96 protein-coding genes, 1 pseudogene and 1 other annotated feature (2 of these 98 cut by a window edge) are annotated in these 114,149 nt (G+C 66.7%); of the genes and pseudogenes, 37 read left to right on the top strand and 60 right to left on the bottom strand.

Annotated elements, in window-relative coordinates; all coding sequences use genetic code 11:
* On the bottom strand, positions 1-844 hold the beginning of the coding sequence (locus tag C1O66_RS14170; RefSeq protein ID WP_102768474.1) for a DUF3857 domain-containing protein. It extends 2,003 nt beyond the left edge of the window; the window shows 844 of its 2,847 coding nt (coding positions 1-844); the start codon lies at positions 842-844; its stop codon lies beyond the left edge, outside the window.
* Between the two features lie 267 nt (positions 845-1,111).
* Between C1O66_RS14170 and pepF the strand changes: the two genes are divergently transcribed.
* Complete coding sequence (gene pepF, locus C1O66_RS14165; RefSeq protein WP_165794609.1) at positions 1,112-3,010, top strand: oligoendopeptidase F; 1,899 nt, start codon at positions 1,112-1,114, stop codon at positions 3,008-3,010.
* Between the two features lie 355 nt (positions 3,011-3,365).
* On the opposite strand, the gene C1O66_RS14160 is transcribed toward pepF, so the two are convergent.
* From C1O66_RS14160 to purB, 6 genes are all read right to left on the bottom strand, one after another.
* On the bottom strand, positions 3,366-4,028 hold the full coding sequence (locus C1O66_RS14160) for a flavin reductase family protein (RefSeq protein ID WP_102768472.1): 663 nt from the start codon (positions 4,026-4,028) through the stop codon (positions 3,366-3,368).
* A gap of 70 nt (positions 4,029-4,098) precedes the next feature.
* The gene (locus tag C1O66_RS14155; protein WP_102768471.1) at positions 4,099-4,647 is read right to left on the bottom strand and encodes a GNAT family N-acetyltransferase; all 549 of its coding nucleotides are present in this window, start codon (positions 4,645-4,647) and stop codon (positions 4,099-4,101) included.
* Positions 4,644-5,159, bottom strand: a complete 516-nt coding sequence (locus tag C1O66_RS14150) for a GNAT family N-acetyltransferase (RefSeq protein WP_102768470.1) — start codon at positions 5,157-5,159, stop codon at positions 4,644-4,646. The genes C1O66_RS14155 and C1O66_RS14150 overlap by 4 nt, the downstream gene beginning before the upstream one ends.
* A gap of 4 nt (positions 5,160-5,163) precedes the next feature.
* A complete protein-coding gene (locus tag C1O66_RS14145) occupies positions 5,164-5,529 on the bottom strand; it encodes a DUF1801 domain-containing protein (protein ID WP_102768469.1) in 366 nt (121 codons plus the stop codon).
* Between the two features lie 709 nt (positions 5,530-6,238).
* On the bottom strand, positions 6,239-6,949 hold the full coding sequence (locus tag C1O66_RS14140; RefSeq protein WP_102768468.1) for a VPLPA-CTERM sorting domain-containing protein: 711 nt from the start codon (positions 6,947-6,949) through the stop codon (positions 6,239-6,241).
* A gap of 166 nt (positions 6,950-7,115) precedes the next feature.
* Positions 7,116-8,501, bottom strand: coding sequence for an adenylosuccinate lyase (purB, locus tag C1O66_RS14135; protein ID WP_102768467.1), 1,386 nt, complete (start codon positions 8,499-8,501; stop codon positions 7,116-7,118).
* 454 nt (positions 8,502-8,955) lie between these two features.
* On the opposite strand from purB, the gene C1O66_RS14130 reads away from it, so the two are divergent.
* A complete protein-coding gene (locus C1O66_RS14130) occupies positions 8,956-12,621 on the top strand; it encodes an alpha-1,6-glucosidase domain-containing protein (RefSeq protein ID WP_243392800.1) in 3,666 nt (1,221 codons plus the stop codon).
* 27 nt (positions 12,622-12,648) lie between these two features.
* Here the strand turns inward: C1O66_RS14130 and C1O66_RS14125 are convergent, their stop codons facing one another.
* The 6 genes from C1O66_RS14125 to C1O66_RS14100 all read right to left on the bottom strand — a co-directional run bounded on the left by C1O66_RS14125 (position 12,649) and on the right by C1O66_RS14100 (position 18,211).
* Positions 12,649-13,785, bottom strand: a complete 1,137-nt coding sequence (locus tag C1O66_RS14125) for a M48 family metallopeptidase (protein WP_102768466.1) — start codon at positions 13,783-13,785, stop codon at positions 12,649-12,651.
* Complete coding sequence (locus C1O66_RS14120; protein WP_102768465.1) at positions 13,779-14,954, bottom strand: YjgN family protein; 1,176 nt, start codon at positions 14,952-14,954, stop codon at positions 13,779-13,781. Before C1O66_RS14120 ends, C1O66_RS14125 begins: the two co-directional genes overlap by 7 nt.
* A gap of 161 nt (positions 14,955-15,115) precedes the next feature.
* Positions 15,116-15,676, bottom strand: a complete 561-nt coding sequence (locus tag C1O66_RS14115; protein WP_165794608.1) for a GNAT family N-acetyltransferase — start codon at positions 15,674-15,676, stop codon at positions 15,116-15,118.
* A 31-nt stretch (positions 15,677-15,707) separates the two neighbouring features.
* Entirely contained in the window at positions 15,708-16,598 is an 891-nt protein-coding gene (locus tag C1O66_RS14110) for a serine hydrolase (protein WP_102768463.1), read from the bottom strand.
* 81 nt (positions 16,599-16,679) lie between these two features.
* Complete coding sequence (locus C1O66_RS14105; protein WP_102768462.1) at positions 16,680-17,258, bottom strand: cytochrome b; 579 nt, start codon at positions 17,256-17,258, stop codon at positions 16,680-16,682.
* 62 nt (positions 17,259-17,320) lie between these two features.
* Entirely contained in the window at positions 17,321-18,211 is an 891-nt protein-coding gene (locus tag C1O66_RS14100; RefSeq protein WP_102768461.1) for a class I SAM-dependent methyltransferase, read from the bottom strand.
* 196 nt (positions 18,212-18,407) lie between these two features.
* On the opposite strand from C1O66_RS14100, the gene C1O66_RS14095 reads away from it, so the two are divergent.
* Positions 18,408-19,037, top strand: a complete 630-nt coding sequence (locus tag C1O66_RS14095; RefSeq protein WP_102768460.1) for a glutathione S-transferase family protein — start codon at positions 18,408-18,410, stop codon at positions 19,035-19,037.
* 200 nt (positions 19,038-19,237) lie between these two features.
* Here C1O66_RS14095 and C1O66_RS14090 read toward each other — a convergent pair whose 3' ends face one another.
* On the bottom strand, positions 19,238-22,228 hold the full coding sequence (locus tag C1O66_RS14090) for a M12 family metallo-peptidase (protein ID WP_102768459.1): 2,991 nt from the start codon (positions 22,226-22,228) through the stop codon (positions 19,238-19,240).
* A 174-nt stretch (positions 22,229-22,402) separates the two neighbouring features.
* Between C1O66_RS14090 and C1O66_RS14085 the strand changes: the two genes are divergently transcribed.
* The 3 genes from C1O66_RS14085 (at position 22,403) to C1O66_RS14075 (ending at position 25,315) form a co-directional block, all read left to right on the top strand.
* The gene (locus C1O66_RS14085) at positions 22,403-22,912 is read left to right on the top strand and encodes a hypothetical protein (protein WP_133155222.1); all 510 of its coding nucleotides are present in this window, start codon (positions 22,403-22,405) and stop codon (positions 22,910-22,912) included.
* 222 nt (positions 22,913-23,134) lie between these two features.
* Entirely contained in the window at positions 23,135-23,701 is a 567-nt protein-coding gene (locus tag C1O66_RS14080; protein WP_243392799.1) for a cohesin domain-containing protein, read from the top strand.
* A 138-nt stretch (positions 23,702-23,839) separates the two neighbouring features.
* The gene (locus C1O66_RS14075; RefSeq protein ID WP_102768456.1) at positions 23,840-25,315 is read left to right on the top strand and encodes a M20 family metallopeptidase; all 1,476 of its coding nucleotides are present in this window, start codon (positions 23,840-23,842) and stop codon (positions 25,313-25,315) included.
* 63 nt (positions 25,316-25,378) lie between these two features.
* Here the strand turns inward: C1O66_RS14075 and C1O66_RS14070 are convergent, their stop codons facing one another.
* A complete protein-coding gene (locus C1O66_RS14070) occupies positions 25,379-26,434 on the bottom strand; it encodes an aminoglycoside phosphotransferase family protein (protein WP_165794607.1) in 1,056 nt (351 codons plus the stop codon).
* A 266-nt stretch (positions 26,435-26,700) separates the two neighbouring features.
* On the opposite strand from C1O66_RS14070, the gene C1O66_RS14065 reads away from it, so the two are divergent.
* The 4 genes from C1O66_RS14065 to C1O66_RS23720 all read left to right on the top strand — a co-directional run bounded on the left by C1O66_RS14065 (position 26,701) and on the right by C1O66_RS23720 (position 31,605).
* Positions 26,701-29,151, top strand: coding sequence for an LPS-assembly protein LptD (locus tag C1O66_RS14065; protein ID WP_243392798.1), 2,451 nt, complete (start codon positions 26,701-26,703; stop codon positions 29,149-29,151).
* Complete coding sequence (locus C1O66_RS14060) at positions 29,144-30,463, top strand: peptidylprolyl isomerase (RefSeq protein WP_102768454.1); 1,320 nt, start codon at positions 29,144-29,146, stop codon at positions 30,461-30,463. Before C1O66_RS14065 ends, C1O66_RS14060 begins: the two co-directional genes overlap by 8 nt.
* A 67-nt stretch (positions 30,464-30,530) precedes the next feature.
* Positions 30,531-31,301 (top strand): 16S rRNA (adenine(1518)-N(6)/adenine(1519)-N(6))-dimethyltransferase RsmA, encoded by a 771-nt coding sequence (rsmA, locus tag C1O66_RS14055; protein WP_102768453.1) that lies wholly within the window; start codon positions 30,531-30,533, stop codon positions 31,299-31,301.
* Between the two features lie 73 nt (positions 31,302-31,374).
* A complete protein-coding gene (locus C1O66_RS23720) occupies positions 31,375-31,605 on the top strand; it encodes a hypothetical protein (RefSeq protein WP_133155221.1) in 231 nt (76 codons plus the stop codon).
* On the opposite strand, the gene C1O66_RS14050 is transcribed toward C1O66_RS23720, so the two are convergent.
* The 3 genes from C1O66_RS14050 to C1O66_RS14040 form a co-directional block, all read right to left on the bottom strand.
* Positions 31,580-31,975: a barstar family protein gene (locus C1O66_RS14050; protein WP_102768452.1), complete on the bottom strand. Its 396-nt coding sequence runs from the start codon at positions 31,973-31,975 to the stop codon at positions 31,580-31,582. The two genes, C1O66_RS23720 and C1O66_RS14050, sit on opposite strands and share 26 nt — an antisense overlap.
* Positions 31,976-32,035: 60 nt before the next feature.
* Positions 32,036-32,365, bottom strand: coding sequence for a guanyl-specific ribonuclease (locus tag C1O66_RS14045; protein WP_394341028.1), 330 nt, complete (start codon positions 32,363-32,365; stop codon positions 32,036-32,038).
* A 490-nt stretch (positions 32,366-32,855) separates the two neighbouring features.
* Positions 32,856-35,195, bottom strand: coding sequence for an NADP-dependent malic enzyme (locus tag C1O66_RS14040; RefSeq protein WP_102768451.1), 2,340 nt, complete (start codon positions 35,193-35,195; stop codon positions 32,856-32,858).
* Positions 35,196-35,502: 307 nt separating this feature from the next.
* On the opposite strand from C1O66_RS14040, the gene C1O66_RS14035 reads away from it, so the two are divergent.
* Together C1O66_RS14035 and C1O66_RS14030 are read left to right on the top strand one after the other, a co-directional pair.
* Complete coding sequence (locus tag C1O66_RS14035) at positions 35,503-37,587, top strand: sensor histidine kinase (RefSeq protein ID WP_409994016.1); 2,085 nt, start codon at positions 35,503-35,505, stop codon at positions 37,585-37,587.
* Positions 37,588-37,589: 2 nt separating this feature from the next.
* Entirely contained in the window at positions 37,590-38,276 is a 687-nt protein-coding gene (locus tag C1O66_RS14030; RefSeq protein WP_102768449.1) for a response regulator transcription factor, read from the top strand.
* A 15-nt stretch (positions 38,277-38,291) separates the two neighbouring features.
* Here the strand turns inward: C1O66_RS14030 and C1O66_RS14025 are convergent, their stop codons facing one another.
* From C1O66_RS14025 to C1O66_RS14005, 5 genes are all read right to left on the bottom strand, one after another.
* A complete protein-coding gene (locus C1O66_RS14025) occupies positions 38,292-39,350 on the bottom strand; it encodes a Kelch repeat-containing protein (protein ID WP_133155220.1) in 1,059 nt (352 codons plus the stop codon).
* A gap of 110 nt (positions 39,351-39,460) precedes the next feature.
* Positions 39,461-40,786 (bottom strand): M16 family metallopeptidase, encoded by a 1,326-nt coding sequence (locus tag C1O66_RS14020; RefSeq protein WP_102768447.1) that lies wholly within the window; start codon positions 40,784-40,786, stop codon positions 39,461-39,463.
* A 101-nt stretch (positions 40,787-40,887) separates the two neighbouring features.
* Entirely contained in the window at positions 40,888-42,054 is a 1,167-nt protein-coding gene (locus tag C1O66_RS14015; RefSeq protein ID WP_102768446.1) for a methyltransferase, read from the bottom strand.
* Positions 42,051-42,728 carry a TetR/AcrR family transcriptional regulator gene (locus tag C1O66_RS14010; protein WP_102769648.1) on the bottom strand — a complete coding sequence of 226 codons (678 nt, stop codon included), beginning with the start codon at positions 42,726-42,728 and terminating at the stop codon, positions 42,051-42,053. Before C1O66_RS14010 ends, C1O66_RS14015 begins: the two co-directional genes overlap by 4 nt.
* An 87-nt stretch (positions 42,729-42,815) precedes the next feature.
* On the bottom strand, positions 42,816-43,304 hold the full coding sequence (locus C1O66_RS14005; protein WP_102768445.1) for a VOC family protein: 489 nt from the start codon (positions 43,302-43,304) through the stop codon (positions 42,816-42,818).
* A gap of 218 nt (positions 43,305-43,522) precedes the next feature.
* On the opposite strand from C1O66_RS14005, the gene C1O66_RS14000 reads away from it, so the two are divergent.
* From C1O66_RS14000 to C1O66_RS13960, 9 genes are all read left to right on the top strand, one after another.
* Complete coding sequence (locus tag C1O66_RS14000; RefSeq protein ID WP_165794606.1) at positions 43,523-46,774, top strand: ligand-binding sensor domain-containing diguanylate cyclase; 3,252 nt, start codon at positions 43,523-43,525, stop codon at positions 46,772-46,774.
* A 167-nt stretch (positions 46,775-46,941) separates the two neighbouring features.
* A complete protein-coding gene (locus C1O66_RS13995) occupies positions 46,942-47,571 on the top strand; it encodes a hypothetical protein (RefSeq protein ID WP_102768443.1) in 630 nt (209 codons plus the stop codon).
* A 3-nt stretch (positions 47,572-47,574) separates the two neighbouring features.
* Positions 47,575-47,808 carry a helix-turn-helix transcriptional regulator gene (locus tag C1O66_RS13990; RefSeq protein ID WP_102768442.1) on the top strand — a complete coding sequence of 78 codons (234 nt, stop codon included), beginning with the start codon at positions 47,575-47,577 and terminating at the stop codon, positions 47,806-47,808.
* 107 nt (positions 47,809-47,915) lie between these two features.
* Positions 47,916-48,860: an acyl-CoA thioester hydrolase/BAAT C-terminal domain-containing protein gene (locus C1O66_RS13985; protein ID WP_102768441.1), complete on the top strand. Its 945-nt coding sequence runs from the start codon at positions 47,916-47,918 to the stop codon at positions 48,858-48,860.
* A gap of 34 nt (positions 48,861-48,894) precedes the next feature.
* Positions 48,895-49,878 carry a thiamine-phosphate kinase gene (thiL, locus tag C1O66_RS13980; RefSeq protein ID WP_102768440.1) on the top strand — a complete coding sequence of 328 codons (984 nt, stop codon included), beginning with the start codon at positions 48,895-48,897 and terminating at the stop codon, positions 49,876-49,878.
* Entirely contained in the window at positions 49,875-50,429 is a 555-nt protein-coding gene (locus C1O66_RS13975) for a phosphatidylglycerophosphatase A family protein (protein WP_102768439.1), read from the top strand. The genes thiL and C1O66_RS13975 overlap by 4 nt, the downstream gene beginning before the upstream one ends.
* A 51-nt stretch (positions 50,430-50,480) precedes the next feature.
* A complete protein-coding gene (locus C1O66_RS13970) occupies positions 50,481-50,981 on the top strand; it encodes a CinA family protein (RefSeq protein ID WP_102768438.1) in 501 nt (166 codons plus the stop codon).
* The gene (locus C1O66_RS13965) at positions 50,978-51,919 is read left to right on the top strand and encodes a 2-hydroxyacid dehydrogenase (RefSeq protein WP_102768437.1); all 942 of its coding nucleotides are present in this window, start codon (positions 50,978-50,980) and stop codon (positions 51,917-51,919) included. The genes C1O66_RS13970 and C1O66_RS13965 overlap by 4 nt, the downstream gene beginning before the upstream one ends.
* Positions 51,920-51,963: 44 nt before the next feature.
* Positions 51,964-54,765 carry an ATP-binding protein gene (locus tag C1O66_RS13960; protein ID WP_102768436.1) on the top strand — a complete coding sequence of 934 codons (2,802 nt, stop codon included), beginning with the start codon at positions 51,964-51,966 and terminating at the stop codon, positions 54,763-54,765.
* Positions 54,766-54,780: 15 nt separating this feature from the next.
* Here C1O66_RS13960 and C1O66_RS13955 read toward each other — a convergent pair whose 3' ends face one another.
* The 9 genes from C1O66_RS13955 to C1O66_RS13915 all read right to left on the bottom strand — a co-directional run bounded on the left by C1O66_RS13955 (position 54,781) and on the right by C1O66_RS13915 (position 64,893).
* Positions 54,781-57,219 (bottom strand): putative bifunctional diguanylate cyclase/phosphodiesterase, encoded by a 2,439-nt coding sequence (locus C1O66_RS13955; RefSeq protein ID WP_102768435.1) that lies wholly within the window; start codon positions 57,217-57,219, stop codon positions 54,781-54,783.
* Between the two features lie 6 nt (positions 57,220-57,225).
* Complete coding sequence (locus C1O66_RS13950) at positions 57,226-57,783, bottom strand: methylamine utilization protein (protein ID WP_133155219.1); 558 nt, start codon at positions 57,781-57,783, stop codon at positions 57,226-57,228.
* A gap of 264 nt (positions 57,784-58,047) precedes the next feature.
* Complete coding sequence (gene holA, locus C1O66_RS13945) at positions 58,048-59,118, bottom strand: DNA polymerase III subunit delta (protein WP_102768433.1); 1,071 nt, start codon at positions 59,116-59,118, stop codon at positions 58,048-58,050.
* Between the two features lie 24 nt (positions 59,119-59,142).
* Positions 59,143-59,646, bottom strand: a complete 504-nt coding sequence (locus tag C1O66_RS13940; RefSeq protein WP_102768432.1) for an LPS-assembly lipoprotein LptE — start codon at positions 59,644-59,646, stop codon at positions 59,143-59,145.
* 2 nt (positions 59,647-59,648) lie between these two features.
* Entirely contained in the window at positions 59,649-62,294 is a 2,646-nt protein-coding gene (leuS, locus tag C1O66_RS13935) for a leucine--tRNA ligase (RefSeq protein WP_102768431.1), read from the bottom strand.
* A gap of 54 nt (positions 62,295-62,348) precedes the next feature.
* Positions 62,349-62,792, bottom strand: coding sequence for an ExbD/TolR family protein (locus C1O66_RS13930; protein WP_102768430.1), 444 nt, complete (start codon positions 62,790-62,792; stop codon positions 62,349-62,351).
* Between the two features lie 36 nt (positions 62,793-62,828).
* On the bottom strand, positions 62,829-63,485 hold the full coding sequence (locus tag C1O66_RS13925; protein WP_102768429.1) for a MotA/TolQ/ExbB proton channel family protein: 657 nt from the start codon (positions 63,483-63,485) through the stop codon (positions 62,829-62,831).
* Positions 63,485-64,309, bottom strand: a complete 825-nt coding sequence (gene dapB / locus C1O66_RS13920) for a 4-hydroxy-tetrahydrodipicolinate reductase (RefSeq protein WP_102768428.1) — start codon at positions 64,307-64,309, stop codon at positions 63,485-63,487. The genes C1O66_RS13925 and dapB overlap by 1 nt, the downstream gene beginning before the upstream one ends.
* 2 nt (positions 64,310-64,311) lie before the next feature.
* Positions 64,312-64,893, bottom strand: a complete 582-nt coding sequence (locus C1O66_RS13915) for an outer membrane protein assembly factor BamE (RefSeq protein WP_102768427.1) — start codon at positions 64,891-64,893, stop codon at positions 64,312-64,314.
* Positions 64,894-64,998: 105 nt separating this feature from the next.
* Between C1O66_RS13915 and fur the strand changes: the two genes are divergently transcribed.
* Positions 64,999-65,427: a ferric iron uptake transcriptional regulator gene (gene fur, locus C1O66_RS13910; RefSeq protein ID WP_102769647.1), complete on the top strand. Its 429-nt coding sequence runs from the start codon at positions 64,999-65,001 to the stop codon at positions 65,425-65,427.
* Positions 65,428-65,460: 33 nt separating this feature from the next.
* Here fur and hprK read toward each other — a convergent pair whose 3' ends face one another.
* From hprK to hpf, 3 genes are all read right to left on the bottom strand, one after another.
* Positions 65,461-66,423, bottom strand: coding sequence for an HPr(Ser) kinase/phosphatase (gene hprK, locus C1O66_RS13905; protein ID WP_102768426.1), 963 nt, complete (start codon positions 66,421-66,423; stop codon positions 65,461-65,463).
* A gap of 52 nt (positions 66,424-66,475) precedes the next feature.
* Entirely contained in the window at positions 66,476-66,946 is a 471-nt protein-coding gene (gene ptsN / locus C1O66_RS13900) for a PTS IIA-like nitrogen regulatory protein PtsN (protein ID WP_102768425.1), read from the bottom strand.
* 319 nt (positions 66,947-67,265) lie between these two features.
* The gene (gene hpf, locus C1O66_RS13890; protein ID WP_102768423.1) at positions 67,266-67,610 is read right to left on the bottom strand and encodes a ribosome hibernation-promoting factor, HPF/YfiA family; all 345 of its coding nucleotides are present in this window, start codon (positions 67,608-67,610) and stop codon (positions 67,266-67,268) included.
* 467 nt (positions 67,611-68,077) lie between these two features.
* Between hpf and corA the strand changes: the two genes are divergently transcribed.
* The gene (gene corA / locus C1O66_RS13885; RefSeq protein WP_102768422.1) at positions 68,078-69,052 is read left to right on the top strand and encodes a magnesium/cobalt transporter CorA; all 975 of its coding nucleotides are present in this window, start codon (positions 68,078-68,080) and stop codon (positions 69,050-69,052) included.
* A gap of 19 nt (positions 69,053-69,071) precedes the next feature.
* Here the strand turns inward: corA and C1O66_RS13880 are convergent, their stop codons facing one another.
* The 9 genes from C1O66_RS13880 to C1O66_RS13840 form a co-directional block, all read right to left on the bottom strand.
* Positions 69,072-69,512 (bottom strand): nuclear transport factor 2 family protein, encoded by a 441-nt coding sequence (locus tag C1O66_RS13880; protein ID WP_102768421.1) that lies wholly within the window; start codon positions 69,510-69,512, stop codon positions 69,072-69,074.
* Entirely contained in the window at positions 69,509-70,294 is a 786-nt protein-coding gene (locus C1O66_RS13875; RefSeq protein ID WP_102768420.1) for an SDR family NAD(P)-dependent oxidoreductase, read from the bottom strand. Before C1O66_RS13875 ends, C1O66_RS13880 begins: the two co-directional genes overlap by 4 nt.
* A gap of 13 nt (positions 70,295-70,307) precedes the next feature.
* Positions 70,308-70,871: a DUF3833 domain-containing protein gene (locus C1O66_RS13870; RefSeq protein ID WP_102768419.1), complete on the bottom strand. Its 564-nt coding sequence runs from the start codon at positions 70,869-70,871 to the stop codon at positions 70,308-70,310.
* The gene (locus tag C1O66_RS13865; protein ID WP_341476781.1) at positions 70,868-72,169 is read right to left on the bottom strand and encodes an MFS transporter; all 1,302 of its coding nucleotides are present in this window, start codon (positions 72,167-72,169) and stop codon (positions 70,868-70,870) included. The genes C1O66_RS13870 and C1O66_RS13865 overlap by 4 nt, the downstream gene beginning before the upstream one ends.
* Complete coding sequence (locus C1O66_RS13860; RefSeq protein ID WP_243392796.1) at positions 72,135-72,713, bottom strand: chalcone isomerase family protein; 579 nt, start codon at positions 72,711-72,713, stop codon at positions 72,135-72,137. Before C1O66_RS13860 ends, C1O66_RS13865 begins: the two co-directional genes overlap by 35 nt.
* A gap of 4 nt (positions 72,714-72,717) precedes the next feature.
* Positions 72,718-73,944: an SAM-dependent methyltransferase gene (locus tag C1O66_RS13855; RefSeq protein ID WP_102768417.1), complete on the bottom strand. Its 1,227-nt coding sequence runs from the start codon at positions 73,942-73,944 to the stop codon at positions 72,718-72,720.
* Positions 73,945-73,960: 16 nt separating this feature from the next.
* Entirely contained in the window at positions 73,961-74,752 is a 792-nt protein-coding gene (locus C1O66_RS13850; protein ID WP_102768416.1) for a DUF1365 domain-containing protein, read from the bottom strand.
* Positions 74,749-76,041 (bottom strand): NAD(P)/FAD-dependent oxidoreductase, encoded by a 1,293-nt coding sequence (locus C1O66_RS13845; RefSeq protein ID WP_243392882.1) that lies wholly within the window; start codon positions 76,039-76,041, stop codon positions 74,749-74,751. The genes C1O66_RS13850 and C1O66_RS13845 overlap by 4 nt, the downstream gene beginning before the upstream one ends.
* A gap of 456 nt (positions 76,042-76,497) precedes the next feature.
* Positions 76,498-77,154: a glutathione peroxidase gene (locus tag C1O66_RS13840; RefSeq protein ID WP_102768414.1), complete on the bottom strand. Its 657-nt coding sequence runs from the start codon at positions 77,152-77,154 to the stop codon at positions 76,498-76,500.
* 114 nt (positions 77,155-77,268) lie between these two features.
* Here C1O66_RS13840 and C1O66_RS13835 point away from each other — a divergent pair, with 114 nt between their 5' ends.
* Together C1O66_RS13835 and C1O66_RS13830 are read left to right on the top strand one after the other, a co-directional pair.
* Positions 77,269-78,267, top strand: a complete 999-nt coding sequence (locus C1O66_RS13835) for a MerR family transcriptional regulator (RefSeq protein ID WP_102768413.1) — start codon at positions 77,269-77,271, stop codon at positions 78,265-78,267.
* Between the two features lie 172 nt (positions 78,268-78,439).
* Positions 78,440-79,321, top strand: coding sequence for an acyl-ACP desaturase (locus tag C1O66_RS13830; protein ID WP_102768412.1), 882 nt, complete (start codon positions 78,440-78,442; stop codon positions 79,319-79,321).
* Positions 79,322-79,406: 85 nt separating this feature from the next.
* Here the strand turns inward: C1O66_RS13830 and C1O66_RS13825 are convergent, their stop codons facing one another.
* The 3 genes from C1O66_RS13825 to C1O66_RS13815 are packed head-to-tail and all read right to left on the bottom strand — an operon-like array spanning position 79,407 to position 81,633.
* Positions 79,407-80,312 carry a hypothetical protein gene (locus tag C1O66_RS13825; protein WP_102768411.1) on the bottom strand — a complete coding sequence of 302 codons (906 nt, stop codon included), beginning with the start codon at positions 80,310-80,312 and terminating at the stop codon, positions 79,407-79,409.
* 38 nt (positions 80,313-80,350) lie between these two features.
* Complete coding sequence (locus C1O66_RS13820; protein WP_102768410.1) at positions 80,351-81,286, bottom strand: ABC transporter ATP-binding protein; 936 nt, start codon at positions 81,284-81,286, stop codon at positions 80,351-80,353.
* Complete coding sequence (locus C1O66_RS13815; RefSeq protein ID WP_171827125.1) at positions 81,283-81,633, bottom strand: GntR family transcriptional regulator; 351 nt, start codon at positions 81,631-81,633, stop codon at positions 81,283-81,285. The genes C1O66_RS13820 and C1O66_RS13815 overlap by 4 nt, the downstream gene beginning before the upstream one ends.
* Before the next feature lie 647 nt (positions 81,634-82,280).
* On the opposite strand from C1O66_RS13815, the gene C1O66_RS13805 reads away from it, so the two are divergent.
* Positions 82,281-83,813, top strand: a complete 1,533-nt coding sequence (locus C1O66_RS13805; protein ID WP_102768407.1) for a hypothetical protein — start codon at positions 82,281-82,283, stop codon at positions 83,811-83,813.
* 10 nt (positions 83,814-83,823) lie between these two features.
* A complete protein-coding gene (locus C1O66_RS13800; RefSeq protein ID WP_102768406.1) occupies positions 83,824-86,139 on the top strand; it encodes a DNA cytosine methyltransferase in 2,316 nt (771 codons plus the stop codon).
* Between the two features lie 243 nt (positions 86,140-86,382).
* On the opposite strand, the gene C1O66_RS13795 is transcribed toward C1O66_RS13800, so the two are convergent.
* The 7 genes and pseudogenes from C1O66_RS13795 to C1O66_RS13765 form a co-directional block, all read right to left on the bottom strand.
* On the bottom strand, positions 86,383-87,357 hold the full coding sequence (locus tag C1O66_RS13795) for a hypothetical protein (protein WP_133155218.1): 975 nt from the start codon (positions 87,355-87,357) through the stop codon (positions 86,383-86,385).
* A gap of 159 nt (positions 87,358-87,516) precedes the next feature.
* A protein-coding gene (locus tag C1O66_RS13790; RefSeq protein ID WP_102766725.1) for an IS3 family transposase occupies positions 87,517-88,736 on the bottom strand; the annotation gives its coding sequence in 2 pieces (ribosomal slippage) (positions 87,517-88,448 and positions 88,448-88,736; 1,221 coding nt in all).
* Positions 88,342-88,458: a sequence feature (AL1L pseudoknot), on the bottom strand. It overlaps the preceding gene by 117 nt.
* Positions 88,737-88,764: 28 nt before the next feature.
* A complete protein-coding gene (locus C1O66_RS13785) occupies positions 88,765-89,202 on the bottom strand; it encodes a Mic1 family protein (RefSeq protein ID WP_243392893.1) in 438 nt (145 codons plus the stop codon).
* A 153-nt stretch (positions 89,203-89,355) separates the two neighbouring features.
* A pseudogene (locus C1O66_RS13780) lies at positions 89,356-90,822 on the bottom strand (TM0106 family RecB-like putative nuclease); the annotation flags it as partial.
* Positions 90,823-90,993: 171 nt separating this feature from the next.
* A complete protein-coding gene (locus C1O66_RS13775; protein ID WP_102768402.1) occupies positions 90,994-91,275 on the bottom strand; it encodes a DUF2622 domain-containing protein in 282 nt (93 codons plus the stop codon).
* Positions 91,276-91,313: 38 nt separating this feature from the next.
* A complete protein-coding gene (locus C1O66_RS13770) occupies positions 91,314-91,676 on the bottom strand; it encodes a metal-dependent hydrolase (RefSeq protein WP_133155217.1) in 363 nt (120 codons plus the stop codon).
* A gap of 24 nt (positions 91,677-91,700) precedes the next feature.
* A complete protein-coding gene (locus C1O66_RS13765; RefSeq protein WP_102768400.1) occupies positions 91,701-91,967 on the bottom strand; it encodes a DUF1883 domain-containing protein in 267 nt (88 codons plus the stop codon).
* Between the two features lie 129 nt (positions 91,968-92,096).
* Between C1O66_RS13765 and C1O66_RS13760 the strand changes: the two genes are divergently transcribed.
* From C1O66_RS13760 to C1O66_RS13745, 3 genes are all read left to right on the top strand, one after another.
* Positions 92,097-93,020, top strand: coding sequence for a WYL domain-containing protein (locus C1O66_RS13760; protein ID WP_102768399.1), 924 nt, complete (start codon positions 92,097-92,099; stop codon positions 93,018-93,020).
* A 574-nt stretch (positions 93,021-93,594) separates the two neighbouring features.
* On the top strand, positions 93,595-93,891 hold the full coding sequence (locus tag C1O66_RS13750; protein WP_133155216.1) for a hypothetical protein: 297 nt from the start codon (positions 93,595-93,597) through the stop codon (positions 93,889-93,891).
* A 160-nt stretch (positions 93,892-94,051) separates the two neighbouring features.
* Positions 94,052-94,855: a hypothetical protein gene (locus tag C1O66_RS13745; protein ID WP_102768397.1), complete on the top strand. Its 804-nt coding sequence runs from the start codon at positions 94,052-94,054 to the stop codon at positions 94,853-94,855.
* 415 nt (positions 94,856-95,270) lie between these two features.
* Here C1O66_RS13745 and C1O66_RS13740 read toward each other — a convergent pair whose 3' ends face one another.
* The 5 genes from C1O66_RS13740 to C1O66_RS13720 are packed head-to-tail and all read right to left on the bottom strand — an operon-like array spanning position 95,271 to position 105,710.
* Complete coding sequence (locus tag C1O66_RS13740; RefSeq protein ID WP_102768396.1) at positions 95,271-97,361, bottom strand: hypothetical protein; 2,091 nt, start codon at positions 97,359-97,361, stop codon at positions 95,271-95,273.
* Entirely contained in the window at positions 97,358-98,479 is a 1,122-nt protein-coding gene (locus C1O66_RS13735; protein ID WP_102768395.1) for a VWA domain-containing protein, read from the bottom strand. The genes C1O66_RS13740 and C1O66_RS13735 overlap by 4 nt, the downstream gene beginning before the upstream one ends.
* A complete protein-coding gene (locus C1O66_RS13730) occupies positions 98,476-100,941 on the bottom strand; it encodes a DUF5682 family protein (protein WP_102768394.1) in 2,466 nt (821 codons plus the stop codon). The genes C1O66_RS13735 and C1O66_RS13730 overlap by 4 nt, the downstream gene beginning before the upstream one ends.
* Positions 100,916-102,019, bottom strand: a complete 1,104-nt coding sequence (locus tag C1O66_RS13725) for an ATP-binding protein (protein WP_102768393.1) — start codon at positions 102,017-102,019, stop codon at positions 100,916-100,918. The genes C1O66_RS13730 and C1O66_RS13725 overlap by 26 nt, the downstream gene beginning before the upstream one ends.
* On the bottom strand, positions 102,009-105,710 hold the full coding sequence (locus tag C1O66_RS13720) for a DUF4132 domain-containing protein (RefSeq protein WP_102768392.1): 3,702 nt from the start codon (positions 105,708-105,710) through the stop codon (positions 102,009-102,011). The genes C1O66_RS13725 and C1O66_RS13720 overlap by 11 nt, the downstream gene beginning before the upstream one ends.
* A 901-nt stretch (positions 105,711-106,611) precedes the next feature.
* Between C1O66_RS13720 and C1O66_RS13715 the strand changes: the two genes are divergently transcribed.
* Together C1O66_RS13715 and C1O66_RS13710 are read left to right on the top strand one after the other, a co-directional pair.
* Entirely contained in the window at positions 106,612-107,805 is a 1,194-nt protein-coding gene (locus tag C1O66_RS13715) for an esterase-like activity of phytase family protein (protein ID WP_102768391.1), read from the top strand.
* A 315-nt stretch (positions 107,806-108,120) separates the two neighbouring features.
* The gene (locus C1O66_RS13710) at positions 108,121-108,477 is read left to right on the top strand and encodes a hypothetical protein (RefSeq protein ID WP_102768390.1); all 357 of its coding nucleotides are present in this window, start codon (positions 108,121-108,123) and stop codon (positions 108,475-108,477) included.
* 381 nt (positions 108,478-108,858) lie between these two features.
* On the opposite strand, the gene C1O66_RS13705 is transcribed toward C1O66_RS13710, so the two are convergent.
* Positions 108,859-109,281 carry a VOC family protein gene (locus C1O66_RS13705; protein WP_102768389.1) on the bottom strand — a complete coding sequence of 141 codons (423 nt, stop codon included), beginning with the start codon at positions 109,279-109,281 and terminating at the stop codon, positions 108,859-108,861.
* Positions 109,282-109,778: 497 nt separating this feature from the next.
* On the opposite strand from C1O66_RS13705, the gene C1O66_RS13700 reads away from it, so the two are divergent.
* The 5 genes from C1O66_RS13700 to C1O66_RS13680 all read left to right on the top strand — a co-directional run.
* Positions 109,779-111,014, top strand: a complete 1,236-nt coding sequence (locus tag C1O66_RS13700; protein WP_243392795.1) for a beta propeller repeat protein — start codon at positions 109,779-109,781, stop codon at positions 111,012-111,014.
* Complete coding sequence (locus C1O66_RS13695) at positions 111,011-111,295, top strand: MoaD/ThiS family protein (protein WP_102768388.1); 285 nt, start codon at positions 111,011-111,013, stop codon at positions 111,293-111,295. Before C1O66_RS13700 ends, C1O66_RS13695 begins: the two co-directional genes overlap by 4 nt.
* Positions 111,296-111,413: 118 nt before the next feature.
* Positions 111,414-112,250 carry a GDSL-type esterase/lipase family protein gene (locus tag C1O66_RS13690; protein WP_102768387.1) on the top strand — a complete coding sequence of 279 codons (837 nt, stop codon included), beginning with the start codon at positions 111,414-111,416 and terminating at the stop codon, positions 112,248-112,250.
* Between the two features lie 84 nt (positions 112,251-112,334).
* Positions 112,335-113,927 (top strand): AbgT family transporter, encoded by a 1,593-nt coding sequence (locus C1O66_RS13685; RefSeq protein WP_102769644.1) that lies wholly within the window; start codon positions 112,335-112,337, stop codon positions 113,925-113,927.
* A gap of 103 nt (positions 113,928-114,030) precedes the next feature.
* Positions 114,031-114,149 carry the beginning of an FAD-binding domain-containing protein gene (locus C1O66_RS13680; protein ID WP_102768386.1) on the top strand. It continues 1,402 nt past the right edge of the window, so the window shows 119 of its 1,521 coding nt (coding positions 1-119); the start codon lies at positions 114,031-114,033; the stop codon falls past the right edge of the window.

The raw sequence follows: 114,149 nt of genomic DNA, 5'->3' as shown, positions 1-114,149 counted from the left end.
CGGCCCAGTTGGCGAACTCGCTGAGCTGCACCTGATCCTTGACCATGACGCCGACCGGCACGGTCTCCTCGTAGTGGAACTGCGGCACCAGGCGGCGCTTGAACAAGGTCTCCCGCCAGGCGCCGTCGACGCGGCTGCTGACCTCGACGCTGGGCTCGGCGATGCGGTGCTGGATGTGGCGCTCGGCCGGGCTCAGCAGGCGCAGCTGTACCAGGCCCACCGGTCCGCCGCTGGAGCTGGTCCATTCCTGATCGACGAACTTGCCGCCGAACACGGGGTTGTCGCCGATCAGGGAGACGGCCCACTCCACCCGGTCGCCCACGCGCAGGTCTTCCAGCACGATGGAGGCGGTCATGCGGCCGTCGATGATCTGGCGCTCCAGCTGGGGCTCGCGGTGCAGCAGCTTGATGCGCTTGCGCTCCAGCCGGTCCAGGCGCTTGCCATCGCGCCAGACCTCGAGGCGGTGGAACTGCAGCTTCTGGAAGCTGGGGTCAAAGTCCAGCTCGATCTGCGCGCCTTTCTGCAGGCCCGAGGCCTCGTTGATCTGGCGCAGCACATGCTGGTAGCGCACCGTGCCGCTGGGCTCGATGCGGGTTTGCTTGTCGATCAGCAGCAGCTGCAGCGGCGCGCTGGGCAGGCCGGTGCTGGCCTCGGGCTGCAGCGGCAGCACCCAGGCGGGGGCGGGCGCGATGCTGAAGCCTTCGGCCTCCTTGGTGGCGGCGGCCGTGGCCGCGGGCTTCTTGGCCTTGGCCGCGGACGCCTGGGCCCAGGCGATGGAGCTGGCGCTCAGCAGGGCCAGGGCGCTCAGGCCCAGCTGGAGGCCGCGGCGGCGCGCGAACGACATGAGGGTGAAACGGGGTGTGTTGCTGTGACGCATGAATGATCGAGCCTCTCCCTGGCCTGTGCTTGGCGCCGGCGCTTGGTTGAATCTGTGCCGGCTCGCTGTACTGGATGGCGATTATGTCGGCCCCCCGCCCGCTGGCGCCGCCCGAGCTGGCGCGCGGGCTTAGGGGTTCTCCCGCTGTGACCTGCGGCTGGCCCGGCCGCGCCGCGGACAATGCGGGCCTTCGCCAGCTCCCTTGCTCCCGCCGCGCCGGGACCGCCCTTCGCCATGCAACGTACCGCTCTTGCCCTCGCCGCTGCCTTGCTGCTGCTGCAATCCACCGCGCCGACTCAGGCCGCCGCCAAGCCTGTGGCCCAGCAAGCACAGGCCGCCAACAGCGCCGCCGGCACCCAGGTCTGGGACCTGAACCAGCTCTACCCCAGCGATGCCGCCTGGGAGGCTGAGCGCCTGGCCTTGCTGGCCGAGCTGCCCAAGGTCAAGACCTTGCAGGGCACGCTGGGCCAGAGCGCGCAAAGCCTGCGTGCCGGCCTGGACCAGATCTCGGCCCTGCGCCTGCGCCTGAACCGCCTGCAGGCCTATGCCTTCCAGAAGGCCGACGAGAACACCCAGCACAGCGACAACCAGGCGCGCCGCCAGCTGGCCGATGCCGTGGGCAACCAGCTGGGCGAGGCCGCATCCTTTGTCAGCGCCGAGGTCGGCGCCATCGGCCGCGCCAAGGTCGAGGCTTTCCTGGCCGCCGAGCCCGGCCTGGCCAAGCATGGCCAGGGCCTTCGCACCATGCTGCGCCTGGCCGAGCACACGCTCAGCCCCAAGGAAGAAGCCCTGCTGGCCGCCGCCGCCGAGCCGCTGCAGCAACCCGGCGCCATCTACGGCTTGCTGAGCAATGCCGACCTGCCCTGGCCCAAGATCACGATCCGCGGCAAGACCGTGGTGCTCGACCAGGAGCAGTACACCGCCTACCGCTCGGATGCCGACCCCAAGGTGCGCGCGCAGGTGTTCAAGGCCTTCTGGCCCGTCTACAAGGCCTACGAGCGCACGCTGGGCGCCGTCTACGCCGCCAATCTGCGCGGCACGGTCTTCATGGCCCGGGCGCGCAACTACCCCAGCAGCGTGGCCATGGCCCAGGGCAGCGACAACATCCCCGAGGCCGTCTACCGCAGCCTGGTGCAGGAGGCCAACGCCGGCCTGCCCACCCTGCACCGCTATCTGAAGCTGCGCAGCCGCGTGCTGGGCCTGAAAGCTCCGGGCTACCAGGACATGTATGTGCCCCTGGCCAAGCCCTCGGGCCAGTACCCGCAGGCCGAGGCTGAAGCCCTGACCCTGGCCGCCCTGCAGCCCATGGGTGCTGAGTACACCGGCAAGCTGGCTGCCGCCTTCAAGCAGAACTGGATGCACTCGGTGCCGCAGCGCGGCAAGGTCTCGGGTGCGTACATGAACGGCGCGGCCTACGATGTGCACCCCTATCTGCTGATGAGTTACAACGGCGATTACCTGGCCATGTCCACCCTGGCCCACGAGTGGGGCCACGCCATGCACTCGGTCTATTCGAACGCCAACCAGCCTTTCGAGACGGCCGACTACTCGACCTTCATCGCCGAGATCCCCTCCACCGCCAACGAGCTGCTGCTGGCCGACTACATGGTCGCCAATGCCAAGACACGCGATGAAAAGATCTTCGCCCTGAGCCAGCAGCTGGAGAACATCCGCAGCACCTTCTTCCGCCAGGCCATGTTTGCGGAGTTCGAGCTGGCCTCGCACGAAGCGGTGGAAAGGGGCGAGGCCGTCACCGGCGAGCGCCTGAGCCAGATCTATCTGGACCTGCTCAAGCGCTACCACGGCGACGCGCAGAACGTGGTCAAGATCGACCCGCTCTACGGCATCGAGTGGGCCTACATCCCGCACTTCTACCGCGACTTCTACGTGTACCAGTACGCCACCTGCATCAGCGCCGCGGCCTACTTCGCCGAGGGCATCGGCCAGGGTGACAGCGCCCTGCGTGAGCGCTTTTTCACGCTGCTGAAATCAGGCAGCTCAGCCGATGCCTACGCCCTGACCCGCGCCGCCGGCGTGGACCTGGCCACGCCCGCGCCCTACCGCGCCTTGCTGCGCCGCATGGATCGCGCCATCGATCAGCTGGAGCAGCTGCTGGCGCAGAAGAAAAACTAAGCCCGCCAGGCGGGGCGGGCGCGTTTCAGCGCGCGGGCAGCAAAGCCCTTTGCATGAAGAAGCGCGCACCGCCCTGCGGGTAGTCCGCCAGCTCGCCGAAGCAGCGGTAGCCCTGCTTCTCGTAGAAACCGCGGGCCTGCGCGGCAGATGGAGATGGCGTGCCATCCGGTCGGGGAGCATCGCGCGGCGCAAGACCTGACCCTCGAGCCCCTGCATCAGCTGGCGCGCCGCGTGCGTGTCATCTTTGGTGCAGGTCTGGGCCTGCACCCAGTCGAATTGCTCCTCGGCATGGCGAGGCCGCGAAGGTCAGAGAGAGGGCTCCGGCGATTCTTTCATGGCCGCTCGCCGCTCCTGCTCAAGAGGCAGGCCGCTGCTTCCACGGGGCGTAGCGCTCCTCCGGCCCTTGGGCCAGGCGCGAGGGCAGGGCTTCGCGTTCACCGCTGTACAGGCCACGGAACTTCATCAGCAGCGGCAGCCACTTCGCGGGGGCTATGCGCTCCGACTGCGGGCCGGGCTGCAGAATCGTCTCGTCCACATGGGCGCGCAGCAGGCGCAGCTCGACCATGCAGCTGGCGATGGGCAGGCGCGGGTCCTGCGTGCCGAAGGGGCGGATGTCCACGACCTGGGCCTCCAGCTGCACCTGGCATTCGCGCACGCGTGGCGGCGCCACCTGCTCCGAGGGCTGGGCGCTCAGGCCGGCCTCGCCGAACTTGTCCGCCACATGGCGGTAGCCCAGCCATTGCTTGTGCGGGGGCAGCTGGGGCGTGCCGGTGCACAAGGCCAGGCGGTTGACGGCCTCGGCATTGGCGGCGCTGGCCAGGTTCAGCACGCATTCGCGCTGGCGCTGCAGGTTCAGCAAGGTCTGCGAGCTGGCATCCAGGCCCAGCATGCAGCTCCAGCCCAGCCACCACGCCGAGGACATGGGTGCCAAGTTGGCGCTGCCGTCTTCGTTGAGGCTGCTGATCAGGACCACCGGGGTGCCCCAGTAGTGGATGGCGGGTTCGATCGTGCGGTGCATGGCTATGGGCTCCTGGTGCGTGGGTCGGGCGGGTGTGGAGCCACCAGTCTTGCCTCGGACGGCCGAGCCGTCAGCCCGCTTCTTGCGATCCGCTCAAATCCAGCGTCATGAAGCACCAGCCCGGGTGCATGTGCTCGGGCACTTCCGCGCCCGGGTAGGGCCCGGAGTCGCGGAAGCCGTGGCGGCGGTAGAGCTGGTGGGCCGAGCTCATGAAGGGGGCGGAATCCAGACAGAGCCGCTGCAAGCCCAGGCTGCGGGCATCGCCGATCAACTGCCTGACCAGGGCGTCGCCCAGGCCCTGACCGCGGTGGGTCGGGCGCAGGTAGATGCGCTTGAGGTCGCCCAGCTCCGGCGTCAAGGCGCGCAAGCCGCCCATGCCTACCAGTTCGCCGCCCAGGTAGACCAGGTAGAAGCGACCGCCCCGTGGCTGACAGATTTCATCGAGATGCAGATCGATGTAGTCGTCCAGGGGCATGCCCAGGGCTTGCTCGGTGGACAAGGCCAGATGCTGCTGCAGCTGGCCCATCACCCAGCTCATGTACTCGCTGTTCAGCTGCCGCAGGGCCGAGCGGTCGCGGGCGAGCTCGGAGGGGCGCAGCGTGATGCGGGCCGGGCTCATGGCGAAGGGCCCTCCTGCCAGGCGTAGAGCAGCAGCTCGCGGCTGCCATCGGCGCTGCGGATCCGGCGCTCGAACTGCAGGCCCAGCTTGCTCAGCAGCTTCTGCGAAGCGTGGTTGTCCTCGCGCGTGGTGGCCAGGATGCGGCGCAGGCCCAGGGCGCCGCGCGCACGCGCCATCGCCGCGCTCGCGGCCTCGAAGGCCAGGCCGCGGCCGGCGTGTTCGGGCAGAAAGGCAAAGCCGATGTCGGGCGCGTCCAGATACTCGCGCTGGGCCAGGCCGCACATGCCCACGGTCTCGCCGGTTTCGTGCAAGACCACGGCCTCGAAGCCAAAACCATGCTGGGCATAGCTGGCCAGCGCGCCTTGCTCCAGATAGCGTTCGGCCTCGGCCAGGGTGTGCACGCCCCGGTCGCCGATGTAGCGCAACCAGCTGGGCTCGTTGAGCAGGCGCAGCATGAAGCCGGCGTCTGCCAGGGTGAAGGGGCGCAGGGTCAGGCGTGCAGTTCTCAGCATCTCGTCATGATGCCTGAGCCGCTTGATGATGGGCGAGCTTCAGGTAGTGCGCCAGCTGCTTGGCCTCGATGTCGGCGAGGCGCTGCAGCTTGAGGTGGCGGCGCAGCTTGCCGCTGCCCTCGAGCAGGCCGTGCTCATCCGGCATGGCCGCGCCCTGCCCGAACTCGACCGAGACATGCGCCTTGTAGACGAACAGGCCGCAGAAATGCTGCGATCCAGACGCAAACAAGATGCCGCCGTACTTGATCTCCTCCGCCAAAGGCTTGAACTCACGCTTCATCAGGGCGCGCACGGCCAGCGCGATGCTGTGGCCGTCTTCGTTCAGCAGGCGGATGTCATTGAGCCAATGTTCGATTGATCGAGCGGCCATGGCGGAGCTCCGGTGGTCTGTGGAGTTTGAATGCTAGTCAATGGCTCTTGCCAACGGGGTGGCAGCAGCCTGATGCCGCGGCGGCATGGTCGTTCAGATCGTCCCGAAATGTGGGGTGGCCGTCGAACTGCGGGCCGCCAAAACCTTGGATCGGTCATGCCGACAGATCATGCTGCGCTTTCTCGCTGCGGCGGCTCGGCCCGCCGCCGGGCTCATGGTTCGCGGGTCGGCTCTGTGAGCCGACTCCCCTCGGTGCTCACTGCGCGGCTCAGCGGCGCCAAACTCCCTCCGTTCGCTGCGCTCACTGTGGTCAAACAGTGGCGCCGAGCCAGAGCTTGAAGCGCGTGAGTACACGCGCCTGAGCCGCTCCGCTGCGCCCTCGGCCGCGCACAAATCGCCCGTCGGCGGGCCGAGCCACCTCCGGAGGTGGCGTGTTCCACCGTTGATGGGGCACATCGATCGCGATGCAAGCGCCCTGCAGCCCGTGCCGCTGCCGGGCGATTTGTGCAGGGCCGAGCAGCACAGCGCCTCGGGGCGCGCACGTACTCGTGCGCTTCAAGTTCTGACTTGGCGCTTCTGTCTGAACGGAGCGAACGCAGGGAGCGAAGTGAGTTATGCGCCAGCCCCGAGGCGCGAGCAGCGCAGGGAAGTCGGCCCGCCAGGGCCGACCCCGGAACCATGAGCCCGGTGGCGGCACGGGCTGCAGGGCCTAGTCCATGGCATGCTGTGCGGCATGTTGGCGTCGCTGGATGCCCATGAGACCGGCCAATCCACCCAGCAGCAGCCACACCGAAGCGGGTTCAGGCACCACGGCCACCGTCGAGAAGGCGATGCCGTCCAGGGTCACAGGTACTTGCGGACTCAGGGCCATGTTCTGGAAGCGCAGCTCGGCGATCTGTCCGGCATAGGCCGAGAGGTCGGCGGCCCAGGCATTGGCTGAAGCACCAGCCACACCCGTGAGCGCTTGCCCGTTCACGAACAGCTGCAGCGGGCCTGTGCCCAGCCATTGCAGCGAGCGTGTGTCCAGCGGAATCAGGGCGGTCTGGCTCAGGTAGGCCGGCACCCAGGCGGAGCCCGGGTCCAGGCTTGAGGCATGGCCGCTGGCAAAGGACAGGCTGTAGCGCCCCTGCAGCACGTTCGAGCCCGCCTCGCGATCGAGCAAGGCGTACCAGGGGCTGATCCCGACATGGGGCAGGTCCTGGTAGACGTAGTCGGTGTCACCGTTGCCGCCGCTTCCCCCGATTCCGCCGTGGCTCCAGCCCGGTGCAGCGGCAGCCCAGCTCAGCAGGCCGGGGGCCGGACCCGGGCCTGCGGCCGGGTTCGCGGCCTCAAAGTCGAGGTTGCTGAAGCTCTGGGCCCACAGCCCGGTGCTGCACAACAGCAGGGCAGTCAGGCTCAGACATTGACGCAGCTGACGCATGGCGATACCTCCCGGGGTGGCGCTGTGAAGCAAGCAGACGCGGCATCATGGCACCGGGCGCGGCGACGACACTACGGAAAGACACCCAGAAAAAAGCGCCCCGGAGGGCGCTGGTGATCGGTGAAAGCCCGGGTGGCGGGCTTTGCACGGCGCGAGCGGTTCAGGCTCAGATGCGGCGCGCCAGCTCTTCGGCCTTGCCGGTGTAGCTGCCTGGGGTCATGGCCAGCAAGCGGGTCTTTTCGGCTTCGGGCAGTTCCAGGCCGGTGATGAACTCGCGGATCGATTCGGCCGTGATGGCCTTGCCGCGGGTCAGCTCCTTCAGGCGCTCGTAGGGGTTGGGCAGGGCATAGCGGCGCATCACGGTCTGGATGGGCTCGGCCAGCACTTCCCAGGCGCTGTCCAGGTCTTGCGCCAGGGCGGCTTCGTTCAGCTCCAGCTTGTCCAGGCCCTTGAGCAGGGATTCATAGCCCAGCACGGCGTAACCGATGGCCACGCCCATATTGCGCAGCACGGTGGAGTCGGTCAGGTCACGCTGCCAGCGGCTGATGGGCAGCTTCTGGCTCAGGTGGGTCAGCAAGGCATTGGCCAGGCCGAAGTTGCCCTCGGCGTTTTCGAAGTCGATCGGGTTGACCTTGTGCGGCATGGTCGAGGAACCGATCTCGCCGGCCTTGGTGCGCTGCTTGAAGTAACCCAGCGAGACATAACCCCAGACATCGCGTGACCAGTCGATCAGGATGGTGTTCAGGCGCGTGGTCGCGTCGAACAGCTCGGCCATGTAGTCGTGCGGCTCGATCTGGATGGTGTAGGGGTTGAAGGTGAGGCCCAGCTGGCCTTCGATCACGCGCTGGCTGAACGCCTCCCAGTCGAACTCGGGCCAGGCGCTCAGGTGGGCGTTGTAGTTACCGACGGCGCCGTTCATCTTGGCCAGCAGTTTCACCTCGGCGATGCGGGTGCGCGCCGTGCGCAGGCGGGCCACGACGTTGGCGATCTCCTTGCCCACGGTGGTGGGGCTGGCGGTCTGTCCGTGCGTGCGGCTGAGCATGGGCGTGGCGGCAGTGGCATGGGCCATCTCGCCCAGCTTGGCGATGATGCGGTCCACCGTGGGCAGCAGCACGTCCTGGCGCGCTGCCTTGAGCATCAGGCCGTGGCTGGTGTTGTTGATGTCTTCGCTGGTGCAGGCGAAGTGCACGAACTCGCCGGCCGCCTTCAGCTCGGCGCTGGCGTCGAAGCGGGCCTTGAGCCAGTACTCGACCGCCTTGACGTCGTGGTTGGTGGTCTTCTCGATGTCCTTGATCGCTTGCGCGTCAGCTTCCGAGAAGCGGGCCACCAGGCCGCGCAGCAGGCCGCGAGCGGCTTCGCTCAAGGGCTTGAATTCGGCAAAGCCGGCGTCGGACAGGGCGATGAACCACTCGACTTCGACCTGCACGCGGCGGTGCATCAGGCCGTACTCGGACAGCAGCGGGCGCAGCGGCGCCACGCGTGCGGCGTAGCGGCCATCCAGGGGCGAGAGGGCGCTGATCGAGGAGAGCGAGGCGTTGGACTGGGTGGTCATGGCAGTGGGCGGCTGCGGGCCGCCAGGGCTGATGAGGGGGAGGTGCAGAGGGCGCTGAGCTTCCGGCCGGCCAGACTGCTGCAGCGAAACGCGCTCACCCGTCGTCAAACAAAGAAGGGCGCGCGCCGCCACCGGCTCAGGAAAAACCCGCAGATTTTAACCGGCGATGACAGGGCGATGAAAACCGCGTGCCTGCCGCCCGCGTGGCGTCGAGTCGCTGCCGCGGCTTGCGCTTTTGATCTCGTACTTTGACTACAAATATTGTTTTCATCGTGAATAAATACCGGGAAACCACCAGCTATCGAATGTAGTTTTACTTCACTAGCATCGCGCTGCCTGAACCAGCCACGCTCGTGGCCCGGTGCTGGGCGCACGGTGCGAGGGCGAGTGAGCGGCCAGATGGCGCGCCCGATGCTCTGCGCGCGGCTCTCCTCGAACGCAAGGAAGAACAGACATGGGTATGCACCTGGAATGGGCCCGCGCGGCCCGGTGGTTGGCTCATCAGGCCCGCGGCGTTTGCGTGGGCCTGGCCTGCGTGGTCTTGAGCGCCTGTGGCGGCGGTCAGGCCGAGGAGGCGGGGCCCTCGACGATGAGCCAGGCCGCGGCCGCTGCAACGGCCGCGGCCCCCGAGGGGCTGGCCGGCGCCGGCCCGCGGGTGATCGATGCCAACACCACGGTGTTGATCCCGGTGCCCTCGGTGCCCGCCACGCCCGCCGTGCAGCCCAGCAGCCGTGTCAAGGCTGCTGCCGCCCGCGTGGCCACCGAAGCCGGCACCTCGCTGCGCGTGCACTACCGCCGTGCCGATGGCGACACCAGCGGCTGGCAGCTGCACAGCTGGGGTGCGGCGCAAAGCCCGGCCTGGAACGGCGGCTGGAACGCCAGCGGCAGCGATGACTTCGGCGCCATCTACGACGTGCCCCTGGCCGCCGACAGTGGCACGGTCGGCTACCTGCTGCACAAGGGCGATTGGAAGGACTGGGGCGGTGCCGACCAGAGCTATGTGCTCAAGCCCGGCGCCAACGAGATCTGGCGCGTCGAGGGTGACAACGTCACCTACACCAGCAACCCGCTGGGCCTGCCTGTGCCGAATCTGCACACCGTGCGCGTGCACTACCAGCGCTTCGACGGTGGCTACAGCAGCTGGGGCTTGCATCTGTGGAACGGCAGCGGCCTCAATGTCGCCGCGCTGCCGGCCGGCCTGCCCATCGACCAATGGGGTGCGCCCGTGGCCTTCAACGCCATGCCGGGCTATGCGGCCGGCGCGGGCGAGATCGTCTTTGACATCCCCGTGCTCAACCCGCGCGACGATGCCAGCCGCAAGGCCCTGGAGTTCATCATCCACGGCATGGCGCCGAACCAGAACGACAAGGACGGCCGCGACAACAACATCCGCGTCGACTACGCCGGCCTGAAGATCCAGAACCAGGTCGGCGAGATCTGGCTGGTGCAGCAGGACGCCACCGTCTACACCGCACCGCCTGATCTGCGCTCGGTCTCCAGCAGCGACGCCCGCGCCGTCTGGCTCAACCGCCGCCTGCTGCAATGGCCGCGTGTGTTCGCGGCCTCCGCGCCGGCCGGCACGGTGGTCAAGCTCTACCACTCGGCCACCGGCCAGATCGTGGTGGCCAAGGATGCACCGGTCAGCGGTGCCGATGGCGCCATCACCCTCGATGCCTTCAGCGGCAATGTGCCGGCGGCCGAGGCCCTGCGTTTCAAGTACGTGGCGGCGGGCGGTGTGTTCCAGGTGCGGGAGGCCGATCTGCCGCGCCTGCCGCAGCTGCACACCCAGCAGCTGGTGCTGGTGCAGGAAAACGCAGCCGGCCAGGTGCAGAACGCCAGCACCGCGCAGATCGCCGGCGCGCTTGACGACCTCTACAGCGCTGCCGCCGAGGTGAACGATTACGGCGCGACGGTGAAGAACGGCCGCACCCAGTTCAAGCTCTGGGCGCCCACGGCCCAGGCCGTGCAAGTGGTCGTCACCGCACCGAGCAGCAACCCCTTCCTCAGCCGCAGCCAGACGGTGGACCTGCAGCGCGACCCGGCCACCGGCGCCTGGAGCGCCAGCCTGGCCGGTGAGCTGAACGGCCGCAGCTACCGCTATGCCGTGACGGTGTTTGTGCGCGGCGTCGGCCTGGTGCGCAGCCTGGTCACCGACCCCTATTCCCTGGCCCTGACCCTGGGCAGCCAGCAAAGCGTGGTGGCCGATCTGCAAAGCGCCAGCTTCAAGCCCGCCGGCTGGGACGCCAGTCAGCCGCCCGCCACCGTGCAGGCCACGCCGGACATGAGCATCTACGAGCTGCATGTGCGTGACTTCTCGGTCAACGACCCGACCGTGCCGGCCGACAAGCGCGGCAAGTACCTGGCCTTTGCCGAGAGCAACTCGAACGGCATGAAGCATCTGCGCGCCCTGGCCCAGAGCGGGCTCACGGATGTGCATCTGCTGCCCGTCTTCGACATCGCCAGCGTGCCCGAGAAAGGCTGCGTGACGCCCAATCCCAGCGGCAGCGCCGACGGCGAGGCCCAGCAGGCCCTGGTCAGCGCCACGGCCGGCAGCGACTGTTTCAACTGGGGTTATGACCCCTACCACTTCACCACGCCGGAAGGCAGCTATGCCAGCAGTGTGGCCGACCCGGCCGCGCGCGTCGTCGAGTTCCGCCGCATGGTGCAGGCGCTCAACGCCGCCGGCCTGCGCGTGGGCATGGACATGGTCTACAACCACACCAGCGCCTCCGGCCTGAACAGCGCCTCGGTGCTGGACAAGGTGGTGCCCGGCTACTACCACCGCCTGAATGCCAGCGGCGGCATCGAGCGCTCCACCTGCTGCGAGAACACCGCGGCCGAGAACCGCATGATGGCCAAGCTGATGATCGACTCGGCCATCGTCTGGGTGCGCGACTATCACATCAGCTCGCTGCGCTTCGACATCATGGGCCACCATCCGCGCTCGGTGATGGTGGATCTCAAGGCCGCCGTCGAACGCGCCAGCGGCCGCCCGGTGCAGATCCTCGGTGAGGGCTGGAATTTTGGCGAGGTGGCCAATGGCGCGCGCTTTGTGCAGGCCGATATGCTGGGCCTGAACGGCACCGGCATCGGCAGCTTCAACCCCTTCATCCGCGACGCCGTGCGTGGCGGCAGCTCCTTCGACAGCGGCAACAACCAGTTCGCCAACCAGGGCTTCATCAACGGCCTGTTCTATGACGCCAATGCCTTCGGCGGCGGCAAGACCCGGGGCGACCTGATGTGGCATGGCGACCAGATCAAGGCCTCGCTGGCCGGCTCCATCCGCAGCTACGAGCTGCAGACCAGCTGGGATGCAAACCTGCGCCTGGAGCAGATCAATGTCGGCGGCCTGCCGGCCGGCTATGTGCTGGAGCCCGGTGAGGTGGTCAATTATGTGGAGAACCACGACAACACCAGCCTGTTCGACAACAACGTCTTCAAGCTGCCCGCCGGAACCAGCCGAGAAGACCGTGCCCGCGTGCAGGCGCTGGGCATGGCCATCAATGCCTTCAGCCAGGGTGTGGCCTACTTCCATGCCGGCGTGGACACCTTGCGCAGCAAGTCCATGGACCGCAACAGCTATGACTCGGGCGACTGGTTCAACCGCCTGGACTGGAGCTATGCCGACAACAACTTCGGCGTCGGCCTGCCGCCGCAGCGCGACAACGGCGACAACTGGCCGCTGCTGCGCCCGCTGCTGGCCGACCCGCTGATCAAGCCTGCCGCGGCGGACATCGCCTGGACCCGCGATGTCTTCCGCGACCTGCTGGCCATCCGCAAGAGCAGCAGCCTCTTGCGCCTGCGCAGCGCTGCGGACATCAAGGCCCGGCTCAAGTTCCACAACACCGGCTCCGCCCAGGAAGCCACGGTGCTGATCGGTCAGATCGACGGCCAGGGCTATGCCGGCGCCGGTTTCCAGGAACTGGTCTATGCCATCAATGTGGACAAGCAGGCCAAGCAGCTGACGGTGCCAGGCTTGCTCGGCCATGCCCTGCAGCTGCACCCGGTGCATCTGGCAGTGGGTGCAGCCGATGCGCGCGCGCGCCAGGCCAGTTTTGATGCGGCCAGCGGTGTGCTGAGCCTGCCGGCGCGCACGGCGGTGGTGTTCGTGCGGCCTTGAGTGCGCTTTCAGCGCGGCGCTGTTTCGTCAAGGCGCCGCGTTGAAGAAGGCGATGCGTTCGGCGTTCGCCGGATGGCTGGCGAAGGCCATGGGCAAGGGCGACTTGTCCCGGCCCTGCTGCTCTTGATAGGCATCGAGGCGCTCGAAAAAGCGCACCATCACCCGCGGCGAGATGCCGGCCGCCTGCAGCATCTGGCGGGCGTGCAGATCGGCCTCGCGTTCGAACTCGCGCGAGTAATCGGCCTGGGCCAGCCAGGCCGGCAAGCCGGCCAGCAGGGCCGAAAAATCACCGACCAGCAGCCCGCTCACGCCGGCCACCATGCCGGCCTGCAGCACCAGGCGCATGCCGTGGCGGTGGCGCACATGGCCCAGCTCATGGGCCAGCACGCCAGTGATGATGTCGGGCTCGCCCTCGGCCAGCTCGACCAAGGCATCGGTCAGCACGATGTCGCCGCCGGGCAGGGCAAAGGCATTGGGCCCCAGGGCCTTGGGGCCGGCACGGAAATGCAGGCGGTAGGCCGGCAAGGCGGTGGCCTGCGGCTCCAGCCCGGCACGCAGGATCTCGTCGCGGCGCACGGCCGCGGCCAGGCGCCGTGTGATCTCTTCTCGCCGCGCCTCGCTCAGCGTGCTGGGCTTGAGCCACATGCGGTCGACATGGTCCAGCGCCTCGCTGGCGATCTGCTGCTCCACGGCGTTGGGGATCAGTGCCGCACCGGCTTGCGCCACCCAGGGGATGCCCCAGACCCAGGCCGATGCGAGCAGGCCCGCACTCAGCAGCACGCTCACGCCGACCAGGCGCCAGCTGCGCATGCTGCGCACGGTCAGGCTGTCGCGCAGGCCGGAGGCCTGTGCCCAGGCATCCCAGCGTTGGCGGCCCTCGTCGGCCGGGTCCTCGCAAAGCATGCTGCCGTCGGGCAGCAGGGCCTGGCGCTCGCCATGGCGCAGGCGTTCGGGCCAGACCACCTCGCGTGCGGCATGGCAGGCCAGCACGGCCGCTGGGGGCGCATGCGAAGGGTCTGCCGCCGCTTGCAGACACAGCCAGCGTCCGTCCTCGCCAAGCCAGGCCCAGACAGGCTGGGCCTGGGCGCTGCGGCCATCAAACCATTGCGCGCGCAGACGCGGCTCCCCGCGCCAGGACGGGGGTGATACGGGCGGACTCACCATCCCATGTCAAAGCCGAAGAAGTCACCGGCGGCCTCGCCGCTGGCATCGTTGTGGGCTTCTTGCGCCTGCGCGCGCCACGCTTCGATATCCCCATGCACTTCCAGGGACACGGCCTCTAGGCGCAGCCGTGCGGTGCGGATGGCGGCGAAGGGGCGGTACAGGCTCAGCGTCAGGGCGGTGAGCAGCCAGTTGACCAGGGTCAGCCAGAGCAGGCTGCGAAAGCTCAGTCGGCTGTGGAACTCCAGACGCTCGCTGCGTGTACCCGACCAGACGAGGTTCTGCATGCGGGCAGAGAAGTAGGGTCCGATCATCATGAAATAAAGCAGATAGGCCAACAGCGCGATGCCCAGGCCGATGGCTGGATTCACCGCTCCGCTGGGCTTCAGCAGCATCACCAGGCCGACGGCTATCCCGATGGCCATGGCCAGGGGCAGCAGGGACAGCAGCAGGCCCTTGAGCACCAGGCCGTAGAACTTTCCCGCGCCCACTTGGAACTGCCCGCGCTGATCGGCGTAGCCGTAGCCCTCATGCTGGTAGCGCTTGATGCGGGCCATGAAGTAGGGGCTGAGCAGGACCATGCCGAGTAAACCCACCATACCGACCATGGCACCTGGCCCTGTTTGGTCCATGGGGTCATTCCAGGCCTGCCAGGCGCTGCCGGTCATCAACATCATGGCGGGGATGTAGAGCGGCGCCACCGCCTTGTAGGCACCGGCCAGATCGCCCTGAAAGCTCAGGCGCAGGCCACGCCAGCGCGTGTTACCCAGTCGGAACTGCAGGCCCGCGCGCCAGAGTGCCGGCCAGAGCGCACACAGCAGCAGATAAGCCAGCACGCCGGCGACCGGCGAAAAATGACCGGCCAGACCGTAGGCGCTGCCCAGCAGGAGCAGCAGCACAAAGCCGCGGAACATGGGCCAGGGCCGGCCATGAAAGCTCAGGGCCTGGCCGCCGACACGGGTGTTGGCGTAGAAGTAGCGCAGGCGCCGCACCTTGGCGAAGGGCAGGTAGAGCCCCAGGGTTACCAGGGTCAGCAGCAGGTTGACGATCCAGATGCGGAAGTACTCGCTGCCACTGCCGGTGAACTGGATCTTCAGGGTCTGCGGGCGGGCCGCCGCGCCGGCGACGGGCGTGGGTGCGTGGACGCAGGCGGCGTCGGGCAGTTCAAGCATGGCGGGTCCTCTCCCTCGGTGCGGCCTTTCGAGCGAAGGCGCTTGTTCCTGGTTTGCAGCCTCGCGCGCGCGAAGCGCCGGCAGTGTGCCCGGCCGCTGGCGGGGCGGCAAGCCGCTCCCTCTTCAGAGGGACAGGGTCTGCCCGAGGGCGCGCGCCAGCTTCAGCTGCGGCGCGCCAGCCATTCCGGCCGCAGCAGGCCGAAGACCTCGCTGTCGAGGTAGAGGCCGTTGATGAAGATCACGCCGCGTAGCCGGCCCTCGAACTGCAAGCCCGCTTTCTCGGCCACCCGGCGCGAAGCCAGATTGCCCGGCGCCAGCGCGGCGCAGACACGGTGGACCTCGAAGTTATGAAACACATGGTCGATCAGGGCGCGCGCGGCGGCCGTGCCCCAGCCCTGGCCACGGCGGGCGGGGTCGTCGATCTTCCAGCCCAGCTCGCGGGCGCTGGAGTAGCGGTGGGCCAGGAAATGCGAGGCAGAGCCGATCGGCTCGCCGCTCTCGGCCTCGCAGATGACCAGGCGCTCGGCCTCGTTGCTGGAGAAGCCGTCTTCGGCAAAGCGCTTCTTGAAGAACTGCGGGCTGCGCAGCATGGAGCCTTCGAACTCCGTGCGATCCCGCAGATCACCCGCCTGGGCCGCCAACCGTGGCAGGTCATCTTCGGTGACCGGGCGCAGCAGCACCCGGCGGGCGGGTAGTTGGCTGGAAGACGTGCTGGGGTTCATGCAGGGCTTTCGCTTTCGTCGGGGGGGGGGCTCAACCGTTCTTGGGGCTTCGTTCCAAGGACTTGCGGATCTTGGCCGCGTCGGCCAGGCGCTCGGCCGAGCCATCGGCGTCCAGCAAGACCAGGGTCACATCGCGGCCCGCCTTATCCTTCATGCGCAAGGCCAGGCAGCGACCGGCTTCTTCGGTGTAGCCGGTCTTGGACAGGCGGATGTCCCAGCCCTTGCGGCCGACCAGGCGGTTGGTGTTGCGGAACTCGACCGGCCGGCCGTTGATCAGCACCTTTTCCTTCAGGTCGCTGCTGAGCTTGCTGATCTGCGGGTAACGCGCGGCGGCGGCGGTGATCTTGGCCATCTCGCTCGCCGTGGAGCGGTTGCGGGCGGACAGGCCGGTGGGCTCGGCGATTTCGGTGCGCGTCAGTCCCAGCGCGCGGATCTTGGCCCGCACTGCCTGCTCAAAAGCCGGCAGTCCGCCCGGCAGGGTGCGGGCCAGGGCGGCGGCAGCGCGGTTGTCCGAAGACATCAGGGCCAGGTGCAGCGCTGCGCCGCGTGTCATCTGTGCCCCCACCGGCACGCGTGATGGGCTGTACTTGAGGGTGTCCACGTCCTCGCGCTGGATGCGGATGCGCGCCTTCAGGTCGGCCTTGGTGTCCAGCACCACCATGGCCGTCATCAGCTTGGTCAGAGAGGCGATGGGCACCTGGGTGTCGGCATCCTTGGCCATCAAGACCTTGCCGCTGCCGTTCTCCAGCACCAGGGCATGGCGGGCGTTGACGGGTAGCTGAAAGGCCGGCGCGCTATCAGCAGCGGCCGCTGGGCGGGCCGGCTTGGCCGCAGCGGGTGTGAGGAACAGGCCTGGGGCCGCCAGGGCAGAGAACCCCCATAGCGTGAAGAGGCGGCGGCGGGCGAGGGACGAAGAGGACATGCGACAACAAATCAGAGAGGGGCGCAGAAAAGCAGCGCGTCAGCCCGCCATTCTGCGCGCGATCGCCCGCGCCGCTGGGGTTCAGCGCTCGCTGCGGCCCAGCATGCGCAGCAAGGTGGCATCGCGGTCCAGCAGATGGTGCTTGAGCGCGCCCGCGACATGGAGCAAGAGCAGGGCGATCAGCAGATAGCCCAGGGCGCTGTGCACGCTTTGCGCCAGTTGGCTCAGGCCCTCGTGCAAGGGCAAGACCTCACCCGGGCGTTGCGGGTCTGCGTTGTGATGCATCAGGGTCAGGCCGAAGATGCCGAAGCCGTGGCCACTTCCGCCCGAGAAGGTCATGCCGCTGATGGGCATGGCCAGGGTGCAGAGCAGCAGCAGGCCATGGACCGCTTTCGCGAGGGTTTGCTGCAGGGCGGTGGCCGGGCTGGCAGCGGGCGGCCAGCCTTCCTTCAGCCGCCAGGCCGCGCGCGCCAGCGCCAGGGGCAGCACCAGCAGGCCGATGGATTTGTGGATGGGATACAGCGCCCAGGCCTCGAACTCGGCCATGTAGAGGCCCACGGCGGTGAGGCCGATCATGGCCAGCGCCAGAATCCAGTGCAGGGCGCGGGTGGGGGCGCTCAGAGGCGCCGAGTTGTGTTCGTGGATCGCTTGTGGGTTCATGGCACTTGGGTCACAGGGAGGGAAGGGGGAACGTCAGGAGCGCGGTGATCTTGGGGCCGGCTTCAACCATGTGGCCGACCGATCATGGCCAGGCAGCGGTAGCTCATGGTCAGGCGGCCTTGCTGCGCAAAGCGCGCGAACAGCTCGCCCAAGCGCTGGGTCAAGACCTGACCCTCCGCGCTGTCTCGGGCTGGAATGTAGGAGCGAGAGAACGCCAGGCTCAGCAAGCCCGCTGAATCCAGCTGGTGCTCGTGGTCCCAGTGTCGGCTGGCGGGCACGGGGCCTGCAAAGAAGGCGGCCAGCCCGGCGCGCTCATGGAGATCGCCCTGGCGGTTCATATGCTGCTTTTGCGCCTGTCGGCGCGCGCCACCAAATTCGTCAAACAAGGCATCGAGCGCTTCTTGCGTGGGGTCTTCGCTGCGGCGGTCGTTCCAGATCAAGGCCACTTCGGCCTTGGGCTTGAGCAGGCGCAGGCATTCCCGCCGGGCGGCTTCGATCTCGAACCAGTGGAATGCCTGGGCGGCCGTGATCAGGTCGGCACATCCGCTGGGCAGGCCGGTGGCTTCGGCCGTGCCTGCGCTCGCCGCGAATCCGGCCTGTTGGCCCAGGCGCTGTACGGCCAGAGCCCGCATGTCCGCGCTGGGCTCCACCGCTGTCACGCGCAAGCCCTGTTGCAACAAGTCGGCCGTCAACTGCCCGCTGCCCGCGCCCAGATCCACCACATGGGCCTGTTGTGGACCCAGGCCCGCGCTCGCTGCCGGCAGCCGGTCGTGCAGGTGCAGCAGCAGCTCGGCAGGGTAGTTGGGGCGGGCGGCCAGATAGTCGCCCGCCTTGCTCGAGAACACCGCAGCCACGCCGCCGGCCTGGCTGCCGAAGCTCTCTTGCAAGGCTTGCTGGCGCTCGTGCGCGGCGGTTTCGCCGGGCATGGGGTGGGGTGCGGCTGCTGCGCTCATGTCGCGCTCCCTCTCTGGTGTTGCGGCTTTTCTGGTGGCGGCATTTTTACCGTTATTTCCGAGGCTCGGTTCGCAGGCCGCGCGGCGATGCTGTGGGCCTCATGGCCTGCCTTGCCTGCCCGAGTCCAGCCGGTTTGTACAGGCTTTGCTGCAACAGTCCCATGGCTAGAATGAATCCGAGAGGCTTGTACACGCTATGAAATTGATCGGTTCACTCACCAGTCCCTACGTTCGCAAAGTGCGCATCGTGATGGCCGAGAAAAAGCTCGACTATCAGTTCCTGCTCGAAGACGTTTGGGCCAGTGACGCCATTCTGAAGATGAATCCCCTGGGCAAGGTGCCCTGCCTGGTCATGGAAGGCCAGGACTCGATCACCGGCGCGGTGTTCGACTCGCGTGTGATCGTCGAGTACGTGGACACCCTGTCTCCCGTGGGCAAGCTGATTCCCGAGCGCGGCCGCGAGCGCACCGAGGTGCGCACCTGGGAGGCCCTGGCCGATGGCGTGCTTGATGCCTGCGTGGCCGCCCGCCTGGAAGAACACTGGGCCGGCCGCACGCCCGAGCAGCGCAGCGCCGCCTGGGTCGAGCGCCAGATGGGCAAGGTCCACGCCGCCCTGGTGGCCATGAACCAGGGCCTGGGCGAGCGCGCCTGGTGCTCGGGCACGCATTTCTCGCTGGCCGACATCGCCGTGGGCTGCGCCCTGGGCTATCTGGATTTCCGCTTTCCCGCCCTCGACTGGCGCAGCGAGCATGCCCACCTGGCTCGCCACTTCGACAAGCTCAGCACCCGCCCGAGCTTTGTCGACACAGCGCCACCGGCCGCCTGACCGGCGCACTCGATTCAGGAACAACAAGGGCCTTGCAGATGCAAGGCCCTTTTTTCTTGCCCTGAGTGGGCACGGCTGTTGGCGGAGGTGAGGGCGGCATGAAGCGCGCATGAAAAAAGCCCCGCCTGAAGACAGTGCGGGGCTGGCTGGCTTGAGGCGCCGCATGCCCGAGGGCTGCGGCGCTGAGCGAGGCAGGAGACTTACTTGTTGCAGGTCTCCGACTGGGGCACGTTCTTGGACACGGCCACCATATCGCGGATGTCGACCACGCCGTCGCCGGTGATGTCGGCGCGCGGGTCGAAGCCGGGCTGACCGACGCGCTTGCCCAGGGAGGCGCGCACGATGGACAGGTCGGCGCAGCTGATGCTGCCGTCACCGTTGGCATCGCCGTACAGCTTGATGCTGAAGTCGGCGTTGGAGACGTCAAAGAAGACGTTGTCCACGGCTTCCACCTTGATGCGGGCCTTCTCTGCGGCCAGCACCGGCAGGGTGACCGAGCGGCTGCCGTTGTTGGGCACGGCAGCGGCCAGCACATGCGGGTAGGTGTAGCCGCCGTCGGTGGACAGGCTGATCTTCACCTGGCTGGCGTTGACCGGTGCCACATCGGTGTTGGCCACGCTCCAGGTCACGGTGTAGGCCGTGCCGCTGTTCAGCTGTTGCGCCGTGTTGGGCCAGGTCACCAGGAAGGGGCCAGCATTGGGTGCCAGCACCAGCTGGGTGTTGGCGCTGCTGACACCACCGCGACCGTCACGTGCTGTCAGGCGGAAGTTCAGCGAGGCCGGGCTGGCGTTGGTGCCTGCGAAGCCGACGTACGCTGCGGTCGGCAAGTACTCCGAGTAGCAGTCGATCTGTGCGCCCGTGGCGGTGCCGGAGACCGTCGGGCAGGCGCCGGTTTCGGCATTGGTGTTGTTGGCCAGGATCTGCGCCAGATCCGGGAACACCCGGGTCGGGTTGCTCGACACCAGGTTCTCGCCAGGCGAGTTGTACTTGACCGTGTCGGCTTCGGTGACCTCGGCGCGCAGGCCGAACTGGCGGAACAGCGGGCCATTGGTCTTGCCATTGGTCAGCAGTCCGGTGCCGGTGGCGGCGCCGCGGTCGTTTTGTTCCCACAGATAGGTCAGGGTGTCGCCTTCGGCATCGCTGGCGCTGCCGGTCAGGGCAAAGGGCGTGCGCACCGGGATGGTGTAGGCCGCCGGGGCGTTGACGACCGGCGCACTGTTGCCAGTTGCGCTTTGGTTGCCGCGGCGGTTGGTTTGACCGCCCGCTGCGATTTCGCCTACGTAACCCGTCACACCGGCGGAGGCATTGACCAGCTCCACAGTGGGCAGGTTGGTGCCGGCCAGGGTGCCGCCGAAACTCAGTGTGAAGGCGTTGTCGGTCAGCGAGCTGACGGTGACGGTGCCGCCGCTGGGCCAGCCCGGCATGGATTCCAGCGCCGATTTGATGCCGGAGGTGGTGAAGTTGGTACCGCGGACGATGGCGGCCGAGGTGTTGCCGGCATAGCGCAGCTGGAATTGCAGGCCGTTGGCATTGAAGCCACGCAGCACGGCCATCTGGCTTTCGCTGATCACGGTTTCGGCGCTGGTCGTGTAGGCCATGATTTCATCGAAGCTGCGCTGCGACCAGTAGGCGTCGCTGTGCGGCTGCAGATTGTCGGTGCTGCAGATGCCAGCGTAGGCCATGATGGAGGAGCCTGAACCCGGCTCCACCGAGGTGCCTGGGTTGCGGTTGCCGCCGGTGCAGCTGCCGCTCACGCCGTTGAAGGTGTGGTTGCCGGCGAACTGGTGGCCCATTTCGTGAGCCACATAGTCCACGGCGAACACGTCACCCACGGGTGTTGGCAGGCCGGTGCAGCCCTGTGCCTTGGCGCTGCCGCCAACCACGCCGAGGCTGGCGATGCCGCCACCGCCGGCGCCGACGCCGATGTGGCCGATGTCGAAGTTGCTGGCGCCCACAAGCAGACCGATGACCTGGCGCGTGCGCGTCAGGGTGGCCGAGGTGCAGCTGACGCTGGTCGAGGGGAAGCAGGCCGTGCCGCCGCAAGGACCGTTGGGGTCGGAGAACTGCGCGGCAGTGTTCAGGTTCAGTGCATCGTTGTTGGCGACCAGCACCAGACGGATCGCTGTCTCGTCTTCGTAGACCTGCGTGACGCGGTTGATCAGCGTGACCTTGGCGGCCGTCACATTGGCGGCGCCGTGGAAGTTGGCATAGCCGGGGTCAGACAACAGGGCCAGGCGATAGGTGCGCAGCTGAGTGCCCGAAGCGGCCGTGGGGCTCTTCGACTCATCCACCACATGGTAGGCGGCGGTGGCGGTGGTGTGGCCGTCACTGGCGCTGACTTCGTAGGCGCCGAGGTTGCGCGAAGGATCGGCTTGCACCGAGGTGCTCACCGTGCCTTCTTGATCGGCCACGACGGTCAAAGTCTGGCGGGCGCTGCTGTCGGTCTCGGGGTTGCGCACGGTGATGGTCACGGTGGCGCCAGGTACGAAGCCGAAGCCGCGCACTTCCACGGCATCGCCCGCATGGTAGAAGCCGCGGGTCAGGTCAATGTGCGCTTCATTCAGCAGGGGCTCGCGCAGGCTGTTGCTGGGCTTGGGCAGATCGCGGCTGTGATAGCTGGCGTAGACGCTGTCGTCCTGGTGGAAGTAGGGATCGATGTACCAGTTGCCCTTGGGCGTGCGCACTGAGGCGTGCAGGCCATGAGGTGTCATGTCCATGCGCACGGTGGCCTTGGGGTCATCGATGCCGCGGCCGGCGTAGGTCTTGATCTCGGGATGCTTGTCGGCCAGGGCCTGCTCCATCACCGGCGACTCGACCAGGGTGAAGCGTTGGAAGCCGCCGTTGGGGTGCGGCAGGGAGATGGTCAGCGGGCTCAGCTGGCCGGCGGTGGTGCGCTCCAGCGGCGCGCCGGCCGCGAAGGCGGCCATGCCGTTGCGGTCCAGCGTGGTGGCGCGGAACTTGGTGGGCTGGACATAGGGCACAGCGCCCTTGGCCGAGACCTTGGCCTTGCTGACCTTGGCTTCTTGCCAGAAGGCGCCGGTGGGTTGGTTGGCGCTGGCGGTCAGGCCGCTGCTGCGAGCTGCCGGGGCGGCCAAAGCGGCGGGGGCGGCAATGGTGCCGGCCAAGGCCATGCTCAAGGCAAGGATGCTGCCGCGTTGGCGGCGGAGCTGGGAAGACGGAGGCAGTTTCATGTGATGTCCTTTTTCGGGGCAAACTGGCTGGGGTTCGTGGGGGTGATGCGCGGGTGCGATCCACCTCGAAAACTCAGTAACGCAAGATTTCCGAGGACCGGCCATGCGACAGCCCGTGAACAAGTGCACGAAGATAGATGACAAGCTCTTGAGCTGTATAGAGGGTCAATCCTCATGAGTGTGCGTATGCGCCGGCCGGGTATGCCCTGGCGTTTGTGTCTGCTGGCCCTGTGCTGCGGCGTGGTGGCCGAAGGGGCGGCCGGGGCGGGAGAAGCCCCGCGCGATGGGGCCTCCCCCCCGATTCAGGTGATCACGCTGGAACGTGATTGCATGACTTGTGCGAATAGCAGCCGCTTGAGCCTGCATCGCAATGGCACAGCCAGGTTGACGCTGATCGGCAAGGCACGCTTGGGCGGCGTGGATCGACATTCGCGTGCCACATTGGCACGGGCGGACTTCGAGGCTCTGGTTGCCATGCTCGAGGAGCAGGGCTATTTCGCTCTGTCGGACAGCTACGACGATCCTGACACCCGCGATGGCGCCTGGGTGAACTGGCAGGTGGAGCGTGGTTCCGAAGTGAAACAGGTGTTCTGCCGCAGCGGTCTGGAGCCCGCCGCCTTGCTGCGTCTGGAGGCCGCCATGCAGGCCCTGCAAGCGCGCCTGAACTTCAACCCTGAGCCTTGAACAGGGGGTGTGCGCACAGGGGCTGGGGAATCCCCCCGTATCGAAGCCCTCGCGCTGATGAAAGACTTCGGATCACGAAGAACGTCACGTTCCGTTCATCCCAATACAGTTCCGCCAGGGAGCGGTCGTGCTAGGCGAAGCCCCACCCAAGGGTACGAGCTGGTCGAACCTGCCAGAACAGTGGGCCCCAGGTCCGAGGAGAAATTGATGCTGATGAAGAAGATGAATTTGAAGAAAAGCGCCGCTGCAGCCCTGGTGCTGAGCGCCCTGGCCTCGCAGGCCTGGGCCGATCCCAGCGTGTCCATCGTCGCCACGCCGGACCCGGCCGTGCAGGGCTCGACCGTCGGCATCGACATCCTGGTCTCCGGCATCAGCGATCTTTACGGCTACCAGTTCAGCCTGAACTTCAATCCGGCCATCCTGCAAGTGCTGGGTGTGACGGAAGGCAGTTTCCTGAGCACGGCCGGTAGCACCTTTGGTAGCACTGGCACCATCGACAACACCGCGGGCCAGATCAGCTACATCGCCAACACCCTGCTCAGCGCCGTGCCCGGCGCCAACGGCGGCGGTGTGCTGGCGCATATCGATTTCAATGTGACGGCCGTGGGCAGCAGCGCGCTGAGCTTCTCGGACGCCCTGTTCCTGAACTCCAATCTGGGTGACATCACCGTGCAGCTGAACGGCCGCACCCTGGACACCGTGGCCGCCGTACCGGAACCCTCAACCTATCTGATGCTGGCCGCTGGCCTCGTGGGCCTGGTGGCCTGGCGCCGCCGCCAGCCGGCCTGAGTTCCACTCCGCTAGGTCCGCAATGCGCCTTCGGGCGCATTTCTTTTTTGGGGCGCAGGGCAGGCCCGGCGGCAGCGGGCCGAACGGGCCTTGGCCTAAACTTGCAGGCTTCTCCGCCACAAGCAGCAGGAAACCACCATGAACGCTCGCGACCCTTCCTTGCCCCTGCAGCCCGATCAGGCCAGCGCCCTGGGCGAGTTCGCCTCGCGCGTCTGGGATGAAGAGATCGTCCCGGCGCTGACCCAGTACATCGCCATCCCGGCCAAGAGCCCCATGTTCGATGCCGAATGGGCCGCCAACGGTCACATCGACAAGGTGCTGCGCGATGCCGCCAGCTGGGTGGAGAGCAAGAAAGTGGCCGGCCTCAAGCTGGAGGTGATCCGCCTCGAAGGCCGCACGCCGGTGATCTTCTTTGAAGTGCCCGCCACCAAGGCCGACTGCCAGGACACCATCGTCCTCTACGGCCACCTGGACAAACAGCCCGAGTTCAATGGCTGGCGCAACGACCTCGGCCCCTGGACCCCCAAGTACGAAGACGGCAAGCTCTACGGCCGCGGCGGCGCCGATGACGGTTATGCCGTCTACGCCTCGCTGACCGCCATCATGGCGCTGGACAAGCAGGGCATCCCGCGCCCGCGCTGCGTCGGCATCATCGAGACCTGCGAAGAGTCGGGCTCCTACGACCTGCCGGCTTACATCGACGTGCTCAAGGAGCGCCTGGGCAATGTCTCCCTGGTCGTCTGCCTGGACTCCGGCGCCGGCGACTACAACCAGCTCTGGCTGACCACCTCGCTGCGCGGCATGGTCAGTGGCGTGCTCAAGGTCGAGGTGCTCAGCGAAGGCATCCACTCGGGCGATGCCTCGGGCGTGGTGCCGTCGTCCTTCCGCATCCTGCGCCAGGTGCTGGACCGCCTGGAGGATTCCAAGACCGGCCGCCTGCTGCCCGAGAGCTTCCACTGCGAGATCCCCGCGGCCCGCGTCGAACAGGCCCAGGCCACGGCCGCCATCCTCAAGGATGAGGTCTACAAGCGCATGCCCTGGGCTTGCGGGGCCGACGGCGGCCCGGTGCTGCCGATGACGGCCGAGCCGGTCGAGGTGCTGCTCAACCGCACCTGGCGCCCGACCCTGTCGGTGACCGGTGTGGACGGCTTCCCCGAGATGAAGAGCGCCGGCAATGTGCTGCGTCCCTTCACCGCCTTCAAGCTCTCGCTGCGTCTGCCGCCCCTGGTTGATGGCAATGAGGCGGCGCTGCGCCTCAAGGCCTTGCTGGAAGACAACGCGCCCTACAACGCCAAGGTCACCTTCGTGCCCGATGGCCGCGCCGGGGCCTACGGTGCCACCGGCTGGAACACGCCAGACCTCTCGCCCTGGCTCAGCCAGGCGCTCAACGAGGCCAGCGAGGCGCATTTCGGCGCGCCGGTCGGCTACATCGGCCAGGGCGGCACCATCCCGCTGATGAGCATGCTGCAGAAAGGCTTCCCGGCCGCGCAGATGGTGGTCTGTGGCGTGCTCGGCCCCAAGAGCAATGCCCATGGCCCGAACGAGTTCCTGCACGTGCCCTACGGCAAGCGCCTGACGGCCGCGGTGGCGCAGGTGATGGCGGCGCATCCGTGACTGGAGAGTGAATAGGTGAACAAGTGAAGAGGTGAATGGGGCACCATCGAGGCGTTCACCCGTTCACCGCAAAGTAAAACCCGTATCCACCATCCCGCCCTGCAAGTCCTGCAGCAGATGGGTCAGCGGTGACAGCTGCACGTAGCGGGTGCTGACCTTGATGGCATAGGCAAACAGGCGCGGCAGGTCTTCGGCATAGCGCGGCTTGCCGTCGCGGTGCTTGAGGCGGCAGAACAGGCCGAGGATCTTGAGGTGGCGCTGCAGGCCACACCACTCGACCTGGCGCCAGAACTCGCCGAAGTCCTCGTTCACCGGCAGGCCGGCCTTGCGCGCCTGCTCCCAGTAGCGGATGGCCCAGTCCAGTTCCTGCTCTTCGTCCCAGGAGATGAAGGCATCGCGCAGCAGGGAGGCGAGGTCGTAGGCGATGGGGCCGCGCACCGCGTCCTGGAAGTCCAGGATGCCCGGGCTTTGTTCGCCACAGACCATCAGGTTGCGCACCATGTAGTCGCGATGCATGGCCACCTGCGGCTGTTCCAGCATGTTTTGCACCAGCACCTGGCAGCTGTGCTCCCACCACTTCAGCTGGATTTCATTCCACTGCTGGCCGTACTCCTTTTGCACGCACCACTCGGCAAAGATCTGCAGCTCGCGGCGCACAAAGGCCTCGTCGTACACGGGCAGCAGGCGGGCGTCCATCTGCAGCTGCCACTGCACCAGGGCCTGGCTGGCGGCGCGCATCAGGGGCTGGATGGAGGCGCTGTCGCCCTCGGCCTGAGCCTTCAGCAGCACCGGCAGGTAGGTGCTGGCGCCCAGATCGCTGAGCAGCAAAAAGCCCTGGGCCTCGTCGGCCGCGATGACTTGGGGCGCATGCAGGCCATGGCCCGCCATTTCGGCGGCGATGCGCACAAAGGGGCGCACATCGTTGGACTCGGGCGGCGCGTCCATGACGATGTAGCTGCGCCCCGCCGCGTCGTCCAGGCGCAGGTAGCGGCGCGAGCTGGCATCGGCATTGGCCTCGCGAAGGCTGGCGGGCTGCAGGCTGAGCTCGGTGGGCAACTGCTTCAGCCAGCTCTGGAATGCGTCGCGGCGCTGCGGGTTGGGCCAGGCAATGGTGGTCATGGGGAGGGCGGCGCGCAGGGCGCGGGTCGTCGGTTGAAGGGCAGGGAGCGGCAGGGTGTCCGAACAGGCTTGGGCGGCGATACGGACCCGGGGCCTGCCGACCGAGGCCTGCCGCGGCAGGTGGCAGGCGGCGGCCTCATGGATAATGGATTTTACAAACCGCGAGCGCTGGCTCGGCGCCGGGCTTGCGAGCCGCCGTGCCCTGCCGGCTGCGCCGCGCCCCGATTCAGTCTTCCTGCCATCACCTAACGACGCCTGCCGACGCTGTGCCGCGCCCCCTGTCCCTGAACCCTTCGACCCTGGCGGTCGCCCGTTGCTGGCCGCGTTGGGCCTGGCTCTGCCTGCCTGCGAGCCTGTGCTTGGGGGCCGGCGCGCAAGCGCAGGCCATCGAGCCGCCCCTGGCAGCCTCTGCTCCCAAAGCGTCGGCTGCGGGCGTCAAGCTGCGCCCGACCATGGTGCTGGGCAAGCGAGGCGCAGAGGGCGCTGAAGACGCCAGCCACAAGCCGGCCCTGGTGATGAGCGCACGCAGTGTCAGCACCCGCATCGACCAGGAGTCGGTGGCCGAGGGTGAGGCCGAGCTGCGCTACGGCGAGCTGCTGCTGCGGGCCGAGCGCCTCAGCTATGCCCAGGTGGATGATCTGGCGCGGGCCACGGGCGGAGTGGAGGTCAGCCGGGCGGGCAGCGTGTTCCGCGGCCCCGAGCTCAGCCTGTATGTGAACCGTTTCGAGGGTGAGTTTCTCAACCCCAGCTATTTCTTCTCGCAAACCGGTGGCAGCGGCCAGGCCGAGCGCCTGCGCTTCATCGACGCCAAGCACATGGTGGCCGAGGGCGGCAGCTACAGCAGCTGCCCGGTCGAAGAGGGGCAGCCGCAGCGCGCCTGGGAGATCAGCGCGCGCAGCCTGAGCATGGATTTCGAGGCCAATGAGGGCATCGCCACCGGCGCGGTGCTGCGTTTCTACGGCGTGCCCATCCTGCCGGCGCCCACCTTGAGCTTCCCGCTGGCCGGTCAGCGCAAATCGGGCTGGTTGCCGCCCAAGATCAGCTGGGACAAGCGCAGCGGCATCGAGATCGGCGTGCCTTACTACTGGAATATCGCGCCGCAGCGAGACGCCACGCTGATGCCTTTTGTGATGACGCGGCGCGGCGCCGGCGTGGACAGCGAATTCCGCTATCTCGAACCTCAGCATGCCGGCGAGCTGAACCTGGCCCTGCTGCCTTCCGACCGCCTGGCCAAGCGCTCGCGCTGGGCCTTTCATGTGCTGCAGGACGGCGAGCTGGGCATGAACTGGCGCTACCGTGTGCGCGCCGAACATGTTTCCGACGACGATTACTGGAAAGACCTGCCCGAGCGCATCAAGAGCCAGACCCAGCGCCTGCTGCAGGCCGATGTGCAGGTGGACCGCCGCCGCGAGTGGTCCTGGGGCGAGGCCCATGCCTACGCCCGTGTCCAGCATTGGCAGACCCTGCAGGGCCTGGATCCGCTGACCCGCTTTGATTCGCCTTACCAGCGTTCGCCGCAGATCGGCTTGCGCCTCAACACGGCGGCCGATGACTCCGTGCTCGACGGCTTCCGCCCCTGGGGGCGCAAGGCCCGGATCGAAGGCGCGGTGGAGTTTGAGTACAACCGCTTTGATTTGCCATCCTCGGCTCCCGCCAGCCAGGTGCGAGCCGGTGGCCAACGCGTCCATCTGCTGGCTCATGCCAGCGCGCCCATGGGCGGCGCGGCCTGGTGGTTGATCCCGCGTGTGGAGCTCAATGCGGCGCAGTACCTGCTCGACCAGCCCGGCACGAACGGCCTGCGCTCGACCGGCCGCTCGGTGCCCACCTTCAGCCTCGACCATGGCTGGATCTTTGAGCGCGAGACCCGTTTGTTCGGCCGTGCATTGACGCAGACCCTGGAGCCGCGCCTGCTCTACGTCAACACGCCGTACCGGGCACAGGACCATTTGCCGCGCTTCGACTCGGCCGCCAAGGATTTCAACTTCGATTCCATCTACACGGCCAATCAGTTCTCGGGCATCGACCGCGTATCGGACGCCCACCAGCTGACGGCCGGAGCGACCAGCCGCTGGGTCAACTCTAACGAGGGCGATGAAGTTTTGCGCCTGGGCCTGGTGCAGCGTTTCCAGTTCCGCGACCAGCGCATCACGCCGGACAACGTGCCGATCAAGCAGCGTTTCTCCGACCTGCTTTTGCTGGGTGCGGCCCACCTGAACCCGAAGTGGTGGCTGGATGGCGCCCTGCAGTTCAACTCCGACACCGGCCGCTCCGAGCGGGCCGTGCTGCGTGCCCGCTACTCGCCCGGCACCTTCCAGACCGTCAGCGTGGCCTACCGCCTGGCACGTCAGCAGAGTGAGCAGGTTGAGCTGGCCTGGCAATGGCCGCTGTTCGGCAAGGCCTCACGCGGCGCTGGCGGCAGCAGCTGCTCGGGAGCTTGGTACAGCGCCGGCCGCGTCCAGTACAGCCTGCGCGACCGCCGTTTGACCGACTCGGTGCTGGGCTTTGAGTACGACGCCGGCTGCTGGGTCTTGCGCGTCGGCGCAGAGCGCCTGTCCACCGGACGCGCCGAAACGAACACGCGCTTGATGCTGCAGATGGAGCTGGTGGGCTTGTCCCAACTGGGCTCCAATGCGCTCAAGGTCTTGAGGGACAATATTCCCGGTTACCGACGACTGAGCTCTGAGCGCTCGGCAAGCACTGAAGCCACCTATGACTGAACTGTCGATTCGATCCATTTCTCTTGCGCTTGCTCTGCTGTCGGCGAGTCTGCCCGGCGTGGCGCAGAACCGCGCAGCCGATCTCAAGCCCGGCGACTACATCGCCGTGGTGGTGAACCAGGACGTGGTGGCGGCCAGCGAGGTCATCCAGCGCAAGGCCCGCTTGCGCGAGGAAGCACGCCAGCGTGGCGACCGCATGCCCGATATGGATGCCCTGCACAAGCAGGCGCTGGAGGCCATGATCGAAGACCGGGTGCTGGTCACTTTTGCGCGCGAAACCGGCGCCAGGGTTGATGAGGCGGAGCTGGACCGTGTGGTGGGCAATGTCGCGGCTCAGAACAAGCTGACCATGCCTCAGCTGTTGGAGCGACTCAAAGCCGACGGCCTGGATTTCCGCACTTTCCGCGAGAACCTGCGCGACCAGCTGATGACCGAGCGAGCCCGCGAGCGCGAGGTGCCAGCCCGCATCCGAATCACCGATGGGGACATCGATGCCTACCTCGACAAGCGCCGCGAGCAGCTGACCACCTCGGGCCAGCTCAATCTGGCCCAGATCCTGGTGTCGGTGCCCGAAGGCGCCCCTGAAGCCGTGGTGGCTGAGCGGCGGGCTCGTGCCGAGGCCGCCGCTGCCCGCGTGAAGGCCGGCGAGGACTTTGCCAAGGTGGCCAAGGAAATCTCTGAGGACGGCAACAAGCAACTCGGCGGTGAGATTGGCTTGCGTCCGGCCGATCGTCTGCCCGATGTTTTTGTACAGCAGGTCAAGGGTTTGAAGACCGGCGAGGTGTCCGACTCCCTGCTGCGCAGCGGCGCAGGCTTCCATTTGCTCAAGGTGGTGGAGCGCCAGGGTGCCGAGTCGCTCAACTCCATCGTGCAAACCCGGGTTCGCCATGTGCTGCTGCGCCCCTCGGCGCAGCTGACGCCCGAAGTGGCGGCCCGCCGCCTGGCTGAGTTCAAGCGCGCCATCGAATCCGGCCGCACCAGCTTCGAGCAGGTGGCCAAGGACAACTCGGAAGACGGCAGCGCCGCCGAGGGCGGCGACCTGGGCTGGATGGCTCCTGGCGTGCTGGTGCCGGAGTTCGAGCAGGCCATGAATGCCCTGCCGCTGGGTGGCCTGTCCGAGCCGGTGCAGTCGCGCTTCGGCCTGCACCTGATCCAGGTGCAAGAGCGTCGCACGGTGCAGATCGAGCCCAAGCAACTGCGCGAGCAGGCCAAAGCGGCCCTGCGTGAAAGCAAGTACGAAGAGGCCTACCAGGAGTGGATCAAGGAGCTGCGCGCTCGTGCCTACGTCGAAGTGCGCGAGTGGCTGGACTGATCGCCGGTCGCCTTTTCCTGACGACCGATTGATTGAACGATCACCGACGAAGCGCTCCGAGAACTCTATGGCCCAACACATCGCCCGCAAGCGCTTTGGTCAGCATTTCCTGACTGACGTCCACATCATCGAGTCCATCTGCGACGCCATCGACCCGCAGGCCGGGGAGGCCCTGGTCGAGATCGGCCCGGGCCTGGGTGCCATGACCCTGCCTTTGCTGGAGCGCATCCCGTCCTTCAGTGTGATCGAGCTGGACCGCGACCTGGCCGCCCGCCTGCGGCAGCGCCCCGGTCTGGATGTGATCGAGTCCGATGTGCTGAAGGTAGATTTCGCGGCCCTGGCGGCCGCCAAGGGCCAAAAGCTGCGCGTGGTCGGCAATCTGCCCTACAACATTTCCACGCCCATCCTGTTCCACCTGCTCGGCGCGGTCGACCATGTGGTCGACCACCACTTCATGCTGCAAAAAGAGGTGGTGGATCGCATGGCCGCCTCGCCCGGCTGCAAGGACTACGGCCGCCTGACGGTGATGCTGCAGTGGCGCTACGCCGTCGAGGCGGTGTTTGATGTGCCGCCCGAGGCCTTCGACCCGCCGCCGCGCGTGATGTCGGCCATCGTGCGCATGCAGCCCTACGCCCAGCCGCCTGCCATCGACACCGTCATGATGGGCGAGATGGTGGCCGCTGCCTTCTCGCAGCGCCGCAAGCTGCTGCGCCACAGCCTGGGCGTCTGGCTGACGTCACGCGGTTTCAGCGGCCATTTCGACCTGCAGCGTCGGGCCGAAGAGGTGCCGGTGGCGGAGTATGTGGATCTGGCTCAGCAGCTGTCCAAGCCCGCCTGAGCTTTGGCCCACGGCGAGACGCCGACCATAAAAAAAGGAGCCCAGGGGCTCCTTTTTTGTGACCGGACGCTGCGTGAGCAAGTCCGGTTCTGCGTACTTTGATGTCGCTCAGGCGGCGCTCAGCCACATGGCGGTGTCGAAGGCGCTGCTCATCATCGGCATGTTCATTCCGAAGTTGGCATTGGCTGCCGCCTTGGAATTCTTCGCGGCCGGCTTGGCTGCAACGCTGGAGGCCTCTTCAGCAGCCCGCTCCCATGACCCGTTTTCTTGGGAGCGGGCTACTGAAAAGAATAGAAGCACCTGAACTGGACTTTTCGGTCGCCCCAGTAATCGGCGGCTTCTCGGAAGACATCGAGCAACTGCTCGCGCGCTTCGCGGTCGAATTTGGAGTTGTCGGGCAGCTGTTCCAGCACCACGACAAAGCCAGGCTGGGCGCCCGACTTGTGAACCAGATCGGTCATGCAGTCATGCAGCGCGTCCAGGTTCTTGCCGAAGTGGGCGGGGAACAGGAAGGCCTGGGCGATGGCTTCCAGCACATCCTGCTTGGACTGTGCCTCGCTCAGATTGGCGTACAGAAAATGCTGGCCAGCATCCTGTGCGGCGTGCATCAAGTCCTCTACGCGGTAGGCCCGTATGGCCTGCACGATATTGGGACGGACGGTCTGCAAAAGCATGGTCGCGATCCTCCTATATAGTCACAGAACTTTTTATCGCCGCCGGCTCGCTGCAGGGTTTCAAGGCTGGACGCGCTTGAAACTGCTGTAGTGGTCGTCGGTGTAGTAGCAAACATCAGGACGCGTTGGGGGCAAACCGCCACAGACCAGACGTCGGGCACCGCGATTGCGGGCACCGGGCGTGCGGACGGTGTACTCGTGGTAGTAGCCTCGGGCCTGGCGCGGCAAGATGCGCTCGCGATTGCCGAACACGGTGCCGTCTTTGGCGTAGGGGAAGGGTCCCCCAGCAAGAATCAGACGGTGCGTGGTTTGGGCTTCGCGGGGCAAGGCCGTCAAGGCCACCGATTCCAGTGACGGATTCGGCGAGGCGACCGGTTCTTTGGCCTGCACTTGAGAGCTGATCGACGCAGCAGCGAGCAAAATCGCTGCGAGGCCAGAGTTGCGCCAAGTGGGCCGCCGAGGCAGCCAAGAGAGCAAAGACACGGGTTTACCCTGTTCCTGAAAGCATGATGGTACCGAAACCGCCCGAAAACCTCAAGCGGGCAGCTCGGGGATGGGTGGGTTCAGAGCGTTTGTGAGTGTGCGCACACAGCTGCGGAGCCTCGCAAATTTCCATCAGTTTGACGTGTCAAAAACCCCTGGTGAGTTCTCACAAACTTTTGTAAAAAGTCGCGTGACAGGGCGCTGAGCGGCGCGCGTTTCAGGGCTTTCCCCTGCCCGAGTTGGGCTGTGTGCGCCAATTTGGTGCGTGCTTGGTGTCGATTTCCGGCGCGTGCGCAAGTGCGCTCCGGCTCGGCGTCGCGCCGCAGTGCCTCGGAGGGTTCGCGTTGGGCCGGGCGTTGGCAGCCGCGGCCTGGCTCGGGTCTGCTCGGGTCGGCGCTCAGCGCGCCGCGTTGGCGTCGGCCACGGTCAGCGCGGTCATGTTGACGATGCGGCGCACGGTGGCCGAAGGCGTCAACACATGAACCGGCTTGGCCGCGCCCAGCAGCACCGGGCCGATGGCGATGCCGCCGCCGGCCGCTGTTTTCAGCAGGTTGTAAGCGATGTTGGCTGCATCAATATTGGGCAGCACCAGAAGATTCGCTTCGCCGCTGAGCGTGCTGCGCGGCATGGTGGCGGCGCGGCTGACCGGGTCCAGGGCGGCGTCGCCATGCATTTCGCCGTCCACTTCCAGCCAGGGGGCTTGCTCGTGCAGTAGGGCCAGGGTCTGGCGCATTTTCAGCGCGCTGGGGTGGTCGCTGGTGCCGAAATTGGAATGCGAAAGCAAGGCCACCTTGGGTTGGATGCCGAATCGCACCATTTCCTCGGCGGCCATCACGGTGATCTCGGCCAGCTGTTCGGCCGTGGGGTCGTAGTTGACGTGGGTGTCGACCAGAAACACCTGGCGACCCGGCAGCATCAGTCCGTTCATGCAGGCATAGACGGGTACGTCCTGCGGGGTGCGGGGGCAGCCGCCTACATGCTTGCCGATCACCTGATCGATGTAGTGCAGATGGTTGGCCGTCGTGCCCCAAGTGCCGCACAGCATGCCGTCGACTTCACCCTTGTGCAGCAGCATGGCGCCGATCAAAGTCAGGCGGCGACGCATCTCGATCTTGGCCACTTGCACCGTCACGCCCTTGCGCTCGGTCATCTGGTGGTAGGTCTGCCAGAAGTCGCGGTAGCGGTGATCGTTCTCGACATTGACGACGTCGTAGTCGCGCCCCTCTTGCAGGCGCAGGCCGAAGCGCTCGCAGCGCTCGGCGATCACGGCCGGGCGACCGATCAGGGTGGGGCGGGCCAGGCCCTCGTCCACCACCACTTGCACCGCGCGCAGGATGCGCTCCTCTTCACCCTCGGCATAGGCCACGCGCTTGTTCAGCGCCCGCTTGGCCACATTGAAGATGGGCTTCATGGTGGTGCCGGAGGCGTAGACAAAGCTCTGCAGCTTTTCGCGGTAGGCGTCCATATCGGCGATGGGTCGCGAGGCCACACCCGAGGTCTGTGCCGCCAGGGCCACGGCCGGCGCGATCTTCATCATCAGGCGCGGGTCGAAGGGCTTGGGAATCAGGTACTCGGGGCCAAAGCTCAGATTGGCGCCGGCGTAGGCGGCCGCCACCACCTCGCTCTGCTCGGCCTGGGCCAGCTCGGCAATTGCGCGCACGGCAGCGATTTCCATCTCGTCATTGATGGTGGTCGCGCCGCAGTCCAGGGCGCCGCGGAAGATGTAGGGGAAGCACAGGACGTTGTTGACCTGGTTCGGGTAATCGGTGCGGCCGGTGGCCATGATGGCGTCGTCGCGCACCGCCTTCACTTCCTCGGGCAGGATTTCGGGCGTCGGGTTGGCCAGGGCGAAGATCATGGGCCGCGCGGCCATCTTGGCGACCATGGCAGGCTTGAGCACGCCGCCGGCCGACAGGCCCAGGAAGACATCGGCGCCCTCGATGGCGTCGGCGAGCGTGCGCTTGTCGGTCTTTTGGGCGAAACCGGCCTTGTCCGGGTCCATCAGTTCCACGCGGCCCTCGTACACCAGGCCGGCCAGGTCGGTCACCCAGATGTTTTCCTTGGGCAGGCCCAGCTTGACCAGCAGGCCCAGGCAGGCCAGGGCCGCGGCACCGGCGCCCGAGGTCACCAGCTTGACCTGCTTGATGTCCTTGCCCAGCACCTGGAGGCCGTTCAGGAAGGCGGCGCCCACCACGATGGCCGTGCCGTGCTGGTCGTCGTGGAAGACGGGGATCTTCATGCGCTCGCGCAGCTTGCGCTCGACGTAGAAGCAGTCCGGCGCCTTGATGTCTTCGAGGTTGATGCCGCCGAAGGTGGGTTCCAGTGCAGCGATGATGTCGACGAGCTTGTCGAGGTCGTTCTCCTGGATCTCCAGATCAAACACATCGATGCCGGCGAACTTCTTGAACAGCACGCCCTTGCCTTCCATCACCGGCTTGGAGGCCAGCGGGCCGATGTTGCCGAGGCCCAGCACGGCGGTGCCGTTGGTGACCACGGCCACCAGATTGCCGCGCGAGGTGTAGCGGAAGGCATTGGCCGGGTCGGCCACGATCTCTTCGCAGGCAAAGGCCACGCCGGGCGAGTAGGCCAGGGCCAGGTCACGCTGATTGACCAACTGCTTGGTCGCGGCGATCGCCACTTTGCCCGGGGTCGGGAACTCGTGGTACTCCAGCGCTGCTTGACGCAGCTGTGCGGATTTCTGTTCGGTGGTGGGCATGGTGCTGGCTTTCTTGGGCATTCGCGAGGAATCCGCCCCTGCTGCTGCCGCGAGCCGCAGGCAAAACGGTCGGCGATTGTAGGAGTCTCGTCCGGGAGAAGTGTGCGGGCATTTGCGGGCCCCGGGATACGCGAAACTGCGCATCTCGACGGGCGGTGCAACCGGGATACTCCCGCAAGCCCATGCTTGTACGCATTTCTCGATGCCCGGACCTCTTGTGCGGGCTTGGCCGATCCAGGAGCGGCAGCGCTTGAACGACACCCCCCACCTCCATCCTCCGCTCGCTGCTGCCGGCCGGCCGACCGCCGAAGCGTCCGCGGCGCGCGATGTGGCGGCTCGGCCCTGGAGCTGGCGCCGCGCCGTGCTCTGGGGGGCGCTGATCACCTTGGTGGTGGTGGCGCAAGGCCTCTTGGTCGCGCTGACCCTGAGCTACGAGGACGCGCGCGCGCAAGAGCATGTGGACCAGGTGGCGGCCGAGGTGGCGGCCCGGGTCAAGCAACTGGCCGGCCAGGATTTGCAAGGCCTGCAAGCCCTGCTCTGGCAGGAGCAGCAACCCCAGACCAGCGCGCCGCGCCGCCTCAACGACGCGGCCGAGCTGCTGCGCCGCACCCGCACCCTGCTGCGTATCGAGTTCCGTGACGCCAAGCTGCAGGTGCTGGACGCGGCCGAATCGCCCTATGTCTCGCCCCTGTTCCGCCAGCTGGCGCGCGGTCAGCTGCAGCTGGAAACCGAGCTGGCCTGCGCCGCCGCTCAGCGCCAGGGCACCCAGCTCTACTCGCGCAGCTATTTCGTTCCTTTGCCCGACGGCGAGGGCCTGGAGGTGGCGGATCTGTGCCTGCCGCTGATGCGCGCTGGCGTGCTGCAGTCGCATCTGGTGGCCACGCTGAGCCTGCGTCATCTGCTGGAAGAAGCCGTCACGCAAGACCTGGCACGCGGGCACGAGCTCAGCTTTGTCGAGGGTGACGGCACCCGGCTGGCGCGCACCGGCCTGGCGCGCGGCGCCGGCATCTACCTGGCCGAGCGCCTGGTCGATCTGCCGGGCCTGACCCTGCAGCTCAAGGTGGACGCCACCACCGGCCGGCCCAAGCTCATTCCCAACCTGGCCACCGCCCTGGTGCTGGGCCTGTCGCTGAGCCTGTTCGCCCTGCTGCTGCTGCTGGCGCGCGATGGCCGGCGGCGCGCGGTGGCCGAGTCGGCGCTGGCGGAATCGCTGGCCTTTCGTCATGCCATGGAGAACTCCTTGATTACCGGCCTGCGCGCCCGCACCATGGCCGGCAGCATCAGCTATGTGAACCCGGCGTTTTGCGCCATGGTGGGCTTCAAGGCCGAGGAGCTGCTGGGACGCGGTGCGCGGCCCGACCTGCCGGACGACACGCCGCCTTACTGGCCGCCCGAGTTCGTCGACGAGTACCGCCGCCGCCATGCCGACCGCAGCGCCCGCTGGAAGGCCGACAACAGCCCCGGCGGCCAGGACCCGCGTCAGGGCTTCGAAACTGTCTTCATGCGCCGCAATGGCGAACGCTTCCCGGTGTTGATCTTCGAGGCGCCTCTGCTTGACGCGCAGGGCCAGCAGACCGGCTGGATGAGCGCCGTGCTCGATGTCTCCGACCAGCGCCGCATGGAAGAGCGCTCGCGCCAGCAGCAGGAGCGATTGCAGGCCACCGCCCGCCTGGCCACCGTGGGCGAAATGGCCTCCCTGCTCAGCCACGAGCTGAACCAACCCCTCGCCGCCATCGCCAGCTACGCCACGGCTTCGGTCAATTTGCTGGCCCAGGAGTCGGCCGATCCGCAGGCCCCGGATCTGGTGCGCCAGGCCGTCTTGCGCATTGCCGAGCAGGCCGAGCGTGCCGGCCGCGTGATCAAGAGCGTGCATGACTTTGTGCGCCGCCGCGAGCAGGCGCGCGAGGACATCGGCGTCGACCTGCTGTTCGAGGCCGTGCTCCCCCTGGTGCGCCTGCAAGCGCGCAAGAGCGGCACCCGCATCGAGCTGGACCTGCCCCAGCCCAGCCCGCGCGTGCGCTGCGACCGCACCATGGTCGAACAGGTGCTGCTCAACCTCAGCCGCAATGCCATCCAGGCCATGGAAGACCGCACCGCGCCAGCCCTGCGGGTGCTGACCTTGCGCGCCGCTGTGGTGGACGCATCCTGGGTCGGCATCTCGGTGCTGGACCGCGGCCCGGGCATTCCGCCCGAAGTGGGCCGCCAGCTCTACACCCCGTTTTTCACCACCCGCGCCGAGGGCATGGGTCTGGGCTTGAGCCTCTGCCGCACCGTGGTGGAGCAACATGGCGGGGCCATGGACTATTTCAATCGCGAAGCCCCCGGGGGCACCGAGTTCCGTTTCAGCCTGCCCAATGCTGGCCATGCAAGCAAGGCGGCCCCAGCGCGCACGCCAGGAGAATCGACGCAATGAGCATGACAGCCCATCACAACAGCGGCCGCAAGCTGCCTGTGGTTTATCTGGTCGACGATGAAGAGGTGGTGCGCGACGCCCTGGGCTGGTTGCTGCGCTCGCGCCGCCTGCTGTCCGAGGGCTTCGGCAGTGCCGAGGCCTTCGAGGCCATGCTCGATGCCCGGCCCGACCAGGCGCGTGACTGGCCCGATGCGCCGTCCTGCCTGCTGCTCGATGTGCGCATGCCCGGCATGAGCGGCCTGGCCCTGTTCGAGCGTCTGCTGCAGCGCGGCCTGTGCGGCGGCCTGGATCAAGGCGTGGTGCAGCCACCGCTGCTGCCGGTGATCTTCCTGACCGGCCACGGCGATGTGCCCACGGCCGTGGCTGCGGTCAAGCGCGGTGCTTTTGATTTCGTGGAGAAGCCGTTTTCCGACAATGGTCTGGTCGACCGCATCGAGCAAGCCCTGGCCCTGAGCGGCCAGGCGATCGAGGCGCGTCAGCAGCGCGGCCAGATGGCCCAGCGCGTGGCCGAGCTGACCGAGCGCGAGCGCGAGGTGATGCAGCTGGTCATCCAGGCCCTGCCCAACAAGCTGATTGCCGACCAGCTGCACATCAGCGTGCGCACGGTCGAGGTGCACCGGGCGCGGGTGTTCGAGAAGATGAACGTCAAGTCGGCGGTGGAGCTGACCAATCTGCTGCGCGAACTCTGAGGCGCGTGATGCGCCTCAAGGCCGGGTGCTGCTGGGGCTCAGGCTGAGGCGATCCAGGCGCGGGCTGGTCTGGGTCAGGCCCGGCTGGCGCGCGCCGCCGATGGCGTAGAGCTGGCCGTTCAGGCTTAGCACGCCCAGGCCGTGGCGCGGTTCGGGCATCTCACCCATCACCTGCCAGCGGCCCTCCTTGAGCGCGCGGCATTGCACCTGTCCCAGCATGCCGCCGCCGTTCTCGGCGGTCTCGCCGCCCACGCTGCAGATCAGCGGCTGGTCTGCGCCGCCGAGCAGGCCCACGCCATGGGCGGCCTGGGCAAAGGCCAGCGGCGCCTCGGCCTGCCAGCGGCCGCTGGCCGCGTCGAGGCGGTGAACGCTGCGCAGATTGGCGCCGTTGTACTGGCGGCCGCCGATCAGCCAGGCCTGTTCGCCCGTCACCAGGGCGGCCGCACTGCTCTTGATCTCGGGCCCGTCGGCCAGGGCGCGCCAGCGGTCCGCCTTGGCGTCGTAGACCCAATGCCAGGCCACATCGCCATGGTCACCCCACTGCGCATTGGCCTCGCCGCGGGGGCTGCGCCCGCTGACCAGATGGATCTGGCCTTGCTGCACAAAAGCGGTGGATTCGGTCAAGGCCTGCGGCAGGGCGCCCAGGCGCTGCCAGCGCGCGCTGCCATCGTCCAGGCGCAGCACCTCGCGGCTGGCGCACCAGTCACCGCCCTCGCAGCGCACAAAGCCGCCGATCAGGTAGAGGCTCTGGGCCAGACTCAGCAGCTGCGCATGGTGGCGGCCCTCGGGCAGGCGGGGCCCCAGGCTCCAGCGGCCGCTGGCCGGGTCGTAGATCTGCAGCGCATCGCTGAGATGGCCTTGTGCGGCCGGCAGCTCGCTGCTCAAGCCGCCCGCCACCACCAGGCGCCCGCCATGCACCGCTGGGTAAATCTCCTGCACGCCGATGGGCATGGGCGCCAGAGTCTCCCAGCGCAAGCTGGGCGCCGCGGTGCCAGAGGCCTGGGCCAGGCCGCTGAGGATCAGCGTCAGCGCAGATCCGATGACACGCAAGCCGTGAGCACGCCGTGGTTTCATGGTGAGTCCCTCTCCTCGATGCACGGTCGTCCGTGGGAATGGGGCGCTAGCTTGCCATGAACTGCAGCCCCGGGCGGGGCGCAGCATAGCGCAGCGTGGGGGCTGTGCGATCAGGAAAACAGCGCTTCGGCGCAGGCGCGTGCGCGCTGCGGAACGCTGCCCGCCAGGGCCACGGCCGGGCGCGGTCGGTTCGGCCTCAGCAGGCCCTCGAGCACCTTCTGCACCTGGGCCGGCGTGACCGCTTGCAGCTGGGCCATGGCCTCCGTGGCATCGCGCAGCTGGCCGAAGTGGAACAGCTCCTGGGCGGCGCCCTCCATGCGCCGCGCCGGCTGCTCCAGCGCGCGCAGGGCACGCATCTGCAGCTGCTTGCGGGCGCGCGCCAGGGCCACCGGGTCCAGCGGGCCGTCAGCCTGGCGCTGCAGCAGTTGCTGCACGGCCTGCAAGAACTCCTCGGCCTGGGCCGGCGCGGTGGCGCCCTCGATCAGGAACTGGCCGTAGAGCGGCAGGATGTCGGCCGAGCAGGCCACGTGGTAGGCCAGGCCGCGGCGCTCGCGGATCTCATCCAGCAGGGGCGAGCTCATGCCCTCGCCCAGCAGTGAGGCGGCCAGCACATGGGGCAGGTGCTCGGCGCTGTCCAGGCGTTCGCCCAGGCTGGGCGCTTCGAAGCCCAGCAAGACCTGGCACTGGCCGCTGCCAGCCAGGCGCCGGGCCTTGAGCCCGCCCTGCCAGAGCGGCGCCGTCAAGGCATTGGGCTGGCCGGTGGGCATGGCGCCGAAGGCGTGTTCCACCCGCCGGGTGAAGGCCTCGCCGTCCACTGGCCCGGCCACCGCCACCACCACATTGCAGGCGGTGTACTGGGCCTGGGCGTAGGCCAGCAAGTCCTCGCGGCTGAAGCGCAGGATGTTGGCGCGGCTGCCGATGATGGGGCGGCCGGCGGCATGGCGGGCGCCGTAGCAGGCCCGGTCCAGCAGCTGGAAGGCGACGCTGGTCGGGTCGTCCTCGAACTCGCTGAACTCCTGTTCGATCACGCGCCGCTCACGTTCCAGCTCCTCGGCCGGGAAGCTGCTGTTGAGCACGATGTCGGCCAGCCAGTCGACAAAGGCCGGCAGATCGCCCGGCAGGCCTTCGATGTGAAAGGCCGTGTGGTCCTTGTCGGTGTGGGCATTGACCTCGGCGCCCAGGGCCTCGGCATCGAGGTTGATGCGCTGGCAGTCGCGCGTGGCCGTGCCCTTGAAGGCCATGTGCTCGACCACATGGCTGATGCCGTTCAGGCGCGCGCTCTCGTGCAGGCTGCCGGTGCGGATGAACACGCTCAGGCTGACCGTTTGGCGCCAGGGCATGGGGATGGTGACCGTGCGCAGGCCGTTAGCCAGGGTGGCGAGGCGCGGTGCCTGCGCAGCGTGCAGGGCAAGGGGCGAGGAGGGCGAGACAGACATCCGTTGGCAAAAGGGGCAGGCAAAAACAAGCGGGACCCGTGGCGGGCGAGTCCGCAGTGTCGCCGACTTGCCCGGTTTCCGCTGGCCCCGCTCGCTTGGGCTCAAGTCGCAGGCCGAAGTACGAGGATCTCGGCCAGGCTGGGCAGGGGCACCCGCTCGCACAGGCTCAGGCCGGCCTGTTCGAACAGGGCCTGCCATTCGCGCAGGCTGCGCTCGCGGCCCTCGGTGCAGACGGCCATCTGCAGGTCCATGCCGGCAATCGCCAGGCCCGGATGCTGCTCCGGCCGCACCACCTCCATCACCAGCACCGTGGCGCCGGCCGGGGCGGCGGCTTGGGCCACGCCGCGCAGCAGCTGCAGCGCGTCGGCGTCCGACAGGCCGTGCAACAGCGCACTCAGCCAGTAGACCTCGGTCGCGCTGCGGGCCGCGGGCGGCGGCTCCTGGCGCAGGTCGGCCGCGAGGAAGCGCAGGCGCTCGCGGGCGCGCAGGCGCTGCGGCTCGGTCTCTCCCGCGGCCAGCAGCTGCGCGGCGCGCACCGTGGCCGGGCGGTCCACCACGGTGGCATGCAGGCGCGGGTGCTGCATCAGCAGGGTCAGTGCCTTGTCGCCGACGCTGCCGCCAAGGTCGATCAGGTGCTCGAAGCGCTGCCAGTCCAGGGCTTGCACCCAGGGCGCGCCGGTCAGGCCCTCGACCTGGGCCATGGCACGGGCGAAGGCGTGCTCCAGCGCGGGCTGTCGCTCCATGTGCTCGAACAAGGGGCGGCCGTGGCTCAGGGCGTAGGCGCAGCGCCCTTGCCGCAGGGCCGGGCCCAGGCTGTCGAACCAGGCGGCGCGCATCTCGGGCCGCTGGTGCAGCAAGACCAGCTCGCGCACGCTGTCGGGCCGGCCGGCACGCAGCGGCGCCGAGCCCTTGTTGTTGCGCCACTGGCCGGGGCGCGGTTCCTCGAACACGCCCAGGGCGGCCAGCACACGCAGCAGACGCTGCAGCAGCTCGGGCGCTGCCTGGCAGCGCGCGGCCAGGGCTTCGATGGGCAGCGTGGCCTCACCCAGCTGCTCGGCCACATCGAGCTCGGCCGCCAGGCCCAGGGCGCGCGATTGCCAGTAGGCCGAGCCAATCTGCACCAGGCGAAAAGGCGCGGGTGTCAGGCCGGCAGTCCAGGCTTGCAGGCCTTGCACAGCCCGCATGAGGCGGGCGAACAGGCGCGCGGCGCGCGCCGGGCCGGGGCGGGCCAGGCGGGGCGCTTGCGCAGAGGTTGTGGCGGCGCTCATGGGCCGGCCTCCGTCGCGGCGGCCACACGGCCGGTGGACAGGCCGGCGCTGAGCAGGCGGCCATTGAAGGCGGCCAGGGCGTCCAGAAAGCTGGCGTCCATGGGGCGCTCCATCTGCTCCTCAAACAACTCGCGCAGCAGCAGCGGCGTCATGGCCAGGCTGACAAAGGCCATGCGCACCAGATCGGGGTCCAGGTCGGCCAGGGCCAGGCCTTGCTGCTTGAGGCCTTGCACACGCTGGGCGCCGCGTTGCCGGCCGCGCTCCAGCAGCTGTTGCACAAAGCGCCGGCCCGGGCCCTGGCGCAAGGCCAGCACGCGCAGGATCAGGCGCGGAAACTCGGGCGCACGCAGCATGGTGTCGTAATAGAGCTTGAGGTAGGCGCCAAAGCCCTCGGGCGTGGCCAACAGGTCCTGATCCAGCACCTCCAGCAGCGGGTTCAGGGTGGCGCGGATCATCTCTTCGTACAGCCCCTCCTTGCTGCCGAAGTAGTAGCGGATCATGGAGACATTGGCCTGCGCCAGCTCGGCGATGCGGCGGGTGCTGACCTGGTGGTAGTCCTCGGTCAGAAAGCAGGTCTTGGCGGCGCGCAGCAGGCGCTCGCGCACGGGGCTGACCTCGGCTTCGGGCTTCTGGGCCTCAGGCGCGGCGGGGTGGGAAGAGGGTGGGTGTTTCATGCCTGCATTCTTGGTGCGGCCCGGGCTGCCGGGGCGCGCGTCTGTCAATCAGTTTCGCGGCTTTGATTGCCTGCTCGGGCCTGGCCCTCAGCGGGCAGCGCCGGGCGGGGGTGAAGCAAAGGCCTGCTCGATGAAGCGCTCCAGCTCGTCGGCCTGCAGCAGCTCGATGGAGAAATGACCGAAGCGACGCGGCAGCCAGAGGATGCGGGCACCGCTGGGGTTGTGCAGCTGTTCGCGGGCCAGCGGCCGGCCCAGTTCGTCCTCGGGTTGCACGCCGCGGGCCAGCAAGGTGTCGTAGGCCGCCTCGATATCGGGCGTGCTGTAGCAGTGGCGGTAGATCGTGCCTTCGCCCTGGCGATCCAGCAGCTCGCGCAAGGGCCCGGCCTCCGGTTGCACCAGCATGAATCGCTCACCGCCCTCGCCCATGCGCACGATGGCGTAGCGCACCCGCAGGCCGTCGCGCGACCAGAGCTGGGTTTGCGAGACCTGAGCCGCGAAGAGATGGGCGTAGTAGGCGCAGGCGCGCTCCAGGTCGTGGACCAGGATGTCGATGTGGCTGAACTTCAGAGGCGGCATGGGCACAGCTTTTTTTCTCACTCTTTCATGCGGGAATGGTTCGGTGGCTGCTCCGCAGTGTCGCCACGGGGACTGCGGGGACGCAAGTGCGGACAGGCAGGGGGTGCGAAGGCGCAGCCGCCGCAGCGCGCGGGTGTGTCATGCTGCGTGCTCGATGGCAGGGCGAGGGCCGCCCTCAGGCATCGGATGCGCGGCCCCTGCTTACAATTTTCTCCACCATGCTGTTCACTTTCCGCGGCGCGTCCTGTGCGCGCCTGCTGCCCCCCTCGCTGGGCCAGGCGCTGTTCTTGCTGCTCTTGACGACCTTGACGACGCTGCTGCTTGCGCACGGGAGTGCCGGGGCCTGGGCGGGCAATTCGCCGCTGGAGGTGCAGTTCCGCAGCGTGGCCGTGCCGCAAAACACCGTGCCCAGCCTGGCCCAGGACCGTGCCGGCTTCATCTGGGTGGCCACCACCCAGGGCTTGACCCGCTACGACGGCTATCGCCTGCGCCCCATCGAACGTGACGGCGACACCAAGGCCCAGCGCAACCTCGGCTGGGTCCGTGCGCTCAGCCCCAGCCGCGATGGCCGCATGTGGATCGGCACCGAGTTTCTGGGCCTGATGGCCTTCGACCCCGCCCAAGACCGTGTCGAAGCCATGTCGCCGCCGGCGCCGGCCACCGGCCCGGCGCTGACCATCCGTTCACCGATACGGGCTTTGGCCGAAGACGCGCAGGGCCAGGTCTGGGTCGGCACCCTGGGTCAGGGTCTGCTGCGCTACCGCCCAGCCACGCGCCAGTTCGAAGCGCAGGACCTGCGGTGGCAGGGCGAGCCCGAGGCGCGCGTGCTGGCCCTGCGCGTGGCGCAGGACGGCGTGGTCTGGGTCGGCCACTGGCGAGGCCTGGCCCGGCAGCGGCCGGGGGGCGGGTGGGAGTCGGTGCCCCTGCCCGAGCTGCCCGCCGGCGCGCCGGTGCTGGCGCTGGCCGAAGACCGCGCCGGCCGGCTCTGGCTGGGCACGCAGGACGGCCGGCTCGGTGTGGTCGAGCAAGGCCGGCTGTGCTGGGTGCAGCGCCTGGGCAGCCCGGTGCAGGCCCTGGCCGTGGCCAGTGACGGCCGGCTCTGGGTGGGCAGCAAGACCGGCCTGCTCTGGGTGAACCCTGCCAGCGGTGAGATCGAAGCCCATCTGCGCCACGACCCGCGGCGCCTTAGCGGCCTGGCGGGCAATGACGTCAGCGCCTTGCTCCGCGATGCCAGCGGCGCGATGTGGGTCAGCGGTTACGGCCTGGGCCTGCAACGCCACCAGCACCACCCGGCCCTGGCCGTGCGCGGCCCCGATTCGCAGGCCAGCGGTCCGCTGACTGAACCCGATGTGCGCGCCCTGCTGCGTTTGCGCAATGGCGAGGTGCTGGCTCCCACCCAGCGCGGCCCCGTGGTGCGACTGGACGGCCGGCCGGGCCGGGAGCTGGCCACGCTGGGCGTCTGGCCGCGCGAGCGCGGCAGCGTGGTCGAATCCCTGGCCGAAGCGCCCGATGGCAGCCTCTGGATGGCCTCGGCGGGCCGGCTCGAGCACCGCTCCGCCCAGGGGCGGCTGCTGCGCGATTGGCCGCTCGATGGCGGCCGTGCCCAGCGCCTGCTGCTGCGCGCCAGCGGCGAGGTCTGGCTGGGCATGCAGGAGGGCTTGTACCGCCTGCCCGATGCCACGGCGCCGGCCCTGCTGCGCGTGGCCTTGGTGGGCGGGCAGGCCTTGCACGGGGGGGTCCATGCCTTGATCGAGGCACCGCCTGCAGCAGGCACTGCCGCAGCGCAGCCGCAGCTGTGGGTGGGCGGCCAGCAGGGCTTGTTCCGCGAGCCGGCCGGCGGCCTGCCGGGTCAGCTGGAGCCGGTGCCGCAGTCGCCCGGTGAATCCTTGGCCAGCCCCATCGTCATGGGCCTGCTGCAGGCCCGCGATGGCAGCTTGTGGCTGGACACGCCGGTGGCCGGCCTGCACCGCCTGCGCGGCTGGGATGCCGAGGGCCGGGCCCGCTTCGACCGCATTGGCGAACGCCTGGGCACCGAGGGCGTGTTCGGCGGCAATCTCCATGAGGACTCGCGTGGCCGCATCTGGAGCCAGCTGGCCGTCTACGACCCCAAGACCGACCGCATCGACCACTTCGGTCTGGGCGAGGGTGCAGCCTTTGGCAGCTTCTGGTTCTTCGCCAGCACCGAGCTGCCGGGCGGCGCCCTGCTGTTCGGCGGCAGCCGCGGCCTGCTGCAGGTGCGGCCCGAGCTGTTCGAGCCCGCCACCGGCGCGCCGCCCCTGGTGATCAGCGCCTTGCGCGTCAATGGCCAGGCCTACTCGCCGCCGCCGGCTGATCCGGCGCGGCCCGCCGATGCATCAGCCAATCCGCTGGCCGTCAAAGACCCCCAGCGCGGCCTGCTCAAAGGCTTGCAGCTGCCCGCCGGCACGCGCACCTTCAGCGTCGAATTCGCCGGCCTGGACTATGCCGACCCCGGCCGCCTGCGCTACCAGTACCGCCTGCAGGGCCTGGACAGCGACTGGACCAGCGTCGACCCGGGTGCCCGCAGCCCCAGTTTCGGCCCCCTGCAGCCAGGGCGTTATGCCTTGCAGATGCGGGTCAGCGCCCATCCCACGCTCTGGGGCCCCACCCAGCTGGAGCTGCCCATCGAGCTGCTGCCGGCCTGGTGGCAGACCGTCTGGGCGCGCCTGGGCTTCGGGGCGGCGGTCTTGCTGGCGGTGTGGGGGTTTGTGCGCTGGCGCACCCGGCTCTTGCGCCAGCGTGAGGCCGAGCTGCAAGCCCTGGTGGACGAGCGCACGGCCAAGCTGCGCGAGGCCAGCCTCACCGATGCGCTGACGGGCTTGCGCAACCGCCGCTATCTGGAGCTGCGCCTGCAGGATGATCTGCGCCTGTGCCTGCGCCGCTTCGAGGCCGGGGAAGCCAGCCTGCTGCCCGGCCCCGACAGCGACTTGGTGCTGATGCTGCTGGACCTCGATCATTTCAAGCGCATCAACGATGTGCATGGTCACGCCGCTGGCGACGCTGTGCTGGTGACCCTGGCCGAGCGCCTGCGCCACGTCTTCCGCACCACCGACTCTCTGGTGCGCTGGGGGGGCGAAGAGGTGCTGGTGCTGGTGCGCGAAACCAGCCGCGAGGATGCGGCCGATCTGGCTGCGCGTGCGTGTGCCGCCGTTCGCGAGCAGCCCTTCGACATTGGCTTTGGCCAGACGGTGGCGGTCACCGTGTCCATCGGCTTTGCAGCCTTCCCGCTCGACCCGCAGCGCCCGCGCGCCTGGGACTGGCCGGCCACGCTGGGCCTGGCCGACGCGGCGCTGTACGCCGCCAAGGCGCAGGGCCGCGATGGCTATCTGGGCGCCGTCGAGGCGCAGGACCTGACGCCGGCCGAAGTGCCGCGCGACCTGAGCCTGTGGCGCGATGAACCGCGCTTGCGCCTGCGTGAAAGCGGCATGGCGCAACGTCCGCCCAGCCTGTAGGCAGACTGGCGTCCGCCCTTCCCATCTTTTCTGCTCTTCCCAGTCTTGCCTTTGGAGGCGGCCGGCACACCCTGCCGGCCGCTACTTCGTGATCCCGGGTGTATTGCAAAGCGAACATGATGTACGGTAAAGTTTACTTTGTGTCGGCTTTAACGGGCATTCAGGCCATGATCAAGATCTTGCTGGTTCTCCTGGGTTTTCTGGGTTTGGGCGCGGCTTTGGCGGCGGGTTGGAACCCGGTGCCCCTGCGCGACGGCTGGGTGGGCGGCTTGATCCTGCTGCTCTCGGCCTTGTGGGCCCGCTGGCGCTGGCAGCGCGATGCCGTGCAGGGGCGCGACCCTTCGGCGGCCGAGCGGCGCGCCTGGCTGTACATGGCGGGCAGCGCCCTGATTTGCGGTTTTGTCGCGGTGGTGCTGATGACGCCGGGTTCCGAAGTTCATCGCACCACCGGCGGGACGGGCGGTTATGACAGCTGGGTCATGTTCGCCTGCGGCGCCATCGCCTGGGCCTTGCTGCACGAGGGGCAGTCTCAGGCGCTGGACGAACGCGACCGCGCAATCGATGCCCTGGCCAACCGGGTCGGCTATTCCACCTTGATCGGGCTGCTGGCCGTTTTTCTGCTGGCCCTGGGCTTCGCACCCAAGCCCTGGATGGAGCGCTTCACCCACTGGCTGATCGCCAACACCTTGCTCAATCTCATCATGTTTGCCGGCCTGGCCCAGTATGCCGCCCAGCTCTTGGCCTATTGGCGCGATGCGCGCGAGCTGCAAGGCGATGTGCAGCCGGGCGGGGCTTGAGCCATGGCCGTCGGTCAACCGTCCACCCAGCCCATCGCCAACCAGATCCGCCGCCTGCGTTTCGAGCATGGCGAGATGACGCAGGAAGCCCTGGCCAAGGCCGTGGGCATCACCCGCCAGACCGTGATTGCCCTGGAGGGCCTGCGTTATGCGCCCTCGCTGGAGCTGGCCATGAAGATCGCCGAGGTCTTCGGCAAGCGGGTGGATGAGGTGTTTTTCCGCCAAGCCGGGGATTGATCGCCCGGGCCCTGGCCAAGTCGTTCATCGGCGTACGGCCGCTGCGCGGCGTCGTGCGCTGCCGTCGGCTGTGCGCCGCAAGGCGCTCGAATCATGGAGATCGAATCATGGAGATGACGAGGATGTTGCTCAAGCCCTGGCGTGTGATGCTGCCGATGCTGCTGCTGGCACAGGGGCTCGGCGCTGTGTGGGCCGGAGCGGCCGAAGCGGCCTCGCCGCAGCCCGGCACTGCGCGAGCGCCCTGGCCCGCTCATCACGGCCAGGTGCAGAGCCAGCTCTACCTTGGCGAGGCCGAGTCCTCGCGAAAGCGCCCCTTGCTCGTGGCCCTGGGTGGCGCCGAGGGCGGCAATGCCTGGGCCGGCCCGCGCGCCGAGGCCATGCGCCAACGTTTCCTGGCCGACGGCTATGCCGTGCTGGCGCTCGCCTATTTCGGTCTGCCAGGCATCCCGGCCCAGCTCGATCGCATCGATCTGCAAGGCGTGCGTGAAGCCATCGTCAAAGCCGCACACAGCAGCCCGCAGATCGAGCCGCGCTGCATCGCCGTGATCGGTGGCTCCAAGGGCGCGGAGCTGGCCCTGCTGCTGGCCAGCCGCAGCCCCGAGATCAAGGCCGTGGCCGCCGTGGTGCCGGGCAGCGCCGTGTTTGTCGGCCACACCGAGAGCTTTGACACCAGCTCCTTCAGTGACCAGGGCGAGGAGCTGCCCTTTGTGCCGCTGAGCGAGGCTGCGGTACCGGCCCTGATCGCCGGCGACAAGCGCAAGGTCTTCGATCTGATGATGCAGGACAGCGCCGCCATGGCCCGCGCGCGCATCCCGGTCGAGCGCATCAACGGCCCGGTCTTTTTCCTCTCGGCCACGCAGGACGAACTCTGGGATTCCAAAGCCATGTCCGAGCAGATGATGGCCACCCTGCAGCGCAGCGGCTTTGCTCATGCGCATGCGCACACTGCCATCGAGGGCGGCCACAGCGCACCGATGCGGAAGTTGAACCTGGCGCGGGACTTTCTGAACACGCATTTTTTGCCGCGGGTGGCGGGGGGGTGTGCGCGCTGAAGCTTTTGGCGCTGGCGCTGAGACAATCCCGCCCATGGGCGAATTCGATCTGATCCAGCGCTATTTCAAAAGCCAGAGCCACCCCTCGGCCGATGCCGTGCCGGTGGGCATCGGCGATGACTGCGCCGTCATCAACCCGACGCCGGGCATGCAGTGGCTGGTGTCCAGCGACATGCTGGTCGAGGGGCGGCATTTCCTGTCCACCGTGGCGCCGGAGCGCTTGGGGCACAAGGCGCTGGCGGTCAATCTCAGCGATCTGGCGGCCTGTGGCGCCACGCCGCGGGCCTTCACGCTGGCGCTGAGCCTGCCGCGGGTGGACGAAACGTTTCTGAGCGGTTTTGCCCGGGGCCTGTTCGCGCTGGCGCAGGCACATGACATTGCCCTGGTCGGCGGCGACACCACGGCCGGGCCGCTGAACATCTGCATCACGGTCATGGGCGAGGTGCCGCGCGGCCAAGCCCTGCTGCGCAGCGGCGCGCGGGTGGGCGATGACGTCTACGTTTCCGGCCAGACCCTGGGCGATGCGCGGCTGGCGCTGGAGGTGTTTCGCGGCCAGGCGAGCCTGGCTTCGGCCGCCGAGTTCGAGCAGGTGCGGCGCGCCATGGAATGCCCGCAGCCACGGGCGCAGCTGGGCCTGGCGCTGCGCGGCGTGGCGCACAGCGCCATCGATGTGTCCGATGGTTTGCTGGGCGATCTCGGCCACATCCTCAAGGCCTCGGGCGTGGGCGCCCGGCTGGACGTGGACGCCCTGCCGCGCAGCGCCGTGCTGGCGGGGCAAGACCTGGCCCTGCAGCGCGAGTACGGTCTTGCGGGTGGCGACGATTACGAGCTGGTGTTCACTGCGCCCAGCGATGCGGCCGGGCGTGCGGCGGTGGCGGCTGCTGCGGCGGCCAGCGGCACGCCGGTGCAGCGCATCGGCGCCATCGAGGCCGAGCCGGGCCTGCGTTTGCACGATGCCGCCGGCCTGGCCTTGTCCGCGGCGGCCTTCAGCAGCTTTGACCATTTCAAAACCCCATGAGCGACCCTTCCGCCTCCCTCACCGCGCCCCTGGTGCCGCGCCGGGCCACGGCCCGTTTCATGTTCCCCAACCCGGCGCATTGGATCGCCCTGGGCTTCGGCAGCGGCCTTTCGCCCAAGGCGCCGGGCACGGTGGGCACGCTCTGGGCCTGGCTGGCCTTTCTGGCGTTCAACCCCTGGATGAGCGACCGCAGCTGGGCCTGGCTGCTGGCTGGCGGCACCCTGGTGGGCTGGTGGGCTTGCACCATGACGGCTCGCCATCTGGCAACACCTGACCCCGGCGCCATCGTCTGGGATGAGGTGCTGGCCTTCTGGCTGGTGCTGTGGCTGGTGATGCCGGCGGGTTTCTGGGGCCAGGCGGTGGCCTTCGGCCTGTTCCGCTACTTCGATGCCGCCAAGCCAGGGCCGGTGCGCTGGGCCGACCAGCTCTTCAAGGGCGAGCGTGGCAAAGCTGTCAGCTGGGCCCAGGGTTTCGGCATCTTGTTTGACGATTTCGTCGCCGCCGGATGTACGCTTGTCGTGATCGCGCTGTGGCGCGCATTCATGGCTTGATCCCATGCAGCAGAGCTGCTTGCTGCGAGTCGAAACTGTCGGAGGTGCCCCATGCTGTTTCCTGAAGAGCAAGAGCTGATCGACCGCATTGCCGTGGCCTTGATCCAGCGCCGCGAGCGCCTGGGCACGGCGGAGTCCTGCACCGGCGGCCTGATTGCCGCGGCTTGCACCAGCCTGTCGGGTTCCAGCCAGTGGTTCGAGCGCGGCGTAGTCAGCTACAGCAATGAATCCAAGACCGAATTGCTGGGCGTGCCGGCGGCGCTGATCGGCCTGCATGGCTCGGTCAGCGGCGAGGTGGCCCTGCACATGGCGCGCGGCCTGCTGGCCCATGCGCCGATCGACTGGGCCCTGGCCGTCACCGGCATTGCCGGCCCCACCGGCGGCAGCGCCGACAAGCCCGTGGGCACGGTCTGGCTGGCCCTGGTCCACGGCTGCCAAGTCACCAAGGTCTGGCAGGAGCATTTCAGCGGCGACCGCCATGCCGTGCGTATCGCCACCTTGCGCGCCGGCTTGATGGCCTTGTGCGAGGCGCTGGAGGACAAGGATCAATGACCGTCTTGCTGAGCGGGCGCTGGTCGGCCGCCGAGGGTGAGCGCTGGGCGCAGTTGCTGCGCGAGGCCATGCCCGAGGAGCAATGGCTGCTCCATCCGCCGCGCAATGCCGCCGAGGCGGCGGCGGTGGAGGTGGCCGTGGTGGCCAACCCGGAGCCGGGTGCCCTGAGCGGGCTGCCGAATTTGCGCCTGATCCAATCGCTGTGGGCGGGCGTCGATCGTCTGCTGCAGGACCCCAGCCTGCCGCCTGGCGTGCCGCTGGCGCGCATGGTGGACCCGGCCATGAACGAGGCCATGGTGCACACGGCCCTGTGGGCGGTGCTGTCGCTGCACCGGCGTTTTTTCGAGCTGCAGGTGCAGCAGCGCCAGGCGCTGTGGCAGGCGCCGCCGCAGCTGCGCGCGGCCGAATGCACGGTGCTGGTCCTGGGTCTGGGCGAGCTGGGCGGGCGCACGGCCCAGACCCTGGCCGGCCTGGGCTACGCCGTGCACGGCTGGAGCCGCCGCCCGCGTGAGCTGGCGGGGGTGCAGATCTGGCAGGGAGAGGCGAGCCTGGCCCAGGCCCTGGCTGCGGCCGATATCGTCATCAACCTGCTGCCGCTGACGCCGCAGACGCGAGGCTTCTTCTCGGCCGAACGCTTGGCGCAGATGCGCCCGGGTGCCTGCCTGGTGAATCTGGCGCGCGGCGCCCATGTCGATGAAGCCGCGCTGGGTGCGGCGCTGGACCGCAGGCATCTGCGCCATGCCGTGCTGGATGTCTTTCAGCAAGAGCCCCTGCCGCCCGATCACCCCTTCTGGCCTCACCCCCAGGTGACCGTGCTGCCGCACTGCGCGGCGCAGACCGACCCACGCACCGCCGTGCCGCAGGTGCGGGTCAATCTGGCCGCTCTGCGCGCGGGCCAAGCCCTGGCCCACCTGGTGGATCGCGGCCAGGGCTACTGACACTTCATCCCTCCCTCACTCTCGATCGAACGCAGCGTCACACCATGGAATTCTTTGCCACTGACGCTGCGGTTGCCTCCCTGGAACAGGCCCTGGCCCAGGGCGCCGTGCTGGACACCTTGCAGGAACGCCTGCTGCTGGCCTGGGCCTTGCGCCAGCGCGACACCCTGCGGGCGCTGGAGCTGGCGCAGGATGTCGAGGGCCTGCTCAGCGCCACCGAGTGGCACGAGCCCCAGCGCATGGCGGTGCGCGGCCGCCTGAGCCTGCTGCGCGCCGAAGCGCACCTGCTGTTCGCCGAGATGGACGAAGCCCAGCTGCACATGAACCAGGCCGGTCAGGTCTTCGCCGGCCTGGCCGATGCGGCGGGCCTGGCCGATCTGCACTGGCTGCGCCATTACTTTGCGGCCGATCGCGGCGATGCCGGGGGCCTGAAGGAAGAACTGCGGCGCGCCATCGCCTGCGCAGGCCAGGCCCGTGACCCGCACCGCATCGCCTTGCTGGAGGCGAACCTGGCCCGGGCCGAGGTGTTCGGCGATCCCATGCAGGCCGAGCGCGACTGGGGCGGGCGCCTGCCCCTCAGCAGTGCCGACATGCCCAGCATGGAAGGCGCCGCGCTGGAGGATTTCCGTGGCCTGCTGGCGGCCATGAGCGGCCATTACCTGCCCTCCATCCAGGCCCACTCCAAAGCCTTCGAGCTGGGCTTGCGCACCGGACAGATCCGCCGCGCCATCACCCTGGCCACCAATCTTGGACACACCTACACCAAGATGAGTGATTTCCAGACGGCCATGGAATGGCTGCGCCGCGGCCTGGACCTGGCCCGGGCCTCGCGCTGGCCGAACCTGATTGCGCTGTGCCTGGCCCACACCGGCGAGGCCTTGCGCCGCCTGGGCCAGCTGGGCGATGCGCGCGAGCTGCTGCAAGAGTGCCTGCAGCTGCAGGCCCTGCCGCCGGAGTCGCGCACGCGTGCCCTGGCCCTGTCCTACCTGGGCCGCACCGAGCTCGATTCCAAGCAAGGCGCCGCGGCGCTGGCTGCGTTTTCCCAGCTCCGGCCTTTGGCCGAGGCCTCGGGTTCGGGCGATCTGCTCACCGATGCCAGCATCGGCCTGGCCCGGGCGGCTTTGTTGCAAGGCGATCTGCTCAGCGCGCGCCAGCAGGCCGAGCAAGGCCTGGCCATGGCCGAGCAGCAGCATGAGCCCGACAAAGAGGTGGACCTGCTCTGGGCCCTGGCCGAGGTGCATCAGGCCGAGGATCAGCTCGTGCAACGCTCGCCGCAGGACAGCAGGGCCCTGAGCTGGTACCAACGTGCCCTGCAACGCGCCGATGGCCTGGAGGCCTACACGCCTCAGGTGCGCCTGCTCGATGCCGCGGCCAAGGCAGCCGCCGCCCAAGGCAGCTTTGAGCAGGCCTACCACTGGGCGCAGCGGGCCAATGAGCTGCGCCAGCGCAGCTTCAGCGAGGAAACCTCGCGCCGCTCGAGCGCCCTGCAGGTGCACCACCAGATAGAGCGTGCCCGCGCCGAGAGCGAGCATCTGCGCCGCCTGGCCGAATCCGAGGCGGCGCGCTTCCAGCTGCTGCGCGACTCGCACGAGGTGCTTCAGCATCTGGGCTTGATCGGCCAGGAGATCACCAACGAGCTGGAGACCGACCGCGTCTTCAATGTGATGGAGCGCCACATCCATGCGCTGCTGGATGCGCCCTGCATGTCGGTCTATCTGCTTGACGAGAGTGGCAGCCAGCTCTACTGCGCATTTGGCATGGAAGATGGTGAGCCCTTCATCGACCCGCCGATCCCGATGAGCTCGGAGCGCTCGCTGGCCGTGCGTTGCCTGAAGGAGCGCCGCGAGTACCTGCTCAACCGCCCCTCCGACGAAGGCTTGGGTGAGCAGGTGCCGGGCACCAGCGAGCTGCAAAGCCTGTTGTTCGCGCCGCTGGCGGTGGGCGACCGGGTGATCGGGGTGATGACCATCCAGTCGCCGCGTGCCGATGCTTACGGTGAACGCCAGCAGGTGATCTTCCGCACCCTGTGCTCCTACATCGCCATCGCGCTCGACAATGCCGGCGCCTATCTGCGCGTCAGCGAGTTGCAGCGCCAGCTGATGGCGCAGGAAAAACTGGCCGCACTGGGCGCCATGGTGGCGGGCGTGGCCCATGAGCTGAACACACCCATCGGCAACAGCCTCTTGATCGCCAGCACCTTGCTCGGCGCCACCGACGAGTTTGCCCAGCAGGTGGAGCAGAAAGTGCTCAAGCGCTCGGACTGGGAGCGCTATGCCGACCGCACGCGCGATGGCCTGGAGGTCATCAACCGCAGCATGCAGACGGCGGCCACCCTGGTCAGCAGCTTCAAGCAGGTGGCGGTGGACCGCAGCTCGGAGCAGCGCCGTGAGTTCGCCCTGCGCGAGCTGTGCGAGCAATGCCTGCAGACCCTGTCTCTGCAGCTGCGCCGAGCCAATGTGGAGTGGCAGCTGCATATCGATGCTCAGCTGCAGCTCGACAGCTACCCAGGCGCACTTGGTCAGGCCTTGATCATCCTGTTCAACAACGCCATGGCTCATGCCTTCGAGGGGCGCGAGGCGGGCCGCATCGACATCGGCGCGCAGGCGCTGGACGCCGAGCGCGTGCAGCTCTGGGTGCAGGACGATGGGGTCGGCATGGCGGCCGAGGTCTGCGAGCGTATCTTCGAGCCCTTCTTCACCACCAAGTTCGGCCGCGGTGGCAGCGGCCTGGGCCTGAGCATTGCGCACAACATCGTCACCGGCCTGCTCGGTGGTCGCATCAGCGTGCACAGCACGCCGGGGCAGGGCAGCCGCTTTGTGATGGAGTTGCAGCGCGTGGCGCCCTGAGATTCAGGTCGGTGCTCAGTCGAGCTGGCTGAGCATGGTGTCGGCGCCGATGCTGCCGATTTCGGGGGCACGCCAGGCCCTGAGCCAATCCAGGAACTGCTCTTGAGGCATGGGCTTGGCGATGAAATAACCCTGACCCTCATCGCAGCCCAGTGCAGCCAGCAGGCGCCAGGCCTTGGCGCTTTCGACGCCTTCGGCCACCACGCTCAGGCCCAGGTTGTGGGCCAGCTCGATGGTCGAGCGCACGATCTTGGCATCGCCCAGATCGCTCTCCATGGCCATGACGAAGCTCTTGTCGATCTTGAGTTCATGGACGGGCAGGCGCTTCAGATAAGCCAGCGAGGAGTAGCCGGTGCCGAAGTCATCGATGGACATCTTGAAACCGCGCTCCTGCAGTTGCTGCAAAGTGTGCAGGGCGCGTTGCGGGTCATCCATGATGGCGCTCTCGGTGATCTCCAGACACAGCGCATCGCTGCGCGCGCCGTGAGCATCGAGCATGGCCTGGATCTTGGCCGGCAGGTCCTGGTCCAGCAGGTCGCGGGTGGACAGGTTGACGCTGATGCGCAGGGCCAGGTCTTGCGCGCGCGCCTGCGCCCAGGCGGCGGCCGAGGCTTCGATCACCCAGGCCGTCAGGGCGCGGATGAAACCGGTCTGTTCGGCAAAGGGAATGAACTGCATGGGCGGCACCAGGCCGCGCTCGGGGTGCTGCCAACGCACCAGGGCTTCGGCACTGATGATGCGGCCGCTTTGCAGATCGACCTTGGGCTGCAGGTAGAGGCGCAGCTCGCCGGCCTCCACGGCGTGGCGCAGTTCGCTCAGCAGGGACAGCGATTCCTGGCTGCCGGCGTCCAGGCTGGCGCTGTAGAACACGCTGCCGTTCTGCCGCTTCTTGGCCTCGAACATGGCCAGGGTGGCGCGGCTGAGCAGCTGCTTGGCCTCGCGGCCGTGGGCGGGCGCCAGGGCCAGACCGATGCCGGCGCTCAGATCCACGGTCTGGTCCTTGATGCGCAGCGGGCGTTCGAAATCGCGATGGATGGCATCGGCCAGGGCCAGGGCTGCGCTTTCATCGGCCTGGCTCAGCAGCAGGGCAAACTCGTCGCCGTTGAGCCGGGCCAGGGCGTCTTCGCTGGCCGGCAAGAGCGCTTGCAGGCGCTGTGCCACTTTCTGCAGCAGCAGGTCGCCGAAATCATGGCCTTGCACATCGTTGACATGCTTGAAGCGGTCCAGGCCCAAGGTCAGCACCGCGCAGGGTGCCTCGGGATGTTCGGCCAACCAGCGTTCGAGCACCTGCACAAAACCGGCGCGGTTGGGCAGGCGTGTCAGCTGGTCCTGAAAGGCCAGCTCGTTGAGGCTGGCGTCGCGCTGCTGGATGCCCTGGCGCATGGCCTCGAAGGCGCGTGCCAGATCGCCCACCTCGTCGGCGCTGCCATCCTGGGCCACCGGCGTGGCGTAGTCGCCGGCCCCCAGGCGCTCGGCCGAATCGGCGAGGGTCTTGATCGGCCGGCTGATGCGGCGCGCCGTCAGCACGCTGCCCAGGGCAAAGGCCAGGATGCCCAGCACGGTCAACGTGCCCAGGGTCTGGCGCAGGGTGCGGTAGGACTCGAACGCCTGGTCGAAGGAGCGCAGCAGCAGGACGGCCAGCTGCTGATCACCCGAGCGCAGCAGGGGCACGTAGAGGCCGCGCATTTCTTCCTCGCCCAGTTGCAGGCTGAAGGTGGGCTCGGCGGCCTGTACCTGGCCCGCCACCTGGCCGGTGGTGGCCGCATCGAGCACGCTGCCCAGCGGTGCCCAGGCCTGGCCCTCGGCCGGGCGCAGCAGAAAGACGCTGCGCAGGCCCGAGAGGGTTTGCAGTTCGCGCAAGGGCTCGGACTGCAGGTCCACGGCCATCATCAACCAGCCGCCCAGGCCGGCGGCCTTCACCGGCACAAACACCAGCTGATACGCCCGCCCGCCCACCAGGGCCAGGCTGGCGCGGCCGCTGGGCTCGTTGCCGGCGTCCTCGGCTTCCTTGGCCTGGATCAGGGCAGGCAGCAGGGCGACAAAGGCCTCGGCCTGCAGCCGGGTGGCGGTGATCAGGCGGAAATCGGCCGAGACGTAGGCGATCACACTGGCGTCGACCAGCTGGCTGTTTTTGGAATCGAGTGCGCTGAACAAGGTGTCGGCAAACTCCGTCGCCGGCATGCCGGCGGCTTCGGCCAGCACGCTGCGGATGCCGTGGTTGTTCTCCAGCTGGCGCAGCACGGCCACGCGCTGCTGCGCATCCTGAGCCAGCAGATGGCCGAGCATGCGCTGGCCGGTTTTCAGTTCCGCCTCCACCGCCACCTCGGTGCTGCGGCGGATGTTGGCGTAGGTGATCATCCAGCTGGTCAGCTGCACCAGCACCAGCAGGGCCAGGAAGAGGGCGACGATGCGGCCTTCAAGCCGACGCAGATGGAGGAAAGCAGGCAGCTTCATGGCGCTTCAGCGCAGCGGCAGTTGCAGGGGCGCTGGTTCCTGGCCGGGAACCAGGCGCAGCGGAAAGCTGCTCAGCAGCGGGCTGCCCAACCTCGGGTGCCAGACCTTGAGCACATGCTCGCCGGGCGGCAACTCCAGGCGCAGCTGGCCCTGGGCATTGCTCTTGCCGAAGAAGGGCGTGTCGACGATGACGATATGGGCGCTCATCTCATCGTGGATATTGCAGCCCAGGGTGGCGACGCCGGGCTTGTCGAACAGCACCGGATCGGTCGGGGTGCCGGTGTAGAGCTTGAGGTCGAACTTCTTGGCCGCCGAGAAGGAGTAGACATGGTGGCGCACGGTGTCGAAGTTTGGGAAGTTGACGGCCGTGCCCGTCTGCACCACCAGCACGAAAGGCTGGAACTGGCGCTGGCGCTGCTCCATCTGGGCCACGCTGCCCGCGCCGGCACGGCCGGTCTGGCCTTTCACTTCCACGGCCATGGCGACATCGCCCAATGGCTGGCCGCTGGCGTTCTGCACGCTGAGCGTCCAGCCGGCGGCTTGGGCCGCGGCTGCGGTGCTCAAGCCAAGCAAACAGCCGATGAGCTGCAGTATGGAGGGCCGCAAGCCCGGCCAAGCCATCTGTGCCGCCGGGGCCGCAGGCGGGCGCGAGGGTGAGGGGCGGCGCCTGAGCCATGAATTCATCGTGGTGCCTGGTCTTGGGGGAGGGGCTGAGTCAGCGGCTCAACGCATCGGCGCAGGGCCAAGCCGCGCCGGATGCGCCGCTCAGCGACTGTATCGGCATTGCCCTGCGCGACTTGATGCCCCGGCGCGAATGACCGGGCGCTCTCAGCCTCGCAAGGCCAGGCGAGGCGTGCGCGTGGCCGTGGTCTCCACCAGCATCAGGGCCAGGCGGCGCAGGCCAGCCCAGGGCTCCAGCGGCCACTCGGGGTGGCGCAGGCCTTTGACCAGGCCGTCGCAGATCTGCGCGGCGGCCACCAGCCGGCTCAGGTCGCCGCTGTGCAGGCTGGGCACGATGCGCTCGAACAAGCGTTCCTTGGGCCCCCAGACGCGCGCTTCGCGCATGGCCATGGGCAGGGGCTTGCCGGCATCGACGGCGTCGCGCACGCGCTTGAGCGCGCGGATGTCCTCGGCCAGGCTCCAGTGCACCAGCACGGCGGCCTCGCCCTCGGCTTCCAGGCCTTCCAGCATGCGCAGCACGCGGGCGACTTGGCCGCCGAGCACCGCTTCGCTGAGCTTGAACACGTCGTAGCGGGCGACATTGAGCACGGCCGCCTCGATCTGCTCAAAGCTCAGCAGACCCGGCGGGTGCAGCAGGGCGAGCTTTTGCAATTCCTGGTGGGCGGCGAGCAGATTGCCCTCGACCCGGTCGGCAAAAAAGGCCAGGGTGCGCTGGCCGGCCTCGCCATCTTCGACGCGCTGGCCTTGCTGGACCAGACGCTGGGCGATCCACTGCGGCAGGGCGCGGCGTTCGATCGGGTCCACGCGCACGCAGACGCCGGCACCGTCCAGGGCCTGGAACCAGGCGCTGTTCATCTGCGTCTTGTCCAGCTTGGGCAGGGTGACCAGGGTCACCACGTCCTCGGGCAGCTGGGCGCAGTAACGCTGCAGCGCCTCGGAGCCGTCCTTGCCGGGCTTGCCGCCGGGGATGCGGATCTCGATCAGCTGGCGCTCGGCAAACAAGCTCATGGCCTGCGCCGCGCCGAGCACCGGGCCCCAGTCGAAATAGGCGCCGGCAACGGTGAAGACCTTGCGCTCGCCATAGCCCTGGGCGCGCGCCGCCGCGCGGATGGCATCGGCCGCCTCCTGGGCGAGCAGGGGCTCGTCGCCGTAGACGGTGTAGATGGGCCGCAGCGCCTTGGCGAGCTGGGGCTTGAGGGCGTCAGGGCGCAGTTGCATGCGTAGAACCTGGGTCAGCCGAGCTCAGGCGGGCAAGCGCACGGCCGAGAGGCGGCGCATGATCTGCGCCACCGCGTCGGACTGCATGGCCCGGTAGAGCTGGGCTTCTTCCTGCTCCTTGGCCAGGGCCGCGCTTTCTGTGTAGTTCATTTCGCGCGTCATGCGCAGCTCGGTGCGCGGCAGCAGCAGCTCGCCCGAGGGCACGCGCAGCAGGTAGTCGAAATTGACCCGCAGCTGCCACTCACGCACCTGGCCGGCGCTGGTGGACACCACCACCGATTTCTCGCGCGCATCGCGCAGCACCTCCAACACCACCTCGGCGCGGTTGGCGTCTTCCACCATCAGCAGCGCGGTGCGCGAGAGCTGCCGCTTCAGATCGGCCGCCAGCGGCGAGCCCGGCTTGAAGCCGCTCAGCGCCAGGCTGCGGAACAGGAACTCCGGCTCGCGGCGCAGCTCGAAGCCGCAGCCCACCAGCGGGGCGGTGGCGGCGGCCAGGAGCAGGTGGCGGCGCTGCAGCAGGGGGCTCATCGTCAGACGACCAGATTGACCAGGCGGCCGGGCACGATGATGACCTTCTTGGGCGCCTTGCCTTCGCTGAACTTGGCGAAGTCTTCGCTGGCCAGGGCCACGGCTTCGATGGCGGCCTTGTCGGCGGCGGCCGGCACCTTGATGGCGCCACGCAGCTTGCCGTTGACCTGCAGCATCAGCTCGATCTCGTCCTGCACCAGGGCAGCTTCGTCCACGCTCGGCCAGGGCGCGTCGAGCAGGTCACCCAGCTCGGCGGCATAGCCCAGGTCTTGCCAGAGGGCGTGGGTCAGGTGCGGGCAGGCGGGGTAGAGCACGCGCAGCAGCACCGAGAAGCCTTCACGCACGGCCGCATCCTGGCCCTGGGCCTTGAAGCCTTCCAGCGCGTTCAGCAACTTCATGGCACCCGAGACCACGGTGTTGTACTGCATGCGCTCGTAGTCGTAGCTGATCTGCTTCAGCACCAGATGCACCTCGCGGCGCAGGGCCTTGCCCTCGCCGTTCAGGGCGGCGTAGTCGCGGCCGCCGGCCTGGATGGCGGCCTCGTTCTTGGCGCCAAAGCCCCAGACGCGCTTGAGGAAGCGGTGGGCGCCCTCGACGCCGGCGTCGTTCCACTCCAGGGTCTGCTCCGGCGGCGACGCGAACATCACGAACAGACGGGCCGTGTCGGCGCCGTACTGGTTGATCAGCTCCTGCGGGTCGACGCCGTTGTTCTTCGACTTCGACATGGTCGTCATCTCGTACTCGAGCGCCGAGCCGTCGGCTTTCAGCGTGCCGCCGATGACCTGGCCATGCTCGTTGGTCTGGACGTTGACCTCGTGCTCCCAGAAGTAGTTCTTGCCTGCATCGGCCGGCTTCTGGAAGAACGCGCCCTTGAGCACCATGCCCTGGGTCAGCAGCTTGGTGAAGGGCTCGTCGATCTTGACCAGGCCCAGGTCGCGCATGACCTTGGTCCAGAAGCGGGCGTAGAGCAGGTGCAGGATGGCGTGCTCGATGCCGCCGATGTACTGGTCCATGGCGGCGCCTTGGCGCATCCAGTACTCGGTGCCGGCGCCGACCATGGCGTCCTGGTTTTGCGCGTCGCAGTAACGCATGAAATACCAGGACGAATCCACGAAGGTGTCCATGGTGTCGGTCTCGCGGCGGGCGGGCTTGCCGCAGACCGGGCAGGGCACGTTCAGGAAGGCGCTGTGCTTGTTCAGCGGATTGCCGCTGCCGTCCGGGATGCACTCCTCGGGCAGCACGACCGGCAGGTCCTTCTCGGGCACCGGCACCGCGCCATGCTCCTCGCAGTGGATGATGGGGATGGGCGTGCCCCAGTAGCGCTGGCGGCTCACGCCCCAGTCGCGCAGGCGCCAGGTGGTCTTCTTCTCGCCCAGGCCCTTGGCGCCAAGCAGCTCGGCCACCTTGTCGACCGCGGCCTTGTGGCTCAGGCCGTCGAGCACGCCGGAGTTGACGCAGACGCCTTGCGACTTGTCGCCGAACCAGTCGGCCCAGGTGCTGGTCGAGAAGGTCTGACCCTCGACGGCCACGACCTGCTTGATCGCTATGCCGTACTTGTTGGCAAAGGCGAAATCGCGCTCGTCATGCGCCGGCACGCCCATGACGGCGCCGTCGCCATAGCTCATCAGCACATAGTTGCTGACCCAGACCGGCACCTGCGCGCCGGTCAGCGGGTGCGTGACCACGAGGCCCGTGGGCATGCCCTTCTTCTCTTGCGTGGCCAGCTCGGCCTCGGTCGTGCCGCCCTGCTTGCATTCCTCGATGAAGGCGGCCAGCTCGGCATGGCCTGCGGCGGCGTGCGCGGCCAGCGGGTGCTCCGGCGCCACGGCGCAGAAGGTCACACCCATGATGGTGTCGGCACGGGTGGTGAAGACGTAGAGCTTGCCGTCCTGGATCAGCGCACCATCGGCACCCTTGATTTCATGGGGGAAGGCGAAGCGCAGGCCCTGGCTCTTGCCGATCCAGTTCTCCTGCATGAGGCGCACGCGTTCGGGCCAGCCGGACAGGTAGTTCTTGTCCTCGGGGTTGGCCACGGCGGCCAGCAGCTCTTCGGCGTAGTCGGTGATCTTGAGGTAGTAGCCGGGGATCTCGCGCTTTTCGACCAGCGCACCCGAACGCCAGCCGCGGCCGTCGATCACCTGCTCATTGGCCAGCACGGTCTGGTCCACCGGGTCCCAGTTGACGACCTGGGTGCGGCGCTCGGCGATGCCCTTTTCGAGCATCTTCAGGAACAGCCACTGGTTCCACTTGTAGTACTCGGGCTGGCAGGTGGCGATTTCTCGAGACCAGTCGATGGCCAGGCCCATGGCCTGCATCTGGGTCTTCATGTAGGCGATGTTGGAGTAGGTCCACTGCGCCGGCGGCACCTTGCCCTTCATCGCGGCGTTTTCGGCCGGCAGGCCGAAGGCGTCCCAGCCCATGGGCATGAGCACGTTGTAGCCCTTCATGCGCAGCTGGCGCGTGAGCATGTCGTTGATCGTGTAGTTGCGCACATGGCCCATGTGCAGCTTGCCGCTGGGGTAGGGCAGCATGGAGCAGGCGTAGAACTTGGGCTTGCTCTGATCCTCGACCACGCGGTAAGCGTCACGGGCTTGCCAGTGGGAGCGTGCGGCCTGTTCGACCTCGGAAGGGGTGTACTTTTCGTTCATGGTGGGCTCGGTGCGAAGTGCGCCGATTGTAAAAGTCGTGGGCCGGGCTGCCGCTCAGGGCTGCTTCGGTAGGGGCGTGGGCGCGGTGTCAGCGTCGGTGACGAAGGCCATGCGGTGCAGGCCGGCGGCCTGGCACCAGCCGATCAGCTGGGCCACCGCGCCGTAGGGCGCAGCCTGATCGGCACGCAGCTGCACCTCCAGCTCGGGCCGGCCGGCGCCCAGGGTCTTGAGGCGTTGTTGCAAGGTGGCGGCGTCGAGCTTTTCTTCGCCCAGGTAGAGCGCGCCATCGGGTGCCACGGCCAGGGCGATGAACTGCGGCGTGTCGCCCGGTGTGGCGGCCTCACTCTTGGGCAGGTCCAGGCGCAGGGAGTTGCTCATCAGCGGCGCGGCGATCATGAAGATCACCAGCAGCACCAGCATGACGTCGATCAGCGGCGTCATGTTGATCTCGCCCATGGGCTTGGGGCTGTCGCGGCGTTCCAGGCGGCCGAAGCTCATCTCAGGCTCCGGCGACGCGTGGCTGGCGCTGCTCGCTCACGGTTGCGCCGGCGCATCGCTGAACATTTCGCGCAGGTCGTGCGCAAAGCCTTCCAGCTCGGCCTCGCAAGCGCCGAGCAGCTTGCCGAAGACGTTGTAGGCCAGCACGGCCGGGATCGCCACGGCCAGGCCGGCGGCGGTCATGATCAGCGCTTCGCCTACAGGGCCGGAGACGCGGTCCATGCTCAGATTGCCGCTGGCCGAAATGCTGACCAGGGCGTGGTAAATGCCCCAGACCGTGCCGAACAGTCCGACGAAGGGCGCGGTGCTGCCGATCGAAGCGAGCAGCACCTGGCCGAACTGCAGGCGCTGCAGAACGCCGTGCAGTGCGTCGCGCAGGCGGCGAGTCAGGCGGGAATGGGCGTGGCCTGCGGCATCCAGGGTGCCGCTGCGGGTGTCGCTGGTGGCCGCGTCCAGCAGGGGCAGGAGCAGGCCTTCGGCATCAAAGTTCTGCAGGGCAGTGCGGCCCGAGTCGAGATCGTTCGCATCCCAAAAAGCCGGCACGGCGCGTGCCAGGCTGCGGCGCGCACGCTGCAGGGTCCAGCTTTTCCAAAGGATCAGCACCCAGGCGCTGACCGACATCAGCAGCATGAGCAGGGCCACGCCGCGCGTGACCGCATCGCCTTGGTCCCAGAAACCTTGGAAGCCGCCCATCATCCCTTGAACCCCAGGACATCATTCATGTCGTAGAGGCCCGGGCCTTGGCTGGCCAGGAAGCGCGCAGCGCGCAGGCTGCCCTGGGCAAAGGTGGCGCGGCTGCTGGCCTTGTGGCTGATCTCGATGCGCTCGCCGATGCCGGCGAACAGCACGGTGTGGTCGCCGATGATGTCGCCGCCGCGCACGGTGGCAAAGCCGATGGTCGAGGGATCACGCTCGCCGGTGACGCCTTCGCGGCCGTAGATGGCGCAGGCCTTGAGGTCGCGGCCCAGGGCCTGGGCCACGGCCTCACCCATGGCCAGGGCGGTGCCGCTGGGGGCATCGACCTTGTGGCGATGGTGGGCTTCGATGATCTCGATGTCATAGCCTTCGCTGAGCGCGCGCGCCGCGCGGTCCAGCAGGCCCAGCACCACATTGACGCCGACGCTCATATTGGGCGCCATCATCACGCCGGTGCGTGCGGCCAGGGCGCCGATCTGCGCCTTCTGCTGGGCATCGAAACCGGTGGTGCCGATCACCAGCTTGACGCCCAGCTCGGCGCAGAGGGCCAGATGGGCCAGGGTGCCCTCGGGGCGGGTGAAATCGATCAGCACATCGCTGGCTTGCAGCGCAGCGCGCACATCGTCGCTGATGGCCACGCCGCAGATCTTGCCGAGGAAAGCGCCGGCATCCTGGCCCAGCGAGGGCGTGCCCGGCCGGTCAAGCGCCGCGCTGAGCTGGCAATCGGGTGCCTGCAGCACGGCTTCGATCAGCATGCGGCCCATGCGACCGGAACTGCCAGCGATGGCGATGCGCAGGGGTGGGGTCACGCTCGTCGTCATCTTCAGGACTTCTTTTCCAGCGGCGGGTAGGCGCGCACCGGGCCGACGGGCTCGGCGGCCGGCACGGCGGGCTTGGCGGGAATGGGCAGGGCTTTGCGCTCGGCTTCGCTCAGTTCCAGCTTGGGCGGCTCGCGACGCTCGGCCTTGGAGCTGATGGAGGCAACGAACTCGTTCTCGCCGGGCAAATCTTCCGGCGCCTCAATCGACTTCAGGACATCACCGTTGAACCAGACCACCACCTTGCGTTGCTGGTACAGCGTACCCTGGCGTTTGATGGTGAAGACATAGTCCCAGCGCTCGGCGTGGAAGGGGTCGGTCAGCAAGGGTGAACCCAGCAGATCGCGCACCTGGGCGCGCGGCATGCCCGGTTTGACGCGAGCCACCAGCTCCTTGGTCAACACATTGCCCTGCACGACTTCCAGCTTGTACGGTGTGATGCGTTCCAGCATGGTCTGGCCGCTCGACGAGCTGAGCATGTCCAGGCTCGGCATGCTGGAGCAGGCACTGAGGGCGCTGGCGCCGGCGACGACCAGCGCCAGAACTGCGGATCGGGCTGGAATTGCAAGTGTTTTGGGGCTGCGCATGGCGTGATTCTGTGGGGGCTTGGGCCGGTCGGCGCCCGTAGCTGGCTATGATCGGGCCATTCTAGCGGCAGGCCCATGGTGGGCCGCGCCGGCCCCAGCAGTGTCATGAACCGCACCGACGAGATCAAGAACAGTGGCCTGAAAGCCACCCTGCCGCGCATCAAGATTCTGGAGATTTTCCAGAAGACGGCGCAGCGCCACATGACGGCTGAAGACGTCTACAAAGCCTTGTTGGTGGAAGACGCCGACATCGGCCTGGCCACCGTGTACCGCGTGCTCACCCAGTTCGAGCAGGCCGGATTGCTTTCGCGCAATCATTTCGAATCCGGCAAGTCGGTGTTCGAACTGAACGAAGGCCATCACCACGACCATCTGGTCTGTCTGACCTGCGGGCGGGTGGAGGAGTTTTTCGATCCTGAGATCGAGGAGCGCCAGTACGCCATCGCCCGCGAGCGCGGTTTCAAGCTGCAAGACCATTCCCTGGCCCTGTACGCGGCCTGCGTGAAGACCGACTGCCCGCACCGCGGCAGCTGATCGCCAGGGCGATTCGCCCGGCGGCCGACGCGCTCAATCGTCGTTGTGCTGCCCTTGTTCGATCGCCCGCTGATGGCGCTCGACAAACTCCCGGTAGGTGTCGATGCCGCGCAGCTGCAGCACGGTGTTGCGCACGGCCGCCTCGACCAGCACGGCCAGATTGCGGCCGGCATCCACGGCGATGATGGCCTTGCGCACCGGCATGCCCAGCACGTCTTCGTAAAGCGGCTCGTAGGGCAGGCGCTCGAAGTCGCGCTCCATGGTTTCCTTGCGCACCAGGTGCACGATGAGCTTGAGCCGCATCTTGCGGCGCACGGCCGTCTCGCCAAAGATCGCCTTGATGTCGAGCAGGCCGATGCCGCGCACTTCCAGCAGATTGAGCAGCAGCTCGGGGCAGCGGCCCTCGATGGCGGTTTGCGAGATGCGGAACAGATCGACCGCATCGTCGGCCACCAGGCCGTGGCCGCGGGAAATCAGCTCCAGGCCCAGCTCGCTCTTGCCCAGGCCGGACTCGCCGGTCAGCAGCACGCCCAGGCCCAGGATGTCCATGAAGACGCCGTGGCGGGTGGTGCGGTTGGCAAACAGCTGCGCCAGATAGGCCCGCACCACGTCGATGACGTGGCCGGCCGACTCGCGGGTGACGAAGAGCGGGATCTCGGCGCGGTCGCACATGGCGACCAGACGGTCCGGCGGAGCCTGGTCGTCGGCGACGATGATGACCGGCGGCTCCAGCGTGACGATGCGTGAGATGCGGCGGTCCAGCACCTCGCCCGAGGCCTGGCTCAGATACGCCACCTCGCGGCGGCCCACCAGCTGCACCCGGTAGGGGTGGATGTAATTGAGGTAGCCGACCAGATCGGCCGACGATTGCGCGTCGCGGACGGCGGTTTCGTCGAAGCGGCGCTCCGGATGCGCGTGGCCGGCAATCCACTCCCAGCGCAGGCGTTCACGATGTTCTTCGAAAAGCCGGTCGGCGCTGATGGAGGTGGGTTTCACTGATCGTTCGGCGGCGCGTTGCTGGGCGGGTGGGGGAGGGTGCCGTCGCCGTTCAGGCGACCGACTTCAGCGGTTCCCAGGCCGAAATCAGGCGGTGCAGATTGGCGGCCTCGGGGTCGGTCTTGAGCTGCTCGCGCAGGTCGCGGTCCGACAGCATTTCGGCGATCTCGGACAGGATTTCCAGATGCCGCTGCGTGGCTGCTTCGGGCACCAGCAGGAAGATCAAGAGGCTGACCGGTTCGTCATCGGGCGCGTCAAAACCGATCGGCTGCTGCACGCGCAGCACGGCGGCCAGCGGGTTTTTCAGGCCCTTGATGCGGCCGTGCGGGATGGCCACGCCGTGACCGAGGCCGGTGGAGCCGAGGCGCTCACGCGCGAAAAGATTGTCCGCCACCACCGCGCGAGAGATGGCGTGATGGTTCTCAAACAGCAGGCCAGCCTGCTCGAAAACGCGTTTCTTGCTGGAGGCATCCACATTCACCAACACATTGTCGGCGGGAAGGATGGCGGCGAGACGGTTCATGGTGTCGAAGCGTCGCATACGGCTGGGTGGGCCTTGGGCGGGACGCTTGGTCGGTGTCGAATCGATGAATTATAGAAAGCTCACCGGTTTCCCGGCCCCCCTGTATTCAGTGGCGGTGCACAAATACGTGAACTGCTGCGGTGCAGCAACGACTGTGCGAGGGGTGATTCAGGCCGACGAAATCGGCCACTTGATCTTCGGGCTCGGGCAATGAAAAGGCGACCCGAAGGTCGCCTTGCGTTGTGCTCACAGATGGAGCGTCTGGAGGATGCCTCGCCTGGAAGCTTTCAACAGGCGGGCGATCTCCGAACAGCTCGACTCAGGGCGCCGGCGTTTCCATCAGGCGCTTGGCCGAGGTGTGGTGATGGTCTTGCAGGCGGTCCTTGTGGCGCACCACCTGGCGGTCCAGTTTGTCCATCAGCTGATCAATGGCGGCGTAGAGGTCTTCGCTGGATTGCTCGACGAAGATGTCGCGTCCCTTGACGTGCAATGTCACTTCGGCCTTTTGCCGGCGTTCCTTTTCCTTCTGCTTTTCCACGGTGAGCAAGACATTGATGTCAACGACTTGATCGAAATGGCGGGTCACTCGATCTAGCTTGGTGAGTACGTACTCACGCAGAGACGGTGTTACTTCCAAATGGTGGCCACTGATTGTCAGATTCATAAAACGGCCTTTCACGAAAAGAAAGTCGAGAGTTCGGAAATCAGGAAAAGAACGAAAAAAACGGATCGCTGGGTCTCTGTCTGGGGCTCTTGTGTAGTGAATCGGCGAATTCAGTTTGCACCTGAAGCGCCACTGTGACAAGTGCTTGACAGCCAGAACAAGGGCCTTAGTCCGTTTGACTTTGCGGCTTGGCAAAGAGCGTGATGGATTGGGCAAAAAGCGCCCCGCGGCGAGGTGATAATCATGGAATCCCAGCTACGGAGTCTTTCTTGGACAGCGATCACCCTCGGTGACCGTCCACTCCCTCGCCAAACGCGCCAGCGCCGCTTGCCTTTTGTCTTGCAGCCGCGCCCGCGTCGCTTGTCCGGAGTGAGACGGGTCCCCACACACCCACACCCGGACGGCGCTCGGCCCGTCCTGCTCGATAAAAGAACAAGAGACGGCGCTCGCGCGCTGGAGGTTTTTGCATGCTGAATGTGTTCACGCTGGACAACGGGCGCCTGAAGGGCGGACTGTTCCAGGAAGAAATCGAAACCGCTGAAGACCTGGCCCTGTCGCGGCCGGTGTGGGTGGATCTGGAGAACCCCACGGCGGTGGAAAAGGGCTGGATTCGTGACCGCTTCGGCCTGGTGATCCCGGAAGACATCGTCGACGAAGACCTGGAAGAGTCGGCCCGTTTCTACGAAGAAGACAACGGCGAACTGCACATCCGCTCCGACTTCTTGATCGATGACGACGAGGCCCCGCGCAATGTGCGCGTCGCCTTCATCCTCTACAACAATGTGCTGTTCTCGGTGCACAACGAGGACTTGCCGGTGTTCCGCCTGCTGCGCCTGCGCGCGCGCCGCATCCCGGCCTTGATCGAAGACGCCAAGGATGTGCTGCTCAAGCTCTACGACGCCGATGCCGAGTACTCGGCCGATGTGCTTGAGGGCATTTACGACAATCTGGAGAAGGTCAGCGCCCGCGTCTTGAAGAAGGACGTGAACGACACCGAGGCCGGCGAAGTGCTGGCCGCGATCGCGCGCGAGGAAGACTTGAACGGCCGCATCCGCCGTAACGTCATGGACACACGGCGCGCACTCAGCTTCATGATGCGCAGCCGCATGCTCAGTGCCGAGCAGTTCGAGGAGTCACGCCAGATTCTGCGCGACATTGACTCGCTCGATTCGCACACGGCCTTCTTGTTCGACAAGGTCAACTTCCTGATGGATGCCACGGTTGGTTTCATCAACATCAACCAGAACAAGATCATCAAGATCTTCTCGGTGGCCAGCGTCGCCCTGCTGCCGCCGACCCTGATCGCCAGCGTCTACGGCATGAATTTCAAGGCCATGCCCGAGCTCGACTGGCAGTACGGCTATCCCTTCGCCCTGGGTCTGATGCTGGCTTCGGTGGCCGCGCCCTTCATCTACTTCCGCCGCAAGGGCTGGTTGAAGTAGGCAAAAAGGCCGGCGCAGCTCAATGCGCGCGCAAACGCCGCTTGAGCGCGCGCATCAGGGCTCCCAGCAGCGGCAGTTTTTCGTACAACTCTTCGGCCGCGTCCCAGTAGTCGCGGTGGTAGGCCACGCGGCCGTCGGGCGCGAAGCGCAGATGGCTGCTGCCGTGGATGCGCAGCGGTTCTGTCTGACCCTGGCGCTGGACGATGAAGTCCCAGGCGAGAAAGCACTGGTTCCCCTCGCACAGCGCCTCCAGCACCTCAAAGCGGGGCTGGTTCAGGGTTTCGAACATGTGCGCGAAGATGCGCCGCACCCCAGCCAGGCTCTGGACTTCGTTGAACGGGTCTTTGAAGTAAGCGTCTTCGCAGTAAAGCTGGTCGAGTCGCGCCAGGTCGGCGGGTTGCAGCTGTTCGAAGAATTTGATCACCGCCTGCACGCGCGGGTCGGGGTTGCTTGTGCTCATAGTCCGGTGGCGCGCCGCACGGCGCGAAAGTAGAGGCTGTGGCCGAGGTGGCTGAGCAGCTTGAGCCAGAGCGTGAAGCGCTTGGGGAAATGGATCTCGAACTCGCCTTTGGACCAGCCCTTGAGGATCTCGCTGGCGGCCTGTTCGGCGCTGATCAGGGCCGGCATCGCAAAGTCGTTCTGCGCCGTCAACGGTGTGGCCACAAAGCCGGGGTTGATCACCGAGACGCCAATGTGCTCGGGCGACAGGTCCAGGTACAGCGCCTCGGCCAGGTGGCTGAGCGCCGCCTTGGACGGCCCGTAGGCCAGCGATTTGGGCAGGCCGCGGTAGCCAGCCACGCTCGACACCAGGCTCAGATGGCCGGGCTTGCCCTGCCGGGATTGCTCCAGCAATTGCGGCAGCAAGGCCTGCAGCAGCTTGAGCGCACCGATGTAGTTGATGTCCAGATGACGCAGGGCGTCGCTGAGCGAGAACTGCTGCGCGCGCATGGGCTGGTAGTACCCGGCGCAGTACATGCACAGGTCGATCTGGCCGTGGTTGCGCACGATCTGCTGCACCGCCGCGAGCAGGGCCTGCTCGTTCATCACATCCAGCGGCAGGGGTTGCGCGCCCGGATGCTGGGCGGCGAAGTCATTGAGCAGATCGGCCTGCCGCGCCGAGACGATGACCCGCGCACCGGCCGCATGCAGCTTGGCCGCCACCGCCCGGCCAATGCCGCTGGAGGCGCCGACCAGCCAGACTGTGCGGCCATGCCAGCTCTGGATCTTGGGGTTCAGGGACATGGACGCGTTCCGCTCAGAGTTTCTGGAACGACAGGGTCACTTCCCCGAGCGTAACGCCGAATTTGCTCATCCTGGCCTTGTTCAGCAAGGTGCGCTCGTCCATCAGGTACATCCAGTCGTCGAACTGCACCTCGTAGACGCTGCCATCGACCGGCAGCTTGAGCGTGTAGGCCCAGCGCAGGGCATTGCCGGCGGCATGGCCCTGGGCCTCGCCCAGCACATCGGCCGCGGTGCCGCTGTAGCGGCCCTGGCCCAGGTCTTTCAGGGTCCAGACCCGGCGCTCGCGCTTGCCGTCGCTGTATTCGAAGTCTTCTTCCAGCACCCCGGTGTCGCCGGTCCATGTGCCTTGCAGCTTGACGATGAAGCGGCGCTGCACCTTGCCGGCCCGGTCGGTGAAGATGCCGTGGGCGATCAGAGGCCCGTTGAAATAGCGGCGCAGATCCAGCGTGGGCGTTTCGCGCGCGTAGTCCTCCGGCTGGGGTGCCGAGGCGCAGCCGGCCAGCAGGCTCAGGGCGCCCGCAGCGGCGCCCGCCAGCAGCAGGCGGCGGTGGGATCGGGTCGTGGGGGTCGTGGTCATGGCAGGTCCTCCCCTTGCGGGCGTATCCAATGGCGGTAGAGCAGGGCTGCGGCCGCCAGCTTGAGCAGGCAGGGCAGCAGGCAGTAAGACAGGGTCAGGGCGTTCAGCGCCTGGGCGTCGCGGGCGCCCGGTGTGTAGCCCAGCAGCTGCAGCAGGGGCAGGGCCAGACCGGCGGCCAGCGCGAGATTGAGCTTGTTGGCGGCGTTCCACCAGCCGAAGAAGCTGCCCTCGGCGCGGGCATGCAAACCGGCACGCTGGATCACGCCGGCCAGCATGGCGCCCGGAATAGCCAGGTCCGCCCCCAGTGCGGCCCCGCTGGCCAGGCAGACCGCCACAAAGCCGATCTGGTCGCCTGTGCCCAGCACCGCCGCCCAGGCGAACGCCGCCACGGCCAGCACCATGCCCAGGCCCCAGCTGCGGGCCTGACCCCAGCGCGCCACCCCGCGCAGCCACAGCGGCAAGGAGGCCGCGGCGGCCAGGAAATAACTGGCCAGATACAGGCCTTCGGCTTGCGGCGTTTGCAGCCGGTCGCGCACAAAGAACAGCAGCAAGGTGGCCGGGATCGCCGCCGCAATGCCGTTCAGCAGGAACACCGCCAGCAGGCGGCGAAAGCCGCGGTAGGCCCACACCTGAATCGCCCGCGCGCGCGCCGCCGGCCCACTGGCCAGGGCGCGCGGTGCCCAGCGCAGCAGGAGCAGGCTCAGGCCCAGGGCGGCCGCCAGCACGGTGGCCGTGCCGGCCAGGCCGATCCAGCCGGGCAGCAGGCTGGCTGCGATCACGCCAGCCAGGGACAGCCCTTCACGCCAGGCCACCACCCGGGTTTGCTGGGCCGGGCTGCCGCCCAGGCGTGCCCCCCAGGTCTGGTGCATCACGCTGAGCAGGCTGTAGCCCCCATAGCAGACGAGCAGAAAGGTGCCGCACCAGAGCAGCAAGCCCTGGGGCTCGCGCAGTGGCGGAAAGAACAGGGCGTAGAAACCTGCGCCCAGGGCGGCAGCTGCCCCGGCCATCAGCGGCAGCACGCGGCGTGGGTGTTCGTTCAGCCAGCGGTCGCAAAGTCGGCCGATCCAGGGGTCGACCAAGGCATCGAGCAGGCGTGCCGCCAGCAGCAGAGCGCCCAGCCAGGCCAGCGGCATGCCGTAGTTCTGGGCGTAGTGAGCCGGCAGGCTGACGTACAGCGGCAGGGCCACAAAGGCGAGCGGGAAGCCCAGGCCGCCATAGCGCAGGCCGGCCGCGCGGCCGCGGCCCAGGCCGGCGCTCGGGGTTTCAACCTCGGCTGCTTGGGCCACGGTGTTCGCCACGGGCCTGGCTGCTGTCGGCCGGGCGTTTCAAGAGTTGCTCGCGCATGCCGGGCTCCGAGCTTTGCGTCGCCAGCCAGATGCCGCTGAACAGGCGGGCGAACTCGGCGTCGGCGATCTGCCGACGCGGCTGGCTGTTGACGAAGAACTGCACGCCGCGCCCCGGCTCGAACAGGCCGCTGATGCGGTCGCCGGCCTTGACGTCGGGGAAAGCAGCCTCCATCTCGGCCAGCCAGCGCTGGGCTTTTTCCTCGCTGATCTCGGCCTGGCGCCGCATCTCCACCAGCGAGCGCTTGGCGATCTCGCGGCCGCTCAGGCTGCGCGCGTACTCCAACTCGAGCGCCAGGGTCTGGCGCGACCAGTTGTCCGCGTTCACGTGCTCCGACACCCAAAGCCGGATGTCGTAGATGCGCAGGCCGAAGAAACGCATCTGCGCCTCCGACTGCAGGCGCAGCGCCTCCGGCACTTCGGCTGGACGCTTGCGCTGCGCGTGGGCCGGCAGGACCAGCAGGCCGGGCATCGCAAGAAGCAGGGGGCGGCGCCGCATGGTCTCAGCCCTCTCGCAGCAGGGTGAACTGCATCACATCGGTGTTGTCGGCGGCGAAGGCCGCTTCGCAGTAAGCCAGGTAGAACTCCCAGAGCCGCATGAAGCGGGTGTCAAAGCCGAGTTCGCGCACCGGGCCCTCCTGATGAAGGAAGGCCTCGCGCCACTGGTGCAGGGTGCGGGCGTAGTCCTGGCCGAAGGCCAGCTCATTGACCACGCGCAGCCCGGCCTTGGCCGCGTGCGCGCGGAACTGGCTGGGGCTGGGCAGCATGCCGCCCGGGAAGATGTACTGCTGGATGAAATCGCTGGAGCGCGCATAACGCTCAAACAGATCGTCGCGGATGGTGATGGTCTGGATGCAGGCGCGGCCGCCGGGCTTGAGCTTGGCGGCCACGGTCTGGAAGTAGCCATCCCAGTATTCGCGGCCCACGGCCTCGAACATCTCGATGGACACCACCGCATCGAAGGCCGGATCGGCAATGTCGCGGTAGTCCTGGAAACGCAGGTCGGCCTGCGCGGCCAGGCCGGCCCCGGCCAGTCGCTCCTGTGCCCAGGCCAGCTGCTCGCTGGACAGGGTGACGCCGGTCAGGTGGGCGCCGAAGTCGCGCGTGGCTGTTTCCGCCACGGCGCCCCAGCCGCAGCCGATCTCCAGCACGCGGCTGCCCGGGCCGATCTGGCATTCCTCCAGCGCGCGGCGCATCTTGGCGGTCTGGGCCTCGGTGAGGCTGCGCTGCGAGTCGCCTGCGAACCAGGCGCTGCTGTAGTTCATGCTCGGGTCGAGCCAGAGCCGGTAGAAGGCATTGCCCAGGTCGTAGTGGGCGTGGATGTTCTTGCGGCTGCCGGCGCGGCTGTTGCGGTTGAGCAGGTGCTTGACCCGGTGCAGCAGGGCGCCCCACCAGGAGCCGAAGATCACCGCATCGAGCGCCTCGCGGTTGCGCACGAAGAGCTCGAGCAGGGCGCGCAGATCGGGCGTGCTCCAGTGGCCGGCCACAAAGCTCTCGGCAAAGCCGATATCGCCCGAGCGCAGGGCTGCGGCGCAGACCGCCCAGTCGCGGATGCGCAGGGCCGCGCGTGGGCCTTCGCTGCCGCCGAAATGGGCGCTGCTGCCGTCGGGCAGCTGCACATCGAGGCTGCCGTGGCGCAGATGCCCGAGCAGGCGGAACACGGTGCGCGCGGCGGCCGGGGCGTCGCTGGGCAGGGTGGTTCTTTGCGTGAGCGTCGTGCTTGTGTTCATTGCAGGCTTGCAACCCTCAGCGGGTCACCAGAGTTTCAGGGGCGGCAGGTTTGCCGAAGAAAGGCACCCGCTTGAGTGCCAGGCGCAGGGCCTGCCAATGGATGCGCCAGATCAGCATCAGGCTCATCGCCGGCATGGCGAAAAAGGCCGCGCGGGCGCTGGCCTCGGTCAGTGGCTGGAGCTGGCCGCTGACGCTGGTTTGCAGCAGCGGGCCGGCTTCATCCTCGTGGTCGATGCGAGCCACGGTGCGGGCGCCGCCGCGGCTGCTGTGCATGAAGCGAAAGCGGTAGCCACCGGCCACGCGGCAGAACGGCGAGACGTGGAAGACCTTGCGCGCTTGCAGCTCGCGACCGTAGGCCAAGCCCTCACCTTGCAGCAGGTAGCAGTGGCGCTCGCCGAAGGTGTTGTTGACCTCGACGACGATGGCCGCCAGGCTGCCATCGCGGCGCTGGCAGTACCAAAAGCTCACCGGTTTGAAGGCATAGCCGAGCACGCGCGGGAAGCAGTGCAGCCAGATCTCGCCGTCGGCATCCTCCACCGCTTCACGGGCCAGCAGCGCCTCCAGCCAGGCCAGGGCGTCGGGGCCGCCATCGCCGTGGTCGGCATCGTGGAAGCTCAGCCAGCCGAAGCCGTTGCGGTGCAGGGCGGTGCAGGGATCCTGGCGCAGCCGTCGCATCGGCAGCATCAGGAAATAGCTGCCGTAGGCAAAGGCATGGTCGCTGGGGCGCAGGCGGCGGTGGCGCACGCCGCCGCGTCCGATCAGCGCCTGCTGCGGCCAGGCCTGGGTGCCGGCGGCCGTTTCGCTCATGCCGCTTGCTCCGCCCAGCGCTGAGTCAGCGCCCGGGCCACGCCCAGGCCGGACAGCAGGCCGTCTTCATGGAAGCCATAGCGCGTCCAGGCGCCGCAGAACCAGACCTGGCCCTCGCCCTGCATCTGCGCCACGCGGCTCTGCGCGGCCACCGCAGCGCGGTCGAACACCGGGTGGGCATAGTCGAACTCGCCCAGCACCTGGCTGGCCTTGGGCTCGCGCACCGGGTTGAGCGACACGACGACCGGCTGTTGCCAAGGCAGGGGCTGCAGGCGGTTGAGCAAGTAGTGCAGGCACACCGCGCTTTGCTCGGCGCCGGGGCGGCTGCCGCCATGTTCGTAGTTCCAGGCGGCCCAGGCGCGCTGGCGTTGCGGCAGCAGGCCGGCGTCGGTGTGCAGCACGGCGCGGTTGCGGTGGTAGGCGATGGCACCCAGCACCTGGCGCTCCAGCGCGCTGGGCTGATCCAGCAGGCGCAGCGATTGGTCGCTGTGGCTGGCCATCACCACCGCGTCAAAGCGTTCGCTGCCCGCCTTGGAATGCACCAGCACGCTGCCGTCGGCCTGGCGGCTGACGGCTTGCACGGGGCTGTTCAGGCGCGCATCGGCAATGCGGGGCAGCAGCTTGTCGACGTAATGGCGTGCGCCGCCGCGCACGGTGAACCACTGCGGCCGGTTCGTCACCTGCAGCAGTCCGTGGTTGTGGCAGAAGCGGATCAAGGTGCTGATCGGGAAGCTCAGCATCTGCGCCGTCGGGCAGGACCAGATGCAGGCGACCATGGGCAGCAGGTACCAGTCGCGGAAGGCGGCGCTGAAGCGCTGCTCGTCGAGGAACTCGCCGATGGGCTGGGCCAGCGCGCGCTCCTGGCCGCTGCGGGCCAGCTCGGTACAGACGCGGTTGAAGCGCGTCAGATCGCTGAGCATGCGCCAGAAGTCCGGCCGCAGCAGATTGCGGCGCTGGGCAAACACGGTGTTGAGGTTGCTGCCACTCCACTCCAGCTGGCTGCCCGGCGCTTGCACCGAGAAAGACATATCGCTGGGCGCCACCTCCACGCCCAATTGCCCGAAGAGCTGGATCAGCAGCGGGTAGGTGCGCTCGTTGAAGACCAGAAAGCCGGTGTCCACACCGTGGCTCGTGCCCTGCAGCTCGACATCGACGGTGTGGGTGTGGCCGCCGAAGTAGTCATTGGCTTCGAACAGGGTGACGCGGGCTTGCGAGCTCAGCGCCCACGCGGCCGACAGGCCGGCGATGCCGGAGCCGACCACGGCCACGCGGCGCGCGTTCGGGGGCAGGGCGTCGGGGAACTGCGGCGCGCCGAGTTGGCGCAACCACGGCAGCAAGTCAGTGGCGTGACTGTCGGCGGCGCCCGTAGCTTGGCGCAAAAGAGAAGGGCTTCCAGCGTGGCTGGAAGCCCTGGGAATAAAAGAAGTCGCAAGACGCCTCGGAGCCAACGAGGGAGGGAGGGAGGAGGAGGAAAACGGCTCCGAGATTTCAGCCCCTACACAGGGGAGATCTTGCGACTGGAATCGGTTGCATCCTACCGAAGTATTCGTTTGCGCGAAAGCCGCAGCGCTGGTTTGCAAAGCTTTACACAAGCCTGCGTCATCCTGGGACAGGCGACTCAGAAGACCTGTAGTTTGGGTAAAAAAACCGGTAGCGCTGTCGCCCAAAAGAGGGACATGCGATGGCTTGAAGGCGACAGAGTGGGGCATGGCGGTGCGGCAAAAAAACAAACGGTCAGACGGACGTCAGGGTTTGGCGAGCAGGCGCTCGAGTTCCTGGGTGAAGGTCTGACCCAGCGGGTCGGTCATGGAGCCGAAGCTCTTGATCTCGCTGCCGTCGCGCGAGACCAGGTATTTGTGGAAGTTCCACTTCGGTGTCTGGCCGGTGCGCTTGCCCAGATCGGCGTACAGCGGGTTCAGCCCGCTCTGGCCGGCCTTGACCACCGATTTGGCAAACATGGGGAACTTCATATTGAAGGTGTTCTCGCAGAACTCGGCGATTTCCTTGTTGCTGCCCGGCTCCTGGCCGCCGAAGTCATTCGAGGGGAAGCCCAGCACCACCAGGCCGCGCGGGGCGTAGCGGCTGGACAGGGTTTCCAGTGATTTGTACTGCGAGGTGAAGCCGCAAAAGCTGGCCGTGTTGACCACCAGCACCACCTTGCCGGCGTACTGACACAGGGCCTGCGGCTTCTCGTCCTGCAGGCGTGGGAATTCGCGCTGCAGCAGCTCGGGGCAGCTGGCGCTGGCAGAAGCGGCCGGCGCCGCAGCGGGCGCCGCGCGGACGGGGGACACCCAGGCCGCCAGCGCCAGGGCGGTGGCCAGTGCGCCGCAGCTCAGCGCAGCAGCGCGGTGAGCCGGAGCAGGGCGGGCGATGGCGCAGTGCGAGCGGGAGATGTTGTCCATAGTTTGTCCTAGTCAAAACTTCGTTCTTTATCTATATTAGGGCATCTCAAGAAATTTGTCCTATGTTTGTCCAATACAAAAATCTACGCATGCGGATGAACCAGGAGCGCCTGCATGGCTGAGGTTCTGGGCCTTCCGGACCGCCCGCCCTCGGCGGCGACCGAGGCGGCGAGCGCTGGTGACGCCGCCGCTGGCTTGCCGGGCATCGCCGCGGTGGAACGTGACACCGGCATTGCCAAGGACACTTTGCGCATCTGGGAGCGGCGTTACGGTTTCCCGGCGCCCTTGCGCGATGCGCTGGGCGAACGCGTGTACCCGCCGGAGCAGGTGCAGCGCTTGCGCTTGCTCAAGCGCTTGCTGGACGCGGGCCATCGCCCCGGCCGGGTGGTGGGGGCTAGCGACGAAGCCTTGCAAGAGCTGCTGCAGCTGAGCAAGGACACTCGTTCGGATGGTGGCGCTGCCGCCGCCCTGGGCGTCGATCTGGACGAGTTCTTGCAGATGTTGCGCCGCCATGAGGTGCTGGACCTGCGCCGCCAGCTGGCTCAGACCCTGCTGCGCCTGGGCTTGGGCGCGTTTGTGCGCGAGGTCGCGGCGCCGTTGACTGTGCGTGTGGGCGAGGCCTGGATGCGTGGCGAGCTGGAGGTGTTCGAAGAGCACTGCTACAGCGAGGCCCTGCAGCAGGTGTTGCGCCAGGCGATTCAAGCCATCCCGCCCTTTGCCCTGGGCGAGCGGCCGCGGGTGCTGCTCAGCACCCTGCCGGGCGAGCCTCATGGCCTGGGTCTGCTGATGGTGGAGGCCTTGCTGGCGCTGGAAGGCTGCCAGTGCCTGTCCTTGGGTGTACAGACGCCGGCCAGCGAGCTGGTCAAGGCCGCAGTGGCCCATGAGACCGATGTGCTGGCCCTGAGCTTCAGCGGTCTGCTCAATGCCGCCCAGGTGCAGCGCCAGCTGCGGGACTTGCGCGCTGCGCTGCCCGAGCGTGTGGCCCTGTGGGCCGGCGGCAGCGCGGCTGCCTTGCAGCGGAAGTCCGGCCTGCCCGGGCTGGAGCATTTGACCGAGCTCGATCAGGTGGCGCCGGCCGTGGCTGCGTGGCGCGGCGGACTGACAGCCTCCTGATTTCCTGCGACAAGACCGTGAAGACCGGGGGGCGGAGCAGGGCATCCCTGCCGAGTGGCTCATGGCTTGTCATACTCAGGCCTCACATCGAACGACACCACGAGCTCTTGCGCTCGCGGCCGAGCCGGCTGGCCCGCCCGCGAACCCACACAGAAACCCAGGAGGACTGACGATGCTGTACCCCGAGCTCTTCAAGCAGCTGGAGGCGGTGCGCTGGAATATGGACAAGGACATCCCCTGGGATGCCTTCGACGCCAGCCTGCTCAGCGATGACCAGGCCCGCACCATCAAGATGAATGCCATCACCGAGTGGGCGGCGCTGCCGGCCACCGAGATGTTCCTGCGTGACAACAAGGACGACAGTGATTTCTCGGCCTTCATGAGCGTCTGGTTCTTTGAGGAACAGAAACACTCGCTGGTGCTGATGGAGTACCTGCGCCGATTCCGCCCGGACATGGTGCCCACCGAAGATGAGCTGCACGAGGTGCGCTTCGAGTTCGACCCGGCGCCGCCGCTGGAAACCCTGATGCTGCATTTCTGCGGCGAGATCCGCCTCAACCACTGGTACCGCCGCGCGGCCGAGTGGCACACCGAGCCGGTGATCCGCGCCATCTACGAAACCCTGGCGCGCGACGAAGCCCGCCATGGCGGCGCCTACCTGCGCTACATGAAACGGGCCATGCTCAAGTTTGGCGATGAGGCGCGTGCTGCCTTTGCCAAGGTGGGCGTGCTGATGGCCAGCGCGCGCCGCACGGCCCAGGCCCTGCACCCGACCAACCTCCATGTGAATGTGCAGCTGTTCCCGCGCGACACCATCCAGAGCCGCCTGCCCGACCCCGAGTGGCTGGAGCACTGGCTGGACAAGCAGATACAGTTTGACTCGGTCTGGGAGAACAAGGTGGTGGACCGCATCCTGCACAACATGAGCCTCCTGATGGAGCGCAGCTTCGCCAGCGTGCAGGAGCTGAACCGCTACCGCAAGGAAATGGCGGCGGCGGTGTTGAGCGGCGGGCTCAAGGACGAGGGCGCGCTGGGCGCTTCCGCAGCCGCCTGAGCCATCGCTTCGCCCATGAAAAAGCCCGCCAATCGGCGGGCTTTGTGCTTGGCGGGCGAAGCCCTCGTGTGAGCTTCGGAGCGCTTCAGTGAGAGTTGCGGCGATGCAGGATCAGCAGGCCGAAGCAAATCGCCGCCACCACCAGACCGCCGACGAAATGAGGCGAGGCGGTCTGCGCCAGCGCCGCGGCGGCGTCCTGGCCCGCCCAGTTCAGCACATCGGCAACGCCTCGAATTTCGATCTTGGCGGCCTCTTCCTCTCCGATCAGGTGCATGGCATCGAAGAAGGCCGAGCCAGCACCCTGCACTTGCTCGGCCAGCAAGGTCCAGACGATGGGGTTGAGATAGACCTTGTGCAGGATCACACCGACCGTCACCACGGCCGTGACGACGGCCGGCACGCCCCAGCGCTTGAGCCAGGCAGCGGCGACCATGAAGCTCATGAAGATCGGCGCCATCCACAGCGTGAACAGCACGGTGCCCAGCACCATGCGGGCCAGCACGGCCAGCGCCGGCAGCACCAGCTGGTACCAGGACACCTGGGTCCAAACGACAAAGCCGCCGAGCTTGAGCGTGATTGCCAAGGCCATCACCACGCCGACACACAAGCCCACGCCCAGAGCCAGCACCAGCACAAAGATGGTGTGCATGAACAGGGTGGCGATCAGGCTTTCGCTGTGGCTGGCCGGCAGGGACAGCCAGAACTCGATCGAGCGGTCCTGGTGGTCACGCCGGGCCAGGCCGGGCAGCGAGAAACCAGTCATCAGCAGCGTGATGCCCCAGACCGCCAGCATGGTCGCTGCCATGATGGCGCCGACGCTTTCGGTCGGCGGCAGGTCTTTGGCTTCGCCGATTTGCACGCCGCCGAAGGGCAGGGCCAGCAAGGCGATCAAAGGCAGTGCCAGCATGGCGATCAGCCAGCCCTTGTGGTGCTGCATCCATTCGCGTTGCAGCAGGGTCTTGAAGCGGGTTTGGAAGTGTTGGGTGGACATGGTGTGTGTTCTCCTCGGCTGGGCGGGCAGGGATTCGGTCAGTCTTGGCGGGCACGCAGCTCGGGCTTGCGCGTCAGGGCCATGAACAGATCGACCAGGCTGGGTCGGAAGCGTTGGCCCAGGGCCTGCAGATGCTCGGGCGGCTCGCCATCAAACAGCGCGGCCGGGCGGCCTTGCTGGCGGTAGCGCAGCAGCGGGTGGGCCGAGGCCACCGCGTCCGCGGCCGAGGCGTCGTGGGACAGGGCGACAAAGCGCGAGTCCATGGCCTCCAGGCTGATGTTGAGCACCAGCTTGCCCTCGTCCAGCATCATCACGTCGCTGAGCAGGGTCTCGATCTCCTCGACCTGGTGGGTCGAGATGATCACGCTGCGTTCACCGTCACACCATTCGTCGATCAGCATCTCGTAAAAGCTCTTGCGCGACATCACGTCCAGGCCGAGCGTCGGTTCGTCCAGGATCATCAGCTTGGTGTCGATGGCGGCAATCAAGGCCAGGTGCAGCTGGGTCACCATGCCTTTCGAGAGGCTCTTGATCTTGTCCTGCGTGCCCACGCTGGTGCGCTTGAGCAGGGCGCGGGCGCGCTCGGCCGAGAACTTGGGCTGCAGGCCGCTCATCAGCGTGATCAGCTCGTGCACGCGCGCCCAGCGCGGCAGCACCGCCACATCGGGGATGTAGGACAGCGATTCCAGCAGCTCGCCACGTTGATTGCGCGGGTCCAGGCCCAGCACCTTCAGCTCACCCGTGCCGCCGATCAGGCCCACCATGGCCTTCATCAGCGAGGTCTTGCCGGCGCCGTTGTGGCCCAGCAGGCCCACCACCCGGCCCTTGGGGATGTTGAAGCTGATGTTGTCGACGGCAGTCTTGCGGCCGTAGCGAAGGCTGAAGTCGCGGGCTTCGATCAAGTGGCTCATGGTGGCGGAGGGTGCAAGGGTGGATGGTGCGGGGTGGGCGATTGTGGCGGCAACGGTGCTCATGTGGCCTCCCAGTTCAGGTCTTGGGCGCTCAGACCCAGGCGGCGCAGCTTGTCGCGCAGCTGCGGCCACTCGGTGTGCAGGAACTGCTCGCGCTTGGCTTTCAGCAATCGCTCGCGGGCGCCGCTGCGCACATACATGCCCAGGCCGCGGCGGCTCTCGATCAGCTCGTTGTCCACCAGGGCCTGCAAGGCCCGGGTCACCGTCAGCGGGTTGATCAGGTACTGGCTCGCCAGATGGCGCACCGAAGGCAGGGCCTCGCCCTCAGGCGGCGAGCCATCCAGCAACTGCACGGCCAGGCGATCGGCCAGCTGCTGGTAGATGGGGGCAGAGTCGTTCCAGGTTTGCATAACGGTCGAGGCCGAAGCCGGTGTGTTGCTGATGTAGCACACCATAACAAGCCGACCGTGGCCGCCCAAGGCGGGCGCGACAGACTGCAGAAAAGGGGGGATGAAGCGGAGGGGTTGTCGGTTTGCGCTGAGTTCGGAACTGTTTGCGCTTAACTTTGAACTCGTTCTAGCATCCGCGACGGGTGCCAAAGCGATTGCAAGTTGTTGATTGGAAACAAGGTTTTCGCTTCCGCGTAGGCGGATGCTCGCGGATGGCAGGCATGGCCTCAGCAACATCCATGAGTTTTTTCCCCCGCTGCAAGCAGCCGCTCACTGCCTTATACTGATTTTATTTACAGTGTTTGAGATGCGTGTTCTTCTCAACGCAATGTTATGTGCCTCATGTAACATAGGAAGATGGCAAAAGGTGAGTCAGGCAGGATCGTTATCGAGGTTGACCCGGCACTGAAGCGTGAGCTTTATGCCGCTTTAGCGCTGTCGGGTAGCACCCTTAAGGATTGGTTCATACGTAATGCGGGGGACTACTGCACCTCTGGCGTGCAAGGGTCGCTCTTCGCACCGGTCGTAAGTGCGGCCGGCGCGATTCGGAATGAGACCGACGAGGCAGTCCAAGTGAGCGATGACGCGCAGACGGAGTCCGCTGAGTAATGCCATACGACCACAACGCTGAAGCCGACTTTGCCGCCTCAGAGGTTGCCCGCATGCTCGTGGCCGACCCAGGGCTTTGCTACGACGCCGCATCGCTACCCGCTTCGATCAGCGCCTCGGCCTCCTACGAGCCGTCGGCGGCGGGGTGGCCGAAGGCCGATGGTCTGGTGTCCGTTCTTGAAGGGGGCACTTCGACCCAGCGTGCCATAGCCTTGGAATACAAGCGTCCTCAGGAAGGTATTCATGGCCTGCTGACGGCGATTGGCCAAGCGCATGGCTACTTGCACAAAGGCTACAGCGGGGCCGCAATCGTCATCCCAGGGCGATACAGCTCTCACCCGACGCCGGCTGAATACGTCCGTGATGTCTTGAACGCGATCAGCGGCAGCCGGGCGATTGCAGTCTTTAGCTATTCGCCACCAGACACCACAAGCCCAACACCTTTTGCCGGGCGAATTCAATGTGTTCGACCCCTGGTGTTCGACGCTGGTCGTGTGCATCTGCGGCCGGCCAACCAAGGGCCAAAGACCCAGTGGGTCCATATGCGGGAAGGCTCGACCACCCGCGATGCGTTTTTTCGCTTTCTCCAGGTCGCGAAGCGGCTGTCCGCAGACCCTACCGCTCCGCGGCCCACGCTCAGGAGCGAACTCGTGGCCGCTATTGGTCGACTGGCCCCCGGCAGGGACCCAATCGAGTACATAACTAACACTGCGGACAACAAGTTTTTGACCAAGGTCTGGCAATTCTTCTGGCTCGAATGGCTAGCGACGCCAGCGGTGCTGACGCCTTGGAAACTTGAAGCAGGAGTCTATTCAGCGCCTGGCGCTAGGACTCGCATCCTTCGTGAAGATGGGACGGACTTCAGCCAACTTTGGGAAGGGCGAGTCAATAGCCTCAAAGAGACCATCGCCGGCATGCTGAACCGCGGTGAGATTAGTGAGGCGCAGGGCTGGGAAGCATTTGTCGGCGGAATCTCTGCTACTGGAGGCGGCCAAGATAAGCAGGGCGTGCGTGCGAGGGCACACAGCTACCGCGAAGACATCGACAGCGCTTTGGCTCAGCTCAGGTGGATCGAAGACGACGGATTGCCAACGGACCAGGGCTACCGGTTCATGACTATCTGTGAACGGTATGGAGGAGCCAACTCCCGTGCCGCCATCGACTACATGGGCGCCACGCTCATCCAGACCGGGCGCTACGCGTCGTTCTTGCATTACATCAATCGCCTGTCCGAGCGCAAGTTCGCCGAGAACCCTCTCGCCTACACGAAGCCGGGGCCTGGCGGCATGCCCGTGTTTACCGAAGAGTCTTATTGGGAGTATCTGCAAGACCTGGAAACGAAGCTAACCGACGAACTTAGGGTCATGAGAAAGGTGTCTGGAAGAGCCCGTCCCCGAGTTCGCACCACGTTCCAGGTGGAGCTGACCCTGTTGCGCAACTATGGGTTCGTTAGCTCCACGAGGCACCGGCTCGGCGTCGGCATTCCTATCGACTGGGAGCAGGTCGTGCAGGCCCTCAATGTAGACCTATGAAGCAGTTCAAATGAAAAGCAACAACGACTATCAAGCCGAGTCAGGTGCAGCCCGAGCAACGAGGGCGCGCACTGTCAAGGGTGTTCCGACCGCCGTGGGGCTGTTCGTCGGGGCAGGCGGGCTTGACCTGGGATTTCGGCAGGCTGGGTTCAAACTCTTGGCCGCATCAGACTTCGAGCCTGAGGCCGAAGCCACGCACCAGCTCAATTGGCCGGGAGTGCCATTCATCCTGGAGGACGTTCGCAAGCTGACCGTCGACAGAATTGCCGAGGCAACGCAAGGACGCAGGCCGGATGTGGTGATAGGCGGGCCGCCGTGTCAGGGCTTCTCGACACTCGGAAGTCGGCTCTCGGCAGATCCCCGGAATGATCTTGTTGACGCATTCATTCGCATCATTGAAGGGCTGCGTCCGCAGGCGGTCGTGATTGAAAACGTCCGTGCGATCGCGACCGAATACAACGGTCGCTATCGCGATTACATCATTGCACGCCTGAAGGACATCGGCTACCACGTGAACTTTTCTGTGCTGAATGCTGCCGACTACGGCGTGCCTCAGCTTCGCAAAAGGGCGTTCTTCGTCGCATTCGCGGACCCCCGGGTTCAATACGAGTTTCCCGCTCAGACGCATGGTCCCGACCGACTGCCTTACGAGACGGTTGGCAAGGCAATCATGGATCTCGCGAGGCGCGGCGAAAGCATCCCAAATCACATTCAACTCAAGCACACCGACAAGGTCGTTGCTCGCTACAAGCTCATCAAAGAGGGAGGCATGTTGCCCCCGGCGTCGGAGCTTCCCGAGGATATCCGTCGCGAAAACTTTGGCAGCACCTACAAGCGACTTCACCGCAAAGCTCCGGCACTGACTATCGTGCCAGGCAACAACGCGCTACCCATTCATCCGACGCAACACCGTAGCCTCACCCCGCGCGAAGCTGCGCGTATTCAATCATTCCCAGACGACTACATCTTCACCGGGGACAGACGGCGCCAGTGCATTTTGGTTGGTAACGCTGTACCTCCGCTTCTGGCAAAAGTCATTGCCCAGTCGGTTTGGGAGCGCATCCTTCCGCTGAAGGGAGCTATGGCAGAGCTGCGGCATGCCAGAGAGCAACTTGTGCCCAAGCAACCGCCAGTTCCGCGAAAGGCGTCGCTGCATCTGACCGCGCACATCGCCGAGGATGCCCCAGGTTTCGTTGACCTGTTCTCAGGCGCTGGCGGTTTCAAGATCGGCTTCGCCCGTGCCGGCTTGCGGCCGCTGCTTTGTGCGGACAACAACAAAAAGGTGTTCGCCACGCATGAGCACAACTACCCGAACGTCCCCTTCATTCTTGGTGATGTTGGGTTGCCGGAGGTTCAACAGTCCATCGTCGAAAGCGTCGGCGGGCAAGAACCGTTCGTGGTCGTGGGCGGTCCGCCATGCCAAGGCTTCTCGATGTTCGGAAAGCGCCGCATGGCTGATGGGCTCGGCCTCAATCCGCGCGAGGACCCTCGCAATCGTCTCGTTTTCTCATTCGTTGATACCGTGGCGAAGCTCAATCCACGGTGGGTGGTGATGGAGAACGTGGCTGGCTTTGCGTCGCTAGATGATGGTTGGTTCGTCGAGCAAGTCGTGGCAGAACTTAAACGGTTCGGGTATTCCAATGTTGAGCATCGAATACTCAACACGGCTGACTATGGCGTGCCGCAGCTTCGGAAACGGTTCGTTCTGATCGCAAACCGCACGGGCCACGTAATCCCATGGCCTAAGCGGAAGTTCCACGCTTCGCCCGAGGACTGGCAAAAGCCATATAGGACTGTTGGCGAGGCTATCGGCGACCTTGCGGACGATGCAAGCTATCGCAGGCAGACGTGCCACGTTCCGATGAATCACAAGCCCTTGCAGGTAGAGCGCTACAAACGGATTCCGGAAGGCGGCAAGCTCGACGTTGAGGCTCTTCCCGCGGAGCTTCGTAAGGGATACAGAACCGATGAAGTGAAGAACTTCAGCCACGTCTTCAAGCGCCTTCACCGGAACAAGCCGGCGTCAACTATGGTGCCTGGGCACAACGCGTTCCCTATTCATCCCTGGCTCAACCGAGCGCTCACAGTGCGCGAGGCCGCACGTATTCAGACATTCCCGGACGAGATTGAGTTTATAGGTGCTCGTGAAGATCAGTGCATGCAGGTTGGCAATGCTTTCCCGCCGCTGCTTGCCGAACTGATTGCGAACAATTTGATGAGGGCGGAAAGCGGCGGGTGGCTGCCTGGCGCTGTGCCAAAGCTGGCCCGTTACTCGTTGCTGGAACTTGAGGTTGCGGAGACGCAGGAGGAACTTCCTCTGGCGTAGTCAATACGGCCGGGGCCGCACGATCCCGTCGGCCCGCTACAACGCGCGTTGCGCGCAATGCATAGGCGTGCCACGTCGGGACGGCTTCTCTGGACTATCGTCTGTCTGCTGGTGGAGGCAGAGCCAGCGTTTCCTGTAGTAAGCTAGCTGAGCGTAGGACAGCCCCATGCAACACGCGACTGGTGCGGATCAGCGTACAACGCTACTGGTTGCCTGCCGCGCACCAGCTGTAGCGGAGGTTGTTCAACTGAATTGACGCGTTCGAAATGGCTCCGGTTCCAAAAGCACGTATGGATCGTTGGGATCGATAGCCCAGAGATCTTCACCGCTAGACGCTGCGTCCGGTGGGCTATTTCGATGCCCGCCCAGGCAGTGCACGTTCAAGCCCCAGCGATGAAGATTCAGGTGCTCGGACGCGAGGTCGAACTCAACCGAGGCGGCCGGCGAGAAGTCAGCCCGTTGCAACCCGCCGGCATCAAGCAGCGGAACGGGGTTGAATGCCCAGAAGTATCCGAACCCCCACTTAGAACCCAAGAGGTCCTGGCCTATGCGCAGCAGCTGCCGGTCGGTCTTGAGCTCTGGCGAGCCTTTTGCGACACGACGTATCGCTAGCACGAACTTAGACACGACCTGGAGATAGTGGCCGGGCGGGAAGCCGTAGTGGGCGCCCTTGCGGCGCGCCATCGGCATGATCCTTTCCTCCAAGAGGTCGGCCAGCGCCTGTGCGATGCCACCGCAGATTAGCGCTGGGCCGAGCAGGACCATCATCCGCCACACGCTTCGGCCCCACTGAAATGCAGCCTCATGTCGGCCGTCGAGATGCGCCAGGCGCAGCAGCAAGATCTCGGCGGCCAACGCGTCTAGCCGGGCCCGCAGTTCCAGCATCGTCGTTTGCTTCGCGCCGGCCGTTCCATTCTGCGAACTGGCCCAAACGACATCGCGAATCTCAGGCTCAAGCTGCCGCAGCAGCCTGTTGATCTGTGAGCGCGTCAGCTGGCGATCCGTCAGTGCCGGCCATAGCGGGCTACGCAGACATTCGTTGGCGCCTGGGTGGGCGCGCTCGACGGCCGCGAGGATGCGCGTGGGCCGGTGCCGTCCCAAGAAATAGCCCAACCATAAGTTGGTGAAGACGGGGTCGACCTTGTTGCAAGCCGCGCTGTGCGGTGCAAAGCGGCGCTCCAGCTCCTTGTAGTCCTCGTCGTTGAAGGCGGCACTCACCCCGTACGTCCAGTACACCGTCTTCAAAGCATCGGTAATAACCCGCCTTGGCGGTCGGCCGCTGGGCTTTCGAGTGGACGGGAAATGGGCACGACTCCAGAACTTCGCCAGCGAAAGTGCTGAATCGCCCCGGGTTCCGAGGAGGCCTGTTGGTTTAAGTCAGGCGGTCGCGGCCTGACCAGCGCGGTGACGATGGTAATTGGCTTCGAACTCAGCAGGCGGCACATGGCCCAGCGGCCCCATCAGCCGGTGATGGTTGAACCAGGCGACCCATTCCAGTGTTGCCAGTTCCACCGCCTGCTTGGTCTTCCAAGGCCCGCGCCGGTGAATGACCTCGGCCTTGTACAGCCCGTTGATGGTCTCGGCCAGTGCGTTGTCGTAGCTGTCGCCCTTGGAACCCACTGAGGGCTCGATTCCGGCCTCGGCCAATCGCTCGCTGTACCGGATTGACAGGTATTGCGAGCCGCGGTCGGAGTGATGCACCAGGCCATCGGACGGCTTGCGGTCGTACAGCGCCTGCTCCAATGCGTCGAGTACGAACTCGGTGTGCATCGAACTGCTCTGACGCCAACCCACGATGCGCCGGCTGAACACGTCGATGACGAACGCCACATACACCCAGCCCTGCCAGGTTGAGACATAGGTGAAGTCCGAGACCCACAGCTGGTTCGGCCGCTCGGCCCGGAACTGCCGATTGACGCGGTCCAACGGGCATGGCGCCTTGGGATCGGGAATGGTGGTGCGCACGGCCTTGCCTCGGCGCACACCCTGCAGCCCGAGCTGGCGCATCAGCCGCTCGACGGTGCAGCGCGCCACGGCGACGCCTTCGCGGTTGAGCTGGCGCCAGACCTTCTCGGCGCCGTAGACCTGATGGTTGGCCTGCCAGACGCGCTGCACCTGCGGTAGCAGTTGCACATCGCGCTGGGCTCGCAAAGAGCGCAAGGCCGGGCTGCGCTGACAAGCGACGTGGCGCCAGTAAGCCGATGGGGCAATCTGCAGGACGCGGCAGATCGGCTCGACCCCAAGCTGCTGGCGGTGCTGGTCGATGAACGCCTTCAGGACTTGATGCGGCGGTCGAGCTCCGCCTGGGCGAAAAACGCGCTGGCCAGCTTCAGAATCTCGTTGGCCTTGCGCAGCTCGCGCACCTCTCGTTCCAGTTCCTTGATGCGCTGAGCCTCCGCAGTCGAGACACCGTCTCGCTGGCCGGCATCGACCTCGTGCTGCTTGACCCAGGTGTGCAAGGTCTGCGGCACGCAGCCGATCTTGTCGGCGATGGATTCGATGGCCGCCCACTGCGACGGATGTTCTGCTCGGTGCTCCAGCACCATGCGCACGGCACGCTCACGCACCTCGGGCGAAAACTTCGGGGACTTCTTCATGGCTCCATTCTCCAGAGTTGGAGCCTCCTCAAAACCCGGGGCGATTCACCTTGATGACCGAGGTGGAGATGGGCTTGCCCGGGCCGAGGCTCAGGTGAGGAGGCGGTGCCTCTTTCGTCGGACCAACTTTGAAACGGACGAGCTGCGCCTCCGTGTCCATTTCAAAGTCGGTGTATGCGTCCCCGTTGTCAGCGCGCGTGACGCTGCTGCCGTCGCGGAGCTTCGTCTCCTGGATGGGGTACGTGTAGGTATGGACGTACGACTTCTTGTCCTTGACGGGCGGATTGTTTGGATCCGCCCGAAGCGCGGCCAGGCACTCAGGATCCTCCAGCAGGTCGTCCTCGTTCATCTCCATGCGCGCGAACATGGCCCAGTAGGCCGGCTTGTCCGCGCGCCGATGATAGTCCAACAGCTGGTAGGCCAGCTCTCGCGCGGCCTCCTCAGGTGTCCAGCTCAGTCGATCCACAGGCAAGGGCTCCACCAATGCCGCTCGATAAGGGACCAAGCGCGCTTCTGCATCGCTCAACGGTTGGCCGTCCGTCGTAGCAGCTGAGCCGCCAACTGCCCCAGGCGTAGCCCAGGGCATCGTGTCAGGTCGCAAGGTTAAGAGCCAGTCTCGGAGCTCCTGCGTAGACCGAACATCGTCTTCGTTGTACTTTTCGATGGAGTCCAACAGCGCCTGGTCGCCGGTTTCCTTCCAACGCTCGTACTAGACGATGCTAGCGCCGGCATTGGTGACGTCGCCTTCACGTGCCTCCAGGTAGAAGTGCTCGATGTTCTTGATCGAGTAGCGAGGCTCCGAAACCATGATGCCTTCGCGCACGACCTGGTAAAGGTCTACGAGCACACCCAGGCGCAGCCAGTTATCGACCTCGGCCTCGCGGGTCGCATGGAGCGTCATCAGCTTCTTGAGCGCCGTCTCCTCATACTTTGCATAGTGGTAGACGTGCGCTCCAGGGTACTGCTTCAGGCGCGCCACTACGAAATCGACGAATTGCTCGAACGCAACGCGTTCTTCCTGTCGGCTGTGGGCCCAAAAGCCCTTGAACACCCACTTCCCCGCGTCGCTGAAGTACAGCCCAAACAGATACTCCAGGCCGCCCTCCTCGAGCGGATCCCCTTCAATGTCGAAGAACATGTCGCCCGGGTTCGGCACGGGCATGCGGCGTAATCCGCGTTTTGGCTCTTCGGGCAGAAGCACCACCTTGCCCTTGCCGGTCCGCCGGGCCTCGACCTGGAGCTGAGCTTGATGGCGGAGCTTCTCCAGCGTCGCCACGGGAATCTTTGCGACCGGACTCCCGGGTTGCAGCTCCGAAAGCTTGGCCATGGTGTCCACGCCGACCTCCTGAAGCTTTGCGATCTGGCCACGCGCAATGCCGGCCACCTGATTGAGATGATCGTCGTTGAGCCATTGCTCTTTGCAGAGATGGCTCCAGCGGCAGACATCACAGTGGCTGCAAGGCTCCGGGTACGTTGCCTTGTGCCCCGCACTCATCCGCGCCAAAAAGCGTTCCAGCAACGCGTCGAAGTAGTGGGCGTAGTCGGCGCAGCGATAGGTCATCTGAGTCCGGTCACCGAGGATGACGTGCATCGACTGCGGAGCCACACCCTGAACGATTGTCAGCAGCTCCGAGTAGAAGGCCAACTGCACCAAGAACTTTGCCTTGGGCGACCTGGACAGTTTGGTGTCATAGACCTCGTAGCTGTAGTCACCAAGCTTTGACGGGCTAGGCACCTTGATGAGGAAGTCGGCGAAGCCAACGAGGCTCTCATGCAAGAACGTCGCCTGGAAGACCACATCGACGCCAGCCCGCATTGCCGACAGGGTGGCAGCAACCTTGTCCGTCAAGGACTCATTGCCATCGGCAATGTCGACGACATTGAGGCCCCGGTCACGCAGATGCTGGACGTAGGCACCTTCATGTTCGTAGCCCTTCTGCTGAATTAGCGCGGTCGACTCGTCAACCGGCGCCTTCGGCAGCGGGCTCTCGAGGTTCCTCAAGTCGAGCGAGGTCAGGTGCTCGCACTCGAGGAAATTGACAACATCAGTCGCGGCGTACAGGCGCCCCGATTCACGGTTCTGCATGTCTTATCCCCCTCTTAACTATTCTGCGTGCATTGGGGGCGGTACCGAGTACCGCCATCGTTACAAGGCGATTACCTAAAGCAGCCTCCCAGCGGGTCGCTGGGGTAGCACCCCATCAATACTGATGAGGTGCCGGAACCCGCGCGATGTAAGTAGCCGCCAGCTACTGCCTTAAACCTTGGTCAGGCCCGACCAGGTGCGACCAGAGGACTCAGTGACCAGGACAGAGTAAGTCTTGCCTGTACGAGCCGCAGCAGCTTTTGCCTTCTCGAGCACTTGCGCCCTGGTGGCCGTGCCGGAGTAGTCGTATTCAGCGTCCGGGAGGTGATAGGTGGTGCCGTCATCCGAAGTGATCGTGCGCTTGAAGCCCGCGGACTGCATGTAGCCATGCAGGGCCTCGTAGTTCTTCCAGTCTGCGTTGTGCAGAACAACGCGAGTAGTGAATTGAGCCATGTGAGGTACTCCTAGAAAGTTGCTTTCGTCGAGGCCGCTCAAATGAGCGGCAGCGATTTGGTGGTGAAGGCATCTCGGGCGAGATGGGCTAGGTAGGCGGCCCCTAGTGCAAGGCCCGCCATTCGGACGAGCTGCTCCCACCCTTCCTCGGGTTTCCAGTCGTAGAGCCGGTAGATCCCCCATCCCAGCAAGCCGACCACGGCCCAGCTGTGGAAGAACTTGCGATGGTTGGGATGAAGCGCCGGCTCGATGAGATCGGGCAACGAGGGAAAGCAGGCCGCCGTGAAGCCCATCGCCATCGGTGCGACCGTCAGAGGGCGACCATCACGTCCCTCGACGAGTGCGGTGGCCACTGAAACCGCCACCAGGTTGAACGCACTGTGTTCATTCGCGCATGCCATGCTTTGCTCCTGTCAGTTCAGCACTTAGCCAATCACGCGCGCGGACGAGCGCACGGAGCCGCCCAGCCCTTGCATGTCCACGGCAACGTGCCAGTTCCCGGAATGCGGCACTTGGAGACGTACCAGCGACTGCTCGGCCAGCCCGCCGTAGAAGCGGTGTTGCCTTCCGTTGCGATAGTTGGAAAAGTTTGAGCTATCCATCAAACGAACATTTGCCGCGTTGCCGGTCAACGAGACCTCAACAACAGCCCCTTGAGCCCGGAACCCGAGATCGTGGTGAACAAACTGCATTTCCTGCCCTTTCAGCGCTGCGGTCGAAGCCCGCCTGGCCGGCCTTGGTTACGAATGAGGTTATGATACGTGATCATTTTGATTAGCGCAACGCTGTTTTTATGTCCGGCGTGGTGGTACCATGGGCACATGATCACATCGACGGTGAACCGCGACCGTTTGGCGAGCCTTCCGCGAACCCAGCTGGAACGCTTGGCCTACATCGACTTCCGGCTGTACTTCCTAGGGGAACTGCGTCGCGCAGACCTCATCGAGAGGTTCGGCACCGGCCCAGCGGGTGCGACGAGGGACATCGCGACCTATCGCGAGATCGCTAAAGACAACCTAGCCCTCGACCCAGCAGCCAAGCACTACACGCCAAAGGACGGCTTCGAACCTGTGTTCAAGCACGACCCACTGCGGGTGCTGACAGCCCTTTCCCAAGGATTCGGTCAGGGCCTGGACAGTGACCCGCTGTCTCTCATCCGCTGTGAATTTCCTGCCGCACTCAGCTTGCCGAAGCTAGACGTGCTGGCGCCGATCACCAGGGCAATCCATGGGCAGAAAGCGGTACGCCTGACCTACCACTCAACCACGAGTGGCGAGTCACAGAAGGACCTCGTTCCGCTTAGCTTGGTCGACAGCGGAGTGCGTTGGCACGTTCGAGCCTACGACCGGGACAAAGCCGCCTTCCACGACTGCGTGCTGACGAGAATGAAGAACGTATCCATCCTCGACGGCCCCATCCCTCCAGAGCAGACGCCAGAGAACGACCACCAGTGGAACCGCGTCATCGAGTTGGAGCTTGTGCCGCATCCGAACTTCGAACGTCCGGAGATCGCGCTCATGGACTACGACATGCCCGATGGTGTTCTCAGGGTCAGGGCGCGCGCAGCAAACGTCGGGTACATGCTTCGTCGCTGGAGTGTCGACTGCTCACCTGACCATAGCTTGAAAGGCAAGGAATACACCCTGTGGCTGCGCGACCCGCTGGTGCTTTATGGCGCGTCCAACGCAGTCGTAGCGCCGGGCTACAAGCCGCCTGTCGCAGTCAACGCCAGTCGGGTTGGCTGAGGCTGCACAAGGCCTAGAGCAGCAAAGCTCAAGACACATTTCGGACGGCCTTCAGTTGAAGACCGTCTGGCATCTCAGAACTTTTTGTGAGTCCCGGCTGGCCCGCTTTGCTTTCCTGGGGCCAAAGCTCAAGACTCATTTCCAGCTATGAGCTGGACACGGCCAGCGGGGGGGGGGGGGGGCGGCGTTCAGCGGACCAGGCTCGGCTGGCCATGATCGGGCGGGAGGAATCGGCATTGAGGCTGTCGGTCACAGAAGCCGGAAGGATGCGCGGGTGTTCCGGGCGCGGCTAAGTTTGGTCGGGCCCGAAGCCCGCTCGCCGCAATTCGTAGCTGAGCCTAACGTCGAGGGCGAGCGCCGGCACGCCGGACTGGGTATTTGCCTTGAGGGCCAACGGCACTCCAAGAAGCTGGCACAGAGTTCCGTAGTCGGGCTCGTAGCGGCGCTTTCCGTCTGCAGTCTTGACCCAGGGATTGGTGTGCTCGTCCGCCGAACCAGTTGGGCCGGTCAGCTCACCCAGCGCGAGGCGCTGCGCGAGCTGCGTGCCGTCCTAGAGCGACGGTGGTCTAACGAGTTGGAGATCACCTCCAATCGCATGCATTGGGAGAACTGCGAGTTCGAGAAGCGCATCCAGCATCTGTGGCTTTTCGAACTGAAGGAAGAACTTGAATGCCGGCGCAAAGGATTCGGCGAAGGTGACGGCTGCGGCTGCAACTGCGTTCTGAAATTCCCGGCGCACAGACTCATCGGTGTCGAAGAGCTCGCCGACGGAATCGGCCGGATTCGAAAGATCCGCTGGCATTCGGTGATCTCCTTTGGCTTCAGCCTACGAGGGCTGCGCACTCGTGGACAGCTATGGCGGCGCCGTTGAAGATGACGCGCTCGGTACGCACAATGCCCAGGCCAAGAGGGTCCGATTGTGATTGTCCCTAGAGAGTGCCGGCAGCATCGGCCATCCGCCAGGATCATCTCCTGAGCCACTAGCCGCCTATCCTGGCCGTGTCACGTCTGGTGACGTCAAGGAGGACCGGATGAACGAGACGATTGCCGGCGACTCCAGTGCGGCGGAGCATAAGGCTGAACGTGCGACGGCCTCAGTGCCATCGAGAGAGGCGTCCTTGCTGGGGGCGTTCAGCTCCATCAAGTTCTTGGCTGGAGTCGCTGGCGTACTTGCCGGTATCTGGGCGCTGTTTCCGTCGTATTACACGCAAGGCTATCTTGAGACGCTCAACGTTCCGACTACCTATTTCCCCGTTGAAGCGGCCGACACGCCGGCGACCCTTCATCGCGTCATGATGTCTCTGTTGGCGAACTTCCTCATTCCTCTCACGGACCACCCTGGCGTTTGGGTCATCGCAGCGATCTCTGCTTTGGCGCTCACTGCATTTCTCTGGCAGAAGTTACGCAAGCCGAAGGGCAGCCCCTCAAGCAGCGCGAAGCCCAAATGGACGCCCAGCGCTACCGTGCTGAGCGTTGGTGCTGGCATCTACCTCGCGCTTGTGGTGTACCTGCTGCCTCGTGTCTTGCTGATGGTGGCAGCCATTCTCCTGTTGCTGCCGTATGTTGCACAGATCGCTGGACAGAAGGATGCACAGGCTGTCTTGGCAAAGCGCAGCGCCTGCAACGTCGCGGCGGAAAAGCGGCCACTCGGGTGCGTCGTTGTGCGCTATGAGACGAAGGGATTGGACGGCAAGGAAAAGGTCGTGGATCTCGCGGGTGTGATTGTCGCCGGCAACTCGAGATGGCTGGCCATGCTGGCGGGCGACGATGTCATCACCGTGCCTGCCAACGTGGTTGGCACTAGCGCAAGGCTTGTGGCGCCAGTCAGCAGATGAGCAACGTCGCTGCTGTGGCGGCGCGGAGGCGTCGGCGGCGGTTCGGAAAGTTCAAGTTTGAGTGAAACAAAAGGCCGAAAGTTCAGACTTGAGTGAGACACGGGTTCAAAGACCGCTGACTAGCTGAGCGCCAAGTGGTTGATCAGCGCCGGTTTTCAGTTTTGGGTTCTGCGCAAACCGACAGGGGTGGCCGGAGCCTTTCTGTATGTCGGTGTCGGTGTCGGTTTGCGCTGAAGTTCGGACTATTTGCGCTGAAATTGGAACTCGATCAGCTGTGGGTTTGAGTGCTTGCGCCGCCTAGAAGGGTGAGGTGTCCGTTGACATCCAGACAGAGAAGGCTGGTGAGGGCAGGCGGGTTTGTGTGAACCCTGAATGATTTGTCGCCGACAAGGCGCGTGAGCTATCTCCGGCAGCGTCATTCCAGCGGGTCAGCCACGCGCCCCGAAAGGGTCTCGTAAGTCAGCCGCAGATAGTTCATCCGGAGCAGAGCGTGGCCGCCGCGGTCGACTGGTTTGAGGGCAGCGAATGCGGTTAGGCCAGCAACTTCTGCCTGGTCGAGCAGCCGCTGCCGTTGCGCCGGCCAGTTGCCGGGACTGTCGGCGGGCAAGCCGCGCTCGGCGAGTTGTTGAAGGGCTCTCCGCACCGCGGCAAGAGCTGTTGTCTCCGTCACCGCTGCCACCACGGGTGCCGGTGCAGCGCCGCGTACCGACCAAGCCTGCCGCCATCGAGGGATCAGGCTGCCAGAGGTAAGGTTGGCGTCGAAGAAAAGGGCGTCAACCGGCGCCGTCTCTTGCGGGCGGATCAGGCTCAAAGGTTCAACCACCACGGCGTCCCCAAGCTGCTGTAATTGCGCGACCACCATCAGGTCGCCGGTCACTGCGCCGGCCGGTAACGCTTCGATGCGCTCCATCGCGTGTTCGGTAAAGCGATCGAAGCGCAGCTCGGCCATCAGCGCAGCGCCGTCGGCGTCCCACAGCGGCCAGACGAGCGTCTGACGCGAGTCGTCGAAGCGGTAGGGGCCAATGCGGCTGGGTTGAAGGAACACCCAGTCCTGCATCGGCGCCGGGCGCGACAGCGGACTGCACTGCGCTTCACGGGAGGCGATGAGGTCGGCCCAGCGGGTCCAGGGCTGGAGCCGGCTGGCGGACCAGGCCGCCGCGTCGGCGTGCAGGACCGTGGCGACGGTGGTGTCGCGCGCCGATAGGCGCATGGCTTCGTTGAGGTGCGCGCCGATCAGCGACAGGCGCTGACCAGTGGCGCGCTGCGGCGAACCGAGCCCGCTCCAGGGGCCGGGTGCTTTATAGCGGGCGATCGGGTCGAAGCCGCGCAGCGCTTCCGGCCTGGCGTCCGTGCTGGACATGAAGCCGTCGCGCGGCGACCAGAAGAGCATCGTCAAGCCCACATAGCCGCTGGCCGAGCGCCACGGCCGGGCCCCGAGGCCCAGCACCTCCATCGCCCCGGTCTTGTCGTAGCGCGTGCGCGCACGGCCGAGCAGCTCCGTCGGCGCCAGGCCCTTGGCGGCGGCCGCCTCCAGGGCGTCGACCAGGGCGTTGGCCAGCGTGATCTCATCCAGCAGCCGGTGCTCGTCCGCGCCGCCCGCGCGGTCCAGCAGCAGCTCGATGTGGTCGGCAATGCGCCGCAGCTGTAGCGCCAGGCGGGGGTAATCGGTCCCCTGTGCCCAAACAGCGAGCGTGGTGTAGCGCTCGTGCATGCCGCTCGACAGATGCGCCAGACCCAGCTCGATCGACTCGCCGAAGAGCCGCCGCGCGCTCGCCCGCATGCGCTGCCGCGAGTTCTCCAGCGCCGCCGCGCTGCTGCCGACGAGCTGATGGTCCGCCCCGAGGTCGAGCGCCTGCGTGCGCGGCGCAGCGGCGGGCTCGGGGGGCGCCAGGTCCTGCCCGAGTGCACGGCGCAGAGCCAGCACCGCCGCGACGCGGTACTTCTCCAACTGCGGCAGCTCGACGTCGGCGATCAGATTGGCCATGCCACCGCCCATGTAGCGCAGCGTCAGCCGCGGGCGCTGCAGCGCCAGCACGAGGTGCTTGTCGCCCGTGACCTGCAGCGCCCCGCGGTCGCCGAGGTCGTGCAGGTACTGCCAGGCCCAGCGGTATCCGGCCTTGCCCGCGTGCATGACGAGCTCGGCCGTCGGGATGGCGAGCAGGCTCGCGCGCAGGAGCTCGAGCGGGTCCTCGGCGGGCGCGGCAGCGGGCGCGCTCGCCTCGCCGGCCCGCTGCTTCAGGCCGATGGCGGCGGCCAGGATGTGCTGGCAAACGCCGGTCGCCGGGCAGTCGCAGCTCGCCTGCGCCGGGCCGCGCGCATCGAAGCGGATGCGCTGCTCGCCCACCGTGACGACCACCTCGGTGTCGCTCTGCTGCGCGATCTCGACCGCCAGCCGCTCCAGGTCCTTCTGGGCGCGGCGCAGCAGGCCCCGGTTGGCGAGCGCGGCAAAGCCCTCGTCGTCGAAGCGGGCGAGCTGTTCCTGGAGCTGGGCGAGCAGGCCGCTCATGAGATGACCTTCACCAGCCATTGCGCCAACCGCTGCGGCGTCAGCGCGGCGATCTCCATGCCGCAGGCCGCCAGGCGCTCGGCCATCTGCCGGTCGTAGACGGGATGGGCGTTGCCGTCCAGCGCCGCCAGGCCCAGCATGCGCACGCGCGTCTCGGCCAGCTGGCGCACGGCCCGCACCAGCTCGGACGGCGCCGCGCCTTCGCAGAAGTCGGTGACGAGCACGAGCACCGTGCGGTGCGGCACCTCCACGAGCTGGCTGCAGTAGCGCACCGCCTTGCCGATGTCGGTGCCACCGCCGAGCTGGGCCTGCATCAGCACCTCGACGGGGTCGTCGACATGCTCGCTGAGGTCGACGATGCTGGTGTCGAACAGCACCAGCTTCACGCGGAAGGCCGGCAGCGCTGCGAAGATGCCGGCCATCACCGCGCTGTGGATGACGGAGTCGACCATGCTGCCGCTCTGGTCGACGCACAGGATGATGTCCCAGGGCAGGCGGCGGCTGTTGCGTTTGAAGAACTTGATCTGCTCGACGACGAGGCGTGCGCGCTCGGCGTCGTAGTGCTTGAGGTTGGCGCGCACGGTGCCGCGCGCGTCGAAGTTCTGCGTCACGGCCATCGGCGAGTGGCGGTGGCGGTTCAGCCGTCCCGACAGCGCTTGGCGGACTTCGGCTTCGAGCTGGCGCCGCAGCTCCTCCACCACCTGGCGAATGATGCGCTTGGCCAGATGCAGCACGTCGCCATGCAGGTGCCCGCGCAGCGTGAGCAGCGTGCGCAGCAGCTGCTGGTTGGGCTCCAGGCGCTCGAGCGTCTGCGGGTCGGTGACGAGTTGCGTGAGACCGTAGCGGTCCAGCGCATGCTTCTCGATGATCTCGACCGTGTCCCGCGGGAACAGCTCCCGCACCTCGCCCAGCCACGTGACGAGGTTGGGCTGCGAGGCGTCGAGCGAACCGGGTCTGCGCTCGCGGTCCTCGCGCAGGCCGCGGCCCTGGTACTCGCGGCCGTAGAGCTGGTCCAGCGCCTGGTCGCGGCGCTTGTCCTGACCCTGCAGGCCCTGTGGGCTCAGGGGCTGCTCGGCATACCGACCGAGCACGAGGCGCCAGCGGTTCAAGGTGCTCATGCCTGCAGCCATCCTTCCAGCCCGTCGGCCCGCAGGCGCTCGAGCAGCTGCGCCGAGCGGGCCAGGTGGGCCTGCACCTCGGCGGCATCGAGGTCATGGCGAACCAGGCGGCCGAGGTCGCCCTGGCCGTGCAGGCCGGCCACTGCCTGCGCGATGCGATCGGTTTCCTTCGGCGTCATCTCGGCGAAGGCCAGCCGCAGCTCGGGCAGCACGGCGACGAAGGCCGACTCGTCCCATTCGCGCAGGCGGGCGTCGAGGGTGTCGAGCAGGCGCGGCTGCTGCCAGGCCGCCTCGCGCGCCGTGCTGAGGAGGCCGCGCAGGAAGGCCACGGCCTCGGCCGGCGTGACGCCGCCCTGCAGATGCCCCGCCAGCAGCGCCTGCAGCGCGGTGTCGTCGAGCCGCCCGCCCCCATGCCGTAGGCCGGCGGCCGCACCGCGGATGAGGGCGAGGTCGTGGTGCGACTGCAGGTGGTCGAGCAGGTCCCAGAAGAGGCTGGCGTCCAGCGTCTCGCCGGCCGCACTGGTCAGCAGTTCGCGCAGCCGCGACATCGCCTCGATGAGCCCGCTGCCGTCGCCCGCCGCGCCCTGCAGGCTGCGGCCGAGGAACAGGGCACGCTGGTAGCTCGACTGCAGCAGCGCCGGCACCTCGGTCAGGGCGCGGGCCTCCAGCGGCTCGCGCGACTCCCAGAGCAGCCCCAGCACGCCGCAGGCCGTGGCGACGGACTCGAAGGTCGCGTCCTCCGCAACGACCTGCACCAGCGTTGCCATGACGCGCCGAACGTGGTCGTGCAGGCCCAGCACGCAGGCCTGCACCAGCAAGGCCGCGGCCGCCCCGGCATCGCGCGGTTCCTCACCGTCGACGAGGCGCTGCAGCCGCGCCTCGAAGCGCTGCGCCACGGCCAGCGGCAGCGTCGTGCCGTAGACCGAAGCTTCGACGAGGGCGGCTTCGGTGCTGGCCGAGTAGCTGTACTCCCACTGCTCCTGCAGCTTGCCCAGGCCCAGGCGGTTGACGAAGTCCGGCCCGGCCACGCGCGTGGCCAGCGGCACGCCCAGCAGGCTCACGCCGTGCAGCAGGCGGCTGGTGAGGCGATGGTCCGGGCGGCGGTAGAGGTCCAGCACGAGCCGGCGCGGCTGGGGGTCGTCGATCTTCAAGCGCTGGCGGCGGGCTCGGGCTTCGAAGTCGCGCAGCAGCGGCGGCCTGTCGGTGCCGGGCGGTACTTGGCCGACCGCCTGCCCGCCCAGGCGGCGGCGCGTGACGGCCAACACCAGCGCGCCTTCGGCGTCCAGCTCGCCCTTGACAAAGCAGCTGGTCACGGCGTCCAGCAGGTCCTCGCGCAAGGGCGCGTCGCGCCCACGCAGCGCAGCCAGGCGCAGGGCCTGCTCGTAGGCCGCGGCCAGCGTGGGCATGGGCAGAGGCAGCCGGTGCTTCTCGCGCAGCTCGGCGGCGATGTCGAACAGCAGCGCGAGCGTCTGCTCTTGGCGCAGCCGTGCGCCGACCGCCACGCCGGCCTTGTCGCGCTGGAGCATGCGCTCCCACAGGCCCTGGTGCCAGGCAGGCGAGGTCATGCCCGCGCCGTAGCCGTTGAGCCGGTCGAGCCGCTCCTGGCCATAGCGGATGAGGGCCGATGCCTGATCGTCGATGGCCGCCGTCTTCACCACCGGCCGCAGGGTGCCGGCCGCCACCAGCGCCGGCAGTACGACCGCATGGAAACCGCCCACGACCGCCAGCACCGGGCCGGCGCCGGCGGCCCGCTCGGCCAGCGCCTCGCCGATCGCGGCGGCCATCTCGGCCTCGCGGGCGAGCGTGCCGTCGGCGCGCAGTTCGTCGTCGGTGTGCTCGCTGCGCGAGAGCTGGCAGTAGGCCACGAGGTCGGACATGTGCTCGGGCAGGCTGCGCGTCAGCGCCGGCGCCTCGAACAGGTGCTCCCAGAGCTCCTCGTGGTCGCGGCACCCGAGCCGGCGAGCGAGGTGGCCCAGGTACTGGCTGCGCTGCAGATGCCGTTCATCGAGCCCCGTGCGGGCCAGCTCATCGTCGAGGTCTTGCGGGTCCTGGCTCGCCTGCTCGGCGACGTCGAGGTCGATGAAGCGGGCGGGCAGGCCGTGCACCGCCGCGTGGCGCAATGCGACCAGCTCGGGTGAGTGGTCGCAGAACGGGTAGTAGGCCGCATAGCGGCGCGCCGGCCGATCGCCCTGCGCCTTGAACACGCAGTAGCCGTAGACCGCCAGTGGCATGCGGGCCTGCGCGTGCGTGAGCTGCGGGATCAGCCGCGTGAAGCTGCGCGGCCCTTCCACCAGCACAGCCGACACCGGCGTGGCGGCCAGCAGTTGCCGCAGCTGCCAGGCGCAGGCGGGGCTGTGGTGGCGCACCGGGAAGACGATCAGCTCCGGCGTCATCAGTTGCGCGGCCAGCGCGCGCAGCGCGGCGGCGTCGGGCGCGTCAGCGGTCCAGCTCGCGTCGGGCATCGAGCACACGCTTCCACTGCGATGCCCCGACCAGCTTCTGGGCGCGCTGTTTCACGACGACGTCGAAGTAGTGCCGCAGCTTCTTGCCGTCGTCGGGGTTGTCCTTCAGCACGGTGCCGATGAGCTGGCGCGCCACATGCTCGCCGCCGACGCTGCCGTTGCCGAAGTAGTGCGCGTCCAGGCAGGCCGCATAGCCGACGGAGACGGCCTCAGCCGACGACATGACGGCCGTGGGCTTCTCGACGACCACCCCCTCGCTCGTCACGCCGTGGCGCAGGTCGTGGAAGGCGGTGACAAGCAGCTCGACGACATCCGGGCGGAACTCAACCTCGATCTGCGCATGCCTCAGCAGCGCCTCGGTGCGCTCGCGGATGAGCTGAATCTCCAGCTTGCGGTCGCTGATGGGGCGCACGGTCTCGAAGTTGAAGCGGCGCTTGAGCGCGCTGGACATCTCGTGCACGCCGCGGTCGCGAATATTGGCCGTGGCCAGCACGTTGAAGCCTCGGGCGGCGAAGACGGTGGACTCTGGGCCGCTGAGTTCGGGGATGTGGAGCAGCTTGTCGGACAGCAGGCTGATCAGGCTGTCCTGGATCTCGGGCTGCACCCGGGTCACTTCCTCGAAGCGGCACAGCCAGCCGGCTCGCAGCGCCTGCACCATCGGGCCGCTCACCAGCGCACGCGGCGTGGGGCCTTCGGCCAGCAGCAGCGCGTAGTTCCAGCCGTACTTGATCTGGTCCTCGGTCGTGCCGGCCGTGCCCTGGATGCTGCAAGTGGAGCGCCCCGAGACGGCCGCCGCGAGCAGCTCCGACAGCATCGACTTGGCCGTGCCCGGCTCGCCGACGAGCAGCAGGCCGCGGTCGCTCATCAGCGTGACGATGCAGCGGTCGATCAGTGCATCGTCACCGTAGAACTTGCGAATGATGCCGAGCTTGTCGTCGCCCAGCACGAAGCGCCGCACGGCGCGCGGCGAGAGCTGCCAGCCGGCCGGGCGGGGGGCGTCGTCCTTCTCGGCGAGGCGGGCAAGTTCCTCGGCATGCACCCGCTCGGCGGGCTCCCGCAGGATGGCTTCAGTAGGCACTCTTCTTCTCCCACTCGGGGTCGAAGCCCGAGCCTTCGGCAGCGATCTGGCGCAGGTCGTCGTAGCACTCGGACAGCAGCACCTGGGGCACCTTGCCCAGCCCTTGGGCGGCGCGCGACCAGCGGTCACTGCCCGTGGCTGCGAAGGACAGATGATGCAGGGCCACCGTGCGGTTCTCCTCCGGCAGGCCGTTGCCGCTGAACTCAATGACGGCCTGCAGACCGAGGGTCGGGAAGCGCTTCTCGTAGGTGAAGAACCAGCCACCGTCCTCGGTGCTGCCGCGCGAGTAGCCGAGCTTGGTCGCGCGGCCACGCAGCGCAAATGCCTCGATCAGGTGACCACGGAAGTCGAGCACCTGCTGAGCGCCGGACTGGTCGGCCGGCAGCGCATAGCCGCCCTTGCCGAACTGTTGGAACAATGGCTTGACCGCGTAGTCAGCCAAGTGCTGCTGCCAGGCGGCGACCGTGTCGGTCGCCAGTAGGGAGTCGTGCGCGAGCCGCACGCGCGCGTCGTCGCGCAGCTCGACCGGGTCGTCGTTGACGTCGGTCAGGCTGCCGTCGTCCAGCGGGCGGAAGACTTGGGTGCAGCCGTCTTCCAGCGTCTCGATCCAGACCAGGCGCTGCACGATGTGGCGTAGCACGGGATGCTGCAGCAGGTAGTCGCGCCAGTCGGCTGCCGGCCAGTCGCGGGCGGTGCACAGGGCTTCGTAGAGGCGGTCGGTCTGTAGGTCAACGATGCTCTTGAGCTCCTTCTTCGCGGCACTCAGCGTCTTTTTCGCATCCTTGGCCAGAGCGGCGTCATCCTCCTGGCGGGGCTCGGGCAGAGCTGTGATCTTCTTGCCGTCGGGGTTGAAGAGCTCGACCCTGAAGTCCGGCAGCAACTTGACCGAGAACTCGCGCGGGCCGTAGCTCAACGTCAGCGTGCCGGTCTCGTCGAAGCCGGCGGAGGGAATGGTCCGGTCGGCGAGCTCGGCGAGGGTCCACCCCTTGCGCTCGGCCAGGGCCTCGGCCTGCTTGGTCGCTTCTTCCTGGAAGCTCTTGGTACGGAATCGGCTGCCGACTGACAGCATCAATTGCGTCGCGCTGGGGTGTTCGATCCATGCAAGCATCGCAATCAGCGCCTTGCCCTGGGCTGCGCGGGTGCCGTACCACTCCTTCAGGTAGCGCTGCACCGGCGGCGCGGCGCGCTCGGCGCAGCAGGCCGCCGCTACCGCGAGCAGGCCCTTGCTGCCGATCGCCGATGCCAGTGGCTGGCGCAGGAAGCCTGGTAGGAATTGCGCGGCAATCTCGTCGACGCTCATCTGTGCCATGGGGTCGCCCTGGTAGTACTGCGGGTACGCCTGGATGCTGTTCCAGTGTTGCTGCGCCAGGCCTCTTGCACGCTGGAGCGCCTCCTCCTGCGTACCCGGCCGCACATCTTCAGCCAGCCAGGTCTCGAGCACGAATTGCCCCAGCGCTTCTCGGTCGCGTGGCACCATCAGGCCGCACAGTTTGCGCATCACCGCATTGGGTTCAGGGCTCTTCTGCTTGCAGGCTTGGGCCAGCAGCCACTGCAATAGCTCTGGCGCCACGGCCGCTTGCGTGTCTGACCAATGGACAGCGGGCAGTGCCGCCCAGGGAAACCAATCCAGATCCTTGGGCAGACCCTTGGCCACGAACTTGGCTGCGTCCTTGGCCAGTGTCTCCCGGTCCAGGTAGGCCTCGACCGGGCGCCCCAGCAGTTGCAGCGCATCAAGCATGGCGCCCTTGGCGAGGTCGTTTTTCTCTTTGCGCACGGCGTTCTCGAGCGCTGCAACCGCTGGTTCGTGACGCAGCCGGCCGAGCCATTGCGCGGCCAGCAAACGAACTTCCGACTTGCTGCTTTGCAGCGCGGTCGCAATCCGTGTCTCCTTGTCAGGCTGGCTATTGAGTGCCTCCTGCGCAAGCGCGCGATCAAGCTTCGCCGACCCCAACGCGAGATCGAACAAGGTGTTGACCAGCGTTGAAGGTGGGACCGGCAGCGAGGAGATGGCCTTGAAAAGTGCGGCTCGCGAGAAGTACCAGTCGTTGGACGTGTTTTCGCTGAGCAACCGAATGACCAGTTCCTGGTGATGGGCCATGAAGGGCCAGACGTCGGTGTCCGGCCAGTTGTCGGCCAGCGATTGACCCCAGCGCGAGCAATAGGTGCGCAGCAGGCGCTCAGCACCGAAGCCGTGAGCCTCGAGCACCTGAGACAGCTCCAGCAGCGTGGGGCGCCCGCTTGCGCGGTGCAGGCCGTTCACGCAGGCGATCAGGAGATGCGAGTGGCCCCCCTCCTGAGGTTCGATCAGGCGGAGCACCCGCAGCGTCTTGATCAGCGACACGGGTGTGAAGTGGCCAGCCTCTGCCAGCTTGATCAGCAGCGGCCCGATGAAGCGCTGCACCTTGTGGTCGAACGCTGGAACAGTGGCCATTTCAGTTACCGGGCCATCCTGGGCGAGATGCCGTTCCAGTACTTCAGCATCCGAGGCCTTGAACGGTTCGTCGACGTGCAGGGGCCAGTTGTAGCCCTGTGCCTTGCCGCGGGCGTGATGTTCGCGCGCCTGCGCATTGGCCTTTTCGATGGCGGCATTGGCTTCGGCCCACAACCCATTCTGGACCTCCGGCGCAATGACATTGACTTCAGCGCGCCAGTCGATGACGGGCACGGTGTAGTCGTAGCTGACCTCAGTGGGCGTCGCATCGTTCTGCGCCCATTCCGTGATCAGGGCCTGTACGGCCGGCGCCTTGTCGGCCGCAGCGGTATCGCGCGTGAATGACAGCAAGGCGGCATCCTCGCGCTTCGCTGCCAGGGTCGAGAGCACTCGAAGCGCCTGCAGGCGTGTTTCGGGCTTGCTGGTCACCGCCAGCTGCTTGAGCGCCTCGATGAGCGGTACGCCGGTGCGAGCCAGCAGCGGCTCAGCCGCCGCACGGACCTGCTTGCTGGTGCTGGCGGCGAGCTCGGCGATCTGGGCCGAGCACAGGTCCAGCATGGCAACAGGCGCCGGCTCGAGCATCTTGAGCCCATGCACTCTTCCGTTTACGTTGGCTGATAGAAGCAGGGGGGCGATCGCCGCAGCATGGCGCAGCAGGGCCTCCGGATAGTCCGCCAAGTCAGTCAGCATCAAGGGCCGTTGATCGGCAAAGTACCCCGTGCTGCCGGCTATCTGGAATGCAGGCAGCAGCCATGCAGCGGGCGAGAGGCCGTCCTCTATGCACAGCGCCTCCAAGCTGGCTGCAGTCAGCCCCCGTGCCTTGGCACGCGTGCCGCCATAAACGTTGAGCCCTTGTCCGCTGCTGTGCATCAGCAGCAGTTCAGGCCAGCGGACGCCCTGCTCGAACGTCATCTGACAGCGACCGAGGGTGCTATCCAAGGCTGCGTCCAACACGCGTGCCCATCGCAATCCAACGGCCGGCGGAATCTGCTCGAAGTGTTCGTACAGATCGAAGACCTTGTTGGGCGTGATGCCGCCGTAACTCGTCAACCCCAGCTGCTGACTGGACTTGTCGCTTGACTTGAGCGCCTGCAGCACGGCAAGCGGTTCGCCATGCAGAACGAAGCGAAGCGTTTGACCGGACAGGTCTCCACCCAATTGCTTCAGCACCTCTTCAAGGCGCTCAGCCCAAGCTGATGAAACGCCCTCGGGGAGATCGGCCGATTGACCTCTCTGGAGATTGTTGACCCACTTGAACATGCGCGCCTCCCGCCGCAAACGTTTTGGCGCGCATTATCGTTGCCGCCCGGCGCCGCTCAGGATGACGCGGAGGTGAACTTGCACATGAACATACCGGAACCGCACGAAGCAGATCGCGCCTCGCACTTGGTTTGACCGGCTACCGCACGCCAAGCTGGTGTTTTCGGTGTTTCCGAGCAAGGGGCGGCAAATTCCGGACGCTTATTTTCCTCCGAGGCTTGGCCCCGACGGGTAGACGGCGAGACGCGTCGCAGCATCGTCGCTGAGATCGTGCGTCGGCTATACAAGGCGACAGATGGGGACAGACCTCGACTTGGTGTCAGCTATATCGACGCTTCCGCCAGTGTGACGGCATGCAGCGCCACGCCTTCCGACGTCCTCGAGGTGATATGTCGGTAACTGAATATCGCGACTTTGGGCTCGCTTCAAGAGTCAGGCGAGGCGTATGACCACGCCGTCGATGCGCTGCGTAAGGCAGTTTGGCGACGGGAGGTACTGGTCGTGCTGGGCGGGCGCGTCGATGTCACAGGCGTGCAGGCCTGCTCGGTAAAGGTGATCCCTCGCCCGCGGATGCAATGATTTGGCTTCCGGCGCAGGTAGCAAGACAAAGTCTCATTGGCTGCGTTTACCTGGATCTAGCCTGCGATGCCACCCGAGTTGCTGAGCGAAGAACTCAAACTTCAACGAGACCAGAAGCCGCGAGTTCAATCTTCGGCGAGACACGGCTTCTGGCCTGGATGGGACAACAACCGCTAAGTACTGGATTTGATGGAAGCCGCAGTTCAAGCTTCAGCGCAATCCGACACCCTGATCTGTTCGACTCACGGGGCACAGCCAAACCTTCATCGGCGGTCGCTAGGCTGGGCGAGTTTCTTCAAACCATTCGGAAAGCCCTCTCATCATGAAGCACCGCGCGCTCCTTACCCTGGCTTTGGCATGCAGCGTGTTCAGCTGCCAGGCGGCTGACTTCCAGCTGCGCCTGATCGGCAGCACCGCCCTGCCCACGGGCACAAAGTTCCAAGGCGTCGAGTTCGGCGGCATTTCAGGGCTGGATCGCGCGGCCGATGGCAGCTACTTCGCCATCTCGGACGACCGAGGCGGTGAGCGCGGCACGCCTCGCTTCTACAAGCTGCACCTGGACTACGACGCCTCGGGCTTCAAGGCCGTGACCATTGACAGCCAGACCACGATGAAGCGCCCCGATGGCAGCGCCTTCCCGTCCAACGCCCGCACGGTGGACCCCGAAAGCATCCGCGTGGCCCCCAATGGCAACCTCTACTGGTCCAGCGAGGGCAACTGGAACGCCAACCCCCAACTGCGCTACCAGCCCTTTGTGCGCGAGATGAAGACCGACGGCAGTTTTGTGCGCGAGTTCAACACGCCCGCCATGTTCAATTACGTGGACAACGCCACCACGGGCGGCCGCAGCAACAAGCTGTTCGAGGCCCTCACCGTTGCACCCAATGGCACGGTGTGGACGGCCAATGAAGACGCACTGATCCAGGATGGCAACATCACCTCGCTGAGCAAGGGCAGCACGGTGCGCGTCACCGCGCTGAACCCGCTTACCGGCCAGTCCGGCGCGCAATACGCCTACCAACTGCCCCCCATCCCCGTGGATGCCGCGCCCGGCGCGCCCTTCGGCCCCGACAACGGCCTGCCGGAGCTGCTGGCCCTGTCCGATACCCGTTTCCTGGCCGTGGAGCGCGCTTTCGCCTCGGGCGTGGGCAACACCATCCGCCTGGTGCTGACCGACACCACCGGCGCCACCGATGTGAGCGGCATCGTCAGCTTGAATGGCGCCAATGGCGTCACGCCCATGAGCCGCGAAGTGCTCCTGGAAATGGCGATTCAGTACCAGGGCATCACCCTCGACAACGTCGAGGCCATCAGCTGGGGCAAGACCCTGGACAACGGCAACCGCACCCTGGTGCTGGCCGTGGACAACAACTTTGCCGCCAACCAAAGCACCCAGTTCATGGCCTTTGAAGTCAGCGCCGTGCCCGAGCCCCAAAGCTGGGCGCTGATGCTGGCCGGCCTGCTCGGCGTGGTGGCCCGCCGTCGCGCGCCGGGCCGCCATCGCGACGCGGTCTGACGTCTTGATCTGGCCCGCCGTAAGAGGCAACGGGCTCAGTGACAGGGGGTCAGGTTTTGCGGCTTGGCCCCTTTTCATTTCCTCCGGAGAGATCCGCCACGCAGGCCATGGCGGTGAACGGCAGATTCAACTCGCCGCAACGCAAGGAAGCGAGACGCTATTGGATTCCGTGGGACACACACTCGAACTTGATGAAACGGGTGGCGCCCGTGCCAGATTCGATGCAGGCCCTGGCTCAGCCTCAGCGCAAAAACGAAACGAGGACAGCCTGCCCAGCTTTGCGGCAAGGTCGACCGGTCTGCGCTCGACTCGCGTGTGAACTTGGCGGCCGGCGCGGGCCTGCCCGCGGAACAGAGCGAGATGGATCCAGCCCGAAGGCACGGCGACATCCGTGGTGTACGCTTTGCGGCCACTGAGATTCTGAGGGAGGCAGTCATCAAGCCAGGACTTATCGCGCTGCTGCTTTGCGCACCGATGTACTACGTGTTTTGGAAAGCCATCTTTGGCTCGCGCCAAGAGTTTCTTGATGCGCTCCGGTTCTGGTTTCAGCCCAACTGGCTGTCTTGGCTGCGTGCTGAGTTCAACAAGGACATGTATATGTCCTTCAAGCTCGGCTTTTTCCTCTTCTTGTGCTCGGCTTGCACATGGCTCATGCTCAGCCTGTTCCAGTGACTGGGGATGACGCGCGGCACGCAGTCACGATGCCGCAAAAACCTGCGACTTGTGAATGACAGCCTCAGGCTGTCGAGTTGCGCAAGTCGAAGGCTGCCGCTGCGCTCCGCAGGGCTGAATGCAGCGCCTCAAGGTCTTCGAGAGTGCCAACCGAACGCATCCAATGCCGTCACTGACCGGTCGCCGACTCGCGCCAGCTTCTGCTTGAACTGATGGGCGAAGCATCCTGCCCACCATGTCCTGCGGCGGGTGATGATGGGATTGGCTCAGCTGTTCGCGGCCCTGCCTTGCCTTGGCAATTCAACCGGCTGATCTTGTTCTTGAGGCACGGAAATTTCGCCCCGGCTTCGTTTTTTGGGGCAACCCGACTCGGCCCCTGTTTCAGTCCTCCGCTGCTGGCGCCCCTTCCGCATTCATCCAAAACGCCCCCCACAAATGCCCGTCCGGATCCGCCAGGTCGCGGGCATACATGAAGCCCAGATCCTGCACCGGGTTCACATCGGCGCGGCCGCCTTGGGTTCGGGCCACTTCGTTCATGGCGTCCACGGCTTCGCGGCTGGGCAGCGAGAGGTTGAGCATGTGGCCGGCAGTGCCGGCGGGTGGCAGGGGCAGCTCGGTGAAGCTGCGCCATTTGCTGTGGCTGAGCAGCATGGTGTGGATGGTCTCGCTCCAGACCATGCAAGCGCCTTCGGCATCGCTGAACTGGGGGTTCAGCTCGAAGCCCAGGGCTTGGTAGAAGGCGATCGAGGCGGGCAGGTTCTGGACCGGCAGGCTGATGAAGATCTGTTTGAGGTGCGGGGGCATGGGGAGGGGCTCCGGGGGTGAAGGGGTGAACAGGTGAACAGGTGAACAGGTGAACAGGTGAACAGGTGAACAGGTGAACAGGTGAACAGGTGAACAGGTGAACAGGTGAACAGGTGAACAGGTGAGGGGGCTCTTGAACTTAGACGACGAAGCGGGCTGGGGAAAATCGACAAGGCGCTGCCGCGTGATTTGATTGCTGCTCATCAACTCTGCGTAGGCGGGCCCGAGTCTCCGCGCTTTGGCCTGGTGCTGCCCTGGCACAAACGCGCATGACGGCGAAGGTCGGCGGCGCACAGAATCGGGCCGTGGACGCGAGGGGGGGCCGTTGGCGCGGCCTTGGCCTTGAACTTTTTGTGTGAGGCCTGTCGAAGAAAGCGGCCCTCATTCGTCGTGTCTGTTGTGCATTCCATTCAGTACGCTGCGGCGTCGGCCGCTCGGTTGCTCGGCCTGCCCCACCCCATTCATCGCAATTCACCCCGCGTCAAGGAGACCCCGTCATGAGCCCCAGTCGCACCGTCCGCGCCCCCGCATCAAGTCGCCAGACCACGCGCAAGACCTCCAGCAGCCCTGCGCGCCGCATCGTCGTGCTGGTGGCCACGCGCAAGGGCGCCTGGCTGTTCCACAGCGATGCCAAGCGTCGCAGCTGGACGGTGGACGGCCCGCATTTCCTGGGCCACACCATCAGCCATCTGGTGCTGGACCCGCGCGATGGCCGCACCCTGCTGGCCGCGGCCAAGACCGGGCATCTGGGCCCGACGATTTTTCGCTCCAGCAATTTGGGGCGCAGTTGGAAGGAGGCAACCCAGCCGCCCGCCTTTGCCGCGCCGCCGGCCGGCAGCACGCTGCCCGCCCGCTCGGTGGACCACAGCTTCTGGCTGACGCCGGGCCATGCCAGCGAGCCGGGAACTTGGTATGTGGGCACCTCGCCGCAAGGCCTGTTCCGCTCGGACGATGGCGGTGAGCGCTGGCAGCCCCTGCCTGCAGTCAACGACAGCGCGCAGTTCCGTGAATGGATGGGCTCGGCCCAGGACGGCACGCCGGACGGCCCCAAGCTGCATTCGGTGATCGTCGATCCGCGTGACCCGCAGCATCTCTACTTCGGCATGTCGGGCGGCGGCGTCCATGAGTCGCGCGACGGCGGCGCCAGCTGGAGCCCTTTGATCCAGGGCATGGAAGTGGTGGGCGGCTTTGATCCGAACACCATCACCTTCCACGACCCGCATTGCTTGCGCATCTGCCCCACGCAGCCGGATCGGCTCTACCAGCAGAACCACTGCGGCATCTACCGCCTGGACCGCACGGGCCGGGCCGAGGACGATGTCTGGCAGCGCATCGGCCGCAAGATGCCCAAGCGCGTGGGCGATATCGGCTTTCCCATGGTGGTGCACCCACGCGACCCGGACACGGCCTGGGTCTTTCCCATGGACGGGCAAGACGTCTGGCCGCGCACCGCGCCGGGCGGCCAGCCCGCCGCCTACATCACCCGCAATGCCGGCAAGACCTGGCAGCGCCTCGATGAAGGCCTGCCCGAGAGCCAGGCCTGGTGGACCATCAAGCGCCAGGCCATGACGGTGGATGCGCAGGCCAAACCGGCGCTTTACCTCGGCACCACCGGGGGCGAGCTCTGGATCGGCCGCGATGAGGGTGCGAAGTGGCAGAACATCGCCCGCCATCTGCCCGAGATCTACGCCGTCGAGGTGGCCGAGCTGGACGATCCGGCCTATCCGGCATGAAGCTCATGCTGCCCGGCGCCCTGCGCAGTTATGCGCCGCAGCTGCAGTTCGAGCTGCCGCAGGCCGAGGCGCTGAACGCTCAGGGCCTGTGCACGCTGGATTCGCTCTTCGATGCGCTCGACCGGCGCCACCCGGGCCTGCGCTTTCGGGTGGTGGATGAGCAGGGGCTGCTGCGCGCCAATATGCGCATCTTCGTCAACGGCCTGGGGGTGCGCGATCTGCAGCACGCTCTCGCGGCCGAGGATCTCGTGGCCGTGGTGCTGGCCCTCAGCGGCGGCTGAGGGCGCCGCTTCGCTGACCTGACCTCGGGAAAGCCCGTCTGGCGCCGCCATGGCGCTTGCTGGAGGCTGTGCGCTCCGAACAAACTGGGCCCCTGCGGCCCGACGAGGAGGCGTATCCATGAGTTCCGTTCTCATCAGCGGCGCGCAGTACCTGGCCCACCCCGAGCGCGTCGATCGCAAAGGCCCTTTTCAACGCACCTACCTGGCCGAGGGCGATTCCTGGATGGACGCCAGCGCCTTGGCCCAGGGCTCGCTGCCCTACTACCTGGTGCAAGAGTTCAATCGGCGCGATCAGAGCTGTCTGATCATCAACATCTCCACCTCGGGCCAGACCCTGCAGCGCATCGAGCAGACCATGCAGAGCGATTACGTCTGGTGGCTGCGCCAGCAGCGTTTTGACGGCGTGCTCTTCAGCGCCGGCGGCAATGACTTCATCGATGCCGCACGCGACCCGAACCCGGGCCAGGGCCTGCTGCGCGACATGGCCGGCCAGCCCTTGCCCAGCGATGGCTATGCCTGCGTCCGGCCCGAGGCCTTGAGCTTGCTGCGGCATTACCTGGACGTCAATTTCAGCGCCATGGTGCAGGCCCTGCGCGACAGCCCGCTCAATGCCGACACGCCGATGTTCCTGAACGGCTACGACACCCCCACCGCGCGCAATGCGCCCGCGCTGGATGGCGTGATCGGGCCCTGGCTCTACCAGGCCTATGTAAAAAACCAGATCGACCCCACGCTCTGGCCCACACTCACCCGTGGTTTGTTCCAGGACATTCAGTCGGTGGTGCAGGGTTGGGCCCAGGCGCATGCGGGCGTGACGGCCGTGCCCACCACGGGCCTGCTGCAGCCTGCGGCGCCGGGCAGCACCGGCAGCAGCGGCGATTGGAAGAACGAGATCCACCCCAATGCGCGCGGCTGGAAAAAACAGGCGGTCGTCTGGGCCGATCTGCTGGCATGATCGCCGCCGACTGCAGCCCGGCGGATTGGCCGGGCCGGCAGACTTTTTGTCTTGAACCTCAAGGGCTTTGAGCCCCTCCACATCATGACCTCACCCACGCCGCCCGCAGCGCCCACGACTGCGGCCAACCCTCCCTTGTCGCCGCTGGCGCGCGCGCTCAATGCCGTCGAGCGTCTGGGCAACAAGCTGCCCGATCCGGCCATTCTGTTTGCCTTGCTGATGGTGCTGGTCTGGCTGCTGTCCTGGTGGATGTCGAGCATGCAGTTCACCGACATCGACCCGCGCAGCCAGCAGCCCATCGCCATCAAGAACCTGCTCTCGGGTGCCGCCCTGGCCGCCTTTGCATCGGGCCTGGTCACCAACTTCACCGGCTTCGCGCCGCTGGGTGTGGTGCTGGTGGCCATGCTGGGCCTGGGTGTGGCGGAGCACACCGGCTTCATCAACGCCGGCTTGCGGGCCATCCTGGCCGTCACTGCACGCGCCTTGCTGACGCCGGTGTTGATCGCGGTGGGCATCCTCAGCCATGTCGCGGTGGATGCGGGTTATGTGCTGGTCATCCCGCTCGGCGCGGTGATGTTCTATGCCGCCGGCCGCCACCCCCTGGCCGGCATTTCGGCGGCTTTTGCCGGGGTGTCGGGTGGCTTCTCGGCCACCTTTTTCATCCCGTCCAGCCTGGACCCTTTGCTCGCCGGCCTGACCCAGGTGGCGGCCCGTCTGTCGGCTGACCCGGGCGCGGCGGCCATCGTCATCAACCCGCTCAACAACTTCTACTTCACCTCCGCCTCGGCCCTGATGATCGTGCTGCTGGGCTGGGCGGTGACCGATCTGCTGATCGAACCGCGCCTGCGCAAGAGCACGGCGGTGGATGGTGACCCGGCCGAGCTGCCCAAGATCGAGCCCCTGAGCGCCAAGGAAAAACGCGGCCTGCTGATGGCCGGCCTGGCCACGCTGGTGGCCGCGGGCCTGTTCGTGGCGGCGGTGCTGCCGGCGGATTCGGCCTGGCGCAGCCCGGCAGGCGAGCTGGCGGCGGCCGCGGCCCCGTTGATGAAATCCATCGTCGCGCTGATCTTTGTGTTCTTCCTGATCCCGGGCGTGGTCTACGGTTATGCCTCGGGCAGCATCCAGAGCCATGCCGACATCGTCAAAGGCATGAGCAAGGCCATGAGCGGCATGGGCTACTACATCGTCATGGCCTTCTTCTGCGCGCAGTTCATCTACGCCTTTGGTCAGTCGAACCTGGGGGCCTTGCTGGCCATCAAGGGCGCCAGCTGGCTCAAGGACATGGCCTTCCCCACGGGCGTGACCCTGATCGGTATGGTCTTGCTGACCAGCGTGGTCAATCTGCTGATTGGTTCGGCCTCGGCCAAATGGGCGCTGATCGGCGCCATCATGGTGCCGATGCTGATGCAGCTGGGCATCTCGCCCGACCTGACCCAAGCGGCCTACCGTGTCGGTGACAGCTCCACCAACATCATCACGCCCCTGATGCCTTACTTCCCCTTGATCGTGGTGTTTTGCCAGAAGTATGTGAAGGGCGCCGGCATCGGCACCCTGATCGCGCTGATGCTGCCCTATTCGCTGGCCCTGCTGGTCGGCTGGACAGCCTTCCTGCTGGGTTTCTGGGCCCTGGGCTTCCCCCTGGGCGTGGGCGCCAGCTACGTCTACCCCCTGCCTTGAAGTCAGGCGCCGCGTAAGCCCCGCCGGCCCGCGAGGCCTTGGCTTTCGCGCTAGTCTGCGGGGCGCTGCAGGGGTGGCATGAAGGCCGCCCCCTCAGCCCCGCATGAGGCCCCCGACCGCATCCTCCCACCCCTCCACCCCCACCGCCCTGGTCTGGTTCAAGCGCGACCTGCGCTTGCGCGACCATGCGCCGCTGGTGGAAGCCACGCAGTTCGAGCGCGC

This window comes from Paucibacter aquatile, from assembly GCF_002885975.1.
Taxonomy (GTDB): domain Bacteria; phylum Pseudomonadota; class Gammaproteobacteria; order Burkholderiales; family Burkholderiaceae_C; genus Paucibacter_A; species Paucibacter_A aquatilis.
Note: the sequence above shows the minus strand (reverse complement) of the source record. Positions and strands in the feature narration are given on the sequence as shown.

Excerpts from the sequence above, each read along its gene's own strand:
- pepF (WP_165794609.1), top strand. The coding sequence starts at position 1,112 with ATGCAACGTACCGCTCTTGCCCTCGCCGCTGCCTTGCTGCTGCTGCAA.
- C1O66_RS14160 (WP_102768472.1), bottom strand. The coding sequence starts at position 4,028 with ATGCACCGCACGATCGAACCCGCCATCCACTACTGGGGCACCCCGGTG.
- C1O66_RS14155 (WP_102768471.1), bottom strand. The coding sequence starts at position 4,647 with ATGAGCCCGGCCCGCATCACGCTGCGCCCCTCCGAGCTCGCCCGCGAC.
- C1O66_RS14150 (WP_102768470.1), bottom strand. The coding sequence starts at position 5,159 with ATGCTGAGAACTGCACGCCTGACCCTGCGCCCCTTCACCCTGGCAGAC.
- C1O66_RS14145 (WP_102768469.1), bottom strand. The coding sequence starts at position 5,529 with ATGGCCGCTCGATCAATCGAACATTGGCTCAATGACATCCGCCTGCTG.
- C1O66_RS14140 (WP_102768468.1), bottom strand. The coding sequence starts at position 6,949 with ATGCGTCAGCTGCGTCAATGTCTGAGCCTGACTGCCCTGCTGTTGTGC.
- purB (WP_102768467.1), bottom strand. The coding sequence starts at position 8,501 with ATGACCACCCAGTCCAACGCCTCGCTCTCCTCGATCAGCGCCCTCTCG.
- C1O66_RS14130 (WP_243392800.1), top strand. The coding sequence starts at position 8,956 with ATGGGTATGCACCTGGAATGGGCCCGCGCGGCCCGGTGGTTGGCTCAT.
- C1O66_RS14125 (WP_102768466.1), bottom strand. The coding sequence starts at position 13,785 with ATGGTGAGTCCGCCCGTATCACCCCCGTCCTGGCGCGGGGAGCCGCGT.
- C1O66_RS14120 (WP_102768465.1), bottom strand. The coding sequence starts at position 14,954 with ATGCTTGAACTGCCCGACGCCGCCTGCGTCCACGCACCCACGCCCGTC.
- C1O66_RS14115 (WP_165794608.1), bottom strand. The coding sequence starts at position 15,676 with ATGAACCCCAGCACGTCTTCCAGCCAACTACCCGCCCGCCGGGTGCTG.
- C1O66_RS14110 (WP_102768463.1), bottom strand. The coding sequence starts at position 16,598 with ATGTCCTCTTCGTCCCTCGCCCGCCGCCGCCTCTTCACGCTATGGGGG.
- C1O66_RS14105 (WP_102768462.1), bottom strand. The coding sequence starts at position 17,258 with ATGAACCCACAAGCGATCCACGAACACAACTCGGCGCCTCTGAGCGCC.
- C1O66_RS14100 (WP_102768461.1), bottom strand. The coding sequence starts at position 18,211 with ATGAGCGCAGCAGCCGCACCCCACCCCATGCCCGGCGAAACCGCCGCG.
- C1O66_RS14095 (WP_102768460.1), top strand. The coding sequence starts at position 18,408 with ATGAAATTGATCGGTTCACTCACCAGTCCCTACGTTCGCAAAGTGCGC.
- C1O66_RS14090 (WP_102768459.1), bottom strand. The coding sequence starts at position 22,228 with ATGAAACTGCCTCCGTCTTCCCAGCTCCGCCGCCAACGCGGCAGCATC.
- C1O66_RS14085 (WP_133155222.1), top strand. The coding sequence starts at position 22,403 with ATGAGTGTGCGTATGCGCCGGCCGGGTATGCCCTGGCGTTTGTGTCTG.
- C1O66_RS14080 (WP_243392799.1), top strand. The coding sequence starts at position 23,135 with ATGAATTTGAAGAAAAGCGCCGCTGCAGCCCTGGTGCTGAGCGCCCTG.
- C1O66_RS14075 (WP_102768456.1), top strand. The coding sequence starts at position 23,840 with ATGAACGCTCGCGACCCTTCCTTGCCCCTGCAGCCCGATCAGGCCAGC.
- C1O66_RS14070 (WP_165794607.1), bottom strand. The coding sequence starts at position 26,434 with ATGACCACCATTGCCTGGCCCAACCCGCAGCGCCGCGACGCATTCCAG.
- C1O66_RS14060 (WP_102768454.1), top strand. The coding sequence starts at position 29,144 with ATGACTGAACTGTCGATTCGATCCATTTCTCTTGCGCTTGCTCTGCTG.
- rsmA (WP_102768453.1), top strand. The coding sequence starts at position 30,531 with ATGGCCCAACACATCGCCCGCAAGCGCTTTGGTCAGCATTTCCTGACT.
- C1O66_RS14050 (WP_102768452.1), bottom strand. The coding sequence starts at position 31,975 with ATGCTTTTGCAGACCGTCCGTCCCAATATCGTGCAGGCCATACGGGCC.
- C1O66_RS14040 (WP_102768451.1), bottom strand. The coding sequence starts at position 35,195 with ATGCCCAAGAAAGCCAGCACCATGCCCACCACCGAACAGAAATCCGCA.
- C1O66_RS14030 (WP_102768449.1), top strand. The coding sequence starts at position 37,590 with ATGACAGCCCATCACAACAGCGGCCGCAAGCTGCCTGTGGTTTATCTG.
- C1O66_RS14025 (WP_133155220.1), bottom strand. The coding sequence starts at position 39,350 with ATGAAACCACGGCGTGCTCACGGCTTGCGTGTCATCGGATCTGCGCTG.
- C1O66_RS14020 (WP_102768447.1), bottom strand. The coding sequence starts at position 40,786 with ATGTCTGTCTCGCCCTCCTCGCCCCTTGCCCTGCACGCTGCGCAGGCA.
- C1O66_RS14015 (WP_102768446.1), bottom strand. The coding sequence starts at position 42,054 with ATGAGCGCCGCCACAACCTCTGCGCAAGCGCCCCGCCTGGCCCGCCCC.
- C1O66_RS14010 (WP_102769648.1), bottom strand. The coding sequence starts at position 42,728 with ATGAAACACCCACCCTCTTCCCACCCCGCCGCGCCTGAGGCCCAGAAG.
- C1O66_RS14005 (WP_102768445.1), bottom strand. The coding sequence starts at position 43,304 with ATGCCGCCTCTGAAGTTCAGCCACATCGACATCCTGGTCCACGACCTG.
- C1O66_RS14000 (WP_165794606.1), top strand. The coding sequence starts at position 43,523 with ATGCTGTTCACTTTCCGCGGCGCGTCCTGTGCGCGCCTGCTGCCCCCC.
- C1O66_RS13995 (WP_102768443.1), top strand. The coding sequence starts at position 46,942 with ATGATCAAGATCTTGCTGGTTCTCCTGGGTTTTCTGGGTTTGGGCGCG.
- C1O66_RS13990 (WP_102768442.1), top strand. The coding sequence starts at position 47,575 with ATGGCCGTCGGTCAACCGTCCACCCAGCCCATCGCCAACCAGATCCGC.
- C1O66_RS13985 (WP_102768441.1), top strand. The coding sequence starts at position 47,916 with ATGGAGATGACGAGGATGTTGCTCAAGCCCTGGCGTGTGATGCTGCCG.
- thiL (WP_102768440.1), top strand. The coding sequence starts at position 48,895 with ATGGGCGAATTCGATCTGATCCAGCGCTATTTCAAAAGCCAGAGCCAC.
- C1O66_RS13975 (WP_102768439.1), top strand. The coding sequence starts at position 49,875 with ATGAGCGACCCTTCCGCCTCCCTCACCGCGCCCCTGGTGCCGCGCCGG.
- C1O66_RS13970 (WP_102768438.1), top strand. The coding sequence starts at position 50,481 with ATGCTGTTTCCTGAAGAGCAAGAGCTGATCGACCGCATTGCCGTGGCC.
- C1O66_RS13965 (WP_102768437.1), top strand. The coding sequence starts at position 50,978 with ATGACCGTCTTGCTGAGCGGGCGCTGGTCGGCCGCCGAGGGTGAGCGC.
- C1O66_RS13960 (WP_102768436.1), top strand. The coding sequence starts at position 51,964 with ATGGAATTCTTTGCCACTGACGCTGCGGTTGCCTCCCTGGAACAGGCC.
- C1O66_RS13955 (WP_102768435.1), bottom strand. The coding sequence starts at position 57,219 with ATGAAGCTGCCTGCTTTCCTCCATCTGCGTCGGCTTGAAGGCCGCATC.
- holA (WP_102768433.1), bottom strand. The coding sequence starts at position 59,118 with ATGCAACTGCGCCCTGACGCCCTCAAGCCCCAGCTCGCCAAGGCGCTG.
- C1O66_RS13940 (WP_102768432.1), bottom strand. The coding sequence starts at position 59,646 with ATGAGCCCCCTGCTGCAGCGCCGCCACCTGCTCCTGGCCGCCGCCACC.
- leuS (WP_102768431.1), bottom strand. The coding sequence starts at position 62,294 with ATGAACGAAAAGTACACCCCTTCCGAGGTCGAACAGGCCGCACGCTCC.
- C1O66_RS13930 (WP_102768430.1), bottom strand. The coding sequence starts at position 62,792 with ATGAGCTTCGGCCGCCTGGAACGCCGCGACAGCCCCAAGCCCATGGGC.
- C1O66_RS13925 (WP_102768429.1), bottom strand. The coding sequence starts at position 63,485 with ATGGGCGGCTTCCAAGGTTTCTGGGACCAAGGCGATGCGGTCACGCGC.
- dapB (WP_102768428.1), bottom strand. The coding sequence starts at position 64,309 with ATGACGACGAGCGTGACCCCACCCCTGCGCATCGCCATCGCTGGCAGT.
- C1O66_RS13915 (WP_102768427.1), bottom strand. The coding sequence starts at position 64,893 with ATGCGCAGCCCCAAAACACTTGCAATTCCAGCCCGATCCGCAGTTCTG.
- fur (WP_102769647.1), top strand. The coding sequence starts at position 64,999 with ATGAACCGCACCGACGAGATCAAGAACAGTGGCCTGAAAGCCACCCTG.
- ptsN (WP_102768425.1), bottom strand. The coding sequence starts at position 66,946 with ATGAACCGTCTCGCCGCCATCCTTCCCGCCGACAATGTGTTGGTGAAT.
- hpf (WP_102768423.1), bottom strand. The coding sequence starts at position 67,610 with ATGAATCTGACAATCAGTGGCCACCATTTGGAAGTAACACCGTCTCTG.
- corA (WP_102768422.1), top strand. The coding sequence starts at position 68,078 with ATGCTGAATGTGTTCACGCTGGACAACGGGCGCCTGAAGGGCGGACTG.
- C1O66_RS13880 (WP_102768421.1), bottom strand. The coding sequence starts at position 69,512 with ATGAGCACAAGCAACCCCGACCCGCGCGTGCAGGCGGTGATCAAATTC.
- C1O66_RS13875 (WP_102768420.1), bottom strand. The coding sequence starts at position 70,294 with ATGTCCCTGAACCCCAAGATCCAGAGCTGGCATGGCCGCACAGTCTGG.
- C1O66_RS13870 (WP_102768419.1), bottom strand. The coding sequence starts at position 70,871 with ATGACCACGACCCCCACGACCCGATCCCACCGCCGCCTGCTGCTGGCG.
- C1O66_RS13860 (WP_243392796.1), bottom strand. The coding sequence starts at position 72,713 with ATGCGGCGCCGCCCCCTGCTTCTTGCGATGCCCGGCCTGCTGGTCCTG.
- C1O66_RS13855 (WP_102768417.1), bottom strand. The coding sequence starts at position 73,944 with ATGAACACAAGCACGACGCTCACGCAAAGAACCACCCTGCCCAGCGAC.
- C1O66_RS13850 (WP_102768416.1), bottom strand. The coding sequence starts at position 74,752 with ATGAGCGAAACGGCCGCCGGCACCCAGGCCTGGCCGCAGCAGGCGCTG.
- C1O66_RS13840 (WP_102768414.1), bottom strand. The coding sequence starts at position 77,154 with ATGGACAACATCTCCCGCTCGCACTGCGCCATCGCCCGCCCTGCTCCG.
- C1O66_RS13835 (WP_102768413.1), top strand. The coding sequence starts at position 77,269 with ATGGCTGAGGTTCTGGGCCTTCCGGACCGCCCGCCCTCGGCGGCGACC.
- C1O66_RS13830 (WP_102768412.1), top strand. The coding sequence starts at position 78,440 with ATGCTGTACCCCGAGCTCTTCAAGCAGCTGGAGGCGGTGCGCTGGAAT.
- C1O66_RS13825 (WP_102768411.1), bottom strand. The coding sequence starts at position 80,312 with ATGTCCACCCAACACTTCCAAACCCGCTTCAAGACCCTGCTGCAACGC.
- C1O66_RS13820 (WP_102768410.1), bottom strand. The coding sequence starts at position 81,286 with ATGAGCACCGTTGCCGCCACAATCGCCCACCCCGCACCATCCACCCTT.
- C1O66_RS13815 (WP_171827125.1), bottom strand. The coding sequence starts at position 81,633 with ATGCAAACCTGGAACGACTCTGCCCCCATCTACCAGCAGCTGGCCGAT.
- C1O66_RS13805 (WP_102768407.1), top strand. The coding sequence starts at position 82,281 with ATGCCATACGACCACAACGCTGAAGCCGACTTTGCCGCCTCAGAGGTT.
- C1O66_RS13800 (WP_102768406.1), top strand. The coding sequence starts at position 83,824 with ATGAAAAGCAACAACGACTATCAAGCCGAGTCAGGTGCAGCCCGAGCA.
- C1O66_RS13775 (WP_102768402.1), bottom strand. The coding sequence starts at position 91,275 with ATGGCTCAATTCACTACTCGCGTTGTTCTGCACAACGCAGACTGGAAG.
- C1O66_RS13770 (WP_133155217.1), bottom strand. The coding sequence starts at position 91,676 with ATGGCATGCGCGAATGAACACAGTGCGTTCAACCTGGTGGCGGTTTCA.
- C1O66_RS13765 (WP_102768400.1), bottom strand. The coding sequence starts at position 91,967 with ATGCAGTTTGTTCACCACGATCTCGGGTTCCGGGCTCAAGGGGCTGTT.
- C1O66_RS13760 (WP_102768399.1), top strand. The coding sequence starts at position 92,097 with ATGATCACATCGACGGTGAACCGCGACCGTTTGGCGAGCCTTCCGCGA.
- C1O66_RS13745 (WP_102768397.1), top strand. The coding sequence starts at position 94,052 with ATGAACGAGACGATTGCCGGCGACTCCAGTGCGGCGGAGCATAAGGCT.
- C1O66_RS13740 (WP_102768396.1), bottom strand. The coding sequence starts at position 97,361 with ATGAGCGGCCTGCTCGCCCAGCTCCAGGAACAGCTCGCCCGCTTCGAC.
- C1O66_RS13735 (WP_102768395.1), bottom strand. The coding sequence starts at position 98,479 with ATGAGCACCTTGAACCGCTGGCGCCTCGTGCTCGGTCGGTATGCCGAG.
- C1O66_RS13730 (WP_102768394.1), bottom strand. The coding sequence starts at position 100,941 with ATGCCCGACGCGAGCTGGACCGCTGACGCGCCCGACGCCGCCGCGCTG.
- C1O66_RS13720 (WP_102768392.1), bottom strand. The coding sequence starts at position 105,710 with ATGTTCAAGTGGGTCAACAATCTCCAGAGAGGTCAATCGGCCGATCTC.
- C1O66_RS13715 (WP_102768391.1), top strand. The coding sequence starts at position 106,612 with ATGAAGCACCGCGCGCTCCTTACCCTGGCTTTGGCATGCAGCGTGTTC.
- C1O66_RS13705 (WP_102768389.1), bottom strand. The coding sequence starts at position 109,281 with ATGCCCCCGCACCTCAAACAGATCTTCATCAGCCTGCCGGTCCAGAAC.
- C1O66_RS13700 (WP_243392795.1), top strand. The coding sequence starts at position 109,779 with ATGAGCCCCAGTCGCACCGTCCGCGCCCCCGCATCAAGTCGCCAGACC.
- C1O66_RS13695 (WP_102768388.1), top strand. The coding sequence starts at position 111,011 with ATGAAGCTCATGCTGCCCGGCGCCCTGCGCAGTTATGCGCCGCAGCTG.
- C1O66_RS13690 (WP_102768387.1), top strand. The coding sequence starts at position 111,414 with ATGAGTTCCGTTCTCATCAGCGGCGCGCAGTACCTGGCCCACCCCGAG.
- C1O66_RS13685 (WP_102769644.1), top strand. The coding sequence starts at position 112,335 with ATGACCTCACCCACGCCGCCCGCAGCGCCCACGACTGCGGCCAACCCT.